This is a genomic window from Gemmobacter aquaticus (assembly GCF_007859075.1).
Classification (GTDB): Bacteria; Pseudomonadota; Alphaproteobacteria; order Rhodobacterales; family Rhodobacteraceae; genus Gemmobacter; species Gemmobacter aquaticus.
The window spans coordinates 1-112,869 of sequence record NZ_VOAK01000025.1; the positions used below are offsets into that span (position 1 = coordinate 1).

A 112,869-nucleotide genomic window follows, 5' to 3' on the forward strand; every position below is an offset into this window, starting at 1 on the left:
CCACCGGGGTGGAGGTCTGCGACGCCATGGTCCACGGCGGACCCTACCCCGCATCCACCAACTTCGGCGCAACCTCCGTCGGAACCATGTCCATCCGACGCTTCCTGCGACCCGTCAGCTATCAGAACATCCCGGAAAACATCCTCCCAACGGACATCGCATGATGACAGACAATTGCCGCGCTGACTGGATTGCGGTCGACTGGGGAACCAGTTCGCTCAGGGCTTGGGCGATGACGGGCGATGTAGTGATTGACGCGCGGCAGTCCGACGATGGCATGGGGCGGCTTGGGCCGGGCCTGTTCGAGCCGGCCCTGACGCAGCTGATCGACGACTGGCTGGGCGATAAGTGCCTGCCGGTTCTGGCCTGTGGCATGGTCGGTGCACGGCAGGGCTGGTCCGAGGCGGCCTATCGTCCGGTGCCTTGTGCTCCACTCGGTGCCCCTTTCCACCGCATCCACCCCGATGATCGCCGGTTCACCGTACATATCATTCCGGGCTTGTCGCAACTTGACCCCGCCGATGTCATGCGCGGCGAGGAAACTCAGATCGCGGGGTTTCTGTCCTCTGAGCCAGACTTCGAGGGTGTCCTTGCGCTGCCAGGCACGCATAACAAATGGGTCACGCTGCGCAGCGGCCTGGTCACGGGGTTTCGCACCGTGATGACGGGCGAGGTGTTTGCGCTTCTGTCCGGCCAGTCGGTTCTGCGTCATGGCATGGGGCAGGGCTGGTGCGAAACCGCCTTTGCAGAGGGGGTGACCGCCGCGATCGAACGGCCTGCCGATCTGCCGCTCGCGCTTTTCGCGCTGCGGGCAGAAGGGTTGTTGAAGGCCCTTGCGCCGGATGCTGCGCGGGCGCGGCTGTCGGGGCTGTTGATCGGTGCAGAACTTGCCGCGACGCGGCCCATGTGGCAGGACGCACCAATTGCCTTGCTTGGTGCCGGGCGGCTCTCGCAGCTTTATGCGATCGCGCTTGATCTCGCGGGGGCCAAGGCCCGCGTCACCGACGGCACGGCGCTGACCCTTGCGGGCCTGACCCGTGCCTTCCGTCTGCTGCAGGAGTCCCCATGACCTCACGCCCCATCATCGCTATTCTGCGCGGTCTTACCCCGCCCGAGGCTGAACCCATTGCCACTGCACTGATTGAAGCTGGCGTCGATCGGATCGAGGTGCCGCTGAACTCGCCCGAGCCATTGCAGAGCATTGCAGTGATGGCGCGGGCCTTTGGCGCCACGGCGTTGATCGGTGCCGGGACGGTGCTTAGCGTCGAGGACGTCGCGCGGGTTCAGGATGCGGGTGGGCGGCTGGTTGTATCGCCCGACTGCAATCCTGCGGTGATCGCAGCCACCAAGGCGCGCGGCATGCAATCTTTTCCGGGTGTGTTCACCGCGACGGAATGCTTTGCCGCACTTCGGGCGGGGGCGGATGGGCTGAAGATTTTCCCCGCCTCTATCATGGGGCCGCAAGGGATCGCGGCCTTGCGCGCGGTGCTGCCGCCGGTCTGTCCGGTCTATGCGGTGGGCGGCGCAGGGGTGGATAACCTTGCTGAATGGCTGCGCGCAGGGGCCAGCGGCTTCGGGATCGGCACCGCGCTCTATCGTCCGGGGGATGATGCCCGCACGGTTGGGGAAAAGGCGCGGGCGCTGGTCGCGGCCTATGATCGGGCAACCGGGAATGGCTAAGGTCTTTGACGCGCGCTCGTGCTTTCTGGGCGAGGGACCCCTGTGGCACCCGCTGCGGCGCGAACTCTTCTGGTTTGACATCATTGGAAAGCGCCTTCTGTCGCGCCGCGACGCCCAGCAATCGGAATGGCAGTTTGACGAACATGTCTCGGCTGCCGGATGGATCGATGAGGATCATCTGATCATTGCCTCGGAAACCGGGCTCTGGCGCTTTGATATCCCGACCGGCGACCGGCACCTTCTGGTCGCGCTGGAGGCTGACAATCCGGTGACGCGGTCGAACGATGGCCGGGCCGACCCCTTTGGCGGTTTCTGGATCGGGACGATGGGAAAGCGGGCCGAACCGGGCGCTGGCGCGATTTACCGCTTTTTCCGGGGCGAGGTGCGGCGCCTCGTGGATGGTATCAGCATCTCGAATTCGATCTGTTTCGCACCCGATGGAGCATGTGCGTACTACGCCGATACCGCCCGGCAAAAGGTCTGGCGGGTCGGGCTGGATACCGATGGTTGGCCCGTCGGCACACCCGCGCTCTATCTGGACCTTGAGCCTGAGGGGCTATGGCCGGACGGGGCGATCACCGATGCCGAGGGCGGGTTCTGGAACGCGCAATGGGGGGCGGGCCGGATCGCGCGATATCTGCCGGACGGACGGTTTGACCGTTCAATCGCGGTTCCGGCGCCGCATGTGACGTGTCCGGCGTTTGCAGGGGGGCGCCTGATCGCCACCTCGGCGCGAGAGGGGCTGAGCGCCGATGCGCTGGACGCGGCTCCGCTGTCCGGGCAGGTGTTTGATCTGGGGCAGGTTGCGTTGCTGCGACCTGAGCCCAGTGTGAACTGCTGACCAAATCGTTAACGATACTTTACCAGTACGTTAACCTTCGTGCTAGGCTGGTGTCCGGGTTGGGCCGACAGCAGCGCGGGGGCAGGTGTGGCGGCTACGGACGACATCGCGCGGGCGTGCAGAATCAAGGTGATGCCATCGCCTTGGGCAGCAGGTCTTGCCGTGGCTTTTGCCCGCTGGAACGGCGAACATCCCGCAATTTCTGATCTGGCGACGGGCACCGGCCCGGATGCGGCGTCTGCTTGCGCGCGGGCCCTGGGCGAGATGGCCGAGAACCTGTCAATTGGCGCGGGCAGCCATCCACAACCAGTGCCCGCCATCGGGCGGGATGGCAAGGTTATCGTCGCTGACTCTCGTATGCTGATACCCGCTGGCAGTGCAGATCCGGGCAGTGAGGGTGTCGCAGCCGGTGAAACCATGGCCGAAGCGAAGATTGCGGCCCTCTATGAGCGGATCGAGCGCGCGGCGTATGCGCTGTGGTGGGGCGGCGGGCTGGCGGCACGGAAGGCGCATCTTCCCACGCCTTTGCTAAGGCAGTACCGGCAGGCGCAGACACAGCGACGCTCGATGCTGTGGCATCTGCCGCTGATGAACGCAGTCACGATCTGCCTTGTGCTGACCGATGACGGGCAGTGCGGGCAGATCGCCATGGGCACAGCGGCACACAGCGATCCGCACCGTGCAGCCGATGCCGCATTGCGCGAGGCGCTGCAGGCCGAGATTGCCTGGCTTGCCCCGCCGCACCACCCTGATGTCGTGCATCGCGATGCGATGCACGCGGCTCTGCGCTCTCGCCTGCCCGTATTGCTGGGGGCGGGCCGCACAGTGGTGGATCGTGGCGGCGACGGTGACCCTCTGCTGCGGATCGAGGCGGAGTTGGTCGGAAGGGGGTTGGATTGGGGCTATGCTGATCTGACCGCAGCCGGGATCGGTGTTCCGGTCGTGCGCTGCGTGATCCCCGGCTGGCCGCTGGCCCGGCCGATCCTGATGTCACCCAACCGTGCAGATGGCGCAGCGGTGACGCAGTCTCTGGCGTCCTTCGCATATGCCGCTGCAGTTGGAGGGTGACATGGCGCCGGAGGATGATGTGACGCCGGGGGGCTACATGATCTGGCGGGGCAACCCGGCGGCAATTCTGCCACCGCCGACCCTGCCTGAAGGCAGGCGCAGCTTCGGCTGCGCGGCCATGGCGCGGCCTGCCGATCTGCACCGGGCCTGTGGTGGTTTGCGACATTCGGTCGAAACAGCCGTCGCGGCCAGCGCCAAGATCGCAAAGGGCTCGCGTCGCGAAGGGCGCATCCCGGCCGGCTACACCTATCTGGGGCAGCTTCTGGCGCATGACCTGTGCGCCCCGGCCGAGGGTGCCTTTGACTATCCACTGCAAGGTGCGGCGCCTGCCCCTGCGCCGTCGCAGCGGCAGTCCCGTGCTGTGCCCTTGCACCTTGAAACCCTGTTCGGGCCGATCGCGTTGAACAGGCCGCTGCCCGGCCTGCACCGATTTGCCCCGCATCCGGCATTTCCGATGTTTGCGGCCGATATCAACAGGGTCGCGCCCGGTGATGGGTCCAACGCGCGGGCCGATCTGCATGATGGCCGCAACGACGATTCCCCCATGGTTGCGCAGCTTTCGGCGCTGTTTGTCGAAGCCGCACATCGGGCCGAGGCTGCTTTTCGTCAGCAGGGCCTTGCAGCGGATGCCGCCCGCAGTGCGGCGCGGGCCAAGGTTGCGCGGCTGTGGCACCGGATTCTTGTGCAGGATTATCTGCCGCATCTATGCCTGCCCGGCCTGCCCCCGCCCGTTGCCGACCGGACCGGCCCGCGTGAGGTGCCTGTCGAGGTGAGCCACGCAATCCTGCGCATGGGGCACTGGATGGTGCGTAGCCAGTACACGCTCGCGGCGGATACCGTCCCGGTGCGCGAGCTTTTGGCCGGGCAAAGCGGGATTGCCGAAAAACGCGCCCGACCAGGGTTGGAGAACCATTGGCGCATCGACTGGCGCAACTTCTTTGAGCTTGACCCCGCGGTGCGGCCACAGCGCAGCTTGGCGCTGCAGACGGGGATTGCGGTCATGTTCGGCTCGGACTTCACGCTGCCTGCGGGTCTGCGCATCCATTCCGCGCTGGTGCGCAGCGACAATGATCTGGCGTTGCGCGATCTGGCGCGCAGCATTGACGGCGGCGTCCAGCGTGTCAGCGCTCTGGCGCGGCGGCTGCAGGGGCTGCGCACGCGCTATCCGCATTGGGTACTGTGGAGCGCCGACGCGCGCCGCACGATGATTGCCGACTGGTTTGCCGCAAACAATCTCAAGCCCGTCCCGGCCCTGCTGCGCGACCCGCCACTTTATCTGTACGCGCTGATCGAGGCGGGCAAAGGCACGACCCGTAAGGGCTTTGGTGGCGGTCGGCATCTGGGCGCGCTCGGCTCGGTCCTGCTGGGCCGGTCGATTGCCGCAGCCATCGTGGCGGCCGAGGCAGCCCTGCCACCCAATGATCCCGCACTGCCCGACCTCGACGCCATCACCACGATGCCTGACCTTGTTCGTTTCCTGAGCCAATGATTTGCGGAGAACCTGATGCCTGATCGCCAGCCCTTGCCTGATGTGAAATACGTCACCATCAACTTCACCGTCACTGGCGCCTTCATGGTGGCCATGTCACGGGAAAAGGCCTCGGCCCGACCGAAGACCGTGAAAACCTTCATGGCGAAGCTTGCGGATTATGCCCGTGCCCATGCCGAAACGATCTCGACCGGGCCGGGGCGGCGCGAAAAGGCCCCTGACGTGCCGAAGAAGCGTATCACCTCCCAGAAGTTTGAAGTGAGCTTCCGCCCGAACCCGGGCGATACCTCGCCAGATCCACTGGGTACCTGGGCGGTTGATGCGGTGCTTGAGGTGCGCAATGTCCGCCGTGGTGCCAAGATGAGGCTGTTTACCAACTCGGCCTCGAGCGTCCATATCCGCCTGCCGGAACGTCAGAATATCGCCGCCAAGGAAGACATTGCGCTGGATCATGAGGCGAACGGAACCCAGTTCGACAAGATGCCCTATATCGACGACTACTTCTCGGGCAAGAAGTCGGCGATGGAGTTCGTCTGGGACAATGTCGGTGACTATACCACGCGGTCCTGCCGCTGATCCTCAAGCGTTTCCAGCGCCTCGGCCACAAGATCAAGGCCGTGACCGCGGCGCATGGAACTGGCTGACAGGAACCAGCGCAGCGGATCAGGTGCCCTGTTCCCGCGCCAGCGGGCGGAAAGGTCGCGACAGAACCGCGCCCAGAACTCTTCGGCTTCCCGCGGCTTGCGCGCCATGACGGCCGCCGCCGCACCGTAGGCATAGGTAAAGGGAATGGTACCCTGCGACTTGTCCGCAAGCTCCATCGCCAGATCATACTGTCCCGACAGCAGCGCAACTGGGGTGCGGTAGCCCATCGAGACCCGGCAGACCCCTGAATCGAGTTGCGCAGCGGCCGTCGCCAGCCGAGCGGCGCGCGCGACATCGCCCGAAAGTGCCATCATCTCGGCCGCGCCCGACAGCCTGCGCGGGTTGCATTGCGACAAATCAGCCACCACCGAAGCCGCATGTGCAGCACTCTGCATGTCGTCGAGCAGGATCGAGCTCCAGCCGAACGCAAGCCAGGCGTCGCCGCGTTCCGGCGCCTCTGCTGTGATGGTTCGGCCGATCTCCAGCGCTTCGGGCACGCCCGCATGCACAGGGCCGATGCCCGGAAAGATCAGCTCCCGGCTGTTCAGAAGCTCGGCCAGACCCACGCGGGCACGCAAGCCCAGATCCCCGCCCGAGGCGACCGAGCGCAGCAGCGCCTCGGCCCGGCGATCGGCATCGGGCGACCAGTCTCGCATCAACCAGCGGGCGCGGATCAGCTTGCGGTAGTCGGCAAGTTCAGTGTCCGAATAGCTCTCGATCCCCGAGATGTAATGCGCCTCAAGCCGGCCGGTCAGGCGCATCGCCATGCGCTGCACCGCAAAGCCCGAGTTGCGCACCCAGTCGTCGCGGTGAAGCTGCAACGGCCAGGTCCAGAGGATCGCGCCCGAACCGAGGTCCTTGAGCGTGAGGATCAGGCGCATATCCTCAAGCCCCGGCGACAGACGGCCGCGCAGCTCATAGTTTCCGACGCGGGCAGGGGGCAAGAGGTCCGGCCCTGCCTCGATGGTGACCCAGTCCTCAACCGCGAAAAGGGCAGCACTGATTTCCGCCTGCACCGCCGAGATCACGATCTGATCCTCATCCGACAGACCCGCGAGGCTGAACGGATGCAGGAAGATGGTGATCCGCTCCTCGATCTGGGGCAGCGTGCTGGCCGAAGCCGTGCCCGAGAGCTTGAGCGAAACAGCAAGGGCCTGCGTCTCGGACGAAGGCTCGACATCAAAATCCTCGTCCAGCACCTCCCACAGGCGTCGATAGTGATCCAGCGCGGCGGCCTTGTTGCCCGCGGCGATCTCCAGTTGCATCAAACTGCGGGTGGCCTGTTCGTCCTGCGGCGTCAACTCGCGCAGTCGTTCGGCCAGAACACGTGCCTCGGGCCGGCCGGCGGCGGCCGCGAGCCGGGTTTGCAGCCCTTGGGTGATCTGTGCGAGCCACGCCGTACGACGTTCGATCAGAAACTGGTCGAACCCGGGATCGAGGCCCCAAAGATCAGCGGCAAACCGCGTTTCGGCATCTGACAGCGACAGCGTGGCCAGCGGCGCGGTATCCGCGGCATCCCACTGGACAAGGGCGCGCATCACTTCACAGGTGCAGGGCGTGAAATGCGCCCGGATATGCTGTCGGTCGCCTTCAAGCAGTACCAACGGGGCACTGTCGCGGGCCAGAACATGCAGTGTATTGCGCAGCGAGCCGCGCGCCTTTTCCGCATCTGAATCCGACCACAGAAGATCGGCCAACCGATCACGTGGGATGGTCGGCGATCCGGTAAGGCAAAACCATGCCAGGATCGCACGCTGCTTCTGGCCGCGAACTGGAACCTCGCGGCCATCTGCAATCAGGCTGAACCTGTCAAGAATCCGGTATCCACAGCCATTGGCCATGTTTTCGACAGTCCCTTTGCGACGCCCCCGACCCAAGGGATAGTTGAGCAGCGCAGGGGCGTCCACCCTTCATGGGCGTAAATGGGCTGTCGGCAAAGGAAAAACGGGCGATGGCCGGGGAGAGGCCATCGCCCGAGAACATTAACAATGAAATGGTGAAATCAGGGGTGAAATACAGGCACTGGTAATCACGCAGCGACGAAGCGGTTGGAGAATGCCTTTTCATCGGCCTCCGCCAGTCGTTTGCGGCACTCGATCAGAAGATCGACAAATCCGTCGATCTCCTCGGGGCCGTGTCCGGCCATCACGCGCAGACGCCAGACAGCAGCGCCCGGAGTCGCATGATTCGCCCCGATACGCTCGGACAGGTTGACGAGCGCACCATTGGCCAGAACCTCGGCCGTCAGGCGGCGGGCACGCGACAGCGGGCCCAACCGCACTGTAACCACCGGGCCAGGCTCACCGCGAAGCTCGAACCCGGCCTTAATCAGACGTTCCCGCAGATGCCGGGCGTTGGCGATCAGCGATTCCCGACGCTCGCGGCCATCTTCGGACGCGACGATTTCTAGTGCGGCAAGAACGATGGCCGCCTGAACGGGAGATACGGCATTGCTGTCACCCAGCGTGCTGCACGACAGTCGCAACGCGACTTTGACCGCCGGGTGGCTGGAGGCGACGAACCCGCCGTTCGCGGCAAAGACCTTGGAGAAACTGCCGACCATCACGTCGATCCGGCCCAGCATCTTCTGGATCTCTGCCACGCCGCGGCCGGTTTCACCCAGCACGCCCAGATCGTGCGACACATCGACGAGCAGCGTGGCCGCATGGCGCTTGCACAGCGCCTGCAGTGCGCGCAGGTCGGGCGCGTCGCTTTCGGTTGCGAACAGGGATTCGGTCACCACCAGAATGCCAGCCTGCGGGTCCTCATCGCGCAGCCGTTCCAGCCGCGAGGTAATCGCTTGCAGCGACAAATGCGGCATCCGATGAACCCGCGCACCCGAGGCCGCAGCCCCTTCGCGCAGGCAGTCATGTGCCAGCGTGTCGATCAGCACGTGATCGCCTTCGCGCACCAGCGTCCGGATCGCGCCATAGCCTGCGGCCCAGCCCGAGGGGAATACCGTCGCATCCTCGTAGCGCAGGAATGTCGCCAGCTGATCCTCCAGCGCGGTGGTGAGCGGATTCAGCCCCATCTGCACGGCGGTGCCTGCAGCGTGCACGCCGAACCGGCGGCCTGCCGCCGATGCCGCGGCAAGAATCCGCGGATGCGATGCGAGGTTCAGATAGTCCTGCGCCGCGAAATTGATGCCCGAAATGCCCCGGCCGCCCCTGTCGCGGCCCACAATCCTCGGACCGATTCGCGACCCGTTCATCTTGCAGGTGGCGTCAAAGCCAGCCTCAAGCCGGGCCTCCATCCATTCGGCCACCGGCAGCCAGCGGTCCATAACCGAGACGCAACCATCGTCCAGATGGTCCACGGCGATGGTATCCAAAAGCTCTGCACTGTCGAAGCGGCGGGTCATGGTCTGTCCTCTCGATGCGCCATCTGTTGGCGATGAGGACAAGATTGCACGGCCACCGTCAGTCTTCCGTCATTGCTGAAATGACGCTAGGTCAATAGGGTGGTGCGGGACTGCCGGTTTCGATCATCCATTTGAATTCAATCGTGGAATTTAGATGACATCATATGGGTGGGGTCATTGCCCAGTCCATCGGCCCAAATTGCCGGGCAAGAAATCGCGCTCGGATCACGCCCGGCTGCGACGCTGGCCAGTGGTGTGATGTGGGTTAGAACAACCAGCGGATGAGTGCAACGCCAAGCCAGACCCAGACCGCCGTGCCGCCGATGATGCAGGGAAGCAACCACCAGCCCGAAGCAAGACGGGCCTTGGATTCAGGGCGTTCCTTGCTGGCAACGGTGCTGGAGATGACGGTCATGTATTCCCCGGTCTGGTTGTGACAGGTCCCAATCAGGACAAGTCAAAGTATAGCTTTCACAGCGCAACAACCCTAGAGGGAAAATGCTTGACGTCTGGTTAATGGTGGATGAGTGGCGGGATCGTGCCAAGCGGAATTCCGCGCCCTCTGTGACTACGATTTCTGGCCGCCGATTCGCCTCGGCGGCCACACGCTTTTGGCGAGTTCTATAGATCAGGGCGACGGAACTGCGTTCAGCGCCGCAAGGGCTTGGGCAGGGCTTTTGCCGGAGCTTTCAGCGATCTTTGACAGGGGCAAATCGAGCGCCGCGACCGTGAAACCCGCATCGATCAGGGCCGCAGTGATATCTTGTGGCGCGACGTGCAACGCAGGAGCGATCTCGGCGACCGAAGCCTGCATCAGGCGGTCGGCAAAAGCGAACTGCGGCGGCCCGCCTGGACTGCCGTTTGCCGAGGTGCCGGGAAACATGAACACAGCCCCGGCAGCGAGCGAGATCATCAGAGCGACCACCATGGGGGCGTGTTTGAAGTAACTGATCATCGGGCGCCAGTTGCGCCAGATATGCAACCCGAAGGGCAGGATCAGCACGAGGCTGAGCCATTCGTGCATCGGATGAAACCCGCTCGGGCCAATATGAAGGAAGAGCGCGAGGCCCGAAATCAGCGAGACGAGAAACAGTCCGGTGATCAGCGGGGTGGCATAGCGATAAAGAACTTGGGGCATGACGAGACTCTGGCTTATGCGCGTTCAAACGATCTACGCACGTCAGATCCAGTTCCGTCGCAAGGATCTGCCGGTCAGCGCGAGCGCGGTCCTGCAAGCAGCCAGATCAGGAAACCGATCACCGGCAACAGCAGGATAAGCAGAACCCAGATCACTTTTGATCCGGTGCTGGCCGAGGAGTTGATGACCGAAACGATGGCCCAGATATCAAGGGCAAGGATAACAAGGCCCCAGAAACCGTTGAGAGCCGTTATGTTCAGTTCTGCGGGCATGATCGCTCCAGCCTTTGGTCAGGTGGCAACCGGCGCCGCAGGGCGACGCCGGTGAACCTTTCTATCAGCAGGCAGCTGTGTAGGTGCTGCCATCAGCGCGGCGATAGACGCACTGACCGGCGTTGTTGCGACCGATCATGTTGCCGGCGAGGCCGCCGACGGTCGCGCCGATGATCGCGCCCTGAGTGCGGTCAGACGAGCTGGACACGGCCGCGCCAAGCGCGGCACCGGCCAGCGCGCCGGTCGCCGTCGAATTGGTGACGGGGTCGCCGGTTTGGCAAGCGGCAAGAAGGGCAATGATCGGAAGGCCAATGGCAAGGCGACGGATTGACATGTGTTTCTCCAGAAAAGAAGTGTCAGGTGTTGGGACTATCTCGCAATTCTCTTTCTGCATCCAATCCAATCAACCTGCAACTGAAAGCAACCCCACTGACCGGCGAATTCTTGCGCAGGTATTTGAATCTGCGGCGTTTCGCAGGGATGGCCAAGGGCCGAGAGTTCGCCTTGGCGAAAGGCCGCTCGCCTCGCCACTTGTGACAGGCAATGAGGTGCCGGTTCAGCTTGCGACACTTTGATTGCAGGAACCGACATTTCTCCTCTTGCAAGAATCCCGCGGCTTTCATATTCACGGCGGCGGGAAACCCCTCCCCACCGAGGGGCGTTTATCTGGAAGGATACCATGGCTGATCTGATCGCCCCGGCACAGCGCCCGGCAAACCCGCGCTTTTCGTCTGGCCCCTGCGCCAAGATCCCCGGCTTCTCTCTCGACATGCTTGCTGATGCGCCGCTTGGCCGCTCGCACCGCGCTGCCGTGGGCAAGGCGAAGCTGAAAGAGGCGATCGACCTCACCCGCGAAATTCTGGGCGTGCCTGCGGACTACCGCATCGGCATCGTGCCCGCCTCGGATACTGGCGCCGTCGAGATGGCGCTGTGGAGCCTTCTTGGCGCCCGTCCGGTCGAGATGCTGGCTTGGGAAAGCTTTGGCGAGGGCTGGGTCACCGATGTGGTGAAGCAACTCAAGCTCGACGCAACCGTCAAGAAGGCCGCCTATGGCGAGATTGTCGATCTGGCCACCGTCGATTTTGACAAGGACGTGGTTTTCACCTGGAACGGCACCACCAGTGGCGTCCGTGTCCCGAACGGTGATGTGATCCCGGCAAACCGTGCGGGTCTGACGATCTGCGACGCAACCAGCGCCGCATTTGCGATGGACCTGCCCTGGGACAAGCTGGATGTCGTGACCTTCTCCTGGCAGAAGGTACTGGGGGGTGAGGGCGGCCATGGCGTGCTGATCCTGTCGCCCCGCGCGGTGGAGCGGCTGGAAAGCTACACCCCCGCATGGCCGCTGCCCAAGATCTTCCGGCTGACCTCCAAGGGCAAGCTGATCGAAGGCATCTTCGTTGGCGAAACCATCAACACGCCCTCGATGCTGTGCGTCGAGGATTACCTTGTGGCACTGAAATGGGCCCAGACCATCGGCGGGCTGAAAGGCCTGATCGCGCGGTCCGAGGCCAATGCAAAGGCGATTGCCGACTTCATCGCTGGCAAGGACTGGATCGCCAATCTGGCGGCTGATCCTGCGACCGCCTCGTGCACCAGTGTCTGCCTCAAGTTCACTGATCCGCGTATTGTGGACGGCGCAGCCTTTGCCAAGAACGTGGCAAAGCGGCTTGAAAAGGCGGGTGTGGCGCTGGACGCCGGCGCCTATCGCGATGCGCCTCCCGGTCTGCGCATCTGGTGCGGCGCCACGGTCGAGCAGGCCGATGTCGCGGCGCTGATGCCGTGGATCGAATATGCCTTCAACGCCGAGATTGCGGCGCTGACCGAGGCGGCCTGAGCCGACCTTTCGAGAGATGACATGATCCAGGCTGGGGATACGTCCCCATCCTGCTTGCCAAACACATGCACAGGAACCATCGCAATGGCCCCCCGCGTTCTCGTCTCTGATGAACTTTCCGAAACCGCCGTCCAGATCTTCCGCGACCGTGGCGTCGAGGTCGACTACATGCCGAAGCTCGGCAAGGACAAGGAAAAGCTGGCCGAGCTGATCGGCCAGTATGATGGCCTTGCCATCCGCTCGGCCACCAAAGTCACCGAAAAGCTGCTGGAAGGCGCCACCAACCTCAAGGTGGTGGGGCGCGCCGGCATCGGTGTTGACAACGTCGACATCCCGGCCGCCTCGAAAAAGGGCGTGATCGTGATGAACACGCCTTTCGGCAACTCGATCACCACGGCCGAGCATGCCATCGCCATGATGTTCGCGGTTGCCCGCCAGATCCCTGACGCCAATGCCTCGACCCATGCCGGCAAGTGGGAGAAGTCGAAGTTCATGGGGGTTGAGCTGTTCAACAAGACCCTCGGTGTGATCGGGGCCGGCAATATCGGTGGTATTGTCTGCGACCGTGCGCTTGGCCTGAAGATGAAGGTCATTGCCTATGACCCCTTCCTCAGCGAAGAGCGCGCCAAAACGCTGGGCGTGCACAAGGTTGAGCTGGAAGAACTGCTGGCCAAGGCTGATTTCATCACCCTGCACGTGCCGCTGACCGACAAGACCCGCAACATCCTGTCGCGCGAGAACCTCGCCAAGACCAAGAAGGGCGTGCGCATCATCAACTGCGCCCGCGGCGGTCTGGTGGATGAGGCCGCGCTGAAGGACGCGCTGGATTCGGGTCACGTGGCCGGTGCCGCGCTCGATGTGTTCGAGGTGGAGCCAGCAACCGAGAACGTGCTCTTCGGTCATCCGAATGTCGTCGTCACGCCGCATCTCGGCGCGTCGACCACCGAGGCGCAGGAAAACGTGGCGCTGCAGGTGGCCGAGCAGATGTCGGACTATCTGCTGACCGGCGCCGTACAGAACGCGCTGAACATGCCCAATGTCACCGCCGAGCAGGCGGCGGTCATGGGCCCGTGGATCAAGCTGGCCGGTCATCTGGGGGCCTTCATCGGCCAGATGACGGATGAGCCGATCCGCGCCATCAACATCCTCTATGATGGCCGTGTGGCCTACATGAACATCGCCGCGCTGAATCAGGCGGTCATCGCCGGTGTGCTCAAGGCGCAAAATCCGGATGTGAACCTTGTGTCGGCGCCGGTTGTTGCCAAGGACAAGGGCATCCAGATCTCGACCACGCGTCAGGACAAGTCGGGCTCGTTCGATGCCTATATCAAGGTGACCATGGTGACCGACAAGCGTGAGCGGTCGGTGGCCGGTACCTGCTTCTCGGACGGCAAGCCGCGCTTCATCCAGATCAAGGGCATCAATATCGACGCCGAAGTAGGCGCCCATATGCTCTACACCACCAACGAGGACGTGCCGGGCATCATCGGTCTGCTCGGCATGACCATGGGCAAGAACGGCGTGAACATCGCGAACTTTACGCTTGGCCGCTCGGGCGTGGGGCAGGACGCGATCGCGCTGCTCTATCTGGATCAGGCTATCGACCCCAAGGTGGTCGATACGCTGGAGGCGACAGGCATGTTCAGCCAGGTCAAGCCGCTGCAGTTCGAAGTGGCCTGAGGCAAGGTGCAGATAAACAGAAGGGCCGGGGATTTCCCCGGCCCTTTGTCATTCATGGCTTGTGCTGGCAGGGCTTGTTCTGCTGGGCGTCATGGTCGGGGTCTGCGCCCGGCACTGGATCATAGCCCGACCCGCCCCAAGGATGGCATCGGCAGACGCGGTGGACGGTCAGCCAGCCACCCTTGACGCCACCGTGCCGCTGCAGCGCCTCAAGCGCATAGGCCGAACATGTCGGTTGATAGCGGCAGCCATGGCCCACCCAGGGCGACAGAAGCAGACGATAGGCCCGGACGGGCAGTGCAAGCACATGGGCCAGCGGGGTCATGGCTCGGCCCGTGGTGGCCTGTCGCGGTGGATCTGGCGCAATGCGCCCTCCAGATCGGATTTCAGGGCAGCGAAATCGCGGCTGACGGTAACACCCGGGCGGCCCACAAGCACATAGTCCCAGCCCGGCTGCGCAAGGGGTGGCAGAACGGCGCGCACCACCTCGCGCAGGCGGCGCTTGGCGCGGTTGCGCATCACGGCATTGCCGATCTTCTTGGAGCAGGTAAAGCCCACACGGACGGCATCCGACCCGTCATCCCGGCGGCGCGCCTGCAGCAGAAAGCCCTGTGATCCCTGACGGCGGGCCGAGGCTGCGCGCAGGAAATCAGACCGAAGAGCGAGAATGGTATAGGGCAGACATGACAAAACCGCCGCTTTGGCGGCGGAAGCCCCCGCGACGCGGTCTGCCTCCTGTGCCAGCGGCGGTGTCATGGTCGCATCACCCCGAATGGCCCCTGTAGGGGGCCAGCCAAAGATCAGGCCGACAGCTTTTTACGGCCGATACGGCGGCGTGCAGCCAGAACCAGACGGCCGCCTTTGGTAGCCATGCGGGCGCGGAACCCGTGGCGACGCTTGCGAACCAGGTTCGACGGTTGGTAAGTGCGCTTCATCGCGGCTCTCCATAAGACTTGCGGCCCCAAGCCCCATCCGGAAGGGAAGGGATTCGAAGGGCCACGGCAACTGAGGCCCGTCCTTTAGGGGCGTAAGTCGGCCAAGTCAATTCGATTGCTGGGATTTCGGCAAGTTTTCGTGGTGGATTGGCATCTTGCCCCTGCGGCGCGATGGCACGCGCGGGCGCTGTGCAACCGTGAACGGGTTTGCTATGCCTGTTCCAAGCCGGTTCGCGGGCAATTTTAACAGTGCCCTGCGGCGGTTGGCGGGAAGACAAGCCGCGGCAGGCAGATTTGTCCCGGCCGTGCCCGAGGTGAAAAGGGAAGGCGACAAGACGGTGCGAAGGTTCGCGGCACGGATTCTGAACACGCTTTCAGGGCGCTTCCTGCTGCTGACCGTTGCCTTCGTCATGCTCGCCGAACTGCTGATTCTTGTCCCCTCGGTCGCGCGCTTCCGTCTGGACTATCTGCAACTGCGGCTGGAAAAGGCACAGATTGCCTCGCTGGCCGTCGAGGCCAGCAATGACATGGTCTCGGCAGATCTGGAGCGCGAGCTTCTGGCGAATGCTGGCGTCTTCAACGTGGTGCTGCGGCGCGACGAGGTGCGGCAACTGGTGCTGTCGTCGCCGATTCCGGAGCCCGTGGCGGCAACCTATGATCTGCGCATGGCCGGACCCTTTGACCTGATCCAAGGTGCGGCAACGGCGCTGCTCGATGGTGGCGATCCGGTGATCCGGGTCATTGGCCAGCCCGTTCAGCAGGCAGGGCTTCTGATCGAGGTCACGCTGAAGCAGGGACCGATGCGGCGTGAGATGGTGGACTATGCGCTGCGCATCCTGTTCATGTCGGCGCTGATCTCGGTGATCACGGCGGCCATGCTGTTTCTGGCGGTGCGCCAGCTGATGGTTCTGCCGATCCGCCGCGTGGTGCGCCACATGCAGGCCTATGCGGGTGCGCCCGAGGATGCGCGTCTGGTCATCACGCCAACCGCGCGGGTGGTCGAGCTGCGGGATGCCGAACAGGCGCTTGCCCGGATGCAGACAGAGCTGATCTCGGCCCTTCGGCAAAAGGAACGTCTCGCGCAATTGGGCGGCGCGGTCGCCAAGATCGCGCATGACCTGCGCAACATCCTGACCTCGGCCCAGCTTTTTGCAGACCGGATCGAGCAGAGCGCCGACCCCGGCGTGGCGCGGGCGGCGCCCAAGCTGATCGGTTCGATCAGCCGCGCGGTGAACCTGTGCGAATCGACGCTTGCTTTCGGCAAGGCCGAGGAGCACCCACCTCGCCTGAACCGCTTTGCGCTGCGCCCTGTCATGGAGGACGTCGCCGAGGGCGAAGGGCTGTCGCCGGTGTCCGATCCCTCGTGCCTGATCGACGTGGCCCCGGGGCTGATGATACGTGCCGATGCCGAACAGTTGCACCGCGTGCTGTCAAACCTCGTGCGCAACGCGCGTCAGGCGATCGACGCAACGGGCCGGTCGGGCACGATCGAATTGTCGGCAGGTGAGACCGATGCCGATTGGTGGATCCGTGTCGGCGACACCGGTCCCGGCCTTCCGCCCAAGGCGCGTGAGCATCTGTTCCAGGCGTTTCAGGGGTCGGTCCGCAAGGGTGGCACCGGCCTTGGCCTTGCGATTTCAGCCGAGCTGATCCGGGGCCACGGCGGACGGCTGGAGCTTGTGCGGTCAGACGCCGAGGGAACCGAGTTCATCATCCATCTGCCCAAATCCAGTGGTCCGGGGTTGGGCGAGTCGGCGACCGAGGCGGAACCGGGCAGTTTCGCTCTCGACGGATAAAGTTTGCAGTTTCGCGTTTTGGCTCTTGCATCGCCTCGTCGCCGGGGCTAAATCGCCCCTCACGACGGACCCGTAGCTCAGCTGGATAGAGCATCAGACTACGAATCTGAGGGTCGGGCGTTCGAATCGCTCCGGGTCCGCCACTTCCCCTACATAGAAAAGACTTACCGCTTCGGCGGCTCAGTGCACGCTGCCCATGCCTTGTGGCTGGCGCATTGCCAATTGCAGCCTGTGCTGACAAAGAGCTACACCTTTGCCCGAAAACTGGCATAAAAACGTGCAGTTTTAATCGGAATGTCTTGAACGGCCCCTCTCGGTGAATCATCTGCTTCCAGACGAAGCACGATTCGTGCGAGGCAGGGCGGGAATGTGGTGGTCGCGGCGTGCGGGCGCCATACTGTAAAGTTGTTTCGTGTCTGGTATGGGAAGTTGATGGTGCATTCAGTCAGGCCTGCGGTGGTTGACCAGATCGACCTCCTCGGAACCGCGCCGAACCGCGGAACTGATGAACCTGTCGTGCTGCAGATCATCGACAACCTCTCGTTGGGTGGCGCGCAGCGTCTGCTGATCACGCTGGCCAAACATGTTGCACGCTCCGCGCCTCTGCAGGTCTATGCGTTGAATGCAGCTGACACGCCGATGCGGGCTGAGCTTCTGTCTGCGGGTGTCCGCTTGCGGGAAACAACTGGAATACGGCTTTGGAGCCCGCTCTCTTGGCGTCGCGTCGCGTGTGCGATCCGCGAAAGTGGTGCGGACGTCGTGCATGTGCATCTGACCTATGCCACGATCCTTGCCGCGCCGATAGCCCGGATGCAGGGCAAGCGCGTTGTCGTCTCATTGCACAACGCAGACACTGCACGGGGCTCGGGTGGACGCCGACGGCTGCGTCATTCGGTGCTGCGCAGTCTCGAGGATCGGGCGCTCCGGTGGTTTACTGATCAGGTCGTATTCGTGGGCGCCAATGTCGCGCGGGCCAATCAGGGCCGCATCGGTGGCACGCCGGGCGTCACCATCCGCAACGTGATTGCTGCGCCGGAACCCGTCTCGGACGAGCAGAGGGCGTCGATCCGTCGCGCGATGGGTGCCAAGGCGCAGGACATCGTGCTGATCGCGACAGGGCGCCTGATGCCGCAGAAAGACCCGGCGGCCTTGCTGCGGGCCTTTGCGCTGCTTGCCGCCGAGGCGCCGGATGCCCGGCTCTGGATGGTCGGGGCCGGGCCGATGCAGGATGAAATCACCGCCCTTCGTGCCGCTTTGGGGCTTGAGGATCGTGTCGTGTTGACGGGCGAGCGCGGGGATGTCGCGCAGCTTCTGGCGGCGGCGGATGTCTTTGTGCTGTCCTCGGCCTGGGAGGGGCTGCCGCTTGGGCTGCTTGAGGCGATGGCGCAGGGCTTGCCGGTCGTGTCGACCGATGTGGGCGATGTGGCCGGGGTTTTGCCTGCAGCGGCCGGTGGCCTTGTCCCGCCCGGTCAGCCAGAGCGTCTCGCCGAGGCGCTGCGCCCCCTTTTTACCGATGCCGAAAGGCGCCGGGCCTGTGGCATAGCGGCACTTTCGGCATCTCGCGACTTTACCGATGTCGAGGGCTGGCATCGGCAGTTGCAGCGTCTTTACCGGGGCGAGACGGCGCGTGACCCTGCTACCGCTGCACAGGTCGCCGCCGGAGGGAGGGGCTGATGCCGCTTTCGCTGATCCTTGCCGCTGCCGTCGTACTGGGACTTGTCCCGGTTCTGCTGCGCCGTCCGGACTGGGCGGTCTTTTCGATGACCCTGATCCTCGGGCTCAATCTGAGCCACGTTCTGGCGGTAGAGCATGGGGTAGGCATCGGCAGCCTTGCGCTTTTCGCCGGCATGGCCGGCCTCGCCGTGGCCAATACGGTCGTGCATGGCGACCGTCCGACCGGCATGTCGCGCTATCTGCTTGCCGTGACAATCTGGCTTCTGGCCGTTCTCAACTCGGCAGTCTGGTCATGGGCGCCAGAATCCCCACTGAAGTATCTGCGAGAGTTCGCGCCGAATGTCCTTCTGTCGGCGGCGCTGCTTCTGTTGATCACCGACCGGACGCGCTTTCTCTACGCCTGTTACGGTCTGGCATCGGCGGCGCTGATCCTCGCAACCCTGACGGTGGTTCAATCGGCCTTCGGGCTTTGGGATCAGACGTTCCTTGGCCTCGCCAAGCACGCGATGGGCAACATCATCGACGAGGTGGATTCGCTGCGTCCGACCGGCCCGATCGAAGACCCGAACTACTTTGCCCAGATGTTGCTGCCGGGGCTTGGTCTCTGGCTGGGCGTGACCATTGTGGCGCGCAGCCTGACCTTCCGTCTGGCGGCGGGGCTTGCAGTGCTGATCGTGACTGCGGCGGTCCTGTTGACCTCATCACGTGGCGGGGTCGTGGCCCTTGGACTGATGGTTCTGTTCTGGCTGGTGCGGGAACGCAGGCTCGGTGTGATCGCTTTCCTGGCACCGCCCCTGCTTGCGACGCTCTTGCTCATGCCCGGCTACGCCGAACGGCTTGTCACGACCGCAAGCTCTGCCATCGCGGCCTTCTCGGGCGAGGATGTGAACGAGGCCTCTGTTTCGGGTCGTCTGGCCGAAATGGGGGCTGCCGCGCAGGCCTTTTCAGAGCATCCCGGCGCCGGACTGGGCTACGGCACCTTCCAGGACTTCTACCAGGCGCAATCCGTTCGACTTGATCTGAAGTTGCGCTCGGCCGACCGTTCGGCGCACAGCCTTTACCTTGAAGCCGCAGCCGAACAGGGCCTGCCCGGCCTTCTGGCGCTGCTTGTCCTGATCGGGCTTGCCTATCGGGCCGCGTTCCTGGCCCGAACGGCGGCACTTCGGGCGGGCGACACCCGTCTCAGGGCGATGATCGACGCCTTGATCGCCGGTGCAACCGGGTTGTTCGCGGCGTCTCTCTTCCTCCATGATGCCTATGGGCAGAATGTCTGGATCCCTCTGACGCTGCTTTTCGCAAGCGAGCGTGTCACCCTATTCTTCCCCAGCTTCGTTACGCCAAACAGAAAGCCAGTCCATGCCGGTTGACCCTGACCATCGCCACGCGCCACTTTCCCGCATGCCCGAGTGGCAGATCGCTGCGCCGATCCTTCATCACATCCGGCCGATCCTTCTGGCCTCGGTACTGGGCGCAGGCGTTGCATTCCTGCTGGCCGAAGCGCGCCCGGCACCGCATCCGGCCAAGGCCGAGCTCTTGATGCGGGTGGGTTATGAATACACGCCCGCCCCCGCAGACCCGACACGCGACTACCAGCAGGTGACCGTGCGGCTGGACGAAGCCATCGGAACCGAACTGCAGATCCTCTCAAGCCTGCCACTGATTGCGCGCACGTTGAAGGACGAGCCACACCCCCACGGCCCGGCAGTCGCCGACCTGACCGCGCAAGACGTGCTGGAGCGTCTTTCGGTAAAGCGCATCGAGGGCAGCACGATCGTCGCGCTGGAGTTGCTAGATGAGCGCTCGGACTGGGCCGCGCGCTTTCTCGACCGGCTGATCGCCAACTACCGGCAAGAGCGAAGCAGGCTTTATGGGCAGGATGCCTATACAGAGATGCTGACCGCTCAGCGCTCCGAGGCGGAGAGTGCCCTGGAGGCGGGGCGGGCAGAGCTTGCAGAGGTGACCCTGGCGATGATCCAGCAGACTGCCAAGCTGCGCGAGGGGATCTCGGTTCTCGCCTCAGATCCGGCACGGCAGGCAGAGTATCGCGATGTGCGGGCGGCGTTGGCGGCGCTTCAGCTGCGCCTCGCTGACCGGCAGACCACGCAGGGCGTCGTCGCCCTGCTGGATCGCATCGGATCCGATGAGAGCCCGGGTCTGGCCCCGACGACACCGGTTCCGCCGGGCTCGGTTGTCGCGATGGTTGATGACCTGGGGCGCATGGCAGACCGCATCTCTGCACTGAACACGGTCGAGGCGGAAGTCGGGACCCGCGTTGCCGCGCTTGACGATGCCCTGATGCGTCAGCAGGTGCGTGAACTTGGTAGCGCGAATGTCGAGGTGATGACGCCGCCCTATGTGTCTGATGAGGTGGCGGGGCTGTCATCCCTCACCAAGTCGGTGCTGTGGGGGATCATGGTCTTCCTTGCGGCTTCGGCAATCGCCGTCGTGCGTGCCGGGCTGCGCCGCCCTGAAGACGATGAGGATGGGGCGTCCATCAAGACTGAAACCGAAGAAGGCCATTCCGGTGGATCAACTGGCGCCTGACACCAATCTCCAGCCGCTGCCACCGGTGGTGATCGTCTGCCTGTCGATCCGGCACGGTGGAGTGGATGTGCGCGTGCGCCAAACCGCGCTGGCCCTTGCCGCGCGCGGGGTGGATCACCGCGTGGTCGTGATCCGCGACAGCGTGTTGCATCAAAGTCTGTCCGCTGCCGGGGTTGCGATCCATCCGCTTGATCGTGGGCGCGGCGATCCACGGATCGTGCGCGATATCCTGCGGCTGGCCCGTCAGATGGGCGCGCGGATCATCGATGCCCACAACACGCAGTCGCAGTACTGGGCGGTTGCGGCGGCGATGCTGGGCCGTATTCCTGGCCGGATCGCGACAACCCATTCCGTGTATTCCGAGGATCATCAGGGGGCCCTGCGCCAGCGCTTTCATGAAAGCGCGCTAGTTCTGGCACGGCTGGCCGGGTTCCGCTTTCTTGCGGTTTCGCGCAGCGTCGAGAATTACTTGCTCGGCCCGATGCATGTCCCGCCGGATCGCGTGACGCTCAGCCGGAACGGGATGGAGCCTCTGGGCCGTGATCCGGGACCGATTGATGTTCAGGCAGAGGCGGGCTGGCCAGCCGATGCGCTGGTGCTCACGATGATCGGGCGCCTGGATGCCCGCAAGGGGCACCGCTTTGCCATAGAGGCCCTGCGTCAGATCGTCGAGGCAGGCGAACGCCGCGCGCGGCTCTTCATTGCCGGGGCTGGGCGCGAAGAGCAGGTGCTGCGCGATCTGGTGGCGCAGACCGGCATGGCTGACTATGTTCATTTCGCGGGCTTTCGCAGTGATGTGCCCGAGATTCTGGCGCGCACGGACCTGTTTCTGCTGCCATCGCTGAGCGAAGGTCTGCCCTATACGGTACTAGAGGCCGCGCGGCAGGGCGTCCCGACGCTTGGCTCGCGGCTGGAGGGCACCGAGGATGTGCTGACCGATGGCGAGACCACCTTCTTCGTGCCAGCCGGAGACGTCGATGCGCTGCGGCAAAGCTTGCAGGCGCTGATCGACGATCCGGATCGCCTGCGTAGCGTTGGCGCTGCGGCACGCAGGCATCTGGAGACCTCGATGGGTGTTGAGCGGATGTTCGGCGAAACCTTCGAGACGTATCGCCGCGCGCTCGCCACAGGCAACTGACGATACCTAGCGCGAGGGCTTGTCCCATTTCAGGAAGCTGCGTCCAACGGCAATATCCCGCACGGCGAGCAGAATGGACAGGTTAGAGCGGGTGATGTGGTAGAACAGATGTGCGAGGCGCCAGCGGCGCCCCGTCCGGTCCGCCAGATATCCCGCCGCAGCTAGGCCAAATCCGATCAGTTGCAGCACCAGCGTCAGAGCAAATACCCACCATCCGGGTGCCAGCCAAACGACGATGATATTCGCGACGATTCCCCCGATCATCAGAAAGGGAAGCGCAATCCGTAGAACCTTATGCGACAGGAAGGCTGCAAGAACCGCTGGCCGCTTCAGTGGCCAGATCTCGGGCCGTCCGAGCAGCAGGATGCGCCCGGCGGTGATGCGGCGGCGGCGCGTCTGTTCCTCGGCGCTGGATTCGCTGGCCTCTTCCCAGCTGACGGCACGGGGGGCAAAGCGCACATTCCGTCCACGGGCCAGCGTCGACATCGTGATCCATGCGTCGTCATTGATGGTGCCAGGCGGCAACGGGCGCCAATCCTGCGCGCGGATCGCCAGCATGGAGCCCACCGAGGCGACCGTGGCCCCGATGGCGCTTTCCGAGCGGCGGATGAAATCCTCATACCGCCAGTAAAGCCCCTCGGACTTTCCGACGAGATCCCGCTCGGTCTTGGGAGGGCGCACACGATGCGATCCGCTGACGGCGCCGACAGTCGGGTCGGCAAACTCGGCCAGAAGGTGCATCAGCGCCTGACGTTCATACATCTCGGAGGCGTCCGAGAAAACCAGCACCTCTCCCGTAGCTGCCGCTGCACCGTAGTTCATCGCGGCGGATTTTCCGCCCCGCTCCGGCTTGTCCAGAACCTGCACATGTGCGGCAGCGCTGGCGGCACGTCGGGCGATTGTCAGCGTGTCATCGGTCGAGCCGTCATTCACCACGATGATCTCGTCCGGCGATGGATCAAGGGCCAGCGAGTTTGCAATCTTCTCGGCGATGACCCCCGCTTCGTTATGCGCGCAGATGATCATCGTGGTGCGCAGGGCGGGGATGCTCGCCGCCGACGGCTTGCGACGCCCCATCACCCGGGCCAGAAGCCCGAGGATCAGTGGGTAGAGCACGTAATGGTAAAGTTGCAGGCCCAGGCAAAAGATTGTCAGCGACGCAGCAAACCCGGCCAGTCCCATGCCCGAACCCCGCGCGCCGGTCAGACGCCAGTGTGGCGGTAAAGGCAGACGACCAGCGTCTGCACCAGAATTCCAAGGTCACCGCGGAAAGATTTTGTCCGAATATACTCGATGTCGATTTGGCACCGCTGAGCAAAGTCCTGCGGCTTGTTCAGCATCACCTGCCATGATCCAGTCAGCCCCGGCCGCACGGCAAGGCGCTGACGCTGCCACGGCTCGTAGGTGTCGGGCGAGTACGAATTGGCGCGCGGTCCGACAAGGGCCATATCGCCCCGGAGCACGTTCAGAAGTTGCGGCAGTTCATCGAGATAGAGCTTGCGGATCCAGCGCCCCGGCTTGGTGATGCGGGGGTCGTTTTCAAGCTTGAAGCCCGCGCCCTTGTCCTCGCTTAGCGCGACAAGCGTCTCTTTCATCTTTTCGGCGCCAGGAACCATGGTGCGGATCTTGAACAGGCGGAACGGGCGACCGCCGCGCCCATAGCGGGTCTGCGTGAAGAACACGGGCGACGACGGGTCATCAAGCTTCACGCACAGTGCAAGGATCAGCAGGATTGGCAGCACAAAGGGCAGTGCAAGGATAACCATGGTTACGTCAAACGCGCGAAACCGCCAGTCAGGCGTCCGGCCAAGCTGTATGGCCTGGTGTGCAGAGGATGCCCTCTCGGACTGATAGGATTGCGTGCCGGCTGCTACGTCGTTGCCTGCACGGATCAGATTTTGCGCCGCCGACAACTGGGCTTGCCGACTCGGGCCCATATCCAGATTTACCAATTTGCCACCCCCACAAAAAACAATCCAACACTTACAAAGTTCGGTTCCCGGCCGCATAGGAAGCCGGGCAAACTCGATCAAATCTGGTAGCGCCCCGGCCCAAACCGAAGCTATTTGCATGCGCCGCGCTTGACCAACCCGGTCGTAAACATGGGATCATTTCGACCCCGTGGCACATACAACAGCCAACCCACAACCGAGATTACCGGGACCAGCGGGGCCAAGTCTAGTCCTGCGCCGCATTTCAGCCGCAATTTCTGCGATGTGCGCAGGATGGCAACACTACCATTTCGGGATTGCGGCCAATTCGCCCAATAAATGGAAACTGTCATGCGATCTTGCGCGAAAGATCTTTTGCGCTAACAACTTGAAGTTGTTTCGCCCTCGACCTGCTGAATCGGCCGAGGGCGAAACCGGGAATCAAGCCCGTCCGAGCATGGGTTCAGATGCAGTCGAACCCGTCTTTTCGTTCAGTACAAAACAGGCCTTCAACCGAGCGGACCTCGATAGTCTTGCCATCAAAATCGACCACGGCATTCTGACGCGAGATGTTGTAGATCGCCACGCCCTTCTCGAACCGCTTGTAGCTGATGCCCGGCGCGATGATCGTGCGGCCGCTGACTGCCCGGCCAAGATCGGTCTTGTAAAAGTCATAGCGGACATGTTCGTGGTCGCTTGCGTCGGTGTCGCGCTGGTTGTCGGTGTAGAGGATGTAGCCGTTACGCGGCGCAACGCTGGCCATGGCGCTGAACAGCTTGGCCAGATATTGGTTCACCGGGCTGCGGCGGTCCTGATCGCCTTTGGTCTGGCTGATGCGCCATGGTTCGAAGGCAACGATCTTGGGCTGCTGCAAGGCCTCGTCATAATAGGTGATCAGCTCTTCCATGCGCAGAAGGTCGGGGCAGTCATAACCGTCTGCCGGAACCTTCTTCCAGTATTCCATGAACACGCCGTTCAACTGGCCCATGGTCGCGACTTCCTTCTCGCGTCCGACGTTGCCCAGCAGGATCGGCTCGTCGCCAACCTTGGCGCGGATGGCCTTGGCCATTGCCTGCCGGATCGATTGCACCTCGCTGCGGTCCATCTTCGGGTGGTTGTCGATCCACCAGTCGAACATCAGGCCTTCGGCGCCCGTGCCCTTCAGCATGCGATCTGCGACCTCGGCGGAATACTCGACGAAACCGGGGGTGCGATAGGCGATGCGATAAGTGCTGCCATACTCCGGGTCATGTTCCCAGCGTTCGGGTTCAAGGAAGTTGTCCAGTTCTGGCACATGGAAGCGGTAGGCGGCCCTCCGGCTGTCGGGCCGGTCATAGAAATAGGCCCAGTACATTTCCTTCAGCCAGATCGAGTTGCCTGCAGGCGCCTCATCCCAGCTATGCCAGGTCAGGCCGTAGTCCGAAGCCGGATGATGTCCGGTTTCCACCCAGGGGCCAAAGAGGTTGATCGTGCCGCGCCGGTCCAGCTTGCGCTGTACTTTGGGGTTCGCGGCGGTCAGTTCGGGAAGCGGCGCCGGCGGCGGCGCGACAAGCTTCACGCTGCCCGTTCCGGGCTGGCATGTATTTTGGCCGGAAAGTTCCTGTGCGGCCTCGGCCGCAGTACCACCAAGCAACAAACCAAAAAGCGCAATCGATCGTGTGAGATTCGAAAACATTGACAGGATACTCCATCGGCAAACCCGGGGGATGCTGCCCCGAGCGTGGATTTTGTTCAACAGGCAATGTTGCAAGTGCACAATCGGGCTTGCCTGTCCAGCCCGCACTGCCAATCAATGTTGCGTGACGCGGCTAAACGATGCAGTTGATTCTGCCAAGGGCGTCTTGGTTCACCCATCTTGCGCCGGGGCGCGACAAAGGCAGGCCGTATTGATGAATGACCAGTGCAGGGGGATTGTCTTTCACGGCATCGGGGAGCCGGAGCGCAGTCTCGAACGTGGCGAGGACCGCTACTGGATCAGCGCGGACCGTTTCTACCGTTGCCTTGATGCGGTGCTGTCGCTGCCTGACCCGTCATCCGTCTATATCAGCTTCGATGACGGCAATGCCTCTGACCATGACCTTGCGCTTCCGGCATTGGTCGAGCGCGGGCTGACGGCGGACTTCTTCGTGCTGACGGGCCGCATCGATCAGCCGGGATCTCTGGCTTCCGACCAGATCGACGCCCTGCACCGTGCAGGCATGGGCGTGGGCAGCCACGGCATGCACCACCTGAACTGGCGTGAGATCGCGCCGGATACCTTGCGGACCGAGCTTGAGGGATCGCGTGCCGCGCTCGAGCGGATCTGCGGGGCGACCATCGATCGTGCGTCGGTGCCGTTCGGGCGGTTCAACCGGCAGGTCGTCGCCGCCGCGCGCGCCGCAGGGTACAGGCGCCTTGCCACGAACGAGGGCGGCTCTTTTCAGCGCGGCGCATTCATGGCGCCGCGCACCAATATGCGGGCCGACATGACCGAACAGGACTACGTTGATCTGATCCGGGGCGATGAACGGTTTCTGCGCAAGGTCAGACGTCTGATCGGCCGGGTACGGCGGCGCTTCGTCTAGGCCGGCGTCTGGGCCGGGCGGTGGGCGAGCTTGCGGTAGGCCTCGGCCAGTTTGCGCGCGGTGGCATCAATGCTGTAATCGCGTTCGATCCGTGCACGGATGCGCTGCGCCAAAGCCGCGTCCGGCGCGGCCGCCAGCGCGGAGCTGAGCGCCGAGCACAGGGCATCTGGATCGCCCACCGGAACAAGACTGCCAAGACCATCGCCCAGCAGGTCGGGCGCGGCACCCACTTCGGTCGCCACACAGCGCAGGCCCATCGCCATCGCCTCAAGTAGCGCATTCGACAGTCCCTCGGCAAGCGATGGCAGCACAAAGACGTCTGATGCGGCGAACCATGGCCGCATCGCAGTCTGTTTGCCAACAAGGCGCACGCCTTCAGGCGCGCCGGCCTTCAAGCTCTCCTCAAGTGACCCCGTGCCCACGACCACAAGCGTCGCTCCGGGCACCGCTGCGCGCACACGTGGCCAGATCTCGATCAGGCGGTCGACCTGCTTTTCCCGCTCCAGCCGACCTGCGAAAAGGGCGACAGGCCCCGCACCAAGCCCAAGCTCGTCGCGCAAGCTGGTCGTTTCGGTCGGCGTCGCGGGTAGGTAGCTGTCAAGATCGACGCCATTCGGGATGAAAAGTCGCCGCTCGGCAGATACACCCTCGGCCGCAAGCTCATCATCGATCTCGCGGCTGATCACCGCAAAGGCGTCGATCTTGCGCAGGATACGCTGCAGACGCATGCGGTCGGACGGTTTGCGCGACAGGGCCGCGATATCGCCAAGGGTGCCCCCGCGCAACACCTTGGCCAGAACCGGCGTCCTGCTGAGCGCGCGCCACGCGACGGCGGTGGTCGAGGGCGAGCGCAACTCGAATGCATGGACGACATCGGGGCGAAAGCGGCGCAGCGCCAGAATGCCCTTGAGAGTATAGGTGATCGAAGCAAGCTCCCGGTGGCGGCCCACCTCGATCCGGTGCACCGGAACGCCCTCGACCCGGTCATCGACGGGGCTTGCATCATGCCGACGGGTGATGACCATCGGTTCTATCCCATAGGCGGGAAGGCGTTGCAGCACGGCGGCAAGCTGCTTTTCGGCACCGCCGATGAACGGCAGGTAAACCTGCGTCAACATTGCGACTTTCAATGGGGTCATGCGGCCAGGCCCTTGTCCGACAGTTCAGGCGCCAGATAGCGCCGGTGCCAGGCTTCAAGCACCAGCAAACGCCACAGAATATCGCCATAGTTGCGTTTGCGCGCCAGATGCAAGGCCAATACCTGTGCGACACCGTCAGGGTTCCAGAGGTCGGGCACCGCGTTTGCGACCAGCCGGTCACGGATCATCGCCGCGCCGCCCGGCGTGCGGAACCAGTCGTCCACCGGGGCGCCGAACCCCTTCTTGCGGCCGGTGGTCACGGCCGGGGGCAGCATCTTCGCCGCGAGCTTGCGCAGCATCAGCTTCCCGTGGCGATCATCCACCAAGAGCCGGTGCGGCAGCCGCGCTGCCCATTCGACAACCCGGTAATCAAGGAAGGGTGAGCGCACCTCGGTCGAATGCGCCATAGAGGCACGGTCGACCTTCACCAGCACGTCATCGGTAAGGTAGCAGCGATAGTCGAAATCGCGCTGTCGCGACAAAAGGTCAAGCCCTGCCGATTTCGCCCAGGCACGGGCGACGGGGGCGGCAACATCAGGCGCTGTTGTCAGCCCGTCGGGCAAGATCAATGCCAGTGCCGGATCGCGGGTCAGCCCGAAGCCATCAAAGACCGCGCCCAGCAACTCGTCGGGTAGCGTGGCCTTGGCCAGCCGATAGGCCAGGCGCGGCGGCAACCAGCCACGACCCGCAGCCCAGGCCAGCCGTTGCACGCCTTCGGGCAGGTTCATCAGATTTTTGTACCGCTGCGCCTCAAGATAGCGGCGATATCCGCCAAATGCTTCGTCTCCGCCATCGCCAGTCAAGAGGACGGTCGCATGCTGGCGCGCCGCCTCGCAGATCCGCAGTGTCGGCAGGGCTGACGTATCGGCAAAGGGTTCGTCAAAGCTTGTGGCGACGTGGTCGACGTCCTTCAGGCTGTCGGCGGTCAGTTGCATCTCGCGCAGGTCGATCCCAAGATGCTTGGCGGTGGCGCGGGCGAGGTCGGTCTCGTCCATCTCGGGGCTGCCGACGCCCGCCACAAGCGCGAGCGGCGGCTGGCCAGTGCGGGCGGCATATGCCGCAACCAGCCCGCTGTCGATGCCGCCGGACAGTAGCAGGGCCACTGGCACATCGCTGCGCATCCTGATGCGCAGGGCATCGTCCAGAAGCGCATCAAGCTCTTCCAGCAAGGCATCGTCCCGGTCCGGCCCGCGATCTTCGGGCTGCATGGTGACCTGCCACCAGCGCTGCGGGACGACCTCTGGCCCGTCAATGCTGCCGGACAGGAAATGGCCCGGTGCCAGCTTGGCGTAGCCCTGAAAGATGCAGCTTTCATGCGGCAGATAGCCCATGGCCAGATAATCGGCCAACGCCCCGCGGTCGATCCGGCGCTCGGCGCCCGGCCACTCGAGCAGGGCCTTCAGTTCCGAGGCAAAGCGCAGCTGACCGGGGCGGTGGTGCAGATAAAGCGGTTTGACCCCAAGCCGGTCGCGGGCCACCACAAAACTGCGCCGCTCCATATCCACAAAGGCAAAGGCGAACATTCCGTTCAACCGGGGCAGGGCCGCGGCGCCTTCGCGGATCAGCAGCTTCAGCAGCACCTCGGTATCGGTGCCGCTGCGGAACCGCTCGCCCGCGGCCAGAAGTTCCGCCTTCAGTTCCAGATAGTTGTAGATCTCGCCGTTATAGACCAGCACATAGCGGCCGTCGTCGTGGAAAAGCGGCTGATGGCCGGCCGGGGAAAGATCGAGAATCGCCAGCCTGCGAAAACCCAACATCCAGCCATTGCCTGTTGCAAGGCCGTCATCATCGGGTCCGCGATGCCGAATGCTGCGAGAAATTGCGGCAAGTGCTGCCTCATCTCGCAGGACATCTTGTCCGAACTCGCCAAACAGGCCGCACATACTCGCCCCATGTCTCGCGGCGCCATGGCGCACATGAAGATCATTGCGCTATCATCCGGGGGAATCTGCGGCAAGACAACCGCAATTTCCGTGCCTTGTGGCGTGGGGTCCAAATGGGTGCGCGCGGTGTGCACGCAGGTCAAGGAAGCACAGGAATGCCGCAGCACGGCAATATCGACCGCAAGATCGTTACCGGCGCGGCGCTGAACTATGCCGGGTTCTTTGCGGGCAAGCTGATCGTCTTTCTGAACACGGTGATCCTTGCCCGACTGTTGGCGCCCGAGCATTTCGGTCTGGTCGCGCTTGGCCTGCTGGTGCTGGCGGTGGCCGAGACACTGGCCGAGGCCGGAACAGGGGCCGCCGTCGTCTGGCACGGCGCCGACGTTGAGGAAACCGCGCCTGTGGCGCTGGCGGTGGGCTTGCTGTCGGCGGGCATCATCGTGGCGCTGGTGCTGGCGCTGGCCCCTGCCATTGCGGCGTTCTTTCACGAGCCCGAGGCCACCGGCATTATCCGCGCGCTTGCGCTTTGTGCCCTGATCAGCGCGCCGGCTTCCGTATTCTCGGGCATCCTGCAAAAACGCATGCAGTTCGGCAAACGGCTGATGCCGGAGCTTTTGAAGGCGATTGCCAAAGGGGCAGTGGGCATCCCGCTGGCGCTTTGGGGGTTCGGGGCATGGAGCCTTGTCTTCAGCCAGATTGCAGGGGTCGTCGTGGGCCTTGCGTTGCTCTGGCGGCTTTCGGACTGGACGCCGAGGCTGTCGCTGCGGCCCAGCATCCTGCGGCAGGTTCTGCCCTATGGTCTGAATATCGCAGCGCTTGGTCTCTTGGGCCTCGCCATCAAGAAACTCGACGTGACCATCATCGGCTATCGCTTCGATGCGGCGCAACTGGGGCACTATACGCTGGCTTTCTCGCTGGTGGAGCTTTCGGTGATGGGCCTCGTCTGGGCGGCGAGTCAGGCGTTCTTCCCTGCGCTTGCGACCACCGCCCAGAACCCTGAAGCCTTGCAGCGGATGTTTCGCAAGGGACTAGGGCGGCTGTTCCTTCTGGTGCTGCCGATGTCGGCGGGGCTCGCCATCGCGGCCGAGCCCTTCATCCTGACGCTTTACGGCGCGAAATGGGCCGAGGCGGCGGATCTGATGCGCATTCTTGCCTTTTACGCGATGTTTTACGCCGTCGGATTCAACGTGGGCGATGTCTACAAGGCGACGGGGCGTCCACAGGTGCTGACCTGGATCAACCTCGGCAACCTGGTGATTGCGGCGCCCCTACTGATTGCTGCCGCAACCTTTGGCTTGAAGGGCGTGGCTATGGGGCAGGTGGTGCTGGCGATCATCCTGTCGGCGATCAGCTGGGCACTGGCGCGGCGATTCTCGGGCCTTGGTCCCGAGGTGCTGTGGCAGGCACTGCGCGGTCCGGCGCTGGCGACGGCCATCATGGCGGCGGTCTGCATTCTGGCAGACCGGCTTTGGTTTGCGGATCTGAGCCCGCCGCTGCGGCTGGTGTCGCTCGCCCTGCTGGGCGGGGTCATCTATGGCGCGCTGGTGGGCGGGCACATGCTGATCCGGCGGCGCCGGGTGCCCGAGCCTGCCGAATAGGCGCTAACCCTGCCGTGCCAACCGGCGCATCCCCAAGATCTGCGCGGCTGCCGTCGTCGGCCCGATGGTGCGGAAGATGTCGCGCATCATGCCCGCATCGGCGCGCAGACCGCGCCAAAGCCCCATCTTTTCCGCCTTCAGCGGGCTGCGCACGGCAGGCCAGCGCACGATGGTCAGCCGCAGGCGCTGCGCGAGGATGCGCTGGTTCATCGCAACCTCAAGCCCAAAGCGGGCCTGTGGTTCCAGCCCCGCCAGCAGTCCCTTCGGCACCACCCGTTCGCCCGAGATGTAATCGAGCCCGATGGCCCGCCATGGCGCCGGGGCATTGCCACGCAGAGAGATCGTGGTATCCGCCTTCTTGCGCACGACCGGCATCACCAGCGCCGTGATCGCATCTGGCGTCAGCCCCTGCAGGTCTGCATCGAGCAGAAGCACATGATCGCCCCGCGCCGCCGCAACACCCGTCGCGACAGCCCGCGTCTTGCCTGCGTTCATGGGCTGACGGATCAGCCGCGCCGCGGGAAAGGCGCCCACCACCGCAGCGGTATCATCGATGCTCGCATCATCGACCACGATCACCTCGTCAATCATCGGGTGATCAAGGGCGACCGACAGCACGGCACCGATTCGTGTGGCCTCGTTCCAGGCGGGGATGATGCAGCTGATCCGGGTCATGCGAGCGGCCTCTGCCTGCGGCTGACAAGAAGAACGAGGGCCGCGATCAGCCCCGCTGCGGGTAGAAGCCAGCCCAGCACCGCCTCTTGCCCGAGGATATAGCCCACCGTCAGAAGGGCTGCGGCCTTCACGCCACCTGCGGCCGTGTTGGCAAACAGGAAGGGCAAGATCCGCATGCCTGCCATCCCTGCGGCCGCCAGAACCGGGGCGCCGGCGCCATGGGTCAGCTTGGCCGCGATCAGAAAGGCCATGCCGTCACGGTCGAAGCGCGCGCTGAGCGCCATGATGCGCCGCTCGTTCAGGCCCAGCCGAGCGCGCCAGCGTTCCGGCATGCGGCGCAGGCCCTGATGGCCCAGGGCGTAGTAGAGCAGATCACCGATCACGTCGCCTGCCAGAACAGCGGCAAAGGTCGGCAGGATCGGCAGTGCCCCGATCTTGATCAGCCAGCCTGCGATCACGGTTGCGACCGGCCCCTCGATGATCGTGACCGGCAGCAGAACCCACAGTCCCCAGATCGAGACCAGCCGCATCACCTCTGCCCAGATATCGTCCATGTCACACCGTGGGCATCGCGTCGTTGCGGGCCTCAGACGCCGCCATCGCCGTGCCGCGCCAGTCAAACCCCTGACGGCCAAGGCTGGCACACCACAGCGCGGGCAACAGCGCATCGCGGATGACTGCAGCGCAAAGGTCGATCCCGCCGAAGCGCCAGCCACCCGCGCGGGCCAGCGCCCACTCGGGCAGATACCAAAGCGCGGGCAGGGCGATCAATGCGGCGGCCGGCGCCGCACCCGACAGCACAGGCAGGGCAAGGGCGGCAAAGGGGATCAGCGGGCCATTCAGCGGCTCCAGCAGGAACATGCCGGGAAAGCCCGCGCGCCGCACTTTTGACCAGCGCAACTGCCGCGCCCAGACAGCGCCCGCACTGCGCTGCCCGATCGGTTGCGGGAAAGGCCGTGTCGTCAGGTGCACCTTGCGGCCCATGGCGTGCGCCACCTTGGTGCAGGCCACGTCTTCGGCCAGATCGCGGGCCAGCGCGGGCAATCCGCCCACCGCATCGAGATCCGCCTTGCGCCACATCAGCGTCTTGCCTTGCGCAAAGCCCGCGCCAAGACAGTCGGCCGCCAGTTGCAGCCGCGCCTGATTGCCGTTCAGGAACGCGGCCTCGACCGCAGCCCAAAGTCCGCTCGGTTGCGTTGCCAGCGGCGGCGCGCTGACAAGCCCCGTGTCGGGGCGCCATCTGGCGGCAAGCTGGCGCAGATAGTCGGTCGGCAAGAGCACATTGCAATCGCTCATCGCGACAAAGCTGCCGGTTGCGGCATCCCACCCCTTCAACAGGTTGTTCAGCTTCGGATTCCCGGTCAGCCGGGTCTCACCGATCAGCAGTTGCGCAGGCACATGCGGGTGCGCGGCGATCAGTTCACGCAGAACCGGAATGGCCGGGTCATCAGGGTGGGCGACGCAGAAGATCAGCTCCCAATCGGGATAGGTCTGGGAAAAGCTGGAGGCGAAGCTCTGGCGATCCTGAGGGTCGAGTCCGCAGACCGGGCGCAGCAGCGTGATGCGCGGCCAGCCCGCCGCGGGTTCGGCGACCTCTGGTGCGCGGCGCAAGCGACGCATGACCATGAGGGTCGATACCCAGTGCGCCAGCAAAAGCAGTCCGCCGAAAATTGCGATCGTCCAGAGGATCATCGTGCAGCCCCGACAAGGGTAGGATCGTCCTGACCTGCACGCGCGTCCTGAGACACGCCCTGCCAGCGGACCAGCTTCAGATGGCCATCCGCATCTTCGGCCACCGAGGTAAAGCTGTCCATCCAGTCGCCGCAGTTGGCGTAGGTCAGCCCGTGGTCGTGGTGCAGCATGGGTTTGTGAAAATGGCCGCAGATCACCCCGTCCTGACCAAGCGCGCGGGCCATGGCGATCAACCGCCGCTCGTGCCGCGACCCAAGCGCCATCAGCGCGTTCACTCCGGCGAGTGCCGCCTCGATCAGGCTGCGCTGCTCGACGCGGCTCTGGCGGCGCAGGCGTGACAGGGCGAGGTCCAGACGGCGCAGGCCGCTGTTCGTCCAGCTGCCGATCCGGGTCGAGAGGTGCGAACGGAAGATGCGCGCATCCGCCACGTCACCGTGCAACACGAGATAGGAGCGCCCATTCCCGGCCCGGTGCAGGCATTCCAGCGCGATTTCAAAACTGGGGGGCAGGCGGCGCCGGTCGGCCAGCGCCGCGGCATCGTGGTTGCCGATCAGATAGACCACCCGTGTCCCGCGATCGGCGCGATCAGACAGCAGGCTGAGCACCGCTTCCTCAGCTTGACCCCAGACCGGACGGCGCGGGTGCCACAGATCCAGCACATCGCCCACCAGATAGATCGTATCGGCACTGACCCCGCGCAGAAACTCCAGCAACCGATCAGCCCGGCTTCCCATCGCGCCCAGATGCAGATCCGACAGGAACAGGGCGCGATGATGCAGTGTCGGCTGGGCAAGGTCCATGAGCGGGCTCCGATGACCGGTTCGGTTATGCGCCTTCTTGCCGGGACACTGACCTATGCGCGCGTCACCTGTGTGAAGGTTAGGCGACAGCGGGGTGACAGGCCGAAGCATTTCGCAGCGATCGCCAGCACTCACGTCCCCGATGCGGATTTCCGTCGCAAAATGCCTGCGATTAAGGCAGGTTGCGGCCATTCGCATCGCAGGGCAGACCATGACCGAAATCCGTCGTTATGCCATCTACCACGCCCCACCGGCCGGAGGGCTCGCCCGTCGCGCCGCGGATTGGCTGGGCTGGGATGCCGAGCGCGGTCAGGTTGCGCCGCACCCTGACCTGGGCCTGCCAGCCGGGGAGATGACCGGTGAGCCCCGCCGATACGGCTTTCATGCGACGATCAAGCCGCCATTTCGACTGCGCGAAGGTCAGACCGTCGAGGGGCTTGTGCAAGCGCTTGACGCCTTGGCCGCCCGGTTGCCACCGGTAGTCCTGACCGGGCTGGAGATGCGCCCGCTAGGCGGATTTCTTGCGCTAGTCCCCGAAGCGGAGAGTGCGGCCTTGCAGGATCTGGCGGCCGAGGTTGTGTGCGCACTCGATCCCTTTCGTGCCCCGCTGACCGAGGCTGAGATCGCCCGCAGGCGGCCAGAACGCCTGACGCCACGGCAGCGAGAGCTGCTCGCCCTCTGGGGCTATCCTTACGTACTGGAAGAGTTCCGCTTTCACATGACGCTGACAGACCGGCTATCGCCGGAACTTACAGACCGGGCCACGCCGATCCTGCGGGCATGGTTCAACGAGGTCTTGCCCCGGCCCTACCGTATCGAGGATCTGTGCCTCTTTGGCGAAAAGGCAGATGATGGGCAGTTCGTCCTGCTGTCGCGCCACCCGCTTAAGGGTGGCGCGCAACGGCTCGGTTATTGAACCACCTCGGCCACCGGTGCGGTCCAGCTGCCATCGATCACCTCGGCGTGCGGACGATAGAGCCGCAGCGTGTAGTTCCAGCCCTCGGTGATCGGAATGCAGTTCTCCACGCCCGCGTCGCAACCGCCAAAACGGATGGTCTGGCTACCATCGGCGGCCGCCTTGGCGCTGACGCTGTTCAGGGCATTCACGTTCAGGCTGTTCGGCGCAAAGAAGCCGTCCTTGTCATAGACGCTGACCGACCAGAAGGCATCGACGGGGACGTCCTTCATCACCACCTGATGCGGCGTCTTGCCATCGTTTTGTGCGGGGGTGACCATCTTGTAGACAGCCTCGGTCGGCGGATTCAGGCCCCAGCCAGCTGCGGTTGCCACCAGATGCGCGATCGGGTCAATCTCGTCCTTCGTGCCCATCGGGATGCCAAAGCCCGCGTCCCCCAGTGCGCCAAGGCTCAGCAGCGCATTGCGTGCTGCATCAAGCGAGGTCTTGTCCCAGTCCACGGCCTCATAGGTGCCGGCCGCGGCCTGTTCGACCTTGATCGAATCCTGCACGGCATGAACACGTGCCAGATCGTCAGGATCGGAAGAATTGAGGAACACCCGCACCAGAAGTGCGACATAGCGGGTTCCGACCTCTTCCTGCGTGATCGTATGCGTTCCTTCATGCAGCACTGCGGGCGTCAAGTGATCCTGCGACACGATCTGCAGGGCGACATAGCGCTTGGGATCGGCCGGGGGCAGGGTCACCGTGACCGGCCCCGCCGACAAGTCGTAGACGCCCGAGGAGTAGAGCGTGTCGAGGTTCATGCGGATGATGGATTGCTTGTCGAGCGGGGTCGTCGTGCGTTCGTGGACCATTTTGCCCAGCCCCTGCGCGGCAACCATGTTCCCCATGTAGCGGTCACTTTCCGCCCGGATGAATGTGACAGCATTCACGGGTTTGGGGTCTGCCAGGGCGGCGCCGGCGGTCAGAGCGAGCATGGCGGTAAGAGTTGCAGATTTCAAAACCATTCTGGTCTCCATCGATTGAAATACCTTGAGGCGGCAGAAAAGGCCGCAGGTTGCACAGATCCGTGACGGTCGCATGAAAATTCATGCCCTGAAAAGGCCATGGCCGGCACAAGCCGGCCATGACTGGGTTTTGGTGGCGAATGCCTGGCTCACAGCGGGGCCAAGGCAGTCACGCAATCAGTTGGCGGCGAGCCAGGCGTTGAAACGCTCGTTCAGCTCGGCGTCACGGTCGACCCAGAACTCATAGGACGACGGCAGCGCGTTCTTCATGTTGTCCGGGTTGGTCGGCATGTGCGGTGCCATCTCGGTCTTGCCGTCGGAATAGAGCCCGACCAGCGAGGCCGACGACTTGCGTGCGGGACCATAGCTGATCCATTTGGCCTGATCGGCCAGACGCTGGGTGTCGGTCGCGAAGGCCAGGAACTTCTTGGCTTCTTCCAGGTTCGGCGCGCCCTTCGGGATCACGAAGAGGTCGTATTCGAAGACCTGACCATCCCATACGGTCTGGAACGGCTTGCCCTCGGACACGGCGGCGGCAAAGATCCGGCCGTTATAGGCGGTGGTCATTGCGACTTCGCCATCGGCCAGCAGTTGCGGCGGTTGTGCGCCGGCTTCCCACCAGATGGTGTCCTTCTTGATCTTGTCCAGAACCGAGAACGCGCGATCGACGCCTTCGGGGGTCTCGAGCACCGAATAGACCTCGGCAGCCGGGACGCCATCGGCCATCAGAGCCATTTCGAGGTTCGCCTTGGCGCCTTTGCGCATGGCGCGCTTGCCCGGGAATTTCTCGAGATCGAAGAAATCCGCCATCGTGGTCGGGCCTTCCGGGAACTTCGTCGTGTCATAGGCATAGACCGTCGAGAACACGATGGTCGACACCGCGCAATCGGTCAGCGCGCCCGGCAGGAAGTCTTCGGTTGCAGGGGTGCCATCGGGGGCAGCCGGCAGAATTGCGGGGTCGATGGTTTCCAGCATGCCTTCGTCGCAGAGGCGAATCGCGTCGGCGTATTCGACGTCGGCAACGTCGACGGTGACGTTGTTGGCCTCGACCATGGCCTTCACCGGGGTGGCCGGGTTGTCGGCATCAACCATGGTGACCTTGACGCCGGTCTGGGCGGTGTAGGGCTTGATATAGGCTTCAATCTGGCTGGTGGCATAGGAACCACCCCAGGACATGACCGTCACATCCGCCGAAGCAGACAGGGCCACGGCCGACAGGGCGGTGGACAGGGCGAGCAGTTTCTTCATTCGTTGGCTCCCAGTGTTGGACCGCAAGTTTCTTTTCTGACTGCGGCTTCTCGGACGGCCCCAGGGCCGCAAGTTCAAGCTGGCGTCGCAGATGGACGTGAATCCCTGATCGACCAGCTTGCGCTCACCCTAGAACAAACTTTGTGCAGGGCAACAGCCTCTTTTTGATCAATCCTGCGAAGTTGATCGTATCGCGTGCAAACGCCCGTTCGCTGTGCAATCAGGCGGCGGCGCGCATGACCGAAAGAAGTACCTCGGCGGACAACGACGCGGGGTTCGCCTTCATCGAGGACGACGTGGCGGCGGCCTCTGCCGCGGCGGCCATCACGGCGGCGTCGACGCCAAGTGCGGTCAATCCGGGCAGGCCGCTGGCGCGTCCCCAATCGGCTAAATGCGCTGCGGCGGGGCCGAGCGCGCCGTCGGTGCGATCAAATGCCGCGGCTATCCAGCGGCCCACCTGGTCCAGTCGCGCGGCCAATGCCGCATCGGTGACCGCCGCGCGATTGGCGATCAGGACATGCGGCAGCAGCACGCCACAGATCGCGCCATGGGCTGCGCCCGTCATGCCACCAAGCGGCCCCGCCAGCCCATGCACAGCGCCCAGCCCCGCATTGGCAAGCGCTAGCCCACCGCACAGGCTGACCCATGCCATCTCATCGCGCGCCTGCGCATCCTCGGCCTGCATCAGACGGATCAGCGCAGACAGACCGCGCGGTATCGCATCGCGGCACAGCGCATCGGTCAATGGATTGGCGCGGGTGCAGACATAGGGCTCGATCACCTGCGTGATCGCATCAAGGCCCGAGGCCAGCGTGATCGCCCGCGGGCAGCCATCGGTCAGAGCGGGATCAACAATCGCAATCCGGGGCAGCATCCGCGCATCCCGCAGACTGACCTTGCGGGCGTGCTCTTTGACCGCGATCACGGCGTTGCGTGTGACCTCGGCGCCGGTCCCGGCAGTGGTCGGCAGCGCCACGAAGGGCAGGGGCGGGTGATCGAGCGGCAGACCCGCGCCAACAACTTCCAGATGGTCGATCATCGGGCGGGTGGCGGGGGCAAGTGCCGCAATGGCCTTGCCCGCATCGATGACCGCCCCGCCGCCAAGAGCCACCACTACCTCGGCCCCGGTCGCGCGGGCCATCGTGACGCCGGATTCGATGATCGCGGTATCGGGTTCCTCGGTCACTGCAAAGCGTTCGACCGCGCATCCCGCCGCCGCAAGACCCTTTGCCAGCGCCTCGCTTCGTGTGGGATTGCCACCCAGTACCAGCAAGACCCTTTTCCCGAGTGCCGCCACCCGGCCCGGCGCGGAATTTGCCTGACCCCGTCCAAACAGGATCTCGGTTGCCGTCGCGAATGAGAATGGGAGAGGCATGTCAGTCCTTTTCCGGGCCAGCGTCCGGCCGATCCCGGAGGCAGCGAATCTGTAACCGCCGCCGCCAATCGCAGGCAAGCCCACCGATCGGGCTTGCACTCGGACGACAGCAATGACGGTTATGCGCGTCGGAGTGACGTTCTACGCCGCAGATGCCCTTTGTGGCGCAGTGTAGAACCGATGCATAGAGACCCAGAGGATGCCCATGTCCAGATTCGCCCTCACTGTCACCTGCCCGTCGACCCGCGGGATTATTGCCGCCATCGCCAATTACATGGCCGACAGCGGCTGCAACATCACCGACAGCTCGCAATATGACGATCTGGAGACCGGCCAGTTCTTCATGCGCGTCAGCTTCACCTCGCAGCAGGGCAAGTCGCTGGACGAGCTGAAGGCGGGCTTTGGCGAAACCGCCAAGAAGTTCTCGATGAACTTCGACTTCCATGACGAATCGCGGAAGATGAAGGTCATCATCATGGTCAGCCGCTTTGGCCATTGCCTGAACGACCTGCTCTACCGCTGGCGCATCGGGGCGCTGCCGATTGATATCGTCGCGGTGATTTCGAACCACATGGACTATCAAAAGGTCGTGGTGAACCACGACATTCCTTACTACTGCGTCAAGGTTACCAAAGAGAACAAACCGCAGGCCGAGGCCGAGCAGATGCGCATCGTGCGCGACTCGGGGGCCGAGCTGATCGTTCTGGCGCGCTATATGCAGGTGTTGTCGGATCAGATGTGCAAGGAAATGTCGGGGCGGATCATCAACATCCACCACTCGTTCCTGCCGTCGTTCAAGGGCGCAAACCCCTACAAGCAGGCCTTTGAAAAAGGCGTGAAGCTGATCGGGGCAACCTCGCATTACGTGACCGCCGATCTGGACGAAGGCCCGATCATCGAACAGGACATCATCCGCGTGAGCCATGCCCAGTCGAATGAAGACTATGTCTCGCTTGGCCGCGATGTCGAGGCTGCGGTCCTGTCGCGCGCCATCCACGCCCATGTGCATCGCCGCGTCTTCCTGAACGGCAACAAGACAGTCGTGTTCCCGGCCTCGCCCGGCTCCTACGCCTCAGAACGCATGGGCTGAGACGTTTCAGCTTTAGGCAGCGTGAAAAAGGTCGGGTCAGTCCCGGCCTTTTTGCGTTCTTGCTGCTGCGCAATGCTTGTGCATCGAGGCAATTCCCCTGCGGAGGTGCTGGATTTGATGTCTGCAATCTGAGCAAGGTCGAAAAATCTGCCCTTTTTTCGGGCAAAGCGGCGCAGGGCGCAGGGCAGCAGGCGCTGCGTCGCAGCATGTGCGTTGATTGCACAAATCCGAGTCTGTTTGCTCTCCCTGCGGCCACGACACGCAAGAACGCGGGGCCGAAGAACAGGGAAGCCGCGCGGGCGAAATCCGGTGCGGAGAAACAGACAGGATTGCCGCTTGCAGAAACGGGGCCGCTGACGCGCAGTCCCCGGTCGGGGGCGGCTTGCAACGGGGGAACCTTCATGAACTTCACACGTCGCACGCTTTTGGCAACTGTTGCCGCCGCGATCGCCGCACCGGTCGTGTCGCCGCGCTTTGCCTTTGCACAGGAAGAGCCGATCCGGGTCGGCATCCTGCACTCGCTGTCCGGAACCATGGCAATTTCGGAAACCACGCTCAAAGACACCATGCTGATGCTGATCGAGGCTCAGAACGCCAAGGGCGGTCTTCTGGGCCGCAAGCTTGAGGCGGTGGTGGTTGATCCGGCTTCGGACTGGCCGCTTTTCGCCGAAAAGGCGCGCGAGCTTCTGACCGTGTCGAAGGTCGACGTGATGTTCGGCTGCTGGACAAGCGTCAGCCGCAAATCGGTGCTGCCGGTCATTGAAGAGCTGAACGGCCTTCTGTTCTACCCGGTGCAGTACGAAGGTGAGGAAAGCTCGAAGAACGTCTTCTACACCGGCGCCGCGCCGAACCAGCAGGCAATCCCGGCCGTCGACTACTATCTGAACGAGCTTGGAGTACAGAAGTTTGCGCTGCTTGGCACCGACTATGTGTACCCGCGCACCACGAACAACATCCTCGAAAGCTACCTGATCTCGAAGGGTATCCCGAAAGAGGACATCTTCGTGAACTACACCCCCTTCGGCCATTCCGACTGGTCGAAGATTGTGGCCGATGTCGTGGCCCTTGGCGCGGACGGCAAGAAGGTCGGCGTCGTCTCGACGATCAACGGCGATGCCAACATCGGCTTCTACAAGGAGCTCGCGGCAGCGGGTGTGACCGCAGACCGCATCCCGGTCGTCGCCTTCTCGGTCGGCGAGGAGGAACTGTCGGGTCTGGATACCTCGAACCTCGTTGGCCACCTTGCCGCATGGAACTACTTCATGTCGGCTGACACGCCGGAGAATGCCGAGTTCATCAAAGCGTGGAAGGCCTTCATCAAGGACGACAAGCGCGTCACCAACGACCCGATGGAGGCCCATTACATCGGCTTCAACATGTGGGTGAATGCAGTGACCCAGGCAGGCACCACAGCCGTTGATCCGGTGATCGAGGCCATGATCGGCCAGAAGTTCCCGAACCTGACGGGCGGCGTGGCCGAGATGCTGCCCAACCACCACCTGACCAAGCCCGTGCTGATCGGCGAGATCCGCGCCGATGGCCAGTTCGACATCATCAGCCAGACCGAGCCGGTTCCGGGCGACGCCTGGACCGACTTCCTGCCCGCCTCTGCGGTGCTGGAGTCGGATTGGAAAGACCTGAAGTGCGGCATGTACAACACCGAGACCAAGACCTGCGTGCAGCTGACGTCGAACTACTGAGCCGAGCCGCGAGGGGGTACTGCCCCCTCGCCCATTTTTGACGGGGTCCGCATGTTCCGCATACTTCTGCCGCTGGTGATGGCGGTCTGTCTGGCGTTGCCGGTCTTCGCCCAGGGCCTGCCCGAGGTTCTGGCAACCGAGCGGGCCAAGATCGAAAAGCCCTCGCGTCAATCCATCGGGCCGGTGATCGATGCGATCGTGGCCACGGGCGATCCCGCCGCCGCGCGGATGCTGGCCGCCTGGGCCGAGCGCAAGCTGGGTCAGCGCAAGGCCGATGGCGCCTTCTTCATTCTGGAAAAGGCGGATGAGGGCTGGGCGCTGACGGGCCTCGACGGTGCCCCCGCCGGTACCGCCCTCAAGGCAGATATGGTAGAGTTGAAGCCCAATGCGGGCGTGCGCGAGCTGATCGGGGCGGCGCTTGTGCAATTCACCCTGTCAGACCCCGATCCGGCCCAGCGTGCCCGCGCGCTGGATGCCATTGCCAAATCACCGTCAGAGACCCAGCTAGAGCCCCTGCGCGCGGCGATTGCCACAGAGGCCGATCCGGTGCTCAGAGCCCGCAAAGAACGGCTCGAACGTTTCCTGACCCTGCAATTCGACCCGGATATCGAAGCGCGGGTTGCGGCCATAGAAAGCTTCCGGGGCGATACTGCGCTCGACGTGCGCGCCGCGCTGAACCCCCTGCTTGCCACAACGCGCAAGGCTGCCATTGCATTGCCCGAAGGCGCCAATATCGCAGCCACCTTGCGCCCCGGCTCCGATCTGACAGAGGTTGAGGCCTATGACCTGCTGGTCGCGGCGAACCTCGCCCCTGCGCGCCTGACGTCCGAGGCGCAGAAAGCGGCCCTTGCCGCGAACCTGTCAAATGGTCAGGTGGCGGGCGTTCCCGTGGCTGATCTGGCCACCCGCGAAGGGCGCGATCGCGCCTATGAGGCGATGGAGAAGGCGGGCACGGTGCCGACCGCCGCAACCGATGCCGAGGTTGACGCCGCGTTGCAGGCGCATGTCTTCTTTGACGAATACACCCAGCCCGATGCCCGGATCACCTCTGCCGCGCGAGCGACGCTGGGCAGCATCGATACCCGCGTCGGTCTGATGACGGCGACGGATCTCGCGCTTGATGCGCTGTCGCTTGCCTCGATCTACTTCCTCGCGGCCATCGGCCTTGCCATCACATTCGGCGTCATGCGCGTGATCAACATGGCGCATGGCGAGTTCATCATGATGGGTGCCTATACCGGCTACGTCGTGCAGCAACTGATCCCGAACTATACGGTTTCCATCATTGTCGCGCTGCCGATGGCCTTTGCCGTCACCTTCATGGCGGGCGTCGCGATGGAGCGGCTGGTCATCCGCCACCTTTATCGCCGACCGCTTGAGACGCTGCTTGCAACCTTCGGCATCTCGATCGCGCTTCAGCAGATCGCGAAGAACATCTTTGGCACGCAGGCCCGTCCGCTGACCTCACCCGCCTGGCTCGATGGGGCGCTGGTCTTCAATGATGTGATCTCGATCAGCTATATCCGCATCGCGATCTTCGTGCTGGCGCTTCTGTTCCTGGGCTTCTTCCTGTGGCTGATGAAGCGGACCCGGCTGGGGCTTGAGGTGCGTGCCGTCACGCAGAACCCCGCGATGGCCGCCAGCATGGGGATCGATCCCGGTCGCATCAACATGCTGACCTTCGGGCTGGGCTCTGGCATCGCGGGAATCGCCGGTGTGGCCATCGGGCTCTTTGCCAAGGTCACGTCCGAGCTTGGCTCCGACTACATCGTGCAAAGCTTCATGACCGTTGTGGTTGGTGGTGTCGGCAACATCTGGGGGGCGCTGGCCGGCGCTGCCATGATCGGCGGCTTCCAGAAGGTGATCGAGTGGCTCAATCCGGCCAATACGCTGGCCGCACAAACCTACATGATCCTCTTCATCATCCTGTTCATCCAGTTCCGTCCCCGGGGGATCATCGCCCTCAAGGGACGCGCGGCCGGAGACTGATCCCATGTTCGCAAGCACCCCACGCTATATCCCTTCACTCTGGCCCGAAAACCTGACGGGGCGCGCGGGGGGTGTGACGCCCCTCGCATCAACCGGAAAGGCCCCGGCATGACCCGTAGCTTTCTTGCGCGCAATCCCTCGGTCCTGTGGTTCCTGCTGATCCTTTCGGCCTTTACGCTTGTGGTCACCCTGCTGGCAGAGGGGTTCGGCCTCGGCCTGATCCCCACGGCCTTCGTCAAGGTTTTGGGCAAGACGCTCTGCCTGTGCCTCGTTGCCCTCGCGATGGATCTGATCTGGGGCTATACCGGCATCCTGTCTCTCGGCCACATGGCCTTCTTCGCGCTTGGCGGCTACATGCTGGGCATGTGGCTGATGTATGCCCGCACCGAAGAGATCGTGGTGCAGTCCCTTGCCGGCAGCCCTATCCCCGCAACGCCGGACGAAGTTGCGCAAGGCGTGGCGACACAGATCTTCGGTGTGGTCGGCGCGTCGGAACTGCCAGTCGTATGGTCCTTTGCCCATAGTGCATGGCTGCAATTGCCCCTTGTCCTTATTGTGCCGGGGCTTTTTGCCTTGATATTCGGCTGGCTTGCCTTCCGTGCGCGGGTGAACGGGGTGTATCTCTCGATCCTGACACAGGCGATGACGCTGGCGCTGGCGCTCTATCTCTTTCAGAACGACTCGGGCCTGCGCGGCAATAACGGGCTTTCGGGGCTGCAAAACCTGCCGGGCCTTGGCGAGGTGCCGCAATCGACGCTGTCGATCAGTTTCTTCCTCGCCTCGGCCGCGCTGCTTGCGGCAGGCTATGTCACCCTTGCCTGGATCACCGCAGGAAAATTCGGCAGCGCCCTGCGCGCCATCCGCGATGACGAACAGCGGCTGCGATTCCTTGGCTACCCCGTCGAGGGTTACAAGCTCTTCGTCTTTACGCTGACCGCGATGATCGCGGCCATCGCGGGCGCGCTTTACTACCCGCAGGCGGGCATCATCAACCCGGCCGAACTTGCGCCCATCGCCTCGATCTATCTGGCGGTCTGGGTGGCCATCGGCGGGCGGGGCCGGCTTTATGGCGCGGTGATCGGGGCGGCTTTCGTCTCGCTTCTGTCCTCGTGGTTCACGGGTGGCACCGCGCCGTCGATCCCGCTGGGGTTCTACACGATCCACTGGGTTGACTGGTGGACGGTGCTTCTGGGCCTCTCGTTCGTGCTGGTTACCCTGTTTGCGCCCAAAGGCATCGGCGGGCTTTTCGACCGGTTCGCCCATATCGGCACCCCGGAACGGCATGGCGCCGACCTTGGACCCGATGCCGGTTCCCTGCAGGAAAGGGAGGCGCAGGAATGAGTGCACTTCTCGAGGTCTCTGGCGTCTCCGTTACCTTTGACGGCTTCCGCGCCATCAACAACCTGTCCTTCGCGATCGGCCCGCAAGAGTTGCGCGCGGTGATCGGGCCGAATGGAGCGGGAAAGACCACCTTCATGGATATCGTCACCGGCAAGACCCGGCCCGACGAGGGGAGCGTCACCTTTGGCGAAACCCCGCGGTCCCTGCTGAAGATGTCCGAGGCGCAAATCGCCCGTGCCGGGATCGGTCGAAAGTTCCAGCGCCCCACCGTTTTCGAGGATCAGACGGTCTCCGAGAACCTGATGCTCGCGCTTAAGGCCAATCGCGCACCGTGGCGGGTGCTCTTCTGGCGCGAGACGGCAGCCGACCGGACCCGCGTCGCCGATCTGGCCGGGCAGGTGGGGCTGGGGTCTCAACTTGCCCGCAAGGCAGGCGAGTTGAGCCACGGCCAGAAGCAATGGCTGGAGATCGCGATGCTGCTGGCGCAGGAACCGCGGCTGCTGCTGGTTGACGAACCTGCGGCAGGCATGAGTTTCATCGAGCGCGAGCAGACCACCGCCCTTCTGGTGGAGCTTGCGAAAACCCGCGCCGTCGTCGTGGTCGAGCACGACATGGAATTCATCCGGCGATTGAACTGCAAGGTCACCGTGCTGCACGAAGGCTCGGTCCTGGCAGAGGGCAGTCTTGACCATGTGACCAAGAACCCTGCCGTCATCGAAGTTTATCTGGGGCGCTGAGAATGCTGACAACCCAAGGCCTGACCCTGCACTATGGCGGCAGCCAGATTCTGCACGGGATCGATATCGAGGCGCGGGCAGGTGTTGTGACCTGCGTCATGGGCACAAATGGCGTGGGCAAGACCTCGCTTCTGAAGGCATTGGCGGGCACGCATCCACGCACGGCCGGAAGCGTTACGCTGGACGGTGAAAGCCTGCCCATCCTGCCCGCGCAACAGATGGCGCGGCGCGGGCTTGCGGTGGTGCCGCAGGGGCGGATGATCTTTCCATTGCTGACGGTCAAGGAGAACCTTGAAACCGGCTTTGCGCTTCTGCCGCGATCGGAACACAAGGTGCCCGATGAAATCTATGATCTTTTCCCGGTGCTGAAAGAGATGGGCCATCGTCGCGGGGGCGATCTGTCGGGTGGCCAGCAGCAGCAACTTGCGATCGCGCGAGCCATGATCATGCGCCCGAAAGTCCTGTTGCTGGACGAGCCGACCGAGGGCATTCAGCCCAATATCATTCAGCAGATCGGCCGTGTGATCCAGTATCTGAAGGCCAAGGGCAACATGGCGATCATCCTTGTCGAGCAGTACTTTGATTTTGCCTATGATCTTGGCGACCACTTCTACGTCCTGAAGCGCGGCGAGGTGACCCTGACCCATCCGAAGGAAGGGCTGACCCGGCAGGCGTTGCAAGGCGCGCTCAGCATCTAAGAAATATACGGGTTCAGGTCGTGATTTTGCGCGGGATGAATTGATTCCCGCGCGCTGTGGGCTTACGCAAAGTCATGATCACGCAGAAGATGAAATACGCCCTCAAGGCGCTTCTGGCCCTTGCCGACGAGGCCGCGCGCCCCTCTCCGCAACCCTTGACGATCGAAGAGATCGCCAAGCGTTCGGGTGCGCCCAAGCGGTTTCTGGAACATATCCTGCTTGAGATCCGCAACGCCGGGGCCATCGCCTCGATCCGGGGCCGCTCGGGTGGCTATAGCCTGATCAAGGCGCCGCGGGATATCTCGATCTCGGAAATGCTGCGGCTGATTGACGGGCCGATCGCCCCGTTGCCCTGCCTGTCGCGCCGGTCCTACCAACGCTGCGAGGACTGTACGGACGAGGCGAGCTGCCGCATCCGCAAGGTTTTTGCCGAGGTGTTCTGGTCATACCTTCTGATCATCGAATCGCTGACGCTGGAGGACATGCTCCGGTCATCTGAAGTCGCAGCCAGCGTGCTGCTCGAAGCGCCTGCCGGCGAATAACGGCTCTCAGTGCAGTTCCGCCGGGGGCGCCAGGACCCGCGATGCACCGCCCAGTGCCGAAGCCCCCGCATCGGTGCCGGTGATCATCGTCTCAATCCCGGCACCCTCGGGCACATCCCCGAAGACCCAGACCCCTTCGGTCGAGGCGCGCCAGGCAAGGCGGCAGGTGCCGCCGCAATCGTCAACCGTCAATGTGCCCGATATCTCGAAACCATCCTCCAGTGTGCTGGCGGCGATCGCAGCCGACAGGTGGCGCGCAAGATAGGCGCCGGGCTGGCAGGCCGCGCCATTGCGCGGACACAGTTGGCACATTCGGCGGACCGACGACATGGCAGGCCCAGCGGGCCGCGCGGCGGAACTCTTCATACGCTCTCCTTCCGGGGCACCCCGCCCGGCGAATGATGGTGTCAGCGATGGCAGGTCTCCTGACTTGCGGGTCATCGCGCGTCCCTTGCCTTCCCGGCCTTGCGGCCAGTGGCGGTCAGGGGGCGCTCTCCGCTTACAGTTGCGGGGGCAGTCGCGGATTTGGCGCCGGGGCGCCGCACCGTGTTCCCTTTTCACCCGGCCTTGATGCCGGGCACCATCTCTGTGCCCGAAGGTCGCGCGGGCTGGCCGCCGATGCGCGCCTGTCTGCGTCCTGTTCCGGTCTGCGGGCGACATGCCCCCCTCTGGCCTTCCGGTGCGGGGAGGGATAGGTTCAGCGACCCCAAGACCCTGGAGTCCCGCATGACTGTTGACCGCATCCCCGTCACCCTGATCACCGGCTATCTTGGGGCGGGCAAGACCACGCTGCTCAATGCGCTTCTGGCCAATCCCGGCATGGCAAAGGTGGCGGTGCTGATCAACGAATTCGGGGACGTGGGGCTGGATCACGACCTGATCGTGGAATCCACCGAAGAAATGGTGCTGCTGGAATCGGGCTGCATGTGCTGCGCGGTGCGCGGAGACCTGACCCGTGCGATGTCGGATCTGTCAGAGCGTCGCCGTGCCGGAACCGCCCAGTTCGACCGGCTTGTGATCGAGACGTCAGGCCTCGCCGATCCCGGGCCGATCCTGCATACGCTTCTGGTCGAGTCGGCGCTGGCCGAGGCCTACCGCATGGATGGTGTGGTCACGCTGGCAGATGCCGCTCATGGGCCGGCGACGCTCGATCAGGGGTTTGAGGCCGTGGCGCAGATCGCGATGGCGGATCTGATCGTGGTGACCAAGGCCGATCTGGTGACGCCTGCGGCCCTTGCAGCGTTCCAGCGGCGCCTGCGCGGCATAGCACCCACCGCCCGGCAGATCGTGGCCGAGCGTGGGCAGGTCGCGCCGGGCGCGCTGTTCGGACTGGGGTTGCCCAAGGAAGACAGCGCGGCCAGTGGTGCCGAGGCCTGGGTGAATGCGACCTCCACACCCAAGCCTCTGCCGGCGCTGACCACCTTTGGCTCGCAGCACGGGCTTTTCGGGGCGGCCTTCACTGCAGCACCGGTTGCCGCGCGCCATGATGATCGCATCCGATCGGTCTCGGCCACCATCGACCAGCCGATCCATCCGGGACTTTTCAACATCTGGATCGACACGCTGATCCAGTTGCGCGGGCCTGACATCCTGCGCTTCAAGGCATTGATCTGGCTGGAGGGCGAGGACGAGCCCTATGCCATCCACGGCGTGCAGCATGTCTTTGACCCGCCGGTGAAGCTTGCCCGCGCACCCGGCGGTGATCGCAAGAGCCGCATCGTGATCATCGGCCGCGACCTTGCCGAGGGCGTTCTGGAAGAGACGCTCGCCTTTCTGAACAGCCCGACGACGGCGCTGCGGTAACGACGCAGGGGGCGCTCGCGCCCCCTCGGCGCGTGCCGCGCCTCACCCCCCGAGGATATTTCGGAAAGGAAAGCCCGAACGCGGAGCGATTCTTGGGGGTGGTGGCTGGGATTAACCCCGCGTTTACTTTTGTGCACCAGGCTGGCGACATGTCAGACCGCCCGCCCGTCTTTTCAGAAGCCCCCCTTCCGCTCTTCGCGCCCAATGGTGACGTGGATGAAGCGGTGGGCGGCGCGCTAACGGGGCGATTGCCGTCGTACATCGCAGATCATCGCAAACGCCTTCGCAGCCGCTTCATGGAGGGCGGGGCGGCGGCCATGCCGGACTATGAGCTGCTGGAATTGGTGCTTTTTCGGGCCATTCCCCGGCAGGATGTCAAACCGCTGGCGCGCCTGCTGCTCGATACATTTGGCGATTTCAACCGCGTGATCTCGGCCCCGGTCGCGCGGCTGCAGGCGGTGAAGGGGGTGGGCGATGCGGTCGTGCAAGAGCTGAAGATCGTCGAGGCGGCGGCACAGCGGCTGGCGCGTGCGCGCGTGATGCAGCGCCCCGTTCTGTCATCATGGAACGCGCTTGTGGACTATTGCCACACTGCCATGGCGCATCTTGAGACCGAGCAATTCCGCATCCTGTTTCTGGATCGCAAGAATGTTCTGGTCGCCGATGAAGAACAGGCGCGCGGCACGGTCGATCATGTGCCGGTCTATCCGCGCGAGGTGGTCAAGCGTGCGCTGGAACTGAATGCATCGGCGTTGATCCTTGTGCACAACCACCCCTCGGGCGATCCTTCCCCCTCAGATGCCGATATTGCGATGACCGCGCAGATCCGTGATGCCGCCGAAACGCTGGGCATCGTTCTGCACGATCACCTGATCATCGGGAAAGAGCGGGAGCTGAGCTTCAGGGCGTCTGGCTATCTGTAGCCCCCTTGGGGCGTAGCCAGACCTCGACCCGACGGTTTGACCGGCGGCCAGCGGCGGTGGTGTCGCAGGCCATCGGCAAAGCCTCACCAAAGGCCATGACGCCTGGCAAGGGCTGATCCGGGGGAAGGTCGGTTGCCTTTTCGGTCAGGGACTGCAGCACCGCCATCGCCCGGCTTTCTGACAGTTGCAGGTTGGCCTCGGCATTGCCTGATCCGTCCGAGAAGCCCACAAGGATGACCTCCTCTCCGCGGAAAGCGTCTGTCGCCAACATCCGGGCGAGCATCGTCAGGTTATCACGACTATTGGCATCCAGCGTGCTGGAGCCATCCTCGAAGCGGAAGGTCAGCGACAGCCGCTCAGAGTCGCGCATCACATTCGCAAGCTGTTTCAGGGTCTCGAGCCTGACATCGTCGCCTGCACCCATAATGGCGTTCAGCAGGCGCAGACCATCATCCGTCATCGGCTGCGATTCCGGGGTGCGGTCAACAAAGCCAGCTTTGGCAACGGCGGCCTGTGCGGCAGGATGGTCCAGAAATTCCAGAAACTCGCGCCCGAACAGGGGCAGGCGCCGACGCGGGGTCAGCAACTGGACCGGCATGGTCAGCGGATAGTCCTCGGCCTTGACCGAGGCGCGAGCGGGGATCAGAGGGAAGCCGCAGCTGTCGGTCATGGGCAGGGATCGTGCCTCGCCCCGCGCCGACTGGCCGGTGATCGCAAGCGCCCAAGGGTCACGCGCGACGGCTGCGGCCAGCGCTTCGGCGCTGTCATGTTCAACCACCGCGGCCACATCACGCCCTAGGCGCGCGGCCAGTGCCTCTTGCAAGGACGAATCGCGGCGCAGGGCATGAAGCGCGATCGGCATGTCCGGGCCACCGACCTCCTTCCAGTTGCCGAACTTGCCTGAGAGCGCGGCCGCAAGATCGGCTGTCGAAATGCGCGGCAGCCGGTTGTCGCGCGCAGCGATCGGGATCAGCGCATCAAGCGCAATCGGTCGCGCACCAAATCCCTTGTCGGCGGTCAGCGAGACCGCCATGTCGGCGCTGCCCTTCAGGAGTGCTGCGCGCGAGTCCTCGGGCGTGGCAGGAGCGAAGGTGACCCGCGCGAGCAATGTGCCGGTGGCTGGGTCGCTCAATTCCGCGACAAAGCCCATGTCCAAAGGGTCTGTCGAGAGGGTCAGGCCACGGGTCGCGGCATAGGCTTGAAGCAATCCGGGCAAGAGCTGACTGCCCTGCTCGGCCGCGCCGGTGATGCGCAGATGCGCGAAGGTTGCTGTCATGTCAGGACATCCGGGACCTTCGCAGATCACGCCCTCTCCATCGACGGTCAGTGGACCATATTTGGTATCCACCCGGTAGAATTCACCGTCAAATCCGACCAGCGCACCCTCGATCGACAAAGATCCGTCCCGCGCGGTCAATGTGACGTCTTGCGCCTTGACGCCCTGCGCTGAAACCAGAAGCGCGGCGAGGACCGCCGCGCGCAAGACCTGCAATACCATCCGTGACCCGTCTGTTGACCGGCCCCTTACCTAACAGCAACTTCCATGTCGGGCACGATGTTTTTCAACACCAGCACCCCGCCGGGCACACTACAGTCAGGCATGGCGAGCGTCACATCCGAAACGGAAACCTTGCCGCCGACCGACGAGACCGCCTCGCCCAGCATCTCGCGCCCGCAGGTCGAGGGAGTCACCACCGCCTCGACCATCACCTCGGCCTCGCCCTGAGGCGGGAAGGTATAGATCTGCGCCTGCATCGGCAGGCTGACGCTGCTGTCCCCAAGCACGGTCAGGTACCCGCCCTTGGGGGCTGTGCCGTCTACGGGGAATCCGGTGTTGGTGATATTGATGTTCCCGGGCGTGCCGAAGTCGGCGCCGTCCTCATAGGCCTGCAGATCGAAGCGGTCGTTGTCCATCCATTGCACGGCAAAGCGGTGTAGCTCTTTCACCTCGGGCACCTCGACGCGTCCCAGCACATCTGATCCGTCGATGAAGTTGACGGTGACGCGGGCCTGTTCCTCCATCGCCGGCAGATCAAGCGTCAGCTTGCCGTCAAGCGTGGTGCGCCCGGTGATTGCAAGGCCACCGTGCTTGATGACGACACGCTGGTCACCATGGCAGGGCGCGCTGAGAGAGAGGCCGATCATGGCCTGGCTCTTTGCCAACAGGTCGAGTTGCAGCGGGCAGGATTTCTCTTCCGTGACGGCCTCGGCAGTTGCCAGAACGGCACCGGTGGCAGCAGGCGGGTCGATCTTCAGTGTTGCGGCATCCGTCCCGGCAGACAGTTGCTCGATCTTTTCGGGTTTGGGTGTCGTCTCTGCACGCTCAGCCGCGCGCGACTGCACGAAGTGGCCCGTGCCAAGACCTACGGCAAGCAACGATATAGCCAATGCAAGTCGGCGTTGCAGGTTCATGGCACCACTCCTGTGCGATTCCGCAGTCAGAACTATCGGCGGAATCTGGCCGAGTCGTGGCAAAAGCGGGGAATGTTTCCAGCCCTTAAAGGCAAAACGGGGGCCGAAGCCCCTGTTTCGATTCAGATCTGCGCGGAAAATCAGGCAAGCCGGCCGTGGCAATGCTTGTACTTCTCGCCCGAGCCACAAGGGCAGGGGTCATTGCGGGCGATGTTCGACCAGGCCGGATCAGGCTGAGCCGCCGCCTGTGCAGGCGCCGGTTCTGGCTGGGGTGCCGCGGGCGGCGCCTCGGCCTCTGCCGCAGCCGCACGCTGTTGGGCCATGTATTGCTCGACCATCGCCTGTTGTTCTTCTGCCGAGATCGGCCGGATCAATGCTAGGCGTTGCGTCACCTCTGCGCGCAGGCTTTCCAGCATGTTTTCAAACAGCGTGAAGGCTTCGGTCTTGTACTCCGACAGCGGATCGCGCTGTGCGTAGCCGCGGAAGCCCACGACCGAGCGCAGATGTTCCAGACGCAAAAGGTGGTCGCGCCACTTGCCGTCAATCGTCTGCAGCAGAAGCTGCTTTTCGATCGAGCGCATGTTCTCAGGCCCAAAGGCGGCGAGTTTCCCGTCCATCAGCTCGTCCGAGGCCTTTTCCAGACGTTCGCGGATGACATCCTGATCCACGCCCTCTTCACGCGCCCAGTCAATTAGCGGAACGTTCAAGCCCAGCTTCTCTATCGCAGCCGCGTAGAGCCCTTCGGTGTTCCATTGTTCGGGGTAGGATTTCGACGGCATGAAATCCTCGACCAGATCATCGATGACCTGATAGCGCATGTCCTGCACGATCTCGGACAGATCCTCGGCCTGCATGATCTCCAGCCGCTGCGCGAAGATCGCCTTGCGCTGGTCGTTCATCACGTCGTCGAACTTCAGAAGCTGTTTGCGGATGTCGAAGTTGCGCCCCTCGACCTTGGCCTGAGCGCGTTCCAGCGACTTGTTGACCCAGGGGTGGACGATCGCCTCGCCCTCTTTCATCCCCAGCTTCGACAGCACGCTTTCCAACCGCTCTGACCCGAAGATGCGCATCAGATCGTCTTCCAGCGACAGGAAGAAGGACGACCGGCCCGGGTCACCCTGACGGCCAGAGCGGCCGCGCAGCTGGTTGTCGATCCGGCGGCTTTCGTGACGCTCGGTGCCAAGAACGAACAGACCGCCGGCGGCCAGGACCCTGGCCTTCTCTTCGGCATGTTCCGCCTCGATGCGCGCGCGCACCTCATCGGGGTGCAGGTGCGGATCGGCGGTGATCGCCTCCAGCACCTTCATCTCGACATTGCCGCCCAGCTGAATGTCGGTGCCGCGTCCGGCCATGTTGGTGGCGATGGTCACCGCGCCAAACCGACCGGCATCGGCGACGATCTGGGCCTCTTGCTCGTGCTGGCGGGCGTTCAGCACGTTATGCGCGATGCCCTCCTGCTTCAGCAGGCCCGACAGGAATTCCGACTTTTCGATCGAGGTTGTGCCGACAAGGATCGGCTGGCCCTTCTCGTTGGCCTCCTTGATCGCCTTGACGATGCCCTCATATTTCTCGCGTGCGGTGCGATAGACCTGATCGTGGTCGTCGATCCGTTGCACCGGGCGGTTCGTCGGCACTTCGACCACGCCCAGCTTGTAGATCTCCATGAACTCTTCAGCTTCGGTCATGGCGGTGCCGGTCATGCCGGCCAGCTTTCCATAGAGACGGAAGTAGTTCTGGAAGGTCACCGATGCCAGCGTGACGTTTTCGGGCTGGATCTGGACCTGCTCCTTGGCCTCGATCGCCTGATGCAGGCCGTCCGAAAGACGGCGGCCGCGCATCATGCGGCCGGTGAACTCGTCAATCAGCATCACCTCGCCATCGCGCACGATATAGTTCTGGTCCTTGTGGAACAGCTTGTGGGCGCGCAGGGCCTGATTGAGGTGATGCACCAGCGTGGTGCTTTCGGGATCATAAAGCGTCTGGTCGTCGGGCAAGAGGCCAAGCTGGCGCATCCGACCCTCGATGAACTCGTTGCCTTCTTCGGTAAAGGTCGCGTTGCGGGCTTTTTCGTCCAGCTTGAAATGCGCCTCGGTCAATTCCGGCATCAGGGCGTCGACCTTCTGGTAGAGGTCGCTGCGGTCCTGGCTGGGGCCCGAGATGATCAGCGGCGTTCGCGCCTCATCGACAAGGATCGAGTCGACCTCGTCCACGATGGCGTAGAAATGGCCACGCTGCATCATCTCGTCGATGCTGCCCTTCATGTTGTCGCGCAGATAGTCGAAGCCCAGTTCGTTGTTCGTGGCATAGGTGATGTCGGCCAGATATGCGGCGCGCTTCTCGGCCTCGGGCTGATAGGGGTAGACGACCCCGCAGGTCAGGCCGAGCGCGGCATAGACCTTGCCCATCCACTCGCTGTCGCGCCGCGCCAGATAGTCGTTGACCGTGACGACATGCACGCCCTTGCCGGCCAGCGCATTCAGATAGGCCGGAAAGGTTGCCATAAGGGTCTTGCCCTCACCGGTCTTCATCTCGGCAATATTGCCCTGATGCAGGAAGATGCCCGCCTTCAGCTGCACGTCAAAAGCGCGCAAGCCAAGCGCGCGGCGCGCGGCCTCGCGGCAGTTGGCAAAGGCTTCGGGCAGCACGGCATCCAGGCTTTCGCCCTTGGATTGCACGCGTTCCTGAAGGGCGCGGGTGCGCTCAATCAGGCCTTCATCTGACAGCGCCTGAAATTCGGGTTCCAGCGCGTTGATCCTTGCGACCAGCGGACGAACCGATTTCACCTTGCGGTCATTGGGTGTTCCAAAGACCTTGCGCGCAAGCGTTCCGAGACCAAGCATGTTTTCTCCGCAGTCCCTTCTGACAAGATCGTGCGAACCCGAGAGCGACCGGAGAGGCCCATGGGCCTTGCCCGCCTCACCCAGCTTTCATAGAAGAACCCGGAAAGGCGCGAAGGTGCCCCGTCTCGCGCGACCTTCGCGATGTAAGGGGGCCAGAGGCCCAAGTCAACGTGGCGCGATGGGCGCCCCGGATCAGGAGACGGTGAAAATGGCGAAAAAGATCACTTACCTTGGGGCGCTGGCCTTCGGTGCGGCGCTTCTGGCGTCTCCGCTTGCTGCGCAGGATGCGCCGACCGCTGATACGGTCGTGGCGACGGTGAACGGCACCAGCATCACCCTGGGCGAGATGATCGCGACCCGCGCGACCCTGCCCGAGCAGTACAAGCAGCTGCCCGATGACGTGCTGTTCAAGGGCATTCTTGACCAACTGGTGCAGCAGACGCTGCTTTCCCAGAAGGTCGAGCCGAACCTGACCAAGAGCCAGCTGACCCGACTGGCGAATGAGCGCCGCTCGGCCGTATCGGCGATTGCAATCGACGACATCCTGAAGGTCGCGGTCAACGACCAGACCCTGCAGGCCGCCTATGATGCCGCCTACAAGGACTTCAAGCCGGGCACCGAATACCACGCGGCCCATATCCTTGTGGACAGCGAAGAGAAGGCCGCAGAGATCAAGGCGCAGATCGAGGGCGGTCTGGCCTTTGCCGATGCGGCCAAGACCCATGGCACCGATGGCACCGCAGCCTCGGGCGGTGATCTGGGCTGGTTCGGGACGGGCATGATGGTCAAGCCGTTCGAGGACGCCGTGACCTCGATGAAGGCCGGTGAGCTGAAGGGCCCGGTCAAGACCGACTTCGGCTGGCACCTCATTCAGCTGATCGAGACCCGCCCGGCAGCCGCCCCCACGCTGGACGATGTGCGCGATGAGCTTGCGGCAGAACTTGAGCAGAAGGCCGTTGCGGCCGAGATCGAGAGCCTGACTGCCGCCGCAAAGGTCGAGAAGCCCGGCGAGGGGATTGACCCGGCGGTGCTGAAGGACGAAACCCTTCTGGACAAGTGATCCCGCGAAAGGGGCAAGGACATGGCCAAGACCGACTGGAAAGCCGAAGCGAAGTCGCTGAAGAAAAAGCTGAAGAAAAAGGTCGAAGAGCTGACCCATCAGCTTGACCAGTTCCGAGGCGCCCCGGCGCCCGCGAAGGCTGCCAAACCGGTCTCACCCCTTGCCCCTGCCGCCTTCCCGGTTCTTCCGGTGATCAAGGGCGCCGCCTTCGCCGCCATCGGCGCGGGCATCAAATATCAGAACCGTCGCGACGTGATGCTGGTCAGCCTTTGTCCCGGCACGACAATCGCGGGCGTCTTCACCCGCTCGACCACCCGCTCGGGCTGCGTGCGTGATTGCCAGGAAAAGCTCTCCCTGAAAGCGCCAGCCGGTGCTGGCGCGGCCATCGTGGTGAACTCGGGCAATTCCAACGCGTTTACCGGCAAGGTTGGCGACAGGGCCGTGGCCGAGGTGACGGGTGCCGCAGCCGCCGCTCTTGGCATCCCCGCGGACCGCGTCTTTTCCTCGTCGACCGGGGTGATCGGTGAGCCGCTTCCCTATGAGAAAATCACCGCAGTGCTTCCGGCGCTGGTTGCCGATCTGAAGGAACAGTCGATCCAGATGGCTGCCGAGGCGATCATGACGACCGATACCTTCCCCAAGGGTGCCAGCGCCGTGATCGAGGGCGAGGGTGGGGCCATCCATATCTCTGGTATCGCCAAGGGCTCGGGCATGATCGCTCCTGATATGGCGACGATGCTGGTCTATATCTTCACCGACGCCAAGATCAGCGCGGCCAATCTGCAGAAGATGGTCGCGCGCCACACCGAGGCGACCTTCAACTCGATCACCGTTGACAGCGATACCTCCACTTCGGACACGCTGCTGATCGCCGCGACAGGCCAGAGCCCGGCGGCCGAGATCAAGACGGGTGCCGTGGCCAAGGCATTCGAGGCCGCCCTGCACGACGTCATGCTGAACCTTGCCCATCAGGTGGTAAAGGATGGTGAAGGCGCCACCAAGTTCGTTGAGGTGCGTGTGACGGGCGCGGCCAGCGATGCCGACGCCGCCCGTGTCGCCCGCGCCATCGCCGACAGCCCTCTGGTCAAGACTGCCGTTGCCGGCGAGGACCCGAACTGGGGCCGTATTGTCGCGGCCATTGGCAAATCCGGCGCAGAAGCCGATCGCGACAAGCTGCGCATCAGCTTTGGCGACATCATCGTTGCCGAAAAAGGCTGGAAGGCCAAGTCCTACACCGAGGAGGCTGGCGCTGCCTATATGAAGGGGCAAGAGCTTGTGATCTCTGTCGATCTGGGACTGGGACGTGGCAAGCGCACGATCTGGACCTGCGACCTGACCAGCCGCTATATCGAGATCAACGCGGACTATCGCTCCTGATCTTCTTCTTTTCTCAAATATCCCGGGGGTCCGGGGGCAGGGCCCCCGGCGCCTCCGGCCTAGCGGAACCCATCCGATGAAGCTACTTCTTGTCGCCGCTGTCGCGCTGATCGATGCCGATGGCCGTGTTCTTCTGGCCCAGCGTCCCGAAGGTAAGTCGCTTGCCGGTCTATGGGAGTTTCCGGGCGGCAAGGTCGAGCCGGGCGAATCCCCCGAAGCCTGCCTGATCCGCGAGTTGAAGGAAGAGCTTGGCATCGACACCTGGAAAAGCTGTCTTGCGCCCCTGACCTTTGCCAGTCACGCCTATGAGGACTTCCATCTGCTGATGCCGCTTTTCGCCTGCCGCCGGTGGGAAGGGATCCCGATGGGGCAGGAAGGACAGAGAATCGCTTGGGTGCGCGCTGACCGCCTGACGGACTATCCGATGCCCCCGGCCGACATTCCGCTGCTGCCGATCCTGCGCGATTGGCTTTGATCGGGCAACAATATTTGCCCTGAAGCTGTACCGGCCAAAGAATTTCGATTGATTTCAACTTCAGGTTAGGCATTCTTCAGTCACGGATGCGCGATTGGGGGGAGACATGCTGCGTACCATTTCACTGAGTTCCTGCATTTCGGTGCAGGGGATCGTCGTCGGCAAGACGCATGACGGCAAGCTGCTGGTTCGGGTAGATGACAAGACGTTCGTCGGCTATCCGGTCAGCGCCGCGCACGGCTGACTCCGGATCGCGATTTCAGGGCTGAAAGGCGCCGGGTGGAAACCCCGGCGCCTTTCCATTTTGGGGCCCGTTGGATTGGCATGGCCGAAACGGAAAAGGCCGGGCAATTGCCCGGCCTTTTCCGTTTCGGCCATCGCGGGATCAGGCCAGCTTGCGCTGAACCTCCTCACGCTCGAAGATCTCGATGACATCGCCTGCACGGACGTCTTCATAACGCTCGAAGGCCATGCCACATTCCTGACCGGACTGCACTTCCTTGACCTCGTCCTTGAAGCGCTTGAGCGTCTTGAGCGTGCCTTCGTGGATAACCACGTTGTCGCGCAGCAGACGCACGCCGGCCGAACGCCGCGCCACACCTTCGGTGACCAGACAGCCCGCGACGTTGCCGACTCCGGTAATGCGGAAGACCTCCTGGATCTTCGCATAGCCGATGAAGTTTTCGCGCACTTCGGCTTTCAACAGGCCCGAGGCCGCCGACTTGATGTCATCGATCAGGTCGTAGATGATCGAATAATAGCGCAGTTCGACGCCCTTTTGCTGGGCTGCGTTGCGCGCAGTCGCATTTGCGCGGACGTTGAAGCCGATGATCGGTGCGCCAGAAGCCTCGGCCAGACCCACATCGGAATCGGTGATCGCGCCGACGCCATAGTGCAGCACGCGCACTCGGACTTCGTCGTTTCCGATCTTCTCCAGCGCCTGCACGATCGCTTCGGCCGAACCCTGCACGTCGGCTTTCACCAGAACGGGCAGTTCCGACACGCTCTGGTCGGCCTTGGCCTTGGCCATCAGCTGTTCCAGCGTCGTCGCGGCACCGGCTGCGGCGCGCTTGTCCTTGGCGGCCTTCTCGCGGTAGTCCGCGATCTCGCGTGCCTGCGCTTCGGTATCAACCACGTTCAGCACGTCGCCGGCCTGCGGGGCGCCATTGAGGCCCAGCACTTCGACCGGAACCGACGGACCGGCCTCGTCAACGCGGTCGCCCTTGTCGTTGATCAGCGCGCGGACCTTGCCCCACTGTTCGCCCACGACAAAGATGTCGCCGCGCTTCAGCGTGCCGTTTTGAACCAGAACCGTCGCCACCGGACCACGGCCCACATCGAGCTTGGCTTCGATCACGGCGCCCGAGGCTGCCCGGTTCGGGTTTGCCTTCAGTTCCAGAATCTCGGCTTGCAGCGCGATTGCATCGAGCAGATCGCCCAGCCCTTTGCCGGTCTTGGCCGAAACCTCCACGTCCTGCACGTCGCCCGACATCGCCTCGACAACGACTTCGTGCTGCAGCAGATCGGTTCGCACCTTCTGCGGATTCGCATCGGGCTTGTCGCACTTGTTGATCGCCACGATCATCGGAACCTTGGCGGCCTTGGCGTGGTTGATCGCCTCGATCGTCTGCGGCATCACGGCGTCATCGGCAGCAACCACCAGCACAACGATATCCGTCACCTGCGCGCCGCGGGCGCGCATCGAGGTGAAGGCCGCGTGGCCGGGTGTGTCGAGGAAGGTGACAAGGCTGCCATTCGGCGTGGTCACCTGATAGGCACCGATATGCTGGGTGATGCCACCGGCCTCGCCCGAGACGACGTTCGCCTTGCGGATCGCATCCAGCAGCGAGGTCTTGCCGTGGTCGACGTGGCCCATGATCGTCACGATCGGCGGACGCGACTGCAGATCCTCGGCCTTGTCCTCGACGGTGTCGATCACCTGCTCGACGTCGGCGTCCGAGACGCGGACGGCGCGGTGGCCGAACTCTTCGATGATCAGCTCTGCCGTGTCGGCGTCGATGGTCTGGTTCATGTTGACCAGCATGCCCATCTTCATCAGGGCCTTCACGACGTCGGCTGCGCGTTCCGCCATGCGGTTCGCCAGTTCAGACACCACGATGGTCTCGGGCAGTTGCACGTCACGGGCCTGCTTTTCAGCCTTCTGGCCGAAGCCGAGCGCCTTGTTGCGGGCCTTTTCCTGTTTGCGCTTCATCGAGGCGAGCGAGCGAGTGCGCCCGCCTTCGCCATCAAGCGCTGCGGTCAGGGTCAACTTGCCAGAGCGGCGGCCATCCTCACCCTTGCTCTTAGAGGCACGCTCGCGTTCGCGCTCTTCGCGTTCGCGGTCGGTCTTGCGCGGGCTGGAGGTGGCAGCGCCGGTCTTGGCACCCCCGCCACGGGTTTCTTCGCCGGCAGCGGGTGCCGGTGCAGCCGCAGGGGCATCTTTTGCCTTGGGCGCCGCAGCGGCAGCGGCTTGACGGGCCTCTTCCTGCTCACGCTGGGTTTGGGCGCGCGACTTGGTGCCAAGGATATCGGCCTTGCGCTGCGCGGCGGCTGCGACCTTGGCCTCAGCCTCGGCGCGGGCCAGACGCTCTTCCTCTTCGGCCTTGGCGCGCAGGGCGGCCTCGCGGGCGCGCTCCTCACGTTCCTTGGCCTCGATCTCGTCGCGGCGACGCTGGCGATCTTCCTCGCGCTGGCGCTCTTCCTCGGCGCGGCGGGCGGTATCTTCGGCCTCGCGTGCCTTGGCAGCCTTCAGCGCAGCGAGACGGCGTTCCATCTCGGCGTCAGAGATCCCGGCGGGACGCTTGGACGGGTCGCCCAGATGCGGCGCGCCCGATGCGCCAGCCGCCCCCGGAGCACCCGCCTTGGGCACCACGACGCGCTTGCGCTTGGTTTCCACCACCACCGTATTGGTGCGGCCGTGGGAGAAGCTCTGCTTCACCTGACCAGGGCGCTTGCCTGCGCCACCACCAAGCCCGAGGGGTTTTTTGCCGTCTGTATCGCTCATGCCGTCTTCGTATCCTCTCCGGCGGTCTCGCCGCCGTCATGCTGGCCTGCTCCACCCCGGAGCCCGGCAAGCCTTGCCGCTTCCTCTACAACACGGTTGCTGAGTCCACCAGCCGCAAGCGCGCCGTGTATGGCATGTTCACGCCCGAATGCCAAACCGATTTCCTGTGCGGTCAGGCAGCCGATGAACAGCCCCGTCTTCTCGGGCGGGCGCAGCTTGGATTTGCCGCGTTCCGACCCGTCACTGGCCTGGATCAGCACGGTTGCCGTGCCGTTCACCAGCCAGTCTTTCACCTTCTCGTATCCTGTCACCGCAAGGCCTGCCTTGCGGGTCAGACTGATCAGTTCCACCACCCGCCGTGCCAGCATCCCCTCAATCAGGTCAGCCAGCTCGGCAGGTGTCGTCACCTTGGTGCGCGCGGCGCGCGAGAACAGCCCCTTCGCCGCAGCGCGGTCCAGTGCCTCGCGCGTCGAGGTCACCCAGAACCCGCGACCCGGCAGGCGGCCCAGAACATCGGGCACAACCTGACCGTCCGGCCCGGCGACAAAGCGGATCAGCCCGGCCTTCGGCCCGACCTCGCCCGAAACGATGCAACGTCGTTCCGGGCCTTCGCCTGTCTCCTTTTGGCCGCCGCGAGTCATGGAAACCCCGAGGCTCAGGCCTCGGCCTCCTCGTCGGTGCCTTCTTCCTCTTCGCCTGCGGCCTCAAGCTCGGTCGGGTCAACCCAGCCCAGCATGACGCGGGCGGTCATCACAAGGTTCTGCGCCTCTTCCAGCGAGACGTCGAACTTTTCAAGGATGCCTTCGTCCTTCTTGCGCTGGCCGTTCTCGGTCGTCCAGCCGCCGGCAAGCTCCCAGTCGGCGCAGGTCGCAAAGTCTTCCAGCGTCTTGATGCCGTCCTTGGCCAGCGCCTCGATCATCTGGGGCGTCAGCCCTTCGAAGTTGAACAGGCTGTCATCGACGCCCAGTTCGCGCGCGGTTTCAATCGCCTTGCGGTTCTGCTCTTCGATGAAGTCGCGCGCACGGGCCTGCAGCTCCTCGGCGGTGCCTTCGTCGAAGCCATCGATCGACAACAGCTCTTCCTGATCGACGTAGGCCACTTCCTCGAGGTTGGTGAACCCTTCGGCGACCAGAAGTTGCGCCATCATCTCGTCGATGTCGAGCGTGTCCATGAACAGCTTGGTGCGTTCGGCAAACTCGGCCTGACGGCGCTGGCTTTCCTCGGCTTCGGTCATGATGTCGATGTCGAGCGCGGTAAGCTGGCTGGCCAGACGCACGTTCTGGCCGCGACGGCCGATCGCCAGTGACAGTTGCTCGTCCGGAACGACGACCTCGATCTTGCCGGCCTCTTCGTCGAACACCACTTTCGACACTTCGGCCGGTTGCAGCGCGTTCACGAGGAAGGTCGCCGTATCGGCGTTCCACGGAATGATGTCGATCTTTTCGCCCTGAAGTTCGTTCACCACGGCCTGCACGCGGCTGCCGCGCATACCGACGCAGGCGCCCACGGGGTCGATGGAGTTGTCGTAGCTGATCACGGCGATCTTGGCGCGGCTGCCCGGATCGCGGGCCACGGCCTTGATCTCGATGATGCCGTCATAGATTTCCGGCACTTCCATCTTGAACAGCTCGGCCATGAACTGCGGGTCGGTGCGTGACAGGAAGACCTGCGGGCCACGAGTCTCGCGGCGCACGTCCTTGACATAGCAGCGGATACGGTCGTTCGGACGATAGCTTTCGCGGCCGATCTTTTCGTTGCGACGCAGGATGCCTTCGCCCCGGCCGATATCGACGATCAGATTGCCGTATTCCTCGCGCTTGACCACGCCATTGATGATGGTGCCCTTGCGGTCCTTGAACTCTTCGAACTGGCGGTCACGCTCGGCCTCGCGCACCTTTTGCAGGATCACCTGCTTGGCCGATTGCGCGGCGATGCGGCCCAGATCGACCGGGGGAACCTCGTCCACCACCTCGTCGCCGATCTGCGGGTCGGCCAGATAGGATTTTGCCTGACGGACCGTCAGCTGGGCGTGATGGTTCTCGAATTCTTCGTCTGCGACCACGGTGCGGACGCGGGCAAAGGTGGCGCGACCCGTCTTGCGGTCGATCTTGACGCGGATATCAAGCTCGGTGCCGTAGCGCGACTTGGCGGCCCGGGCGAGGCTTTCCTCCATCGCCTGGATGACCAGGTCCGGGTCGATCATCTTTTCCCGCGCAACCGCTTCGGCGGTTTGCAGCAGTTCCAGCTGGTTCGCAGACGTAATCGCCATGATGTCCTCTTGGCCTCTTCAGTGTTTCGTCGCGGGGGCGTCGAGGTCTTCGTCCTCGTCGCCTTCGGTTTCCTCGATCTCGTCGAACTTCGTCTCGTCGATGACGCCGGCTTCCTTGCGCTGGCGCAGCACCTCGGCGATCAGCTCGTCAGTCAGCAAGAGCTTGGCGTCCGACAGCCAGTCGAACTTCAGCCCGATGGTCAGAGTCTCGCCACCTTCCTCGATCTCGATCAGAACCTCGTCGCCCTCGGTTCCTTGCAGGATTCCCTTGAAGCGGCGGCGGCCGTCGATCAGTTCGGTGGTTTCAAGACGTGCCTCATACTCGACCCACATGTCGAAATCCTTCAGCCGCGTCAGCGGCCGGTCGATGCCGGGAGAGGAGACTTCGAGGATGTAGTTGTCCTCGATCGGGTCTTCAACATCCAGCACCGCGGAAATCGCGGTCGAGCAGGTGGCGCATTCGTCAACCTCGATCCCGCCCTCGGGGCGGTCCACCATGATCTGCAGCGTGCGCGTCTTGCCGCCCATCAGGCGGATGCGCACCAGTTCAAACCCCAACCCCTCGATGACGGGCGAGATGATGTCGGCGAGGCGCCGGTCGATGGCAGTCTTGGCGATGAGATCGGTCATGCCTTGCATCCAAAACAAAAAAGCGGGCTCACACGGCCCGCTCGCATTCTTCGGTGGTCCGTCGGTTTGGACCCGACAGCGCCTGTGTTGAGAGGCGATATAGGGCAGTTCCCCCTTCATTGCAAGGACGAAAGCCATGGCGCGCGCCGTGATGGGCGCGCGCCAGTGTCAGGTCAGACCGTGTCGGGGGTGCTGCCCGTGTCCTTGGTCTTCCACAGCGAGACGGCAATACCGGCGCCAAGGATGGCGAAGGTGATGCCAAGCGACCATTCCGGCGGGAATTTCTGCCAGCCCATCAGGTCAGCGATGAAGATCTTCGAGCCGATGAATACCAGCAGGATCGACAGCGCATATTTGAGATAGGCAAAGCGGTGCAGGATCGCCGACAGCGCGAAATAAAGCGCCCTCAGGCCCAGGATCGCGAAGATGTTCGAGGTGTAGACGATGAACGGGTCGGTGGTGATCGTGAACACGGCGGGAACCGAGTCGACCGCAAAGACCAGATCGGCGAACTCGATCATCACCAGCGCAAGGAACAGGGGGGTTGCGAACCACACGAGGCGACCGGTTTTCGGGTCAGGACGTTTCACGAAGAAGTCGTGCCCCTCGATCTCGTCCGTCACATGGAACCGCTTGTGCAGGAACTTGACCAGCGGGTTGGAATGCAGATCAGGCTCCTTGTCCGAGGCAAAGAGCATCTTGATGCCGGTCAGGATCAGGAAGACCGCGAAGATGTAGAGCACCCAGTGGTACGAGGCGACGATCGTTGCGCCCAGACCGATCATGATGCCACGCAGCACGATCACGCCGAGGATACCCCAGAACAGCACGCGGTGCTGATAGACGCGCGGCACGGCGAAGAAGCCGAAGATGAGCGCGATGACGAAGATGTTGTCGAGGGCCAGCGTCTTTTCGACGACGAAGGCCGTCAGATACTGTGCCGTCGCCGTTCCGCCCATCTGCCACCAGACAAAGCCTGAGAAGCCGAGGCCAAGCGCGATATAGCCGGCCGACATCTTCAGGCTTTCGGCCACACCGATCTCATGGTCGGTCTTGTTGAAGACGCCAAGGTCCAGCACCAGAAGTGTCAGGACCAGCGTGATGAATACGAGCCACATCCAGATTGGTGTGCCCAGAAACAGGGATGTCAGAAGTTCCACGATACAGACCTCTTTTCGCATTTTACGCGCCGAGGTCCGCTTCAGATCCATGAAAATGGCTCCGGGCTGACATCGAGCGCACTCGATGCGGTCCGACATCACGACTTTCGTCGCCAGAGGGGCCCGGTCCGCTCCTGATAGATGGTTCCATCGTCCGGGGTTTCAACCCCCTTCGGGCAAAGTTTCTGTGCCGCGGTTGTCCCGCCAGATCCGCCAGTTAAGTGGCGCCGCCAGGGACAGCCAGCCCGCATAGGGCAGGATCATCACGAACGCCCAGCCATCAAGCGCCCAGAAGGTCCAGAGCATCCCCAGAACCGCCACGCACAGGCCACCCATCACGATGACACTCAGGCCCATGCGCCGCGCCCCGAAGAAAGTGGGGGTCCAGAGCGTGTTGAGCGCGATCTGAAGTGACCAGAAGGCCAGCGCCTGACCGCTGCCCGCGATCGCCGCGACCCGTGCCGCGGCCAGTGACGACAGGATGTAGATCGTGGTCCAGGCGACCGGAAACATCCAGTTCTTCGGTCGCCAGTCTGGCTTGGCCAGGCTTTCATACCAGTCGCCCGGCTTGAACATCCATCCGGTCATGCCGGCTGCAAGGCTGGCGCCAAGGAAGGGCAGAAGCAGCGCCCAGTCAAAACCCGTCGTCGTTTCCATATCAACCTTCCCGGACAGAAGCGCGCAGCCCGTCCATCACATGCACCAACTCGGCCGAGATGCCGGGCTCGGACAAGGCATGCCCGGCCATGCCGATCAGCCGCAGGTCGCAGCGACGCCAGCCCTGCGCCAGTCGGTGCGCGCTGACCGGCGGGCAGATCATGTCGTAGCGGCCTTGCACCACATTGGCGCCAATATGTTCGATCCGGTCGCGCTGTGCGAGGATCCAGCCGTCATGGTCCAGAAAGCAGCCATTGGCGAAATAGTGGTTCTCAAGCCGGGCAAAGGCGCGGGCATATTCAGAGGGGCTTTCCATATGCATCCCGTCGGTCGCGACCGAGGCAAGCGCGTTTTCCCACTGTGCCCAAAGTCGGGCAAAGCGCATCTCTTCGACCATGTTCCCTGAAAAAAGCCTGCGGTGATAGGCGGCGATCAGGTCGCCGCGTTCAGCTTCGGGGATAGGATCGATGAAGCGCGCCCAAAGCTCGGGGAAGAATGCTCCGGCGCCGCCGCCATAGAACCAGTCCAGTTCGGCCCGCGTGCCAAGGAACACGCCGCGCAGCACCATGTGGCGCACGCGATCGGGATGGGTGATGGCATAGGTCAGGGCAAGCGTCGCACCCCAACTGCCGCCAAACAGGATGAACTGCGCGATGCCCAGTGTCTCGCGGATCGACTCGATATCGGCGATGAGGTCCCAAGTGGTATTGGCAAGCACCGCGGCGGTCGGGCGCGACCGGCCGCAGCCGCGCTGGTCAAACAGCACCGTGCGATAGACCGCGGGGTCGAAATAGCGCCGCATCGCCGGACTGCAGCCGCCGCCCGGTCCGCCGTGCAGTACCAGCACCGGCACCCCATCGCGCCGCCCGCATTGCTCGACATAGATGCGGTGACCATCGCCCATGTCGATCACGCGCTGATCGAACGGCTCGATCGGCGGATAAAGATATTCGACTGCGCGCTTTTGGCCTGATCTGTGATCCATGAGCGTATTATATAGCGTGGGTGAAAGCCTCTGCCAGAAAAACCGCAAGACAACCGGAGACCAACATGTCCACCACGATCGACGCAGCCGAAGTTGCGAAGTTTGAGGCGATGGCCGCCGAATGGTGGGACCCCAACGGCAAGTTCAAGCCGCTGCACCAGATGAATCCCTGCCGGCTGCACTACATCACCAGCCAGATCTCGGCCGAATTCGACCGCAACCTGACGCAGCCGCATCCCTTTGCGGGGCTCCGTATCCTCGACATCGGTTGCGGCGGGGGATTGTTGTCCGAGCCGATGGCCCGTCTTGGCGCGACCGTGGTGGGCGCCGACGCGGCCGAGCGCAATATCCCCGTCGCACAGCTTCATGCCGAACAATCGGGCCTGACCATCGACTATCGTAACACAACCGCCGAGGCGCTGGCCGAGGCGGGTGAGCAGTTCGATATCGTCCTGAACATGGAAGTGGTAGAGCATGTGGCCGATCCGCTGGCCTATCTGACGGCCTGCCAGCACCTTTTGAAGCCCGGCGGGCTGATGATCTGCTCGACGCTGAACCGCAACGCGAAAAGCTTTGCCATGGCGATTGTCGGGGCGGAATGGGTGATGCGCTGGTTACCCAAAGGCACGCATGACTGGCAGAAGTTCATCACCCCGGAAGAGCTGTATGACCTGATCCGTCGCGCCGGGCTGACCCCGGTGGACCGCAAGGGCATGGTCTTCAACCCGATCAGCTGGAGCTGGAGCCTCTCGGACCGCGACCTTTCGGTGAATTACGTCACCGCCAGCGTCAAGCGCTGATGCTGTTCTGGCCGATTCTCGCGATTGGCGGCCTTTTGGGCGGGACTGCGCTGCATGTGCAGTTTCCGCAGGCCCGTTGGGTCGTCTGGTTGTTTGTGCTGGCCCTTTTGGCGGTGGCGGTGCTGCGGGTTGTCACGCCCTGGGGTTGGCATGCGCTGGCGCTTTGCGCGGTGCTGGTTGGAGGCTGGTATCTGTCGCTGGCGCCCCGGCAGGATCGCGACTGGGCGCCCGAACTCTCGCGCATTGTAAGTGCCGATATCGACGGACCCATTGTCACCCTGCATGACGTGCGGGATTTTCGCTGGCACGACCGCGACAACGGCGAGGCGCGCTGGCGCGACATGGTGGTCAACCTCGACCAGTTGCAATCGGCAGACATGATCACCTCGGTCTGGTCCAACCCGAAGATCGCGCATCTGCTGGTCAGCTTCGGCTTTGCGGATGGCCAGCGTGTCGTGTTCTCGGTCGAGATCCGGCGCGAGAAGGGGGAATTCTTCAGCAACATCGGTGGCTTCTTCCGCCAGTTTGAACTGGCGCTGATCGCGGCCACCGAAGAGGACATCGTCAAGCTTCGGACCAATCACCGGGTAGAGGATGTACGGCTTTATCCCCTGCGCCTGACGCCCGAGCAATTGCGCCCATTGTTCCTTGCCTATCTCGAGTTGGGCAACCACCTGGCGCGCACGCCCGAGTTCTACAACACCGTAACCGCGAACTGCACGACGGTGGTCTGGCAACTGGTCCGTGTGCTCAAGCCAGATCTGCCGCTGCACCGCGGTCTGCTTCTTTCGGGCCTATTGCCCGACTGGCTATATCAGTTGGGCGTCCTTGATGGAGAAGACGGCCTTGATACGCTGCGCGAGTCTGCCCGCATCACCGACAGGGCACGGGCGGCACCCGAAGGTGCCGACTTTTCTGCCGTGATCCGGGCGCGTTGACCGCGCGCCCTGTTGGCCTTTCCGCCGTCACTCGATCTCGGCCGAGCGCGCCCAGAGGTTGATATCCTCCTCGGCCGCAATCCGGTCAATCTCGGCCAACTCCTCAGGCGTGAAATCAAGGTTCTGGATCGCACCCGCGCAATCGACCACCTGTTCGGGCTTTGATGCCCCGATCAGCGCTGTCGTGATCCCGCCCTCGCGCAGCACCCATGCAATGGCCATCTGCGCCAGAGTCTGTCCACGACGCTGGGCCAGCGCATCAAGCGCGCGGACCGATTCAATCGCCCGTGGGGTGATGGTCGCGGGATCGAGGCTCTTGCCCTGGGTGGCGCGGCTGCCCTCGGGGATACCGCCCAGATACTTTTTCGTCAGGATGCCCTGCGCCAGCGGCGTGAAGGCGATGGAGCCCACGCCAAGCGCGGCCAGCGTATCCTTCAGCCCGTCATGTTCGACCCAGCGGTTGAGGATATTATAGCTCGGCTGGTGGATCAGAAGCGGGGTGCCCAGGTCCTTCAGGATCGCCACTGCCTCGCGCGTGCGCTGACTGTTGTAGCTGGAAATGCCGATGTAGAGCGCGCGCCCTGAGCGCACGATATGGTCCAGCGCCCCCATCGTCTCTTCCAGCGGCGTCTCGGGATCAAACCGGTGCGAGTAGAAGATATCGACGTAGTCGAGGCCCATGCGCTTCAAGCTCTGGTCGCAAGAGGCAATCACATATTTGCGGCTGCCCCATTCGCCATAAGGGCCCGGCCACATGTCATATCCGGCCTTGGAGCTGATGATCAGCTCATCGCGATAGCCCGCGAAATCCTGTTTCAGGATCTGGCCGAATGCCTCTTCGGCGCTGCCAAAGGGCGGGCCATAGTTGTTGGCGAGATCAAAATGGGTGATGCCAAGGTCGAACGCAGTCTGGCAGATCGCGCGCTTTGTTGCGTGGGGCGTATCCTCGCCGAAGTTGTGCCAAAGGCCAAGGCTGATCGCAGGCAGCTTCAGGCCAGAATTGCCGCATTTGCGATAGACCATCCGGTCATAGCGGGCATCGTCGGGAATGTAGCGCTTGGGAAATCGGCTCATGGGGTCCTCCTGTCGGCCATTGTGATAGCGCAATCATCCGCGGGGGCAATCCTTGGCGTGGGCAGGCCATTGTCACACGACTTGCACCTAAAGGTCATAGGCCCTATGTGAGGCCGCTCTTGTCCCTTTGGCCCCGGGGGGGAATCGCGATGATCCAGACGCCATACTACCTGATTGACCGGGCAAAGCTTGCGCGCAACATGGAGATCATTGACCGCCTGCGCACGCAGTCGGGCGCCAAGGCCTTGCTTGCGCTGAAGTGCTTTGCCACCTGGCCGGTCTTTGACCAGATGCGCGAGCATATGGACGGGACCACCTCGTCGAGCCTTTATGAGCTGCGTCTCGGGCGCGAGAAATTCGGCCGTGAAACCCACGCCTATTCGGTCGGCTGGTCCGACCACGAGATCGCCGAGGCGGTGGGCTATGCCGACAAGATCATCTTCAACTCAATCGGTCAGCTAGAGCGGTTCGACAATCAGTCCGCCCAGATCGAGCGGGGCCTGCGGCTGAACCCGCGCTTTTCCACGAGCGGCTTTGACCTGGCCGACCCGGCACGTCCGTTCAGCCGTCTGGGCGAATGGGATCAGGCCAGGATCGAGACCGTGATGGACCGCATTTCGGGCTTCATGATCCATTACAACTGCGAGAACGCCGATTTCGACCTGTTTGATCGCCAGCTTGCGCGGATCGAGGAGGAATTCGGCGGGCTTCTGAAGCGCCTGAAATGGGTCAGCCTTGGGGGCGGCATCCACTTCACCGGCGAGGGTTATCCGGTCGACCGGCTGGCCACCCGCCTGCGTGGATTTGCCGACCGTTTCGGCGTGCAGGTGTATCTTGAGCCGGGCGAGGCAGCGATCACCAATGCGGCGAGCCTCGAGGTTTCGGTGATCGACATCCTGAACAACGGCAAGGATCTGGCGATCGTCGACAGTTCGGTCGAGGCGCATATGCTTGACCTTCTTATCTATCGCCAGTCCGCCAAGATGGAGGTGACGGGCGATCACCCCTATATGATCTGCGGCAAGTCGTGTCTGGCGGGGGACATCTTTGGTGAGTTCAGCTTCCCCGCCCCGCTGAGCGTGGGGGATCGGCTGTCGATCGCCGACGCCGCTGGCTACACGATGGTCAAGAAGAACTGGTTCAACGGCGTCAAGATGCCGTCCATCGTTGTGAAGGAACTCGACGGCTCGCTGAGCGTCAAACGTGAGTTCGGCTATGAAGACTATGCCTCAAGCCTCGGGTGATCCGGGGCTGAACGAGGCGCTTCCCTCTGTCCTTGAAGGAGACGGTTCGAAGTGAAACGGAACGTGTTGATCATCGGTGCGGGTGGCGTGGCCCAGGTCGTGGCGCATAAATGTGCGCAGAACAACGACCGGCTGGGCGACCTGCATATCGCAAGCCGCACCAAGTCCAAATGCGAGGCCATCATTGCCAGCGTTCATGAGAAGAACGCGATGAAGGTGCCCGGCGTCTTTACGGCCCATGCCGTGAACGCGATGGATCCGGCCGAGGTTGCGGCGCTGATCCGCGATACCGGCGCGCAGATCGTGATCAACGTGGGTTCTGCCTTCGTCAACATGACCGTTCTCGAGGCCTGCATAGAGACCGGCGTTGCCTATATGGACACCGCCATTCACGAGGATCCGAAGAAGATCTGCGAGACGCCGCCATGGTACGGCAACTACGAATGGCAGCGCCGCGACCGCTGCAAGGCGGCGGGTGTGACCGCGATCCTTGGCATCGGCTTCGACCCCGGTGTGGTGAATGCCTGGGCGCGCGTGGCCGAGGGGATGCTCGACAAGATCACCTCGATCGACATCGTGGACATCAACGCAGGCAGCCATGGCAAGTGGTTCGCCACCAACTTTGATCCAGAGATCAACTTCCGCGAATTTACCGGCACGGTTTATTCCTGGCAGAAGGGGGCCTGGCAGTCGAACAGCATGTTCGAGGTGGGCCGGGTCTGGAACCTGCCCGTTGTCGGCGACCAGAAGGCCTATCTGACCGGCCATGACGAAGTGCACAGCCTGTCCGCCCGCTACAAGGACGCCGATGTGCGGTTCTGGATGGGCTTTGGCGATCACTACATCAACGTCTTTACCGTGCTGAAAAACCTCGGTCTTCTGTCCGAAAAGCCCGTGAAGACTGCCGAGGGGCTGGAGGTCGTGCCGCTTAAGGTCGTGAAGGCGGTTCTGCCCGATCCGGCCAGCCTTGCGCCGAACTATACCGGCAAGACCTGCATCGGTGATGTGGTCCGGGGCCTCAAGGATGGCGCGGAAAAAGAGATCCTGATCTACAACGTGGCCGATCACAAGGAAGCCTATGAAGAGGTCGGCGCGCAGGGCATCAGCTATACTGCAGGCGTCCCGCCCGTGGCCGCCGCCATTCTGATCGCAGACGGTACCTGGGATGTTGGGACGATGGTCAATGTCGAGGAGCTTGATCCGCGACCGTTCATCAATCTGTTGAACACGATGGGCCTGCCGAGCCGCATCAAGGACGAGACCGGCGACCGCGCGCTGGAGTTCTGATCAAGCGCCGGGGGCTTCGCGCCCCCGGCCCCCCTACCTCTTCATCATCGCAAGACGGATCAGCGCCCGTTCCATGACGGCCATCGCCGGCGCCTTTGAAGAAGATCGCAGCGTCAGGTCGGTCTCCACGATCAGGCCCAAGGCATCCTCCAGTCGGCGCACGCCCCAGTCACTCGCCTGACGGGCGATGCGGTCCTTGCGGGGGCCGCGCAGCCGGAATGAGGCGGGGCCACGCGGGTCAACCGCGAGGGCATGGAGCAGCCGGAAGTGGCGCATGGCGAAAATGCACAGTGTGACGGGCTGCACGCCCTGACCCTCAAGCCGTCGCATGATCTGGCCCACTTGGGCGCCGCGGCCTTCGGAGACAGCGTCGAGTACATCATCCACCTCGGCCTCGAGCGTTGCGGGGGCCATGGCGGCGACATCGGCGCTTGTCAGGGCTGTGGCATCGCCCCATTTGTAGAGCGCGATCTTTTCCACGGTTTGCCGAAAATCCCCCGGGTCCAACTCTTTCGCCAGCGACAAGAGATCGGTCATCGCCTCGCGGTCAATCTCTGTCAGGCCGCTTTTGCGCAGCGTGGCCTCGATCTCCTCGCGTGAGGGTGGGTCATCATAGATGCCGATGCAGCGGGCGGTGGGGTGCGCCTCGAACAGCTTGACCAGCGTGGATTTGGCGGTCAGCGACGAGGAGGTAATCACGATCTGTGCGTCACCTGGCCGCCAGTCCTTCAGCGCCTCGGTGACTGCAGAGGCGAGCGTGTCGGTCGCATCCTCGACAAAGGCCACGCGAGGGCCGGGAAAGAAACCTTGCGCCTTCATGGCATCCATGAGCGCGGCGGGGTCCTTGCGGACATCGGCGCCTTGCAGCCGGGCAAGGCGCATTTCGCCTTCCCCTTCGGGCCCGATCAACGCAAGGATCACTTCCTGACGGCGCAGCGCCACGCGCATCGCATCCTGCCCGAAGATCAGCAGTCCCGCCGCGGTTGGGTCGGGCTTGCCGAAATAGGCGACTGCCGCGGCGCCCGTCAGCTTCATCGCAGGCTGCCGACCGAGGCCACCAGACGTGTGACAATCTGATCGGCGAGAATTCGCATCAGGCGATAGGCCGCGTCCTCTTCTGCCGACAGACCCGAGACGGTCGACCCTGTTGCCGACCATGCGGTGAAGCTTTGTGCCACGCCCTCGGTCAGGCGGTTGCCATCCATGTCGCTAAGCTGCCAGTCGATCCGGCCACGCAAGTGATAGCGCGTGATGGCGTTTTCAGGCGTCACGCCCACGCCCACACGATCCGTCCGGATCTGGTAGGACAGGTTGAAGCGCGGGTTCGACGGACGGCCCAGTCGTTCTTCCAACCGTTCGACCAGATCAAACCCGTCCTTGGTATCGGGGCTGTCAACCCGCACGGCGCCCTGCAGCGCGGCCGCTGGTCCGCCGGGGGCATAGGCAGGCGTAAAGGTGCAGCCCGCGAGGGCGGCACCGGCCATGGTCATAAAGTTACGGCGTTTATACCACGACATTGATGATGCGGCCCGGGACGACGATGATCTTCTTCACCGGCTGGCCGGCAAGGAACCTGACCACATCCTCGTCGGCCAGCGCAATCTTTTCAACCTCGGCGGCGGGCATGGTCTTTGGCACGCTGATTTCCGCCCGGCGCTTGCCGTTGATCTGGATCGGCAGCGTGACATTGTCCTCAACCAGCAGGGCAGGGTCTGCCTTCGGCCATGGCGCGCGCGCGACCAGACCTTCGCCGCCCAGCATCACCCAGACCTCTTCGGCCAGATGCGGGACCATGGGCGACATGAGCTGTGCCATGGTGCGCATGGCGTCGCGCTTGGCCCCGCCCCCCGCCTTCGACTTCGACAGCGTATTGGTAAAGGCGTAGAGCGCCGCGACCGATTTGTTGAAGGCAAAGCCCTCGATCCCCTGGGTCACGTCCTGAATGGCGCGGGCGGCGGCGCGGGCCAGAGCGATATCCTCATCGCCCGCAGGCGTCTCATCGCGGCTGATCTCGTCGGCCAGACGCCAGACCCGGCCCAGATGCTTCGCCGTCGCCTCGGCACCGGCTGAAGTCCATTCCACATCCCGCTCGGGTGGGCTGTCCGACATCACGAACCAGCGCGCGGTATCGGCGCCGAAATCGCGGATGATGTTCATCGGATCGACGACATTCTTCTTGGACTTGGACATCTTGGCCGAGGGGATTACCTCGACGGCCGTGCCATCGGCCAGCGTGGCGCCAGTCTCAGAGCGGATCACATCCTCGGGCAGGTGATAGACCGGGCGACCATTGCCATCCCGCGTCAGGTAGATCTCATGCGTCACCATGCCTTGGGTGAAGAGCGCGTTGAACGGCTCGCGCGCCTTGGCGGGCAGGTGGCCCGTCTCGTTCATCGCGCGGGCGAAGAAGCGGCTGTAAAGCAGGTGCAGAATCGCGTGCTCGATGCCGCCGATGTACTGGTCGACGTTCATCCAGTAGTCGGCATCCTCGGCCACGGTGGGGGTATTGGCGCGCGGCGCGGTGAAGCGGGCATAGTACCAGGACGAATCGACGAAGGTGTCCATCGTGTCGGTTTCGCGTCTGGCCGCAGCCCCGCATTTCGGGCAGGTGGTCTTGGCCCAGGTCGGGTGGCGATCCAGCGGATTGCCCGGCTTGTCGAAGCTGACATCATAGGGCAACTCGACCGGCAGGTTTTCCTTCTTCTCGGGCACGACGCCGCAGGTCGCGCAATGCACAACCGGGATCGGGCATCCCCAGTAGCGCTGCCGCGACACGCCCCAGTCCCGCAGCCGGAACTTCGTCACGCCCTGTCCAAAGCCGCGCTGTTCGGCAAGCGCGATGGCCTCGGCCACGCCTTCGTCGCCGGTCATCAGGGTGCTGCCGTTGACGCCACGAATGTAGCGCACCCGCTCGGACTTCATCGGGGTGAAAGCTTCCGTCAGCGTGGTTTCATCGGTGCCTTCGGCCACAAAGACGGGCGTGATCGGCAGGTGATACTTGGTGGCGAATTCAAAGTCCCGCTGGTCATGGGCGGGGCAGCCGAAGATCGCGCCGGTGCCATAGTCCATCAGGATGAAGTTGGCGATGTAGACGGGCAATTCCCAAGCCGGATCAAGCGGATGCCTGACGCGGATGCCGGTATCAAGCCCCAGCTTCTCGGCCGTCTGCAGCGCCTCTTCGCTGGTGCCCACGCGCCGACATTCGGCGACAAAGGCCGCGATCGCGGGGTTCGTCGCCTCAAGCGCCTTGGCCAGCGGATGGTCAGGGCTGATCCCGGCAAAAGAGGCGCCCATCAGCGTGTCGGGACGGGTGGTATAGACCTCCAGCCGGTCGAATCCGGCAGGGGCGCCCACGGTATCAAAGCTGAACTGCAGCCCGCGCGACTTGCCGATCCAGTTGGCCTGCATCAGGCGCACCTTTTCCGGCCAGTCCTTCAGACCATCCAGCGCATCCAAGAGATCGCCCGCCATGTCGCTGATCTTGAAGAACCACTGCGTGAGCTCGCGCCGTTCGACCGCCGCGCCCGAGCGCCAGCCCTTGCCGTCGATCACCTGCTCATTGGCAAGCACGGTCATGTCGACCGGGTCCCAGTTGACCACGGCCGCCTTGCGATAGACGAGGCCCCTTTCCATCATGTCGATGAACATGGCCTGCTGCTGACCGTAGTATTCCGGATCGCAGGTGGCGAACTCGCGGCTCCAGTCGATCGACAGACCTAGCGGTTTCATCTGACCGCGCATGTCGGCGATATTGCCGTAGGTCCAGTCCTTCGGGTGGCCACCACGTTCCATCGCGGCATTCTCGGCTGGCATGCCGAAGGCGTCCCAGCCCATCGGGTGCAGCACCGAATAGCCGCAGGAGGATTTGTAGCGCGCGACCACGTCGCCCATGGTGTAATTGCGCACATGGCCCATATGGATGCGCCCCGAAGGATAGGGGAACATCTCGAGCACGTAGTATTTCGGGCGGGCTGCGTCGCGCGTGGCGGTGAAAACCCCGGCCTTGTCCCAGGCCTCTTGCCATTTCGCCTCGATCAGGCCGGGTTCGTAGCGCGACATGCTTGCCTCATTCCACAGGATTGCCGGGCGGAATTACACCGATGGCGCAGCAAAGGTCCAGCCCGGGCAGACGTTATCGCCCGTGACAGTCGCGCTTGACGGCGGTGCGGGCGCCTTACAGCTGGCTGTCGCGGACCCGAAGGGCCCGCGCACGGGTCAGGATCGCATCCTCGACCGCGCGCTGCGTCTCGGTCGAGACGGCGGCGCCACCCCGGCCCTGCAGCGACACCTTCAGCGACCGGGCATCAAGCGCGGGGTCGCTGACGTAGATGGTGGCGCGATAGGTGCGCCCGCCACCCGGCGGGGTGCCATAGCCGGTGACGATCACACCGGTGAACGGGTCGACGGATTCGATCGGCAGGAAGTTCAGCACCTCGAGCGAGGCCTGCCAGAGGTATTTGTTCACCTCGACCGTGGTGTTGGGGTCGTTGGCGTTCGAGAACAGATCCCAGATGGTCGAGTCGGTATCGTCGAAACCATCATTGCCCTTGCGCGACTTCTCCAGCGCCTCGGCCTGGGCCTGCGATGCGGCGCGGCGATCGTAGTCCGTGGCGCTTGGGGCGGCATCCCCGCCGAATGGGTTGGATCCAAAGCCGCCGCCGCAGCCCGAAAGCAGCAGAACGATACACCCTGCGGATGCAGCCAGGCCTTTGACGTTCATTCCCGTCCCCTTGTCCGTGTCCACTGCTGTCTATACCGAGCAAACAAGGGCGAACAAGGCTTTTTGGTGCGCCGAGTCTTCGGCGAAGGGGCAAGCGATGAATCGTTCGCGCGCGAGGGGGCGTCGTATGGTTATGCGCCTTTGCGCCGAAAAGTCCTTTGACATCAAGTGGAACAAAGTGATTTGCGGCCTGCTGCGCCGATGCCCGGCTGCCGCGGGGGCAGGCGGAATCGGGCCGATACCGGGACTGTGGCATTGCTGCACCATAGTTTTCTCGTTTGCCCGGATCACGGCCTGATCGATTGCAATCGGTCGGTGTTGCGTCGAAAAGAGGTTCATACCCAATTCGGATTCCCCTGAGTTGGGCCGCACCTTGAGACAACGAGGGAAAACGATGAAAAAGATTCTTCTGGCGACCAGCATCCTCGCTGCGACCACCGGCTTCGCCGCCGCTGAAATCACCCTGTCGGGTGACGCCCGTATGGGTGTGGTTGACTACGGCAACGATCCGGAATTCAGCGCTCGCGCCCGCGTTCGCTTCACGATGGCTGGTGAGACCGATGGCGGTCTGGCTTTCGGCGCAACCTTCCGCGCTGACCAAGCTACCGACGCCAAAGGCAACGAAGACATGTCGGCTGGCACCGTCTACGTGCAAGGCGAATTCGGCAAGTTCGAAATGGGTGACGTGGCTTCGGCTGCTGAAGCCGCTTTCGGCGACCTGGATGGCGTTGGCTACACCGGCCTGAACGACTACTCGGACATCACCTACATCAACGGTGACGGCGGCGACGCCGACTCGCGTGGTTCGGTCAGCCTCAACCCGGTCAACCAAGGCACCGGCTCGCTGTTCTCGTACAGCAACGCTGGCTTCGGCTTCTACGTCGGTCTGTTTGACGGCGTGGCAAACGGCCTGAGCTCGGTCTACGAAGACGCTGGCTTCGACGCTTCGACCGTTGACAGCGACATGAGCTACTCGGTTGCTCTGTCGTACGGCACCGACACCTGGTCGGCTGGCATCGGTTACCTGGCCAACGGCGACTTCACCGTTGACGGCACCACCCCCGGCGGCGCTCCGATCACCGCTGACGCTGACGGCGCTGAGCAGATCATCGTTGCTGGTTCGGGCACCTTCGGCGCGACCACTGTCAAAGCCTACTACTCGGACTTCGACAACTGGTACTTCGACAACTCGTACGGCCTGTCGGTCACCTACGCTGCTGACGCTCTGTCGTTCACCGGCTATGCCCGTCGCGACTCGGACGTTCTGGCTGCTCTGACCACCGACCGCACCGACCAAGACTCGTTCGGTCTGGGCGTTGCCTACGACCTGGGCGGCGGCGCTGCTCTGAAAGCTGGTATCGTCGACTCCGACTGGGAAGACGACACCATCTTCGACGCTGGTATCACGATGTCGTTCTGATCCTAACGGATCGAATGAAAGGAAGGGCGGGGTTCACCCCGCCCTTTTCTTTTGCGCTGCCCCATGGCACCCCTTCGCCAAGGAATGGAGGCGAACCATGTCATTGGCAGAAATCAAAGGCCGAATCGCAACGGCCGAGTCGGCCGCAGGTCGGGCTCCTGGTTCAGTCACGCTGATCGCGGTGTCAAAGGTTCAACCGCTGGACCGGGTGATTGCGGCGCTGGACCAAGGTCAACGGGTTTTTGGCGAGAATTACGTGCAAGAGGCCGCGGCCAAGTGGCCAGACCTGCGCGCCCGTTTTGCTGGGGTTGAGTTGCACATGATCGGACCGCTGCAGACCAACAAGGCAAAGCCCGCGCTCGAACTGTTTGACGTGATCCACACCCTCGACCGGCCCTCCTTGGCCGAGCGTCTGGCACGCCTGGCCCAGGATCGTGGCGCCTGCCCGGACCTGTTCGTCCAAGTCAATACCGGCGCCGAACCCCAGAAGGCCGGAATTCTGCCGGATGATGCGGACGGGTTCATCGCCTCCTGCCGTGCGCTCGACCTGCCAGTGCGTGGTCTGATGTGCATCCCGCCGGAGGATGAGGATAGCACGCCGCACTTCAGGCATCTGGCGACGATTGCCGCTAGAAACGGGCTCACCGGGCTTTCGATGGGCATGAGTGGCGACTTTGAGACCGCCATTGCCGAGGGCGCTACCCATGTGCGCGTCGGTAGCGCGATCTTTGGCGCCCGCGCGGCGCGGGCCTGATCAGACCAGCCAGACCCGGCCCTGCGGCGGTAGTGCGATGTTACCGTCATGCATGGCGACATGCGCTTCTGACAGTTCGTCGTAAAGTCGCGTGGATCCCTGCGCTCTCAGCCAGTCGGCTGGTACATGTGTCCAGCCTTCCGAGAAGTTGAAGAGGCACAGGATCGTCCGCGCCGGCGCGCGGCGCGCAAAGGCAAAAACGCCCGGTGCCGGTGCATCGAGGATCACCGTTGGAACTGCACCGTGCAGTTCAGGCAGGGCGCGCCGGCGGGCAAGGATATGCCGGGTGCCTAGGAAACACTGGGATGAGGCCGTATCGCCCTCGTGCCGGCTCGCGGCGCGCGCCCAGTCCATCATGGGGCGGTGTATCCACCGGCTGTCATGCCTGTGGTCTGGGTCCTCTACATAGCCGTGGTCATTCAACAGCGCGAGTTCATCCCCCATGTAAATCAATGGGATGCCGCCGAACGAGGCAATCAGCGCATGTCCCAGCAGGATGCGCTGCACCACTGCCGCCGCAGCTTGGGCGTCGCCCTCTGCTTGGGCCTTTTCGAGACCCGCCAGAGAGGCAAAGCTCCCCGAGATGCGCTTGTCTCCGGTTGCCTCGTTCACCTGAAACAGGGCGCCGCGCGAGAATGACCCCGGAAAGCTGCCGTCATAGAAATCCGAGAGGAATGCGCGATGTGACTGGCCCGTCACCCCGATCGCTGCGGCGTCTTCATCGGTGATGGCCCAGCCGATATCGTCGTGGCAGCGGATATAGGTCGCGTAGGTCGCGTTGTTCAGCCGATCCGGGAAATGGCTGCGCATGACATGGGTCATCAACCGGATGTCACGCGTGGCAAGCGCATTCCAGAACTGCACCATCAGGCTGTTGTGATAGGCGAGATTGCCCTCTTTGCCGTCGTGCCGCCCGCGCCCCAGATAGGGCAGCATCTCGGCGGGCGATACGATCGCCTCTTCCAGATGCAGCACGGCAGGGCAGGCAATCCGGCAGCAAGCCCGCAAGGCCTGCAACAGCACATGGACCTCAGGCTCTGACTGACACCGCGTCCCGAGGCGCTTCCACATGAAAGCCACCGCATCAAGCCGCAGCACATCAACCCCCTGATTGGCGAGGTTCAGCATGATGTCGGTGATTTCCAGAAAGACCTGCGGATTGGCCCAGTTCAGGTCCCACTGATGTTCGTTGAACGTCGTCCACACCCATTTCCCGATCTCGGGGTAGTGGGTGAAGTTGCCGGGCGCATGGTCGGGAAACACCTCGACGAGCGATTCTTCAAAGCGATTTGGCAGTTCAGGGCTGTCGAACATCAGGTAATAGTCCTGATAACGGCGCTCACCCGAGCGTGCGCGGATCGCCCAGTCATGCTCTTTGGCGGTATGGTTCAGCACCAGATCGACGCAGAGGTTCATTCCGCGCGCGCGCAGCGCCTCTGCCAGAACTTGCAGATCTTCCATCGTGCCCAGTGCGGGGTTGATCTGGCGATAGTCCATGACCGAATAGCCGCCATCGCTATCGCCGGGCCGCGGCATCAGACATGGCATAAGATGCACATAGCTGATGCCAAGATCCTCAAGGTAGTCAAGCTTATCAATGATTTGCGGAATACGTCCTGCAAAACGGTCGATATAGAAGACATAGCCCGCGCGGTCGGGCCGAAGGAACCAGTCGGGTTCGAGATCGCGCTTCAGATCAAGGCGCCGCAGGTCAGCGGGACGTGCCTTCCACGCGCGTCCAAGCACAGCCAGCAGGTTCTCGCGAAAGGTGTCATACTCGGGCAGATGTCCATAAATCTCGGCCAGCATGGGCCAGAGGTCACCGGCACTGCGTTCGAGCCGCAGGGCAAAAATCTCGTCAGTGCTGCCAGAAGTCTTGCGTGCCATGATCTCGCCTCCCACCGCTGTCAGCATAGGAAATCCAAAGCGGTTTGAAAAGGGCCGGTGCATGTCGGGCGGGATTGCTCATGCCATGCCTTCTGGCCCTCGTCCCGTCGCGGCCAATGACCATGCACCAGACCCGCAGCGCCTAGAGCAAATGGCCGGACTTGCGGGCCTTGGTGGCAAGGTAAGCGCGGTTTTGCGGTGTTTCCCCCACCTTCAGCGGAACGCGTTCGACCACTGTGATGCCCTGGCTCTCCATCATGGCGATTTTGCGGGGGTTGTTCGTCAGAAGCCGCACTGCGCCAAAGCCCATCCGGCGCAGCAACGACGCCCCGACGCGGAAGTCGCGCTCGTCATCTTCAAACCCGAGGCGGTGATTGGCCTCGACCGTGTCAAAGCCCTGATCCTGCAGCGAATAGGCGCGCATCTTGTTGGCAAGGCCGATACCGCGCCCCTCTTGATTGAGGTAGAGCAGAACGCCTGCACCTTCCTCGCCCATCTGGGCAAGCGCTGCCCGCAGCTGCGGGCCGCAGTCGCATTTCAGGCTTCCCAGCACATCCCCTGTGAAGCACGCCGAATGCAGGCGCGCCAGCACCGGCTGGTCGCGCGGGGGCTGGCCTATCTCGATCGCATAATGCTCTTCGCCGCCATCTTCGGGCCGAAACACATGCACCCGCCCGGCATCCGATGCGATTATCGGCAGGCGGGCCGAGACCACCTCATGCATGGTCGCCGCCCGGGCAAGTTCGGGTGCGGCCTCGTGCAGATCAATGAGCGTCAGGTTCATCAGTGCCGCGGCCTCGGCCCCGTCTGTGACAGGTATCAGCACGGCTGCAGGCAGCAGATGCGCCGCTTTGGCCAGATCCAGCGCCGCGCGATGCAGGTCAGGCTCGCCACCGCGCAGGCACAGGAAGGGCCCCTTCATCGGCACGCGCAGATCATCGGCCGGGTCCGCCATGGCGCGCAGCCAGCCAAGGTCCGCATCGGTGGGCAGGGCAAGCCGGGCGATGTCCCCATCATAGACCTGAGCCTTGAGGGTGGCTGCGCGGCGGGCGGTCAGGGCCAGTTCCGGCACACCGATCTGGCGCAGATCGGCAAGGCGCTGCGGCGTCAGCGCCTCGACCGCGACTGCAAGTGCCGCACGGTCGTTGATCTTCAGCACAACGGGCAGCCCAAGGCGCAGATCGCCACGCGCACGCGCAAGCCGTTCGACGATGCTGGGGGAAAGTGGCATGGCATCTCCTTTCCCCATTCATGTAGCGATTTGCCTTCGGAATTGAAACATTTCCCAGCATGCTGACACGACCGCGTGAGAAACCTGTCGCAAATCTTGCCCGGTCCGTCATTGCCCCGCATCTGTCGCCCAGAGGCCGAGACAACCGTTGGCCATCAACGAATGGAGCAGACCCATGGCACAGCTTCGCAAGATCCTGCTTGTGGACGACGACGACGACCTGCGCGAGGCGCTGTCCGAGCAATTGGTGATGACCGAGGACTTCGACGTCTTCGAGGCCGCCAATGGCGTCGAGGGGATGGAGAAGGCCAAGGCCGCTGCCTATGACATCGTGATCCTCGACGTGGGCTTGCCCGACACCGACGGGCGCGAACTTTGCCGCCGCATGCGCAAGGCCGGTGTCAAATGCCCGATCCTGATGCTGACGGGGCATGATTCGGACGCCGACACCATTCTGGGTCTGGATGCCGGCGCGAATGACTACGTCACGAAACCTTTCAAGTTTCCCGTCCTGCTTGCAAGGATCCGTGCCCAGCTTCGCCAGCATGAGCAGTCCGAGGACGCGATCTTCCAGCTTGGCCCCTACACGTTCAAGCCGGCCCAGAAAATGCTGGTCGACGCGAAAGAGCGCAAAATCCGCCTGACCGAGAAAGAGACCAACATCCTGAAGTTCCTGTACCGCGCACAACAGGGGGTTGTGCCGCGCGACGTGCTTCTGCATGAGGTCTGGGGCTATAACGCGGGCGTCACGACGCATACGCTTGAGACCCACATCTATCGTCTGCGCCAGAAGATCGAGCCGGATCCTGCAAATGTGCGCCTGCTTGTCACCGAAAGCGGTGGTTACCGGCTGGTCGCCTGATGGCGGAAAAGTGCCGATTCAGCCAAAATTAACGGTCTTTGGTCTTATTGTTGTCTGTATCGGCGCCTATATCTTTGTGGAACGGGTGATGTTACCCTGAAGTTCCCCGCGCCGCATCGGGGTCATGATGCGGCATCCTCCCTGTTGGACTGGCCGGGCGCCAACGCCCGGCCTTTTTTCTTGCCGGGTGCGAGTCAAATCAACCATGAGGCGAATTTCGGCCGCAATCCGGATATGTGTGTCGTCACGAATTTCCTTGCCCCACCCCGTTGGAAAGCTGCAAATCCATACTTAGATGACTCGAGGGGACGTCTTGCTGTCCCTGTCCCATGCGGAGTTTGCCGATGAACCTGCGTTTCGATCTTCGTGCCGCCCTGCTTGCGATCGCCGCAGGCTTGGTCGCCGTCCCGGCGATGGCTGAAGATGTCACCCTGACGATCGAGAACATGTCGGGTGCTGATCTGACCGAATTCTATGCCTCACCGGTCGGGACGGAAAGCTGGGGGGCAAACCTTCTGGGTGCAATGATCGTGGCTGCCTCGAACGGGCCTGTGACCATCGCTGGCACGCAGGGGTGTGCCTATGACCTGCGCATGGTCTTTACCGATGGCGACGTGCTTGAAGACAGCGCCGATATCTGCGCGAACGCGTCCTACACCATTCAGTAAGCGCGCCTGCCCAGCAGTCGGGATGGGGCAGGGGCTTGTCCGCCGGACGTGGGGGGCCTAGACAGGACCCGCGCACCGGGAGACCGCCATGACCTTTACCCTTGCCACCTGGAACATCAACTCTGTCCGCCTGCGCGAGGCGCTGGTCTGTCGGTTGTTGACCGAAGAGGCCCCCGATGTCCTGTGCCTGCAGGAAATCAAGACGCCCGTCGACAAGTTCCCGCAGGATGCGTTCCGTGCCCTGGGCTATACCCACATGGTTGCGCGTGGCCAGAAGGGCTACAATGGCGTGGCGATCCTGTCGAAGCTGCCGCTGCAAGACGCGGGGGGCGAGGATTTTGCGGCATTGGGCCACGCCCGCCACGTTGCGGCGCGGCTGGAAAACGGTGTCACCATCCACAACTTCTATGTCCCGGCCGGCGGCGATATTCCCGACCGCGAGCAGAATGTGAAGTTCGGCCAGAAGCTCGACTTTCTGACCCAGATGCGGGACTGGGCGCATGGCGGCCGGCCCGCGCGCTCGATCCTCGTGGGCGATCTGAACATTGCCCCGCGTGAGGATGACGTCTGGAACCACAAGGCGCTTCTGAAGATCGTGAGCCACACGCCGATCGAGGTTGAGCATCTGGCCCAGGCCCAGGATGCCGGCGCCTGGGTCGATGTGACCCGCAAGGACATCCCAGAGGGCAGGCTCTACAGTTGGTGGAGCTATCGCGCTGCCGACTGGGACGCGGCGGACAAGGGGCGGCGGCTCGATCATGTCTGGGCCACGCCCGATATCGCAGGTGCGGCGCATGGCTCGCGCATTCTGCGCCCGGTGCGTGGGTGGGACCAGCCTTCGGACCATGTTCCGGTGCTTGCAGCCTTCGATCTCTGATTGCGCAAGGCGCGCAACCCCCTTGGCCTTTTCCGTGCCTGCGCCCATATAGGGGCGGGACCTAGTCGGAAGAGGACGCGATGCTCGGACTGAATGGCGCAACCACTGCCCCTGTGGCACAGGATCTGATCAAGGACACGTCAGAGGCCGCGTTCATGGCCGATGTCATCGACGCGAGCCGCGAAGTTCCGGTGATCGTCGATTTCTGGGCCCCATGGTGCGGACCCTGCAAGCAGCTTGGTCCGGCACTTGAGGCGGCGGTCACCGCGGCCAAGGGGCGGGTCAAGATGGTCAAGGTCAACGTCGACCAGAACCAGATGATCGCGTCGCAGTTGCGTATCCAGTCGATCCCGACCGTCTACGCCTTCTGGCAGGGCCAGCCCGTTGACGGCTTCCAAGGGGCGCTGCCCGCATCGGAAATCACCAAGTTCGTCGATCGTGTCGCGGCGCTTGCTGGCGATGGCGGGCTGTCCGAAGCGATTGAGATGGCCGAGCAAGCGCTGACGGATGGTGACGTCGTGACGGCGAACGAGATCTTTGCCGCGATTCTGGGCGAGGAACCCGAGAATGCCGCCGCCTATGGCGGGCTTGTTCGCAGCCATCTGGCGGCGGGGAACCTTGAGCAGGCCGAGGCTTTCCTTGCGGCCGTTCCGGCCAGGATCGCGACCGCCAAAGAGGTCGAGGCCGCGCGCGCCCAGATCGAACTGGCAAAGCAAGCGGCCAATGCTGGTCCCGAGGCCGACTTGCGGGCTGCGGTTGCGGCCAACCCTGACAATCATCAGGCGCGCTTTGATCTTGCGGTGGCATTGAATGCCGCAGGCAAGGTTGATGAGGCCGTGGACGAATTGCTCGAGCTGTTCCGGCGAGATCGCGAATGGAACGATGGCGCCGCCCGCGCACAGTTGTTTACCATCTTTGATGCGCTTAAGCCTCAGGACCCGACCGTCCTGCGGGGACGGCGCAAGCTGTCTTCGATGATCTTCGCCTGATCGCCCATTCAAGCAGGGGGTCCGACCACGCCGGGCCCCGTTCAATCTGGGGATTGAGAGATGCTGAAGCCTGCCGACCTGCCCGAGGTGATCTGCATCTTCCCCTTGCCCGGGGCCCTGCTTCTGCCGCGCGGCCGGCTTCCGCTGCATGTGTTTGAGCCGCGCTATCTGGCGATGCTGAATGATTGCCTGAAGTCCGACCATAGGCTGATCGGCATGATCCAGCCGCGCGAGATCCCCGGCTCGACCGAACGCAAGTTGCAGGCCATCGGCTGTGCCGGTCGCCTGACCGGCTTTTCGGAAACCGAGGATGGGCGCTACATGATTACCCTGACGGGCGTCTCTCGCTTTCGGGTGCGGGAGGAGGTTTCGGGGTTTCAGCCCTATCGTCGCTGCGCGATCGACTGGGCACCCTTCGCGCGTGACCTTGGGCGGCCCGAGTCCGATCCGGGCCTTGATCGAGCGGCCTTCATCGAATTGCTGAAGCGGTTCTTTTCGTCGCAGGGACTTGCGACCGACTGGGGCAGTCTGGCCGAGGCTGAGCCGGAATTGCTGATCAACTCGCTGGCGATGCTCTGTCCGTTTGAGCCTGCCGACAAGCAGGCGCTGCTCGAGGCCCCCTCGCTGCAGACCCGGCGGGAGACATTGGTGGCGCTGATGGAAATTGCCCTGCGCGGGGGCACAGAAGGAGAGAGGCCGCAATGAGCGACCATGTGATCGTCGAACGCCGTATGCTGGAGGCGCTGGTCTGCCCCGTCACGCAGGCGCAACTGACCTGGGATCCGGACCGGCAAGAGCTGGTGTCCAAGGCCGCAAACCTTGCATTCCCCGTGCGCGACGGGATCCCGATCATGCTGGTATCAGAGGCCAGGCCGCTGGGCTGACGTCGCTGTCGCGCGGGTGGCTGTCTGCCCCCCGCACCCCCCGAGGATATTTGGAAAGGAAAGAACGTCGTTGTCTTTCCTTTGATAAATATCCTGCGGGGGTGAGGCGCGGGACGCGCCGAGGGGGCGCAATGCCCCCTTCCAAAGGGCTCAGGGGCGTTGGCCGGTCAGCAGCTTGGGCAGATCGCCCGTCAGCCCGGCCGCCTGCCGCATGAAACCGCGACGAAGGCCTGGCAGGGCGTTCACCAGCCCAAGCCCGATATCCCGCCCAACCCGCAATACCGGGTTGGTGTTTGAAAACAGCCGGTTCACGCTGTCCATGCCAAGGGCAAGAGCGGTGGAATCGAACCGCCGCCAGCGCTGATAGGCATCCAGCGTGACGCCGCTGCCAATATCTTCGCCTCGCCGCTGCGCCTCGACCACCACTTGGGCCAGCGCCGCCACATCGCGCAGGCCAAGGTTCAGCCCTTGCCCGGCAATGGGATGAACGCCATGCGCAGCATCGCCCACCAGCGCCACGCGCGGCGCCACAAAGCTGTTGGCGAGTGTCAGGTTCAGCGGATAGGTGAAGCGTGCACCGGCGAGCGAGATCTCACCGAGAAAATCGCCAAATCGGGGCCGTAGCACCTCAAGATAGCCCGCGTCGTCCAGCGCCTGAATGGCTGCGGCTGTGGTGTCGCGCTCGCTCCAGACGATGCTGGAATGATGCCCGCCCGCAAGCGGCAGGATGGCGAGCGGCCCTGCCGGCATGAAGAACTGATGTGCCGTGCCTTCATGGTTCTTTTCATGGTGGATCGCCGTCACCAGCGCGGTCTGTCCATAGCCCCAGCCGGTGCGTTTGATCCCTGCGCGGGCGGCGACGCCGGATTGGCGCCCGTCACACCCCACCAGAAGCCGGGCCGCAATCGTCTTGCCAGACGCGAGGGTAGCCGTGACGCCCTGCGGCCCGACCTCTTGCGCGATGACGGTCTCACCCGACAGCAGGGTGATGCCTGCCGTCTCTTGCATGGCCTGCAGAAAGGCCGCGTAGAGGTGGCGGTCCTCGACCATATATCCCATCGGGCCTTCTTCCAGTTCCGCCGAATCAAAGCCGAGGAACAGGGGCGAGGGGCCTTGCCCGGCGATGCCGTCACTGGCCTTGATCTTCAGGATCGGCTGCGCGGCCGCGATCCGGGGCCAGACCCCTGTCGCAAGCAGCAACCGCTGCGAGGCGAGCGCGAGCGCATAGGCGCGACCGTCAAAGCCCGCTTCCGCGCGCGCGGGTGCTGGGCGGCTGTCGACCACGATGACGGAAAGCCCGGCTTGGGCCAGCGCAAGCGCCAAGGCTGGGCCGTTCAGCCCGCCGCCTGCAATCAGAATATCGGTATCCGGTGTCATGCCTTTCAATATGGGGCAAGTGAAAGGATTGTCCATGCGCGCTCTCGTCGCTAGCCTGCGGTGAAACAGCGGAGGCTTTGCGATGATGGACAAGTGGCTTGGTCGCAGCGCGGCAGAACTCGGGCGGGCGATCGAGGCGGGCAAGGTCAATCCGGTGGATCTGACCGAGGCCTATCTGGACGCCATCGCCCGCCACCCTGATGCCAAGCGCATCTATGCCCGCACCACCGCGGATCATGCCCGATCAACTGCGGTTTCCGCGGCAGGACGGCAACGCGCGGGAACACGGATCGGGCCTCTGGATGGGGTGCCGATCAGCTGGAAAGACAATTTCGACGTGGCCGGTGTGGCCTGCGAGGCGGGAAGCGCGCTTCTGAAGGGCCGGGTGCCTGCGCAGGATGCCGAGGTGCTGCACAGCGCGACCATGCAGGGGCTGGTCTGTCTGGGCAAGACGCATATGACCGAACTGGCCTTTTCCGGCCTTGGGCTGAACCCGGTGACCGCCACGCCGCCCTGCATCAACTTTCCCGATGCCGTGCCTGGCGGGTCGTCGTCCGGGGCGGCCGCCTCGGTCGCCTTCGGTCTCGCACCGGCGGCGATCGGGTCGGATACCGGCGGATCGGTGCGGGTACCGGCAGCCTGGAACGATCTGGTCGGGCTCAAGACCACCACGGGCCGCCTTCCGCTGAAGGGCGTCGTGCCGCTCTGCGAAAAGTTCGACACCGTCGGGCCGATTGCCAGCACGGTTGAGGATTGCGCTCTCATCCTCTCGGCACTGACCGCACGCCGGGCGGCGGACCTGAAGGGGGCAAGCCTCGCGAACGCGCGCTTTGGTGTACTTGATACGGTCGCCCTGGAGGATGTGCGCGAGGCCCCGGCACGGGGTTTTGAGGATGCCGTGCGCCGCATGGCTAACGCCGGTGCTACGGTCGATCACTTCGATGCCCCCGAGATTGCCGAGGCGATGGCGCTTGCGGGCCTTCTGTTCACGCCCGAGGCTTATGCGATCTGGGGTGAGACAATCGAGGCGGCACCCCAAAAGATGTTCCCGCCGGTTCTGGAACGCTTCCGCTCCGGCGCAACCGTCAAGGCTACGGAGTATATCTCTGCATGGCGGCGGCTGGAGGAGTTGCGCAAGATCTGGGAGCGCCGGACCGGCGGTTTCGATGCGGTACTGATCCCCACCTCGCCAATCCTGCCGCCCGATGCGCAGCGTCTGCTGAATGAGCCTGCCTATTTCGCCTCTGAGAACCTGCTTGCCCTGCGCAACACCCGGATCGGCAACCTGATGGGGCTTTGCGTGCTGACTTTGCCCACGGGGCAGCTCTCTTGCGGAATTTCGCTCATGGGGCCGGCCATGCAGGAGGAACGCCTTCTGCGCCTCGGTGCGGCGGTCGAGCACGCACTCGGCTAGCACGCCACCCGTATTGGGGCTGGCGCCGGGTACGGGGCAAAAACGCCACAAACTGCGCCTCGCCCCCAAGGGTTGTATGTCGTTTCGCTGGACCGGGAAGGACTTGCCCGTTATCCTTTAGGAAACGGGGCGCTACGACCCCGACGAGAGGCAGATACATGGCGTTTCCTGAGCGGTTCTCGAACCTGCCGGATTATGCGTTTCCGCGCCTGCGGAAGCTGATCGATCATCTTCCTGCGGGGGGTGACGTGCTTGCCATGACGATTGGCGAGCCCAAACATGCCATGCCGGATTTTGTCGGCCCGATCCTTGCCGCAAACCTTGCAGGTTTTGGCGTCTATCCCCCCAATGACGGCACGCCCGAACTGCTTTCGGCCATCGCCGGGTGGCTGCAGCGCCGCTATGGCGTCGCCTTGGGGGAAGAGCGGCTTATGGTGCTGAATGGCACGCGTGAGGGGCTGTTCAACGCCTGCATTGCGCTTTGCCCCGAAACCAAGGGCGGCAAGCAGCCTGTCGTGCTGATGCCGAACCCGTTCTATCAGGTCTATGCCGTTGCCGCGCTGACGGTGGGGGCAGAGCCCGTATATGTGCCGGCCACTGCAGCAACGGGCCACCTGCCGGATTATGCGGCGCTCTCGCCCGACGTGCTGGATCGTGTGGCCGTGGCCTATATCTGCTCGCCTGCAAATCCGCAGGGGGCGGTGGCCAGCCGCGCCTACTGGAAGACCCTGCTGGCGCTGGCGGAAAAGCACGATTTCCAGATCTTCGCCGACGAATGCTATTCAGAGATCTGGCGCAGCTCCCCTCCGCCCGGCATCCTTGAGGTCGCGGCCGAAGTCGGCGCCGACCCTGAGCGTGTGGTGGCCTTCCATTCCCTGTCGAAACGGTCAAACCTGCCGGGTCTTCGGTCGGGGTTTGCCGTTGCGGGGCCGCAAAGCATGTCCCGCCTGCGCAAGCTGCGCGCCTTTGCGGGCGCGCCCTTGCCGCTGCCCTTGCAGCGCGTGGCCGAGGCCGCCTGGGCCGATGAGGCGCATGTGACGCAGTCCCGCGCGCTCTATCAGCAGAAGTTCGATCTGGCGGACCGCATTTTTGCCGGGATGCAGGGGTATCAAAGCCCCGAAGGCGGATTTTTCCTGTGGCTGCCCGTGCCTGAAACCATCGGTGATGGCGAGGCGGCGGCCGTGAAGCTTTGGACCCAGACGGGGGTGCGTGTTCTGCCCGGCGCCTATCTCTCGCGCGAGGCGGGGGGGATGAACCCGGGGAAACCCTATATCCGCGTGGCGCTTGTTGCCTCGTATGACGAAACCGAACGTGGGCTGACCAGGCTGCGTGATTGCATTTATCGGTGAGGACGGCAGATGGCTCTGTATCAGATGCGCCAACGTGATCCGCTGATGGACCCGAACACCCATGCCGCGCTGGAACGCCGCGCGCGAGAGTTGATCGGCATCGGATTGATCTGCCTTGCGCTGATCTTCGTGGTTATGCTGGGAAGCTATGCACCCGAGGATCCGGGCTGGCTTGTCTCGTCCGATCAGCCGATCCGCAACTGGCTCGGGCGCATCGGGGCTGCAATTTCCTCGACGCTGGTCATCATCACAGGGCGGGGCGCCTGGACGATCCCGCTGATCCTGCTGGTCTGGGGCGGGCGCTTCGTGATCCATCGGGGCGCCGATCGTGCCGTGGGCCGTGTGGTTTTCGCGCTGATCGCAGTCGCCATGACCTCGGTCTTTGCGGCAACCTTCGTGCCCGGTGACGGCTGGCCGCATTCCTTTGGTCTGGGCGGGCTGTTTGGCGATACGGTGCTTGGGGCAATGCTGGGCGTGGCGCCTGTAAAGGCGACCTTCGGTCTGGTCATGATGTCTTTGCTGACGGGCGCCGCGACACTTGCGATTCTGCTCTTCGTCACCGGTTTTGACCGTGACGAACTGGCGGTTCTGCGCCGCCATGCGATGACTCTGTCGGTGATCGCCTACTCCCGCGCGCTGGATCTGGCAGGGCAGGGCTCGAGCCGGGCTTTTCAGGCGGCATCGGCCATTGGCGAGCGTCAACGCCAGCGTCGTGCCGATGGGCAGGCCCAGCGTCATGCCGAAGCCGAAGCACGCAGGTTGGCCCCGGTCAACCTCTCGGCACCCGAGCCGATGGCCGTGGCCCACCGCCGCAATCGTGTGATCCGCGCAGAGGGTGAGCCTATGGGAGGATATGAGATTGCGCCTCCGATGCGGCCCGCTGTTGCCCCCGTCCATGCGCGGCAGGTGGCTGACTGGGACGATTACGGCGATGATGATGTGATCGCGCCGCCAATGCCCGAGCCCACCGCGCTGCCCCGAAAGAAAGAGGGACTTCTGGGACGCCTGCTGCGCGCCCCCGTCGAACCCGAACTTGTCATCCCCGAACTGCCGCAGACCCAGACCATGAACGACGACGCGCCAAATGAAGACCGGATCAAGGCGCGCATTTCGGATGTGATCCGCAGCCGCGTGCGGCAGGGGATGGGCACCGCTGCACCGCAGCCACATATGTCACCCCTGCAGGCGGCAATCGCCCGGCGCGAACCCACGCTTCGCCGGGGACAGGCCGCCCAGATGCGGATCGAGCCGCCGGTCTCTGCCGGCTCGGTGCCTGTTGCCGCACCCGTGGTCGCAGCCGCGCCCGGCGATGCAATCTCGGCTGCGGTCGCCTCGGCTGCCGCCCGCGCCGCGCAGGCGCAGGAACATGCCCGCCGCATGGCCGATCAGGTGGCCGCACCGGTGGTATCGCCCGCACAGCCTGCGGTCGGCGCCCCCCGTGCGGCGTCTGCGGCTGCCGCGGCGGTTGCCGCCGCCATTCGTGCCGGCGCTGCCCGTGCCGCGGCTGCACAGGCGGGTCTTGCCTCGGCCGCTGTCAGCCCCGAGGCCGCTCCGGCTCCGCTGCCGCGCCCCGGTGTCGTGCAAGATGTGGCAGTTGCCCCGCAGCCCGCAACCCCTGCAGTGCCGCGCAGGATTGAGCCTGAGCCCGCAGCGACCAGCTGGGATGATCTTGCAGACTCGATGCTGTCGGATGATGTCGACCCGGTCCTGTCGCAAGTGGACAGCTTTGCCGATGACTGGGAGCTCGATGATAACTTCGAGCCCGATTACGACCCAACGCCGATCCAGCCCGCGCCCGCCCGACTTGTCGCGCAGCGGGAGGGGGCGGCCACGCGCGTCAATGCCCCGCTGATCACGCCTGAGGTGAAGCGCGGCGTGGTGCAGCATCCGGCCAAGAAGCCGCTGATGCCGTCTCGTCAGGCTGCGGCCGAGGCGCAGCCGCGTCTGCGGTTCGAGGAAATGGCGCAGCCCGAATACGAGCTTCCGCCCCTGTCACTTCTGGCCTCTCCCTCGACCGTCTCGCGTCATACGCTGTCGGACGAGGCGCTGGAAGAAAACGCGCGTATGCTGGAATCGGTGCTCGACGACTATGGCGTGAAGGGCGAGATCGTCTCGGTTCGCCCCGGTCCGGTGGTCACGATGTATGAACTGGAGCCCGCGCCGGGCCTGAAGGCCAGCCGGGTGATCGGTCTGGCCGACGATATCGCGCGCTCGATGTCGGCGTTGTCGGCGCGCGTTTCGACCGTGCCGGGGCGCAGTGTCATCGGGATCGAACTGCCCAATGCGCAGCGCGAAAAGGTTGTCCTGCGCGAGATCCTTGCTGCCCGTGAATTCGGTGATGGCGCGCAGCGCCTGCCGCTGGCTCTTGGCAAGGATATCGGGGGCGATCCGATCGTGGCGAACCTTGCCAAGATGCCCCACCTGCTGATTGCCGGGACTACCGGTTCGGGCAAATCGGTGGCCATCAACACGATGATCCTGAGCCTGCTTTACAAGCTGACGCCCGAGGAATGCCGGCTGATCATGATCGACCCGAAGATGCTGGAACTTTCCGTCTATGACGGTATTCCGCATCTGCTCTCTCCGGTCGTCACCGACCCCAAGAAGGCGGTTGTCGCCCTGAAATGGGTGGTGGGCGAAATGGAGGAGCGCTATCGCAAGATGTCGAAGATGGGTGTGCGCAACATCGACGGCTACAACGGCCGTGTGCGTGAGGCGATGGCCAATGGCGAGATGTTCAAGCGCACCATCCAGACCGGCTTTGACGAGGATACCGGTGAGCCGGTGTTCGAGACAGAGGAATTCGCCCCCGTAGCGCTGCCTTACATCGTGGTCATCGTCGACGAGATGGCCGACCTGATGATGGTCGCGGGCAAAGAGATCGAGGCCTGCATCCAGCGCCTTGCCCAGATGGCACGGGCGAGCGGAATCCACCTCATCATGGCAACGCAGCGCCCGTCGGTCGACGTCATCACGGGCACCATCAAGGCGAACTTCCCGACCCGGATCTCGTTCCAGGTGACGTCGAAGATCGACAGTCGCACCATTCTGGGTGAACAGGGCGCCGAACAACTGCTGGGGCAGGGCGACATGCTCTACATGGGCAACGGCGCGCGCATCACCCGTATCCACGGCCCCTTCGTCTCGGACGAAGAGGTCGAAGAGATCGTGACACATCTGAAGAGCTTCGGCCCGCCGCAGTACATGTCGGGTGTGGTCGAGGGTCCGGAAGACGATGTTGCATCGGATATCGATGCGGTGCTCGGCCTGACCGGTGGCAATACCGAAGGCGAGGATGCGCTTTACGATCAGGCGGTTGCCATTGTTGCGCGCGACCGGAAATGTTCGACCAGCTACATCCAGCGCAAGCTGGGCATCGGCTACAACAAGGCCGCGCGTCTTGTCGAGCAGATGGAAGAGCAGGGCGTTGTCACCCCCGCAAACCACGTCGGCAAGCGCGAGATCCTGATCCCCGAGGCGTGATCGGGACCCCTGGAAAATCGGGCGTCACCGGATTGGTGGCGCCCTTTTGCTTTTCAGGCTTCAGCCGCCGACGCGGCGGATCTGCACACGCTGGTCGGGGCCGAGATTGAGCCACGCCCGCGTCACCGCCGCCACATGCGCAATCAGCGTGGCGCGCGACTGCCCGCCCGGTACCGAGAACACTTCGGCCGGCGGATTGTCGGCTGCCACGATTGCCGGCATGTCCGCCTCGATCCGCTCCGGCCCGATCAGCACGGCGCCCGAGGCGTCCCGCACCGTGACATTGAAGACGATGCTGTTGACGCCGCCCCATGCTGGCGAGCGGTAGAAAGCGCGCGGAGTCAGGGCGTGGAACCGCTCAAGCGTGACGTCCATGGTCACTTTCTGGCCGCCGCTCAGGCCCCGCGCCCCGGCAAGGACACCTTGACGAATGATATCGGCGACCTGCGCCTTGCGGTCGCCCTCGGGGTCGCCGTGCCAGACGATATCCGCCTTGGGAATGAAGACATTGGCCTCGGATACGACCAGCGTTTCGGGGACGGCAACCCGCACATCAGCGACGCGCCAGCCGGCTGTCGTTTCTGCCGGAACCGACGGATAATCCACCCGAAAGCTGGAACTTCCGCATCCGGCCAGTAGGGCTGTCAGTCCAACCACCATCATCAGTTTCATCGGGCGAGGGTGGAAGGCGCGTGGGATCATGTCGGAACGTCCTTGCATCTGATGGCGTGCCTCATGGCATATCCCCGGTCGTGCGTCAGGGCAACATAGGGGCGACGGGGTCAGGCAAGGATCATCATGCCCATGGCAGAGGCAACGATGATCCAGGTTGAGGGGACTGACCGCCGGGGCTTTTCGGCAGAGGCGCCTCAGGTAATGGCATCGAGGCCGAGTGCCTCAAGCCTGTCCAGTTGCGCGACTTCCGCTTCGGTCAGGGTGATGCCTTGCGATGCAGACACTGCGCGGGCGGCAAAGCGGCGCTGAGAGGGCAGGCGTGCGCCCTGTCCGACGATGGCCTCGAACAGACCCTCGGCCCGGGCAAAAGGATCGCCCGAGCGACCCGCAGCAAAGGCCTGCGGGGAAAAGGCAAGGATAAGCTCGCCATGCACGGGAGCCAGCGTGGTGCTGCCTAGCACATCCAGAACCTCGGGACTGGTCAGATCACCGATCATGATGCCGGCCAGCAACTCGATCATCGTGCTGATTGCCGATCCCTTGTGACCGCCAAAGGGCAGCATCGCGCCGGCAAGCGCGGCCTCGGGGTCGGTTGTGGGTGCACCATCCACGTCGATCGCCCAGCCTTCGGGCAGTTGTTTGCCTGCCCGCCGGTGAAGTTCAATCTCACCCCGCGCGGCGACCGAGGTGGCAAAGTCGAACACATAGGGCGGCTGCCCGGCGCGCGGCCAGCCAAACGCCATCGGGTTGGTGCCAAGCAGCGGGCGGATGCCCCCTGTGGGCGCGACCGTTGCATAGCTTGGGCACATGACGAGGGCTGCAAGGCCGTGCTCCGTCACTGCCTCGACCTCGGGCCAGAGGGCCGAGAAATGGGTGCAGTCGTTGATGACCAGTGCGGCCAGACCCGTTCTGCGCGCGCGTTCGACAAGGGCGGGAAGGCCCAGTTCGAACGCGGCATTGGCAAAGCCATGCTGTGCATCCACCCGCACGATCGCGGCGGCCTGATCAGGCACGAGGCGGGGCTGGGCCAGTGGGTTCACCTTGCCCGCCTTCACGGTCCGCAGCGCACCCTCGATACGATAGATGCCATGCGATTTGCAGGCGTCCCGCTCTCCGGCCACGATCACCCGCGCCAGCGCCCCGGCCTGCACCGGGTTCAGACCGGCGCGGCCAAGGATCGAACGGACGCGCGCATCCAGCGCCTCGATGCTTAGTGTGGTGGATTCGGACATGGTGGATCCTGCCTCTGTCAGCCTAGATAATCATTGTATACAATTCGCATGCATTGCGAAGTGCAAGGCAATTCGTCGCTATCGGTGGCAAGACAATCCTGCGGCGACACGTGGTCGGCCGCGTCCTGGAGACTCAGCCGGGTCTGTAGAAATCCGAGGCCGGGTCGGTCAGCACCGCCTGACGCAACCTCTCCCACAATGTGCGTCTTAGGGCGGGATAATCGGGGTGATCATGCGGATCAGGACGGCGGGCGAAGGGCACGGCCATGTCCGTGATGATCCGCCCCGGTCGCGGTGACAGCAGGATGATGCGGTCGCCCAACACCAGCGCCTCGTCCACGCTATGCGTGACGAAAACCACGCCCGGCCCGCCAGACGCGCCCACAAGCCGCAGAAGTTCGGCCTGCATCAACTCGCGTGCTTGTGCGTCAAGGGCCGCGAAGGGTTCATCCATCAGCAGGAAATCCGGTCGCGGCGCCAGGGCCCGCGCGAGGGCCACCCGTTGCCGCATTCCCCCGCTCAGGGCGGCGGGATACCGGTCGGCAAAGCGTTCAAGCCCCACAAGATGCAGCACCTCGGATACGCGGTCCTCCCGCTGGGCGCGGGGCAGGTCTGGCAGGGCAAAGGCCACATTTGCGGCGACTGTCTTCCACGGCAGCAAGCGGTAGGACTGGAACATCATCGCGATGCCATGCCCCGGAACCGGTGGGGCGTCATTCAGTGCCACGGTGCCCGACCCGGGTTCGACAAGACCCGCCATCAGCCGCAAAAGGCTTGTCTTGCCGCAGCCCGAGGGGCCGAGAACGACCAGAACCTCACCCCGGCCAGTGGCGAGGGTGAGGTCCTGTAGAACGGGCTGGTCCCCAAGCGTCAGAGAGACGCCAGAAAGCTCCAGCCGGTCTGTCGCGTTTAGTGCCAAGCGGTATCGCCCGCGTCCGAAGTGCCAAGCCGCGCCAGAACTGCCTCCAGCGGGCCAAGGTCGGCGAAGGCATCCAGGGGCGCCGGGGTCATGCCCTTGAAATCCTCGCCTTCATGCAGCCATGCCTGTGCGGCCTGCAATTCGCCACGGCTCAGCCCGCCGTTCACAGTCCATGCGCCGGAAAAGGCCTTGGCGAGCATCTGCAGATCGGACTCGGGCACATCCGGGCGGGCCTCTTGCATCGCGGCCACCCATTTCTGCGGATCCGACTGGAAATCACGTGCGGCCAGCACCAACGCCTCGATCACCGCCTCCACCTCGGCGCGGCGGGTCTCCAGTGTCTCGCTGCGCACGACGTTGAGCTTCGACAGGATCGGCGCAGCCTTGTAATAGGCATCTGTGTCGACCAGAACCTTGACCTGCGGATCGTCGTCAATCGCGGTGAAGCTGCCGATTCCCATGGTGGTTGCGTCGATTTGCCCGGCCAGAAGTGCCTGCGCGCGCGCCTGTGGCTGGCCAAGCGCGACCAACTCCAGCCCTGCGACGTCGACCCCCGCCTCGGCCAGAACCCGCATGGACAGAAGGTGATCAACGCTGCCCACCCGGCCGATGCCAAAACGCTTGCCCGCCAGATCGGCAGGCGCCGAAACGCCGCGTCCGGCGATCAGATAAGGCAGGGCCTTGTTGGGCGACATGACACCGCGCAGGTCGGTGGCCCCGGCTGCCGTCGCCTGCAACAGCGATTCCAGCGCGACATTGGCCATCTCACCCTCGCCTGCCCGCAGCGCGGTCATCACCATGGGCGACTGCTCGACGCGGACGAATTCGACATCCACCCCGACGCGATCAAAGTAGCCGCCGCGCTCGGCCAGCTCCATCACCGAATTCGGCACCAAGGGTGTCTCGGCGTCAGAAACGATCAGCCGGAATGGCTCGGCCCCGGCCATCGTGGCAAAGGTCAGGGCAAGTGCCGCGATGGTTGCAATCTTTTTCATGTTCCCCCCGTTCAATTTAGACGTCGCGCCAGCGCATCAGGCGCTGGCTGACCAGACGCAGGGCTTCGGTCATGCCCACGCCGATCAAGGCCAGCACGATCACCACGGCCAGATACTCGGCCATCTGGAACCGGCTGCCATAGACGGCAAGCAGACCTCCCAACCCGCTGATGGCAGTATAGAGCTCGGCCACGATGGTGTTGATCAGTCCAATGGTCGAACCTATGCGGATGCCGGTGATCAGGAAGGGCACGGCGCCCGGCAGGATGACATGCCACAGAATACGCCCGCGCGAAGCGCCCGTGGAGGCAGCCATCTCAAGCAGGTCGGGGTCGGCGGCCTGCACGCCGGCATGGGCGTTCAGCACGATGGGCATGACCGCGCCCAGAAACACGATCAGCACCTTTGCCTCTAGCCCAAGCCCCAGCAAGACGATGATCAGCGGGATAAAGGCCACGCGGGGTGTGGCGGCCAGCGCATTCACATAGATGTCCAGCGTCCGCCCGAGTGCGGGCCAGATCCCCATTGCGATGCCAAGGGCACCCCCGAACATGACCGCAAGTCCTGTCCCCACAAGGTAAACCTGCAAACTGGCGGCCAGCGCGGGCCACAGCTTGCCACTGCTCGCGAGCCCGATCCCGGCTTTTGCAACGGCAACGGGCGAGGCAAAAAGCCCCGGCGGCGCGTGGCGCGCGGCCAGCGCCCAGGCGAGCAGGATCAGCGCGAGAAATCCCAGCCGCAGCGCAGCAGTCGCGACCGGGCCTGTGCCCTTGCGATCTGCCAGATGTGCGCTTTGCGATGCCATCTCTTCCTCATGCGCCCCGAGTCATCAGACCAAGTAGACCACGCCCGATGCGCCGGGCGCTGTTGCACCTTCGTCGGTATGGCCGTGGGCATACCACCAAAGAAGGGGGGGCAGGTCCCGCGGGCGCGCTTGCCAGACGATGCGCCACTGGCAAGAGTGACTACAGCAGGGAGGACAGGGGGGCAATGCAGCAGTCGGCAGCGAGCAACGCAGCAGCCCTTGCGGTCGTCGGGGTCAGTCACCGCTTCGGATCAGTCGAGGCGTTGCGCGATGTGTCGCTGACGGTGCCGCAGGGATCGTTCTGCGCGCTTCTGGGGGTAAACGGGGCTGGCAAGTCCACGCTGTTCTCGCTGATCACCCGGCTTTACGACAGCACCTCGGGGCGGATCGAGGTCGCGGGGTACGACGCCCGCCGTGCGTCGCGGCAGGCGCTGGCCCGGATCGGCGTGGTCTTTCAATCGCGTGCGCTGGATGGCGATCTGACGTTGACGCAGAACCTCGCCTATCACGCGGCATTGCACGGGATCGGCGGCGCTGCGGCCCGTGCCCGCGTGGCCGAGGTGCTGGCGCTGGTGGGTCTGCATGATCGGGCGGCGGCGCGCGTCTCGACCCTATCAGGTGGGCAGAAACGCAGGGCCGAGATTGCGCGCGCATTGTTGCACCGACCCCAGCTTCTTCTTCTCGATGAGGCGACGGCCGGGCTTGATGTGCGCGCCCGTGCCGATGTCATGACGCTGGTGCGCGGACTGATCGCGACGCAAGGCGTATCCTGCCTTTGGGCCACGCATATTCTGGACGAGATCCTGCCCGCCGATCATGTCGTCGTGCTGCATCGTGGCCGGGTTCTGGCGGATACGACGGCCGCCGTGATTTCAGCGGGCCAGACGCTGGCCGAGGCCTTTCTGCAGTTGACCGGCCTGCCCGAGGGCGCGGCATGAGCGGATGGGTCATCGCCTTTGGCGGCATCCTGCGGCGCGAGGTTCTGCGCTTTGCCCGGCAGCGCGAACGGTTTCTGGCAGCACTTGTTCGACCGCTTGTCTGGCTGTTCATCTTTGCAGCCGGGTTCCGGTCGGTGCTGGGCCTGTCGATCACGCCGCCCTACAAGACCTACATCCTCTACGAGATCTACGTCACGCCCGGTCTCTGCGGGATGATCCTGCTGTTTGCGGGCATGCAATCCTCGCTTTCAATGGTTTATGACCGCGAGACGGGGGCCATGCGCAGTCTGCTTGTCAGCCCCTTTCCGCGCTGGTTCCTGCTGGGGTCCAAACTGGTGGCAGCGGTCATGGTTGCGGTGCTGCAGGTCTATGCCTTTCTGCTGATCGCATTGATCTGGGGCATCCGGCCGCCGCTTGTCGGGTTCGTCGCGGTCTTGCCTGCGCTGGTGCTGGCCGGGGTGATGCTTGGGGCACTGGGGCTGCTCATCTCGTCGGCGATACGGCAGCTTGAGAACTTTGCGGGAGTGATGAACTTTGTCATCTTCCCGATGTTTTTTGCCTCAAGCGCGCTTTACCCGCTGTGGCGGATGAAGGAATCGAGCCTGCTTCTGTATCACATCTGCCGGATCAACCCCTTTACCCATGCAGTAGAGTTGATCCGCTTTGCGCTTTACGGGCAGCTTTCAATGCTGTCGCTGGCGGTCACGGCGGGGTGCGCGGTCGTCTTCTTTGCCGCGACCGTGGTCATGTATGACCCCGCCAAAGGCCTTTGGCGGGGCAAGCGCGTTGCGGGTTAGATCACGGGCGTGACCAGTGCCGGCAGTCCATCAATCTCGACCTTGACCACCTGCCCCCGCTGCACGCGGCCCACGCCCGCAGGTGTGCCGGTGTAGATCAGATCGCCCGGTGCCAGCGTGACCATACGCGACAGCGCGGCGATAATCTCGGTGACCGGCCAGATCATGTCCGCAAGACCCGCGTCCTGCCGAAGCTCGCCATCGACCGACAGCCGAATGTTGCCCTGTGCCAGGTTGACAACCTGTGCGACGGGCACCAGCACGCCGCAGGCTGCCGAATGGTCAAAGCCCTTGGCCATGTCCCAGGGGCGCCCCAACTTCTTGGCTGCGGCTTGCAGGTCGCGGCGGGTGAAATCGTTCCCGGCGGCATAGCCCCAGACGTGGGTAAGAGCATCCGCCGCAGGGATGTTTGCTCCGCCAAGGCCAAGTGCCACCACCAGTTCGGCCTCGAAATGCAGGTCATCGGTCATGGGCGGATAGGGAAGGCTCCCACCGTCGGTCAACAGGGCGTCGGCTGGCTTGGAAAAGAAGAAGGGTGGCTCGCGGTCGGGATCATGGCCCATCTCGCGGGCATGTTCGGCATAGTTGCGCCCCACGCAATAGATGCGCCGAACGGCAAAGCGGTCGGCCGAGCCCGCGATGGGCAGACTCGGCGTGGAAGCAGGCGGCAGCACATAGGCCATGGGATCAATCCTTCAGGTCGGGCCGGGGGGCGAGTTCGGGGGCAGAACAGGAGCCAGAATCTCGTCGGCTGCGAATAGACCGACCAGATCGCAAGAGAGCAGATAGGCCGTATCTGGTGCACCGTCCGGAACCGTCTGCAGGTCATCGCGCAGTCCGCGCAGAAAGCGGCGATGCGCGATCCAGATCTCCTCGGCCTGATCACGCGTGACTGCCGCAAAGCGCAGCGCAGAACCGGTGGGCATCTGCGCGAGGCGCGCAAGATCAGCGCCGATGACGGTGGCGATCTTGGGGTAGCCGCCGGTCGTCTGTGCCTCGGCCATCAGAACGATGGGCTGGCCCGACCCCGGCACCTGAATCGCCCCGGGAACCGTGCCGTCCGAGACGATGTCGTGCCCCTCGATGGCGGGCAGGCGGGGGCCGTCCAGCACCATCGCCATACGGTCGCGCTGGGAGCTGACAGTGAAGCTTTCGTTCAAGAGCCGTGCCAGAACCTCGGACGCAAAACGCTGATGCTGCGGGCCGAGGACGATACGGACTGGCCCTGCGCCTGATGAAACGCGGGGCGTCGCCGCGCGCAATGGGGGAAGGGCGTCTGCTGCAGGGCCAAGTGGCAGCACATCACCCTCGATCAACCGTCGCCCGCCAAGCCCGCCCAAACCGCTGCGCAGATGGGTGCTGCGGGCGCCCAGGACCGGTGGGCTGACGATCCCGCCTGCAATCCCCAGATACCCCCAGACGGCATCGCGCAAGGCGCCGATGAACAGCGTCTCACCCGGCATAAGCCTGTGGCTTTCGCCTGCGGCGATGGGGCGGTCGTCGATGCGCAGATCACAGTCACCGCCCGTGACGGCCACAAGCGCCGGGCGCGTCACATGAAACCGCCCGCCCAGACCGGCGAATTCGAGAACCGCCGCAGTGTCGGGGTTGTGACTCAGCGCATTGGCCAGCTGCATCGCAGGTGGGTCCATGGGGCCAGCGGCCGAGACCCCGAAACGGCGCAGGCCGGGGCGGCCGGGGTCCTGAACGCTCAGCAGCGGCCCGGCGGCCAGAACCCTCAGCGTCATGGGGCGACCTCGGGTTCGACGACGCTCTCGCCAGCCTGAACGCGGCGGGCCAGATCGGCGGCGGTCCCGGCATCCACCGGGGCAAAGCGCACGCGGTCGCCCGCCGTGAAAAGGAACGGCTGATCGCGGCGCAGATCGAACAGGCGCAGCGGTGTCCAGCCGATGTAGCGCCACCCCGAGGGGCCGGGCACCGAGTTGACGCTGGCCTGCTCCCCCCCAATGCCGATGGCCCCTGCGGCAACCAACTGGCGCGGTGTGGCGAGGCGGGGTGTGTGCAGCACCGCGGGCAGGCCGCCCAGATAGGCAAATCCCGGCGCGAAGCCGATCATGTAGACGCGATATTCGGCACTGGCATGTAGCGCGATGACCTCTGCAGGCGCCATGCCCTTGAGGCGGGCAAGATCGTCCAGATCCTGCCCCACCTCGCCACCATAGAGCACCGGCACTCGCCAGAGGCGGCCCGGTGCGGGGGCGTCGTCCAATGCGGCGTGCAGCGCATGCATGGCGGCCTCTACCGCCGCACCGCGAATGATCTCGGGGTCATAGCGCACCATCAAGGCGCGATATGTCGGCACCAGTTCCAGAATGCCCGCGATCGCGGCATCCTCCACCGCTTTCGCCAGCGCGATGACGCGGGCATTGGTCGTGGCGTCGATCCGCTCGCCCAACTGAAAGCTGAGCGCCTGATCGCCGCAGGGAAGGACGGTCGGGGTCATCTGCGCCTGCGCCTTTGGTCGCCACGATCTTGGCGCGGGCAGCAAGCGGGCGCAACCACCCGTTATTCGAAGGCGCAGCCAGCCTTGATGCCAAAGGCCTTGAAGATCCGCGCCGCCGGGCAGAAACCGGTGAACGAAGCCTGAATCAGGTTCAGCCCGATAAAGACGGTGAACCAGACAAAGAGCGGCGAGACATAGGCGGTCAGCACGACGGACAGCAGCACCATTGCGCCGGCAAACAGCATCACGGAACGATCGAGGGTCATGGTCGTTTTCCTTTCATAAAAGGCCGGGGCAGACCGCCCGCCCCGGCAGATGGGGCCGGGCGGGGGATCACCCGGTCGTTGTTTCCTTCAGCTTGTCGATCCCAAGGGCCTTGAGGGCGAGGCTTTCATAGAACGGCTCCGATGTGCCCGCCTTCAGCTTGCGCAGGAAGTATTTCTCGAACCCGATCTTCGCGAGGTGGACCCATTTGCCCGAGGATGACCAGTTGACGTTGCGCGGCGGGATCTGGGGTTGCGCCACGAAGGCCACGCCCCCGTCACCGAAATCGGCAAGGCAGACCGCGTTCCAGGTTCCGACACGGTCAGGTGCCTGACCCCGCAGCAGGTTTCCGATATTGTGTGCCGTGGCTGTGACCATGGATTCGATCATGAACCCGGTCTTGGGCACACCGCAGGGCACGGGCGTAGGCCCCATGGGCGGGATTGCGACGCAGACCCCAACGGCGAAGATATTGGGGAAGGCGGGGCTTTGCTGGTGCTTGTCGACGATGGTGAAGCCGCGCGGATTGCTCAGCCCTTCGATTCCCGACACCGGCTTGATGCCCCGGAAGGCCGGCAGCATCATCGAGAAGGCGAAGGGCAGGTCCTTCTCGGCTTTCACGCTCCCATCCTCGGCAATCTCTTCGACGATCATATGCCCGTCCTCGACACGTTTCATGCGGGTCGAGGTCATCCACTTGATGTGCTTGGCGCGCATCTCGGATTCCAGAAGGCTTTTGGTATCGCCCACGCCATCAAGGCCAAGGTGGCCGATATAGGGTTCGGGCGTGACGAAGGTCATCGGCACGCGGTCACGGATGCGGGCCTTGCGCAGCGCGGTTTCAAGGATGAACAGAAACTCGTAGGCCGGGCCAAAGCAGCTTGCGCCCTGTGCGGCGCCTATGATGACGGGGCCGGGGTTCTTCAAGAGCCGCTCATACACCTCGCGCGCCTGTTCGGCATGATCGATATGGCAGATCGACTGGGTAAAACCGCCATGCGGGCCCAGCCCCTCGATCTCGTCAAAGGCAAGCTCTGGCCCGGTGGCGATGACCAGATAGTCATAGCTGACTGACTGCCCATCGACCAGCTGGATGCGGTTTTCTGCAGGCAGAAGCTTCTCGGCGGCGGTTGCGATGAAGTTGATGCCTTTCTTCGCCATGGTCGGAGCCAGATCGACGGTGATCTCGTCGCGCGCACGCCAGCCCACGGCAATCCAGGGGTTCGACGGCACGAAATGGTATTTCGGGTCCTTGGTGACGACGGTGATGCGGTCTTCGCTTCGAATCTTGTCCTTCAACTCATAGGCCATGATGGCCCCGCCAAGCCCTGCTCCGAGAACGACGATATGCGCCATGATCTTTCCTCCCTCTGGGTGCCCGCCTGACACTCCCATTGCCGGCAGACGGTTGCAGTCGACCCGCCGCCCGAGCGGCGACGGGCGATGTCGTCAGGTGCGGAACACCCGGTAGATCGCGGGGATCACCAGAACCGTCAGCAGGGTCGAGGTGATGAGCCCGAACAGAAGCGAGATCGCCAGACCCTGAAAGATCGGGTCGGCCAGAATGACGACCGCCCCGATCATCGCGGCCACGGCGGTCAGGAAGATGGGCCGGAAGCGAATGGTGCCCGCCCGCAAGAGCGTCTCGACCGTCACGGCGCCTTCGTGGCGGATGAAGTCCACCAGCAGGATCGAGTTGCGCACGATGATGCCCGCCAGCGCGATGAAGCCGATCATCGACGTGGCCGAGAAGGGGGCATCGAACAGCCAGTGCCCTGCCATGATGCCAAGGAACGTCAGCGGAATCGGCGTCAGGATGACGAGAGGCAGCTTGAACGATCCGAACTGCGCCACCACAAGGATGTAGATGCCCAGAAGGGCGATGCCGAAGGCCGCGCCCATGTCGCGGAAGGTGACCCATGTCACCTCCCATTCGCCATCCCACAGAAGTGTGGTCTGCGTCTCGTCATCGGGCTGGCCATGCAGCGCGATCACCGGCGCACCCTCTTGCCCCTTGAGCGCATCGGCCACGGCAAGCATGCCATAAAGCGGGGCCTCGAAATCGCCGGCCAATTCGGCCGTGACCATCTCGGCCGCCCGGCCATTATGGCGGAATATCGGGTGCGAGGCCGTCTCCTCGCGGATCTCGACGACATCGCCCAGCTCCACCACGCCGCGGGCGCCCGGCAGGGTATTGGCCGGGATCGGCGTCGTCAGGAACCGCTCGTCCAGGACACGGTCACCCTTGGGGCGCTGGATCATCAATGGGATTGGATAGCGCCCCTCGCCGCGGTGCGAATAGCCAACGGTCTGTCCGCTGTTCAGCAACGCGAGCGTGTCGAACACATCCGCCTCTTGCACCCCGAAGAACTCCAGATCGTTGGTCGAGATCGTCGCGCGCAGGCGCCGGGCGGGCTCGCCATAGCTGTTGTCGACATCGACGATGAACGGCACCGATCGGAAGGCGGCCTCGACCTGCGCGGCAGCCGCGCGGCGCGCTGCCGGGTCGGGGCCATAGATCTCGGCCAGCAGGGTCGAGATCACTGGAGGACCGGGCGGCGGTTCAACGACCTTGAGGCTGGTTCCTTCCGGTACCGGCACGGCGCGGATGCGTTCGCGGATATCCAGCGCGATATCATGGCTGGTGCGGTCGCGGTCGGTCTTGGGGCTGAGATTGATCGCAACCTCTCCCAACTGCGCCTCCTTGCGCAGATAGGTGTGGCGGACAAGGCCGTTGAAGTTGAAAGGCGCCGCCGCCCCGGCATGGGTCTGCACCGAGGTCACCTCGGGCAGGTCGAGGACGATCCTGGCAATATCCTGCGCCACACGGTCAGTGGCCTCTGTTGCGGCCCCCTCAGGCAGGTCGATCATCACCGAAAGCTCTGACTTGTTGTCGAAAGGCAGAAGCTTGACCGTCACGTCCTTGGTGTAGAGCAGGCCGAGTGAGCCGAAGGACAGAACGATCGTGACCAGAAGGAACACGAGGCTGCGGCGGCGCGTGGCCAACAGCGGCTCGGCCACGGCGTGGTAGGCGCGCTCCATCCAGCCGCCAGCGTGTTCACCACTGCCCTCAGCGCCATGTGCGATCGGGGCCTTGCCGGCGATCTTGACCATCAGCCAAGGCGTGATGATGACGGCGACGAAGAAGGAAAAGATCATTGCCGCGCTGGCATTGGCGGGGATGGGCGACATGTAGGGCCCCATCATGCCCGAGACGAAAAGCATAGGGAGCAGGGCCGCCACCACGGTCAGCGTGGCGACGATGGTGGGGTTACCCACCTCGTCAACGGCGTCGATTGCGGCGCTGGCACGCTCCCGCCCGTCGCGCATTGCCCAATGACGCGCGATGTTCTCGATCACCACGATGGCGTCATCCACCAGAATGCCGATCGAGAAGATCAGTGCGAAGAGGCTGACCCGGTTTAGTGTGTAGCCCATGATCCAGGCCGCAAAGAGCGTCAGCAGGATCGTCACCGGAATGACGATGGCCACCACCAGCGACTCGCGCCAGCCAATCGCCAGAAGCACGAGGCCGATGATCGACACCGTTGCCAGCCCCAGATGGAACAGCAGTTCGTTGGCCTTTTCATTGGCCGTCTCGCCGTAGTCGCGGGTGATGGTCAGCTGCACGCTATCGGGGATCAGGTGTTGCTCAAGCGCCTCGATCCGGTGCAGTGCCGCCTCGGCCACGACCACGGCATTGGCGCCCGCACGCTTGGCCACGGCCAAGGTGACGGCAGGGCTGCGGTGGATCTCTCCACCCTCGCTGCGTTCAAGATGCGAGACGATCTGGCCGCCGGTATCGGGCACGAAGCTCACATCTGCCACATCGGAGACATAGACCGGGCGACCGTCGCGCGTGGTCAGCAGCAGGCTTGCGATCTCGGCAGGCGCGGTCAGTGTCTCGCCGGCGACAAGTGCGATCTCTTGGCCGCTGTCCCGCAGCGTTCCGGTGTTCAGGACGCGGTTCGCCTGACTGACCTTGCCGGCAAGCTGTTGCAGGGTCACGCCATAAAGCGCCAGCCGATCAGGATCGGGTGCGATGCGAATGGCCTCTGTTGTCTCTCCGACCAGATAGGTCAGCCCGACGTTTTCGGTCTTGGCAACCTCTACCTGCAGGGCGCGTGCGATGCGGGTCAGGTCATTGGCGGCAACCTGCTGGCCCGGCCGGGCCGACAGGGTTACCGACAGGATCGCCACATCGTCGATGCCGCGCCCGATGATCAGGGGTTCGGGGATGCCGACGGGAATACGATCGAGATTGGCGCGCACCTTGTCATGCACGCGCAGGATCGCGTCCTCGGCTTTGGTGCCGACCTCGAACCTCGCCATGACCATCGCGGAATCGTCGCGGGTGTTGGAATAGACGTGCTCGACGCCGTTGATGCCCTTGACGATCACCTCAAGCGGCTCGGTCACCAGCTTGACCGCATCCTCGGCCTTCAGGCCCTGCGCCTGTACATGGATGTCCACCATCGGGACGGATATCTGCGGCTCTTCCTCGCGCGGGAGAGCACCAAGAGCAACCAGCCCCGCAGCAAGCGCGGCAAGGATCAGAAGCGGCGTCAGGGACGAGGCAATGAAGGCCTGCGTAAGCCGCCCCGCGATGCCCAGGGGTTTCTTGGTCAGCTCACTCATGGGCCGCGCCCCCGGTCGCGTCTCCGGTCGCGCCGACAGGTGGGGCCTCGGTCAGGACGCGGTCACCAGCGGCGAGCCCGGACAGGATCTCGACCCGCGTGCCGGATTCTGTGGTTTCGCGCTGTCCGGGGACGACCGAGCGCAAGACCGGGCCACCGGGCGTATCGAGCGCCACGAAATCAAGCCCGCTGCGCGTGGTGATCGCGGTTTCGGGCACCATCAGCGCTTGACGCTCGGACACCGGAAGGCGAACCAGAACGCGCAGGTCGACAAATCGGTCGGGCAGGTCGGTCACCTCGACATCGGCGATCACCCGACCGTTCTCGATCAGCGGATAGATGCGGGCGAGCTTGCCCGAGGCCTCGGCCGAGCCATCATCGATATAGATCGTGTCGCCTTCTTTCATCTGCGTGGCATGGCGTTCGGGAACCGCAAGGCGCAGGAACGTGCCGCCCGAGCTGAGCGTGGCGACCGTCTCGCCCGGCATGACGACCGCACCCTGCGCGACCGGCACGTCGAGCACGCGGCCCGCGGCGGGGGCGAGAACCTGCCCTTCGGTCTGGCTTTGCCGGATCACCTCGGCCTGCGCATCCAGCGCGGCGATCTGACCCTTGAGCACATCGACCTGCGTACGCAGCGCATCAAGCCTCTGAACGGTGGTCACGCCCTGCTTGAGCAACTCTTGCCCCCGCTTCAGCTCGGCCTCGGCATTGCCAAGCTGTGCGGTGGTGGCGTCGAGTTGGGCCCGAAGGGCGGTGATCTGGAAGCCGAGTTTCTCGTCGACGATACGTGCCATCGGCTGTCCGGCGCTGACGATATCACCTTCGCTGACGGTCAGTTCCGTCAGGGTGCCGCCGATCCGGGCACGGGCTGGAACGCGGTCGCGCGCCTCTATGCGACCATAGACGGCCTTCCACTCGGTCATTGGTTCGGGCGCAAGCTCGATCACCTCGGCCGGTGCGAGTGCGGGGGCCAGCCCCACGAACAGGACAGAGAGCAAGAGACGGCGCATGGCGAATCCTTTCCTTTGCATTAACATATTCCTAACTATGCATATGTAAAGGCCGCTGACTCGTTTTTTCCTGCCCGTGACTTTGGCAGGCGGCAGCGGATGTCAAACCATGACCCCAGTCAGGGATTCTGGATATGACACAAGTCAAGAAGCCGCCCCGACGGGGCGGCTTCTGAAGCATCGATGGCCAACGGTGGAGGTGGATCAGCCTGCCGCAATCGTCGCGGCTACGGCCCGTTTCCATCGGTCATAGCGGGCGTCGCGGTCAGCCTGGGGCATGCTGGGTACAAACTGGCGATCCAGCGCCCATTGCGCTGAAAACTCTGCCGGAGGGGGGCAGATGCCCGCCTGAAGCCCCGCAAGGTAGGCCGCACCAAGCGCCGTGGTCTCGGTGACCTGCGGTCGGTCCACGGGGGCGCCAAGGATATCGGCAAGGAACTGCATGGCCCAGTCACTGGCCGCCATCCCGCCATCGACACGCAGCACACCCTCGGCAGGGGCGGACCAATCCGCGCGCATTGCCTCGAGCAGATCGCGCGTCTGGTATCCTACGCTTTCCAGAGCGGCGCGGGCAAACTCGGCAGGCCCCGAATTGCGTGTAAGACCGAAGATCGCCCCCCGGCAGTCCGGTCGCCAATAGGGTGCGCCAAGCCCAACAAAGGCCGGCACGAGGATCAGGTTCTGTCCCGGATCGGCAGCCTCGGCCAGGGGTTGAGATTCGCTCGCGCTTCGGATGACCTTGAGCCCGTCGCGCAACCACTGCACCACCGCGCCCGCGATGAAGATAGAGCCTTCCAGCGCGTAGGTCGTCTCACCGTTCAGGCGATAGGCGATGGTGGTCAGCAACCGGTTCCGTGACGGCACCATCTCAGCCCCGGTGTTGAGCAGCGCAAAGCAGCCGGTGCCGTAGGTAGACTTCATCATGCCGGGGCGGAAACAGGCCTGCCCCACGGTCGCGGCCTGCTGATCCCCCGCAACGCCAAGGATCGGGATCTCTCGTCCAAAGAGATCTGCGCGCGTCACACCGAAATCGGCGGCGCAGTCACGCACCTCGGGCAGAAGTGCCATGGGAACATCGAGTAGGGCGCAGATCTCGGGGTCCCAGCGGTTCTGGGCGATGTTGTAAAGCAGGGTGCGCGCGGCGTTCGTGGCGTCGGTTGCGTGAACGCGGCCGCCCGTCAGGTTCCAGATCAGCCAGCTGTCCACCGTGCCGAAGGCAAGCTCGCCCCGCGCGGCGCGGGCGCGGGCATCGGGGATGTGATCAAGCAGCCACTTCAGCTTCGTGCCCGAGAAATAGGGATCGAGCAGCAGCCCGGTGCGTGCGGTGACCATTGCCTCATGCCCGGCCTCTTTCAGCGTGGCGCAAAGATCGGCGGTTCGGCGATCCTGCCAGACGATCGCGCGGTGCAGCGGCTGGCCAGTCGCCCGGTCCCAGAGGAGCGTCGTCTCGCGCTGGTTGGTGATCCCGATCGCGGCAATATCAGCGGCGCCAAGCCCGGCCTTCTCGATCGCCGCACGGGCGGTCGCCGCAACGGTTGCCCAAAGGTCCATCGGTTCGTGCTCCACCCAGCCAGAGGCAGGATAGTGCTGGGGAAACTCCTCTTGCGCCGTGGCAACGACACGCAGGCCCGCGTCGAAAATAATCGCACGCGACGAGGTGGTTCCCTGATCGATGGCAAGGATATGGGTCATGGTGGTTCCGGAACTGCTTCAACCTGACAAAAATACCCTTGGTTCCGCCGACGTCGCCGCAAGGGTGCTTGGATCAGGTTGAAGGGGGCGGCGCGCCGCCCCCCTCCGATCCTTGCTTATTGCCAGGATTTGATCAGCTCGTCATAGGCGATCGTCTCGCCTTGCGGCTTTTCGTTTTCCAGCTTGGCCACCGGCGCGCCGGGAGCGTCGAGCCATTCCTGCGGGTCCTTCTCTTCGTTCATCTTCGGACCAAGATCGCCCTGAACGCCGGATTTTTCCAGACGGATCAGTACTTTCTCTTGCTCGGCGCAGAGGCTGTCCAGCGCTTCCTGCGGGGTCTTGGCGCCCGACATCGCGTCGCCAATATTCTGCCACCACAACTGGGCCAGCTTCGGATAGTCCGGGATATTGGTGCCGGTAGGCGACCATTGCACCCGTGCGGGCGAGCGGTAGAACTCGACCAGTCCACCCAGTTTCGGCGCGCGCTCGGTAAAGCTTTCGTGCTGGATCGTCGACTCGCGGATGAAGGTCAACCCGACGTGGGCCTTCTTCACATCGACGGTTTTCGAGGTGACGAACTGGGCATAGAGCCAAGCTGCCTGCGCGCGATCAACCGGGGTCGATTGCATCAGCGTCCAGGAACCGGCGTCCTGATAACCGATCTTGGTGCCTTCACTCCAATAGGCGCCGTGAGGCGAGGGGGCCATGCGCCATTTCGGCGTGCCATCCTCGTTCATCACCGGGGTTCCGGGGGCGACGGATGCGGCAGTGAAGGCGGTGTACCAGAACATCTGCTGGGCGATTGCACCCTGTGCCGGAACCGGGCCGGCCTCGCTAAAGGTCATGCCCTGAGCTTCCGGAGGCGCGTATTTCTGCAGCCATTCGATCGCCTTGGTCACAGCATAGACCGCCGCAGCATCGTTGGTTGCACCGCCGCGCGCCACGCAGGAACCGACGGGACGCGAGTTCTCGTCCACGCGAACGCCCCATTCATCAACCGGCAGGCCGTTCGGCTCTCCCTTGTCGCCCATGCCGGCCATCGACATCCAGGCGTCGGTATAGCGCCAGCCAAGCGAGGGGTCCTTCTTGCCGTAGTCCATGTTGCCATAGACCGAGGTCGGCCCGCCCATGTAGGACATATCGCGGCCTGTGAAGAATTCGGCGATGTCCTCATAGGCCGACCAGTTCACCGGAACGCCCAGATCGTAGCCATACTTGGCCTTGAAGTCGTCTTTGGTCTTCTGATCGTTGAACCAGTCGTAGCGGAACCAGTAGAGGTTGGCGAACTGTTGGTCAGGCAACTGATACAGTTTGCCATCCGGCCCGGTGGTGAACTTGATGCCGATGAAGTCAGCAAGATCCAGTCCGGGGTTGGTGACAGCGGCACCGTCGCCGGCCATCCAGTCGGTCAGGTTGCGGGCCTGCTGATAGCGCCAGTGGGTGCCGATCAGGTCGGAGTCGTTGATGTAGCCATCATAGATATTCTCGCCGGTCTGCATCTGGGTCTGCAGTTTCTCGACGACGTCGCCTTCGCCGATCAGGTCATGGGTGACCTTGATGCCGGTAATCGCGGTAAAGGCGGGTGCAAGCACCTTGGATTCGTAGGAATGGGTGTCGATGGTTTCCGATACCACCTTGATTTCCATGCCCGCATACGGTTTTGCCGCATCGATGAACCACTGCATCTCGGCTTCCTGTTCGGCCCGGCTAAGGGACGAGAGATCGCCGATCTCGGCGTCGAGGAAGGCCTTCGCCGCCTCGATGTCGGCGAAGGCCGGCATGCCTGTGGCCATCAGCGCAAGCGCCATGGCTGTTGCAGTTGCTTTCATTCTCATGTTTTCCTCCCAAGGAAAGTGAACGTCTGTTCCTTATTGCCAGGGCCGGGGCCTCCATCCCCGCCCGCTGGCGTCGTTGGTCCCGTCTAGACCCAGCGGAAGACCGCCGCCGCATAGACAAGGCAGAGCGCGAGCGCCCCCCAAACCGGGAGACCCGCGAAGAACAGCCAGACCAGGCAGATAAAGGCCGAGCCAAGCAAACTGATGAACAGCCGGTCGCCGCGCGTCGTCTCGATCCTGAGTACGCCGACCCGTGGCGTCTCGGGAAAGCGGATCGCGAGGATCGTGAACGTGACAAGCAGGCTTGCGATGCACCAGAAGAAGATGGCGACAGGCAGGGTCCATGCCATCCAGCCGCCGGGGATCATCGGATCGAACCAGGCGATGCCGCCATCATCGCGCGGAGCGACGGCCAGAAGCGCTGCGAGGATCCCCCCCATCACCACGGCTGCGGTGATCGAGATGGCGGTCCAGTTCACCGGGCGCGTCGGGGTTGCTGTGGTGTCTGACATGGGAAACCTCACACGCGGCCCAGGGCAAAGCCCTTGGCGATGTAGTTGCGGACAAACCAGATCACGAGCGCGCCGGGGATGATGGTCAGGACCCCGGCGGCCGCCAGCACCCCCCAGTCCATCCCGCTGGCTGAAACCGTCCGCGTCATGGTGGCGGCGATGGGCTTTGCGTTGACGCTGGTCAGGGTACGCGAGAGCAGAAGCTCCACCCA

At 63.8% G+C, this 112,869-nt stretch carries 101 protein-coding genes, 1 tRNA gene, 3 pseudogenes and 1 riboswitch (1 of these 106 only partly in view); of the genes and pseudogenes, 48 read left to right on the forward strand and 57 right to left on the reverse strand.

Features of this window, described 5'->3' with window-relative positions:
* The 7 genes and pseudogenes from FQU74_RS19655 to FQU74_RS16920 form a co-directional block, all read left to right on the forward strand.
* Positions 1-164: pseudogene (locus tag FQU74_RS19655) on the forward strand (aldehyde dehydrogenase (NADP(+))); the annotation flags it as partial.
* The gene (locus FQU74_RS16895; protein ID WP_308423080.1) at positions 161-1,069 is read left to right on the forward strand and encodes a 2-dehydro-3-deoxygalactonokinase; all 909 of its coding nucleotides are present in this window, start codon (positions 161-163) and stop codon (positions 1,067-1,069) included. The pseudogene FQU74_RS19655 and the gene FQU74_RS16895, both read left to right, overlap by 4 nt.
* Positions 1,066-1,680 (forward strand): 2-dehydro-3-deoxy-6-phosphogalactonate aldolase, encoded by a 615-nt coding sequence (locus FQU74_RS16900; protein WP_146287659.1) that lies wholly within the window; start codon positions 1,066-1,068, stop codon positions 1,678-1,680. Before FQU74_RS16895 ends, FQU74_RS16900 begins: the two co-directional genes overlap by 4 nt.
* Positions 1,673-2,521 (forward strand): SMP-30/gluconolactonase/LRE family protein, encoded by an 849-nt coding sequence (locus tag FQU74_RS16905; RefSeq protein ID WP_146287660.1) that lies wholly within the window; start codon positions 1,673-1,675, stop codon positions 2,519-2,521. Before FQU74_RS16900 ends, FQU74_RS16905 begins: the two co-directional genes overlap by 8 nt.
* A gap of 132 nt (positions 2,522-2,653) precedes the next feature.
* The gene (locus FQU74_RS16910) at positions 2,654-3,589 is read left to right on the forward strand and encodes a YcaO-like family protein (RefSeq protein WP_146287661.1); all 936 of its coding nucleotides are present in this window, start codon (positions 2,654-2,656) and stop codon (positions 3,587-3,589) included.
* Position 3,590: 1 nt separating this feature from the next.
* Complete coding sequence (locus FQU74_RS16915) at positions 3,591-5,078, forward strand: peroxidase family protein (protein ID WP_146287662.1); 1,488 nt, start codon at positions 3,591-3,593, stop codon at positions 5,076-5,078.
* A gap of 15 nt (positions 5,079-5,093) precedes the next feature.
* Positions 5,094-5,654, forward strand: coding sequence for a hypothetical protein (locus FQU74_RS16920; protein ID WP_146287663.1), 561 nt, complete (start codon positions 5,094-5,096; stop codon positions 5,652-5,654).
* Here FQU74_RS16920 and FQU74_RS16925 read toward each other — a convergent pair.
* The 6 genes from FQU74_RS16925 to FQU74_RS16945 form a co-directional block, all read right to left on the reverse strand.
* On the reverse strand, positions 5,630-7,630 hold the full coding sequence (locus FQU74_RS16925) for an AfsR/SARP family transcriptional regulator (protein WP_158635618.1): 2,001 nt from the start codon (positions 7,628-7,630) through the stop codon (positions 5,630-5,632). The genes FQU74_RS16920 and FQU74_RS16925 overlap by 25 nt on opposite strands.
* A gap of 122 nt (positions 7,631-7,752) precedes the next feature.
* On the reverse strand, positions 7,753-9,084 hold the full coding sequence (locus FQU74_RS16930) for an aminotransferase class I/II-fold pyridoxal phosphate-dependent enzyme (protein WP_146287665.1): 1,332 nt from the start codon (positions 9,082-9,084) through the stop codon (positions 7,753-7,755).
* Positions 9,085-9,349: 265 nt separating this feature from the next.
* Positions 9,350-9,499 carry a hypothetical protein gene (locus FQU74_RS19325; protein ID WP_158635619.1) on the reverse strand — a complete coding sequence of 50 codons (150 nt, stop codon included), beginning with the start codon at positions 9,497-9,499 and terminating at the stop codon, positions 9,350-9,352.
* Between the two features lie 213 nt (positions 9,500-9,712).
* Positions 9,713-10,222, reverse strand: a complete 510-nt coding sequence (locus tag FQU74_RS16935; protein ID WP_146287666.1) for a DUF4405 domain-containing protein — start codon at positions 10,220-10,222, stop codon at positions 9,713-9,715.
* Between the two features lie 74 nt (positions 10,223-10,296).
* Positions 10,297-10,494 carry a PLDc N-terminal domain-containing protein gene (locus FQU74_RS16940; protein ID WP_146287667.1) on the reverse strand — a complete coding sequence of 66 codons (198 nt, stop codon included), beginning with the start codon at positions 10,492-10,494 and terminating at the stop codon, positions 10,297-10,299.
* A 64-nt stretch (positions 10,495-10,558) separates the two neighbouring features.
* Entirely contained in the window at positions 10,559-10,828 is a 270-nt protein-coding gene (locus FQU74_RS16945) for a glycine zipper domain-containing protein (RefSeq protein ID WP_308423081.1), read from the reverse strand.
* A 345-nt stretch (positions 10,829-11,173) separates the two neighbouring features.
* Between FQU74_RS16945 and FQU74_RS16950 the strand changes: the two genes are divergently transcribed.
* Positions 11,174-12,331 carry a phosphoserine transaminase gene (locus FQU74_RS16950; protein ID WP_146287668.1) on the forward strand — a complete coding sequence of 386 codons (1,158 nt, stop codon included), beginning with the start codon at positions 11,174-11,176 and terminating at the stop codon, positions 12,329-12,331.
* An 84-nt stretch (positions 12,332-12,415) separates the two neighbouring features.
* Positions 12,416-14,011, forward strand: coding sequence for a phosphoglycerate dehydrogenase (gene serA, locus FQU74_RS16955; protein WP_146287669.1), 1,596 nt, complete (start codon positions 12,416-12,418; stop codon positions 14,009-14,011).
* Between the two features lie 52 nt (positions 14,012-14,063).
* Here the strand turns inward: serA and yidD are convergent, their stop codons facing one another.
* Genes yidD through rpmH form a run of 3 tightly spaced genes read right to left on the reverse strand, consistent with a single transcriptional unit; the run spans position 14,064 to position 14,946 of the window.
* Entirely contained in the window at positions 14,064-14,336 is a 273-nt protein-coding gene (gene yidD / locus FQU74_RS16960; protein ID WP_146287670.1) for a membrane protein insertion efficiency factor YidD, read from the reverse strand.
* On the reverse strand, positions 14,333-14,767 hold the full coding sequence (gene rnpA, locus FQU74_RS16965; protein ID WP_146287671.1) for a ribonuclease P protein component: 435 nt from the start codon (positions 14,765-14,767) through the stop codon (positions 14,333-14,335). Before rnpA ends, yidD begins: the two co-directional genes overlap by 4 nt.
* 44 nt (positions 14,768-14,811) lie before the next feature.
* Positions 14,812-14,946 (reverse strand): 50S ribosomal protein L34, encoded by a 135-nt coding sequence (gene rpmH / locus FQU74_RS16970; protein ID WP_146287672.1) that lies wholly within the window; start codon positions 14,944-14,946, stop codon positions 14,812-14,814.
* Positions 14,947-15,356: 410 nt separating this feature from the next.
* Here rpmH and FQU74_RS16975 point away from each other — a divergent pair, with 410 nt between their 5' ends.
* From FQU74_RS16975 to FQU74_RS16995, 6 genes are all read left to right on the forward strand, one after another.
* A complete protein-coding gene (locus tag FQU74_RS16975) occupies positions 15,357-16,742 on the forward strand; it encodes a sensor histidine kinase (RefSeq protein WP_229704431.1) in 1,386 nt (461 codons plus the stop codon).
* A gap of 66 nt (positions 16,743-16,808) precedes the next feature.
* Positions 16,809-16,885: transfer RNA gene (locus FQU74_RS16980), tRNA-Arg, on the forward strand.
* A gap of 289 nt (positions 16,886-17,174) precedes the next feature.
* Positions 17,175-18,416: a glycosyltransferase gene (locus tag FQU74_RS16985; RefSeq protein ID WP_146287674.1), complete on the forward strand. Its 1,242-nt coding sequence runs from the start codon at positions 17,175-17,177 to the stop codon at positions 18,414-18,416.
* A complete protein-coding gene (locus tag FQU74_RS16990; RefSeq protein WP_146287675.1) occupies positions 18,416-19,783 on the forward strand; it encodes an O-antigen ligase family protein in 1,368 nt (455 codons plus the stop codon). Before FQU74_RS16985 ends, FQU74_RS16990 begins: the two co-directional genes overlap by 1 nt.
* Positions 19,773-20,960, forward strand: coding sequence for a GumC domain-containing protein (locus FQU74_RS19330; protein ID WP_206665050.1), 1,188 nt, complete (start codon positions 19,773-19,775; stop codon positions 20,958-20,960). The genes FQU74_RS16990 and FQU74_RS19330 overlap by 11 nt, the downstream gene beginning before the upstream one ends.
* Positions 20,941-22,098, forward strand: coding sequence for a glycosyltransferase family 4 protein (locus FQU74_RS16995; protein ID WP_158635621.1), 1,158 nt, complete (start codon positions 20,941-20,943; stop codon positions 22,096-22,098). The genes FQU74_RS19330 and FQU74_RS16995 overlap by 20 nt, the downstream gene beginning before the upstream one ends.
* A gap of 6 nt (positions 22,099-22,104) precedes the next feature.
* Here FQU74_RS16995 and FQU74_RS17000 read toward each other — a convergent pair whose 3' ends face one another.
* The 3 genes from FQU74_RS17000 to FQU74_RS17010 all read right to left on the reverse strand — a co-directional run bounded on the left by FQU74_RS17000 (position 22,105) and on the right by FQU74_RS17010 (position 25,704).
* Positions 22,105-23,280, reverse strand: coding sequence for a glycosyltransferase (locus tag FQU74_RS17000; RefSeq protein WP_146287677.1), 1,176 nt, complete (start codon positions 23,278-23,280; stop codon positions 22,105-22,107).
* A 20-nt stretch (positions 23,281-23,300) separates the two neighbouring features.
* Positions 23,301-24,170, reverse strand: coding sequence for a sugar transferase (locus FQU74_RS17005; protein ID WP_308423082.1), 870 nt, complete (start codon positions 24,168-24,170; stop codon positions 23,301-23,303).
* 322 nt (positions 24,171-24,492) lie between these two features.
* A complete protein-coding gene (locus FQU74_RS17010; RefSeq protein ID WP_146287678.1) occupies positions 24,493-25,704 on the reverse strand; it encodes a hypothetical protein in 1,212 nt (403 codons plus the stop codon).
* A 214-nt stretch (positions 25,705-25,918) separates the two neighbouring features.
* Here FQU74_RS17010 and FQU74_RS17015 point away from each other — a divergent pair, with 214 nt between their 5' ends.
* A complete protein-coding gene (locus FQU74_RS17015; protein WP_158635622.1) occupies positions 25,919-26,593 on the forward strand; it encodes a polysaccharide deacetylase family protein in 675 nt (224 codons plus the stop codon).
* On the opposite strand, the gene FQU74_RS17020 is transcribed toward FQU74_RS17015, so the two are convergent.
* Together FQU74_RS17020 and asnB are read right to left on the reverse strand one after the other, a co-directional pair.
* Positions 26,590-27,732, reverse strand: coding sequence for a glycosyltransferase family 4 protein (locus tag FQU74_RS17020; RefSeq protein ID WP_146287680.1), 1,143 nt, complete (start codon positions 27,730-27,732; stop codon positions 26,590-26,592). The two genes, FQU74_RS17015 and FQU74_RS17020, sit on opposite strands and share 4 nt — an antisense overlap.
* Positions 27,729-29,615, reverse strand: coding sequence for an asparagine synthase (glutamine-hydrolyzing) (asnB, locus tag FQU74_RS17025; RefSeq protein ID WP_146287681.1), 1,887 nt, complete (start codon positions 29,613-29,615; stop codon positions 27,729-27,731). The genes FQU74_RS17020 and asnB overlap by 4 nt, the downstream gene beginning before the upstream one ends.
* 155 nt (positions 29,616-29,770) lie before the next feature.
* Here asnB and FQU74_RS17030 point away from each other — a divergent pair, with 155 nt between their 5' ends.
* Positions 29,771-31,213, forward strand: coding sequence for a lipopolysaccharide biosynthesis protein (locus tag FQU74_RS17030; RefSeq protein WP_158635623.1), 1,443 nt, complete (start codon positions 29,771-29,773; stop codon positions 31,211-31,213).
* 3 nt (positions 31,214-31,216) lie between these two features.
* Here FQU74_RS17030 and FQU74_RS17035 read toward each other — a convergent pair whose 3' ends face one another.
* From FQU74_RS17035 to FQU74_RS17050, 4 genes are read right to left on the reverse strand one after another with little or no spacing between them, the layout of a single operon-like run.
* Positions 31,217-31,888 (reverse strand): glycosyltransferase family 2 protein, encoded by a 672-nt coding sequence (locus FQU74_RS17035; RefSeq protein WP_146287683.1) that lies wholly within the window; start codon positions 31,886-31,888, stop codon positions 31,217-31,219.
* Positions 31,885-32,442, reverse strand: a complete 558-nt coding sequence (locus tag FQU74_RS17040; RefSeq protein WP_158635624.1) for a DedA family protein — start codon at positions 32,440-32,442, stop codon at positions 31,885-31,887. Before FQU74_RS17040 ends, FQU74_RS17035 begins: the two co-directional genes overlap by 4 nt.
* A gap of 1 nt (position 32,443) precedes the next feature.
* Entirely contained in the window at positions 32,444-33,580 is a 1,137-nt protein-coding gene (locus tag FQU74_RS17045; protein WP_146287685.1) for a ceramide glucosyltransferase, read from the reverse strand.
* Entirely contained in the window at positions 33,577-34,380 is an 804-nt protein-coding gene (locus FQU74_RS17050; protein WP_146287686.1) for a UDP-2,3-diacylglucosamine diphosphatase, read from the reverse strand. The genes FQU74_RS17045 and FQU74_RS17050 overlap by 4 nt, the downstream gene beginning before the upstream one ends.
* Before the next feature lie 211 nt (positions 34,381-34,591).
* Between FQU74_RS17050 and FQU74_RS17055 the strand changes: the two genes are divergently transcribed.
* The gene (locus FQU74_RS17055) at positions 34,592-35,296 is read left to right on the forward strand and encodes a DUF1045 domain-containing protein (RefSeq protein WP_146287687.1); all 705 of its coding nucleotides are present in this window, start codon (positions 34,592-34,594) and stop codon (positions 35,294-35,296) included.
* Here FQU74_RS17055 and FQU74_RS17060 read toward each other — a convergent pair.
* The 3 genes from FQU74_RS17060 to FQU74_RS17070 form a co-directional block, all read right to left on the reverse strand.
* On the reverse strand, positions 35,290-36,276 hold the full coding sequence (locus FQU74_RS17060) for a DUF1254 domain-containing protein (RefSeq protein WP_206665052.1): 987 nt from the start codon (positions 36,274-36,276) through the stop codon (positions 35,290-35,292). The genes FQU74_RS17055 and FQU74_RS17060 overlap by 7 nt on opposite strands.
* A gap of 207 nt (positions 36,277-36,483) precedes the next feature.
* On the reverse strand, positions 36,484-37,554 hold the full coding sequence (locus tag FQU74_RS17065; protein ID WP_146287689.1) for an ABC transporter substrate-binding protein: 1,071 nt from the start codon (positions 37,552-37,554) through the stop codon (positions 36,484-36,486).
* Between the two features lie 220 nt (positions 37,555-37,774).
* On the reverse strand, positions 37,775-38,929 hold the full coding sequence (locus tag FQU74_RS17070) for an iron-containing alcohol dehydrogenase (protein ID WP_146287690.1): 1,155 nt from the start codon (positions 38,927-38,929) through the stop codon (positions 37,775-37,777).
* A 205-nt stretch (positions 38,930-39,134) separates the two neighbouring features.
* On the opposite strand from FQU74_RS17070, the gene purU reads away from it, so the two are divergent.
* The 7 genes from purU (at position 39,135) to FQU74_RS17105 (ending at position 47,026) form a co-directional block, all read left to right on the forward strand.
* On the forward strand, positions 39,135-40,019 hold the full coding sequence (gene purU / locus FQU74_RS17075) for a formyltetrahydrofolate deformylase (RefSeq protein WP_146287691.1): 885 nt from the start codon (positions 39,135-39,137) through the stop codon (positions 40,017-40,019).
* A gap of 401 nt (positions 40,020-40,420) precedes the next feature.
* Entirely contained in the window at positions 40,421-41,719 is a 1,299-nt protein-coding gene (gene urtA, locus FQU74_RS17080; protein WP_146287692.1) for an urea ABC transporter substrate-binding protein, read from the forward strand.
* Between the two features lie 51 nt (positions 41,720-41,770).
* A complete protein-coding gene (urtB, locus tag FQU74_RS17085) occupies positions 41,771-43,708 on the forward strand; it encodes an urea ABC transporter permease subunit UrtB (RefSeq protein WP_146287693.1) in 1,938 nt (645 codons plus the stop codon).
* A 108-nt stretch (positions 43,709-43,816) separates the two neighbouring features.
* Positions 43,817-45,049 (forward strand): urea ABC transporter permease subunit UrtC, encoded by a 1,233-nt coding sequence (urtC, locus tag FQU74_RS17090; RefSeq protein ID WP_146287694.1) that lies wholly within the window; start codon positions 43,817-43,819, stop codon positions 45,047-45,049.
* Entirely contained in the window at positions 45,046-45,786 is a 741-nt protein-coding gene (gene urtD, locus FQU74_RS17095) for an urea ABC transporter ATP-binding protein UrtD (protein WP_146287695.1), read from the forward strand. Before urtC ends, urtD begins: the two co-directional genes overlap by 4 nt.
* Before the next feature lie 2 nt (positions 45,787-45,788).
* The gene (gene urtE, locus FQU74_RS17100) at positions 45,789-46,484 is read left to right on the forward strand and encodes an urea ABC transporter ATP-binding subunit UrtE (protein WP_146287696.1); all 696 of its coding nucleotides are present in this window, start codon (positions 45,789-45,791) and stop codon (positions 46,482-46,484) included.
* A 74-nt stretch (positions 46,485-46,558) separates the two neighbouring features.
* Positions 46,559-47,026, forward strand: coding sequence for an RrF2 family transcriptional regulator (locus tag FQU74_RS17105; RefSeq protein ID WP_146287697.1), 468 nt, complete (start codon positions 46,559-46,561; stop codon positions 47,024-47,026).
* Positions 47,027-47,032: 6 nt separating this feature from the next.
* On the opposite strand, the gene FQU74_RS17110 is transcribed toward FQU74_RS17105, so the two are convergent.
* Positions 47,033-47,392, reverse strand: a complete 360-nt coding sequence (locus FQU74_RS17110; RefSeq protein WP_146287698.1) for a hypothetical protein — start codon at positions 47,390-47,392, stop codon at positions 47,033-47,035.
* A 32-nt stretch (positions 47,393-47,424) separates the two neighbouring features.
* Positions 47,425-47,626, reverse strand: a riboswitch (cobalamin riboswitch).
* 126 nt (positions 47,627-47,752) lie between these two features.
* On the opposite strand from FQU74_RS17110, the gene FQU74_RS17115 reads away from it, so the two are divergent.
* Together FQU74_RS17115 and radC are read left to right on the forward strand one after the other, a co-directional pair.
* Entirely contained in the window at positions 47,753-48,829 is a 1,077-nt protein-coding gene (locus FQU74_RS17115) for a CobW family GTP-binding protein (protein WP_158635625.1), read from the forward strand.
* 149 nt (positions 48,830-48,978) lie between these two features.
* Positions 48,979-49,752: a RadC family protein gene (gene radC / locus FQU74_RS17120; RefSeq protein ID WP_146287700.1), complete on the forward strand. Its 774-nt coding sequence runs from the start codon at positions 48,979-48,981 to the stop codon at positions 49,750-49,752.
* Here the strand turns inward: radC and FQU74_RS17125 are convergent.
* The 3 genes from FQU74_RS17125 to secA all read right to left on the reverse strand — a co-directional run bounded on the left by FQU74_RS17125 (position 49,730) and on the right by secA (position 55,004).
* Positions 49,730-51,250 carry a phosphate ABC transporter substrate-binding/OmpA family protein gene (locus tag FQU74_RS17125; protein ID WP_146287701.1) on the reverse strand — a complete coding sequence of 507 codons (1,521 nt, stop codon included), beginning with the start codon at positions 51,248-51,250 and terminating at the stop codon, positions 49,730-49,732. The two genes, radC and FQU74_RS17125, sit on opposite strands and share 23 nt — an antisense overlap.
* Positions 51,251-51,276: 26 nt before the next feature.
* Positions 51,277-52,164, reverse strand: coding sequence for a hypothetical protein (locus tag FQU74_RS17130; RefSeq protein ID WP_146287702.1), 888 nt, complete (start codon positions 52,162-52,164; stop codon positions 51,277-51,279).
* A gap of 140 nt (positions 52,165-52,304) precedes the next feature.
* Positions 52,305-55,004 (reverse strand): preprotein translocase subunit SecA, encoded by a 2,700-nt coding sequence (gene secA / locus FQU74_RS17135; RefSeq protein ID WP_146287703.1) that lies wholly within the window; start codon positions 55,002-55,004, stop codon positions 52,305-52,307.
* Positions 55,005-55,212: 208 nt separating this feature from the next.
* Here secA and FQU74_RS17140 point away from each other — a divergent pair, with 208 nt between their 5' ends.
* The 4 genes from FQU74_RS17140 to FQU74_RS19430 all read left to right on the forward strand — a co-directional run bounded on the left by FQU74_RS17140 (position 55,213) and on the right by FQU74_RS19430 (position 58,160).
* Entirely contained in the window at positions 55,213-56,064 is an 852-nt protein-coding gene (locus FQU74_RS17140; protein ID WP_146287704.1) for a peptidylprolyl isomerase, read from the forward strand.
* Positions 56,065-56,085: 21 nt separating this feature from the next.
* A complete protein-coding gene (argJ, locus tag FQU74_RS17145; RefSeq protein ID WP_146287705.1) occupies positions 56,086-57,441 on the forward strand; it encodes a bifunctional glutamate N-acetyltransferase/amino-acid acetyltransferase ArgJ in 1,356 nt (451 codons plus the stop codon).
* 76 nt (positions 57,442-57,517) lie between these two features.
* The gene (locus FQU74_RS17150) at positions 57,518-57,916 is read left to right on the forward strand and encodes a (deoxy)nucleoside triphosphate pyrophosphohydrolase (RefSeq protein ID WP_146287706.1); all 399 of its coding nucleotides are present in this window, start codon (positions 57,518-57,520) and stop codon (positions 57,914-57,916) included.
* A 106-nt stretch (positions 57,917-58,022) separates the two neighbouring features.
* Positions 58,023-58,160 carry a hypothetical protein gene (locus FQU74_RS19430; RefSeq protein WP_170246259.1) on the forward strand — a complete coding sequence of 46 codons (138 nt, stop codon included), beginning with the start codon at positions 58,023-58,025 and terminating at the stop codon, positions 58,158-58,160.
* A 141-nt stretch (positions 58,161-58,301) separates the two neighbouring features.
* Here the strand turns inward: FQU74_RS19430 and infB are convergent.
* The 8 genes and pseudogenes from infB to pip form a co-directional block, all read right to left on the reverse strand.
* A pseudogene (gene infB / locus FQU74_RS17155) lies at positions 58,302-60,410 on the reverse strand (translation initiation factor IF-2); the annotation flags it as partial.
* Positions 60,411-60,479: 69 nt separating this feature from the next.
* Positions 60,480-60,920 (reverse strand): annotated as a pseudogene (locus FQU74_RS19805) (translation initiation factor IF-2 associated domain-containing protein); the annotation flags it as partial.
* Positions 60,917-61,561 (reverse strand): RNA-binding protein, encoded by a 645-nt coding sequence (locus tag FQU74_RS17160; protein WP_146287708.1) that lies wholly within the window; start codon positions 61,559-61,561, stop codon positions 60,917-60,919. The gene FQU74_RS17160 and the pseudogene FQU74_RS19805, both read right to left, overlap by 4 nt.
* A 14-nt stretch (positions 61,562-61,575) precedes the next feature.
* Positions 61,576-63,189: a transcription termination factor NusA gene (gene nusA, locus FQU74_RS17165; protein WP_146287709.1), complete on the reverse strand. Its 1,614-nt coding sequence runs from the start codon at positions 63,187-63,189 to the stop codon at positions 61,576-61,578.
* Positions 63,190-63,207: 18 nt separating this feature from the next.
* Entirely contained in the window at positions 63,208-63,819 is a 612-nt protein-coding gene (gene rimP / locus FQU74_RS17170; protein WP_146287710.1) for a ribosome maturation factor RimP, read from the reverse strand.
* 173 nt (positions 63,820-63,992) lie between these two features.
* Entirely contained in the window at positions 63,993-65,030 is a 1,038-nt protein-coding gene (locus FQU74_RS17175; RefSeq protein ID WP_229704424.1) for a TerC family protein, read from the reverse strand.
* A gap of 111 nt (positions 65,031-65,141) precedes the next feature.
* On the reverse strand, positions 65,142-65,636 hold the full coding sequence (gene tspO, locus FQU74_RS17180; RefSeq protein WP_146287711.1) for a tryptophan-rich sensory protein TspO: 495 nt from the start codon (positions 65,634-65,636) through the stop codon (positions 65,142-65,144).
* 1 nt (position 65,637) lies between these two features.
* Entirely contained in the window at positions 65,638-66,621 is a 984-nt protein-coding gene (gene pip / locus FQU74_RS17185; RefSeq protein WP_146287712.1) for a prolyl aminopeptidase, read from the reverse strand.
* A gap of 65 nt (positions 66,622-66,686) precedes the next feature.
* On the opposite strand from pip, the gene ubiG reads away from it, so the two are divergent.
* On the forward strand, positions 66,687-67,421 hold the full coding sequence (ubiG, locus tag FQU74_RS17190) for a bifunctional 2-polyprenyl-6-hydroxyphenol methylase/3-demethylubiquinol 3-O-methyltransferase UbiG (protein ID WP_146287713.1): 735 nt from the start codon (positions 66,687-66,689) through the stop codon (positions 67,419-67,421).
* Positions 67,421-68,359 (forward strand): Lnb N-terminal periplasmic domain-containing protein, encoded by a 939-nt coding sequence (locus FQU74_RS17195; protein ID WP_146287714.1) that lies wholly within the window; start codon positions 67,421-67,423, stop codon positions 68,357-68,359. Before ubiG ends, FQU74_RS17195 begins: the two co-directional genes overlap by 1 nt.
* Positions 68,360-68,386: 27 nt before the next feature.
* On the opposite strand, the gene mgrA is transcribed toward FQU74_RS17195, so the two are convergent.
* Positions 68,387-69,433: an L-glyceraldehyde 3-phosphate reductase gene (gene mgrA, locus FQU74_RS17200; protein WP_146287715.1), complete on the reverse strand. Its 1,047-nt coding sequence runs from the start codon at positions 69,431-69,433 to the stop codon at positions 68,387-68,389.
* A 149-nt stretch (positions 69,434-69,582) separates the two neighbouring features.
* Here mgrA and nspC point away from each other — a divergent pair, with 149 nt between their 5' ends.
* Complete coding sequence (nspC, locus tag FQU74_RS17205) at positions 69,583-70,677, forward strand: carboxynorspermidine decarboxylase (RefSeq protein WP_146287716.1); 1,095 nt, start codon at positions 69,583-69,585, stop codon at positions 70,675-70,677.
* A 51-nt stretch (positions 70,678-70,728) separates the two neighbouring features.
* Positions 70,729-71,964 carry a saccharopine dehydrogenase family protein gene (locus FQU74_RS17210; RefSeq protein ID WP_146287717.1) on the forward strand — a complete coding sequence of 412 codons (1,236 nt, stop codon included), beginning with the start codon at positions 70,729-70,731 and terminating at the stop codon, positions 71,962-71,964.
* A 33-nt stretch (positions 71,965-71,997) separates the two neighbouring features.
* Here FQU74_RS17210 and holA read toward each other — a convergent pair whose 3' ends face one another.
* The 4 genes from holA to FQU74_RS17230 all read right to left on the reverse strand — a co-directional run bounded on the left by holA (position 71,998) and on the right by FQU74_RS17230 (position 76,684).
* Entirely contained in the window at positions 71,998-72,999 is a 1,002-nt protein-coding gene (gene holA / locus FQU74_RS17215; RefSeq protein WP_146287718.1) for a DNA polymerase III subunit delta, read from the reverse strand.
* The gene (lptE, locus tag FQU74_RS17220; protein WP_229704425.1) at positions 72,996-73,448 is read right to left on the reverse strand and encodes an LPS assembly lipoprotein LptE; all 453 of its coding nucleotides are present in this window, start codon (positions 73,446-73,448) and stop codon (positions 72,996-72,998) included. Before lptE ends, holA begins: the two co-directional genes overlap by 4 nt.
* 19 nt (positions 73,449-73,467) lie before the next feature.
* Entirely contained in the window at positions 73,468-76,023 is a 2,556-nt protein-coding gene (gene leuS / locus FQU74_RS17225; RefSeq protein ID WP_146287720.1) for a leucine--tRNA ligase, read from the reverse strand.
* Positions 76,024-76,138: 115 nt separating this feature from the next.
* Positions 76,139-76,684, reverse strand: coding sequence for a DUF3576 domain-containing protein (locus FQU74_RS17230; RefSeq protein ID WP_146287721.1), 546 nt, complete (start codon positions 76,682-76,684; stop codon positions 76,139-76,141).
* Between the two features lie 394 nt (positions 76,685-77,078).
* Between FQU74_RS17230 and FQU74_RS17235 the strand changes: the two genes are divergently transcribed.
* The gene (locus FQU74_RS17235) at positions 77,079-78,104 is read left to right on the forward strand and encodes a porin (RefSeq protein WP_146287722.1); all 1,026 of its coding nucleotides are present in this window, start codon (positions 77,079-77,081) and stop codon (positions 78,102-78,104) included.
* 97 nt (positions 78,105-78,201) lie between these two features.
* A complete protein-coding gene (locus FQU74_RS17240; RefSeq protein WP_146287723.1) occupies positions 78,202-78,858 on the forward strand; it encodes a YggS family pyridoxal phosphate-dependent enzyme in 657 nt (218 codons plus the stop codon).
* On the opposite strand, the gene FQU74_RS17245 is transcribed toward FQU74_RS17240, so the two are convergent.
* On the reverse strand, positions 78,859-80,745 hold the full coding sequence (locus tag FQU74_RS17245; RefSeq protein ID WP_146287724.1) for an amylosucrase: 1,887 nt from the start codon (positions 80,743-80,745) through the stop codon (positions 78,859-78,861). It abuts the gene before it with no gap.
* Positions 80,746-80,887: 142 nt separating this feature from the next.
* Entirely contained in the window at positions 80,888-81,976 is a 1,089-nt protein-coding gene (gene ribA, locus FQU74_RS17250; RefSeq protein WP_146287725.1) for a GTP cyclohydrolase II, read from the reverse strand.
* A gap of 175 nt (positions 81,977-82,151) precedes the next feature.
* Here ribA and FQU74_RS17255 point away from each other — a divergent pair, with 175 nt between their 5' ends.
* From FQU74_RS17255 to FQU74_RS17280, 6 genes are all read left to right on the forward strand, one after another.
* A complete protein-coding gene (locus tag FQU74_RS17255) occupies positions 82,152-82,838 on the forward strand; it encodes a response regulator transcription factor (protein ID WP_146287726.1) in 687 nt (228 codons plus the stop codon).
* Between the two features lie 344 nt (positions 82,839-83,182).
* Positions 83,183-83,506, forward strand: coding sequence for a hypothetical protein (locus FQU74_RS17260; protein WP_146287727.1), 324 nt, complete (start codon positions 83,183-83,185; stop codon positions 83,504-83,506).
* An 88-nt stretch (positions 83,507-83,594) separates the two neighbouring features.
* On the forward strand, positions 83,595-84,383 hold the full coding sequence (locus FQU74_RS17265) for an exodeoxyribonuclease III (protein ID WP_146287728.1): 789 nt from the start codon (positions 83,595-83,597) through the stop codon (positions 84,381-84,383).
* An 80-nt stretch (positions 84,384-84,463) separates the two neighbouring features.
* Positions 84,464-85,372 carry a thioredoxin gene (gene trxA, locus FQU74_RS17270; RefSeq protein ID WP_146287729.1) on the forward strand — a complete coding sequence of 303 codons (909 nt, stop codon included), beginning with the start codon at positions 84,464-84,466 and terminating at the stop codon, positions 85,370-85,372.
* Positions 85,373-85,432: 60 nt separating this feature from the next.
* Entirely contained in the window at positions 85,433-86,077 is a 645-nt protein-coding gene (locus FQU74_RS17275) for an LON peptidase substrate-binding domain-containing protein (protein ID WP_146287730.1), read from the forward strand.
* Positions 86,074-86,256, forward strand: coding sequence for a Trm112 family protein (locus FQU74_RS17280; RefSeq protein ID WP_146287731.1), 183 nt, complete (start codon positions 86,074-86,076; stop codon positions 86,254-86,256). The genes FQU74_RS17275 and FQU74_RS17280 overlap by 4 nt, the downstream gene beginning before the upstream one ends.
* 150 nt (positions 86,257-86,406) lie before the next feature.
* Here FQU74_RS17280 and FQU74_RS17285 read toward each other — a convergent pair whose 3' ends face one another.
* Entirely contained in the window at positions 86,407-87,633 is a 1,227-nt protein-coding gene (locus tag FQU74_RS17285) for an FAD-dependent monooxygenase (RefSeq protein ID WP_146287833.1), read from the reverse strand.
* Between the two features lie 85 nt (positions 87,634-87,718).
* Between FQU74_RS17285 and FQU74_RS17290 the strand changes: the two genes are divergently transcribed.
* The 3 genes from FQU74_RS17290 to FQU74_RS17300 all read left to right on the forward strand — a co-directional run bounded on the left by FQU74_RS17290 (position 87,719) and on the right by FQU74_RS17300 (position 93,879).
* Entirely contained in the window at positions 87,719-89,047 is a 1,329-nt protein-coding gene (locus tag FQU74_RS17290) for an amidase (RefSeq protein WP_146287834.1), read from the forward strand.
* A 158-nt stretch (positions 89,048-89,205) separates the two neighbouring features.
* On the forward strand, positions 89,206-90,396 hold the full coding sequence (locus FQU74_RS17295; protein WP_146287732.1) for an aminotransferase class I/II-fold pyridoxal phosphate-dependent enzyme: 1,191 nt from the start codon (positions 89,206-89,208) through the stop codon (positions 90,394-90,396).
* Positions 90,397-90,405: 9 nt separating this feature from the next.
* Positions 90,406-93,879, forward strand: coding sequence for a DNA translocase FtsK (locus FQU74_RS17300; protein WP_146287733.1), 3,474 nt, complete (start codon positions 90,406-90,408; stop codon positions 93,877-93,879).
* A gap of 60 nt (positions 93,880-93,939) precedes the next feature.
* Here FQU74_RS17300 and FQU74_RS17305 read toward each other — a convergent pair whose 3' ends face one another.
* The 5 genes from FQU74_RS17305 to FQU74_RS17325 form a co-directional block, all read right to left on the reverse strand.
* Entirely contained in the window at positions 93,940-94,581 is a 642-nt protein-coding gene (locus FQU74_RS17305) for a DUF6778 family protein (protein ID WP_146287734.1), read from the reverse strand.
* Positions 94,582-94,748: 167 nt separating this feature from the next.
* Positions 94,749-95,786 (reverse strand): Ldh family oxidoreductase, encoded by a 1,038-nt coding sequence (locus tag FQU74_RS17310; protein WP_146287735.1) that lies wholly within the window; start codon positions 95,784-95,786, stop codon positions 94,749-94,751.
* A 133-nt stretch (positions 95,787-95,919) separates the two neighbouring features.
* Positions 95,920-96,705: an ABC transporter ATP-binding protein gene (locus FQU74_RS17315; RefSeq protein ID WP_229704426.1), complete on the reverse strand. Its 786-nt coding sequence runs from the start codon at positions 96,703-96,705 to the stop codon at positions 95,920-95,922.
* A complete protein-coding gene (locus FQU74_RS17320) occupies positions 96,696-97,700 on the reverse strand; it encodes an ABC transporter substrate-binding protein (RefSeq protein WP_146287736.1) in 1,005 nt (334 codons plus the stop codon). Before FQU74_RS17320 ends, FQU74_RS17315 begins: the two co-directional genes overlap by 10 nt.
* A gap of 16 nt (positions 97,701-97,716) precedes the next feature.
* Positions 97,717-98,505 (reverse strand): ABC transporter permease, encoded by a 789-nt coding sequence (locus FQU74_RS17325; RefSeq protein WP_146287737.1) that lies wholly within the window; start codon positions 98,503-98,505, stop codon positions 97,717-97,719.
* Positions 98,506-98,690: 185 nt separating this feature from the next.
* Here FQU74_RS17325 and FQU74_RS17330 point away from each other — a divergent pair, with 185 nt between their 5' ends.
* Together FQU74_RS17330 and FQU74_RS17335 are read left to right on the forward strand one after the other, a co-directional pair.
* A complete protein-coding gene (locus tag FQU74_RS17330; protein ID WP_146287738.1) occupies positions 98,691-99,443 on the forward strand; it encodes an ATP-binding cassette domain-containing protein in 753 nt (250 codons plus the stop codon).
* Positions 99,440-100,240: an ABC transporter permease gene (locus FQU74_RS17335; protein WP_146287739.1), complete on the forward strand. Its 801-nt coding sequence runs from the start codon at positions 99,440-99,442 to the stop codon at positions 100,238-100,240. The genes FQU74_RS17330 and FQU74_RS17335 overlap by 4 nt, the downstream gene beginning before the upstream one ends.
* Here FQU74_RS17335 and FQU74_RS17340 read toward each other — a convergent pair.
* The 11 genes from FQU74_RS17340 to FQU74_RS17390 all read right to left on the reverse strand — a co-directional run.
* Entirely contained in the window at positions 100,237-100,923 is a 687-nt protein-coding gene (locus tag FQU74_RS17340) for a fumarylacetoacetate hydrolase family protein (RefSeq protein ID WP_146287740.1), read from the reverse strand. The genes FQU74_RS17335 and FQU74_RS17340 overlap by 4 nt on opposite strands.
* Positions 100,924-100,935: 12 nt before the next feature.
* Entirely contained in the window at positions 100,936-101,988 is a 1,053-nt protein-coding gene (locus tag FQU74_RS17345) for a 5-oxoprolinase subunit C family protein (RefSeq protein WP_146287741.1), read from the reverse strand.
* Positions 101,985-102,704, reverse strand: a complete 720-nt coding sequence (pxpB, locus tag FQU74_RS17350; RefSeq protein ID WP_146287742.1) for a 5-oxoprolinase subunit PxpB — start codon at positions 102,702-102,704, stop codon at positions 101,985-101,987. Before pxpB ends, FQU74_RS17345 begins: the two co-directional genes overlap by 4 nt.
* A 62-nt stretch (positions 102,705-102,766) precedes the next feature.
* Positions 102,767-102,970: a YgaP family membrane protein gene (locus tag FQU74_RS17355; RefSeq protein ID WP_146287743.1), complete on the reverse strand. Its 204-nt coding sequence runs from the start codon at positions 102,968-102,970 to the stop codon at positions 102,767-102,769.
* Between the two features lie 67 nt (positions 102,971-103,037).
* Entirely contained in the window at positions 103,038-104,324 is a 1,287-nt protein-coding gene (locus tag FQU74_RS17360; protein ID WP_146287744.1) for an NAD(P)/FAD-dependent oxidoreductase, read from the reverse strand.
* 93 nt (positions 104,325-104,417) lie between these two features.
* Positions 104,418-107,606 (reverse strand): efflux RND transporter permease subunit, encoded by a 3,189-nt coding sequence (locus FQU74_RS17365; protein ID WP_146287745.1) that lies wholly within the window; start codon positions 107,604-107,606, stop codon positions 104,418-104,420.
* Positions 107,599-108,618 carry an efflux RND transporter periplasmic adaptor subunit gene (locus FQU74_RS17370; protein WP_146287746.1) on the reverse strand — a complete coding sequence of 340 codons (1,020 nt, stop codon included), beginning with the start codon at positions 108,616-108,618 and terminating at the stop codon, positions 107,599-107,601. The genes FQU74_RS17365 and FQU74_RS17370 overlap by 8 nt, the downstream gene beginning before the upstream one ends.
* Positions 108,619-108,822: 204 nt before the next feature.
* Entirely contained in the window at positions 108,823-110,310 is a 1,488-nt protein-coding gene (gene glpK / locus FQU74_RS17375; protein WP_146287747.1) for a glycerol kinase GlpK, read from the reverse strand.
* 116 nt (positions 110,311-110,426) lie between these two features.
* Complete coding sequence (locus FQU74_RS17380; RefSeq protein ID WP_146287748.1) at positions 110,427-112,145, reverse strand: ABC transporter substrate-binding protein; 1,719 nt, start codon at positions 112,143-112,145, stop codon at positions 110,427-110,429.
* Between the two features lie 86 nt (positions 112,146-112,231).
* The gene (locus tag FQU74_RS17385; RefSeq protein WP_229704427.1) at positions 112,232-112,657 is read right to left on the reverse strand and encodes a DUF2160 domain-containing protein; all 426 of its coding nucleotides are present in this window, start codon (positions 112,655-112,657) and stop codon (positions 112,232-112,234) included.
* Between the two features lie 8 nt (positions 112,658-112,665).
* Positions 112,666-112,869, reverse strand: partial view of a carbohydrate ABC transporter permease gene (locus FQU74_RS17390; RefSeq protein ID WP_146287749.1) — the final stretch only. 600 nt of this gene lie beyond the right edge of the window; only the last 204 of its 804 coding nucleotides appear in the window; its start codon lies off the right edge, out of view; it ends in the stop codon at positions 112,666-112,668.

What these genes read in the sequence shown, in the direction of transcription:
- FQU74_RS16895 (WP_308423080.1), top strand. Translation starts at nt 161, where the DNA reads ATGATGACAGACAATTGCCGCGCTGACTGGATTGCGGTCGACTGGGGA.
- FQU74_RS16900 (WP_146287659.1), top strand. Translation starts at nt 1,066, where the DNA reads ATGACCTCACGCCCCATCATCGCTATTCTGCGCGGTCTTACCCCGCCC.
- FQU74_RS16905 (WP_146287660.1), top strand. Translation starts at nt 1,673, where the DNA reads ATGGCTAAGGTCTTTGACGCGCGCTCGTGCTTTCTGGGCGAGGGACCC.
- FQU74_RS16910 (WP_146287661.1), top strand. Translation starts at nt 2,654, where the DNA reads ATGCCATCGCCTTGGGCAGCAGGTCTTGCCGTGGCTTTTGCCCGCTGG.
- FQU74_RS16915 (WP_146287662.1), top strand. Translation starts at nt 3,591, where the DNA reads ATGGCGCCGGAGGATGATGTGACGCCGGGGGGCTACATGATCTGGCGG.
- FQU74_RS16920 (WP_146287663.1), top strand. Translation starts at nt 5,094, where the DNA reads ATGCCTGATCGCCAGCCCTTGCCTGATGTGAAATACGTCACCATCAAC.
- FQU74_RS16930 (WP_146287665.1), bottom strand. Translation starts at nt 9,084, where the DNA reads ATGACCCGCCGCTTCGACAGTGCAGAGCTTTTGGATACCATCGCCGTG.
- FQU74_RS19325 (WP_158635619.1), bottom strand. Translation starts at nt 9,499, where the DNA reads ATGACCGTCATCTCCAGCACCGTTGCCAGCAAGGAACGCCCTGAATCC.
- FQU74_RS16935 (WP_146287666.1), bottom strand. Translation starts at nt 10,222, where the DNA reads ATGCCCCAAGTTCTTTATCGCTATGCCACCCCGCTGATCACCGGACTG.
- FQU74_RS16940 (WP_146287667.1), bottom strand. Translation starts at nt 10,494, where the DNA reads ATGCCCGCAGAACTGAACATAACGGCTCTCAACGGTTTCTGGGGCCTT.
- FQU74_RS16945 (WP_308423081.1), bottom strand. Translation starts at nt 10,828, where the DNA reads ATGTCAATCCGTCGCCTTGCCATTGGCCTTCCGATCATTGCCCTTCTT.
- FQU74_RS16950 (WP_146287668.1), top strand. Translation starts at nt 11,174, where the DNA reads ATGGCTGATCTGATCGCCCCGGCACAGCGCCCGGCAAACCCGCGCTTT.
- serA (WP_146287669.1), top strand. Translation starts at nt 12,416, where the DNA reads ATGGCCCCCCGCGTTCTCGTCTCTGATGAACTTTCCGAAACCGCCGTC.
- yidD (WP_146287670.1), bottom strand. Translation starts at nt 14,336, where the DNA reads ATGACCCCGCTGGCCCATGTGCTTGCACTGCCCGTCCGGGCCTATCGT.
- rnpA (WP_146287671.1), bottom strand. Translation starts at nt 14,767, where the DNA reads ATGACACCGCCGCTGGCACAGGAGGCAGACCGCGTCGCGGGGGCTTCC.
- rpmH (WP_146287672.1), bottom strand. Translation starts at nt 14,946, where the DNA reads ATGAAGCGCACTTACCAACCGTCGAACCTGGTTCGCAAGCGTCGCCAC.
- FQU74_RS16975 (WP_229704431.1), top strand. Translation starts at nt 15,357, where the DNA reads ATGCTCGCCGAACTGCTGATTCTTGTCCCCTCGGTCGCGCGCTTCCGT.
- FQU74_RS16985 (WP_146287674.1), top strand. Translation starts at nt 17,175, where the DNA reads ATGGTGCATTCAGTCAGGCCTGCGGTGGTTGACCAGATCGACCTCCTC.
- FQU74_RS16990 (WP_146287675.1), top strand. Translation starts at nt 18,416, where the DNA reads ATGCCGCTTTCGCTGATCCTTGCCGCTGCCGTCGTACTGGGACTTGTC.
- FQU74_RS19330 (WP_206665050.1), top strand. Translation starts at nt 19,773, where the DNA reads ATGCCGGTTGACCCTGACCATCGCCACGCGCCACTTTCCCGCATGCCC.
- FQU74_RS17000 (WP_146287677.1), bottom strand. Translation starts at nt 23,280, where the DNA reads ATGGGACTGGCCGGGTTTGCTGCGTCGCTGACAATCTTTTGCCTGGGC.
- FQU74_RS17005 (WP_308423082.1), bottom strand. Translation starts at nt 24,170, where the DNA reads ATGCAAATAGCTTCGGTTTGGGCCGGGGCGCTACCAGATTTGATCGAG.
- FQU74_RS17010 (WP_146287678.1), bottom strand. Translation starts at nt 25,704, where the DNA reads ATGTTTTCGAATCTCACACGATCGATTGCGCTTTTTGGTTTGTTGCTT.
- FQU74_RS17015 (WP_158635622.1), top strand. Translation starts at nt 25,919, where the DNA reads ATGAATGACCAGTGCAGGGGGATTGTCTTTCACGGCATCGGGGAGCCG.
- FQU74_RS17020 (WP_146287680.1), bottom strand. Translation starts at nt 27,732, where the DNA reads ATGACCCCATTGAAAGTCGCAATGTTGACGCAGGTTTACCTGCCGTTC.
- asnB (WP_146287681.1), bottom strand. Translation starts at nt 29,615, where the DNA reads ATGTGCGGCCTGTTTGGCGAGTTCGGACAAGATGTCCTGCGAGATGAG.
- FQU74_RS17030 (WP_158635623.1), top strand. Translation starts at nt 29,771, where the DNA reads ATGCCGCAGCACGGCAATATCGACCGCAAGATCGTTACCGGCGCGGCG.
- FQU74_RS17035 (WP_146287683.1), bottom strand. Translation starts at nt 31,888, where the DNA reads ATGACCCGGATCAGCTGCATCATCCCCGCCTGGAACGAGGCCACACGA.
- FQU74_RS17040 (WP_158635624.1), bottom strand. Translation starts at nt 32,442, where the DNA reads ATGGACGATATCTGGGCAGAGGTGATGCGGCTGGTCTCGATCTGGGGA.
- FQU74_RS17045 (WP_146287685.1), bottom strand. Translation starts at nt 33,580, where the DNA reads ATGATCCTCTGGACGATCGCAATTTTCGGCGGACTGCTTTTGCTGGCG.
- FQU74_RS17050 (WP_146287686.1), bottom strand. Translation starts at nt 34,380, where the DNA reads ATGGACCTTGCCCAGCCGACACTGCATCATCGCGCCCTGTTCCTGTCG.
- FQU74_RS17055 (WP_146287687.1), top strand. Translation starts at nt 34,592, where the DNA reads ATGACCGAAATCCGTCGTTATGCCATCTACCACGCCCCACCGGCCGGA.
- FQU74_RS17060 (WP_206665052.1), bottom strand. Translation starts at nt 36,276, where the DNA reads ATGCTCGCTCTGACCGCCGGCGCCGCCCTGGCAGACCCCAAACCCGTG.
- FQU74_RS17065 (WP_146287689.1), bottom strand. Translation starts at nt 37,554, where the DNA reads ATGAAGAAACTGCTCGCCCTGTCCACCGCCCTGTCGGCCGTGGCCCTG.
- FQU74_RS17070 (WP_146287690.1), bottom strand. Translation starts at nt 38,929, where the DNA reads ATGCCTCTCCCATTCTCATTCGCGACGGCAACCGAGATCCTGTTTGGA.
- purU (WP_146287691.1), top strand. Translation starts at nt 39,135, where the DNA reads ATGTCCAGATTCGCCCTCACTGTCACCTGCCCGTCGACCCGCGGGATT.
- urtA (WP_146287692.1), top strand. Translation starts at nt 40,421, where the DNA reads ATGAACTTCACACGTCGCACGCTTTTGGCAACTGTTGCCGCCGCGATC.
- urtB (WP_146287693.1), top strand. Translation starts at nt 41,771, where the DNA reads ATGTTCCGCATACTTCTGCCGCTGGTGATGGCGGTCTGTCTGGCGTTG.
- urtC (WP_146287694.1), top strand. Translation starts at nt 43,817, where the DNA reads ATGACCCGTAGCTTTCTTGCGCGCAATCCCTCGGTCCTGTGGTTCCTG.
- urtD (WP_146287695.1), top strand. Translation starts at nt 45,046, where the DNA reads ATGAGTGCACTTCTCGAGGTCTCTGGCGTCTCCGTTACCTTTGACGGC.
- urtE (WP_146287696.1), top strand. Translation starts at nt 45,789, where the DNA reads ATGCTGACAACCCAAGGCCTGACCCTGCACTATGGCGGCAGCCAGATT.
- FQU74_RS17105 (WP_146287697.1), top strand. Translation starts at nt 46,559, where the DNA reads ATGATCACGCAGAAGATGAAATACGCCCTCAAGGCGCTTCTGGCCCTT.
- FQU74_RS17110 (WP_146287698.1), bottom strand. Translation starts at nt 47,392, where the DNA reads ATGAAGAGTTCCGCCGCGCGGCCCGCTGGGCCTGCCATGTCGTCGGTC.
- FQU74_RS17115 (WP_158635625.1), top strand. Translation starts at nt 47,753, where the DNA reads ATGACTGTTGACCGCATCCCCGTCACCCTGATCACCGGCTATCTTGGG.
- radC (WP_146287700.1), top strand. Translation starts at nt 48,979, where the DNA reads ATGTCAGACCGCCCGCCCGTCTTTTCAGAAGCCCCCCTTCCGCTCTTC.
- FQU74_RS17125 (WP_146287701.1), bottom strand. Translation starts at nt 51,250, where the DNA reads ATGGTATTGCAGGTCTTGCGCGCGGCGGTCCTCGCCGCGCTTCTGGTT.
- FQU74_RS17130 (WP_146287702.1), bottom strand. Translation starts at nt 52,164, where the DNA reads ATGAACCTGCAACGCCGACTTGCATTGGCTATATCGTTGCTTGCCGTA.
- secA (WP_146287703.1), bottom strand. Translation starts at nt 55,004, where the DNA reads ATGCTTGGTCTCGGAACGCTTGCGCGCAAGGTCTTTGGAACACCCAAT.
- FQU74_RS17140 (WP_146287704.1), top strand. Translation starts at nt 55,213, where the DNA reads ATGGCGAAAAAGATCACTTACCTTGGGGCGCTGGCCTTCGGTGCGGCG.
- argJ (WP_146287705.1), top strand. Translation starts at nt 56,086, where the DNA reads ATGGCCAAGACCGACTGGAAAGCCGAAGCGAAGTCGCTGAAGAAAAAG.
- FQU74_RS17150 (WP_146287706.1), top strand. Translation starts at nt 57,518, where the DNA reads ATGAAGCTACTTCTTGTCGCCGCTGTCGCGCTGATCGATGCCGATGGC.
- FQU74_RS19430 (WP_170246259.1), top strand. Translation starts at nt 58,023, where the DNA reads ATGCTGCGTACCATTTCACTGAGTTCCTGCATTTCGGTGCAGGGGATC.
- FQU74_RS17160 (WP_146287708.1), bottom strand. Translation starts at nt 61,561, where the DNA reads ATGACTCGCGGCGGCCAAAAGGAGACAGGCGAAGGCCCGGAACGACGT.
- nusA (WP_146287709.1), bottom strand. Translation starts at nt 63,189, where the DNA reads ATGGCGATTACGTCTGCGAACCAGCTGGAACTGCTGCAAACCGCCGAA.
- rimP (WP_146287710.1), bottom strand. Translation starts at nt 63,819, where the DNA reads ATGACCGATCTCATCGCCAAGACTGCCATCGACCGGCGCCTCGCCGAC.
- FQU74_RS17175 (WP_229704424.1), bottom strand. Translation starts at nt 65,030, where the DNA reads ATGGATCTGAAGCGGACCTCGGCGCGTAAAATGCGAAAAGAGGTCTGT.
- tspO (WP_146287711.1), bottom strand. Translation starts at nt 65,636, where the DNA reads ATGGAAACGACGACGGGTTTTGACTGGGCGCTGCTTCTGCCCTTCCTT.
- pip (WP_146287712.1), bottom strand. Translation starts at nt 66,621, where the DNA reads ATGGATCACAGATCAGGCCAAAAGCGCGCAGTCGAATATCTTTATCCG.
- ubiG (WP_146287713.1), top strand. Translation starts at nt 66,687, where the DNA reads ATGTCCACCACGATCGACGCAGCCGAAGTTGCGAAGTTTGAGGCGATG.
- FQU74_RS17195 (WP_146287714.1), top strand. Translation starts at nt 67,421, where the DNA reads ATGCTGTTCTGGCCGATTCTCGCGATTGGCGGCCTTTTGGGCGGGACT.
- mgrA (WP_146287715.1), bottom strand. Translation starts at nt 69,433, where the DNA reads ATGAGCCGATTTCCCAAGCGCTACATTCCCGACGATGCCCGCTATGAC.
- nspC (WP_146287716.1), top strand. Translation starts at nt 69,583, where the DNA reads ATGATCCAGACGCCATACTACCTGATTGACCGGGCAAAGCTTGCGCGC.
- holA (WP_146287718.1), bottom strand. Translation starts at nt 72,999, where the DNA reads ATGAAGCTGACGGGCGCCGCGGCAGTCGCCTATTTCGGCAAGCCCGAC.
- lptE (WP_229704425.1), bottom strand. Translation starts at nt 73,448, where the DNA reads ATGGCCGGTGCCGCCCTCGCGGGCTGCACCTTTACGCCTGCCTATGCC.
- leuS (WP_146287720.1), bottom strand. Translation starts at nt 76,023, where the DNA reads ATGTCGCGCTACGAACCCGGCCTGATCGAGGCGAAATGGCAAGAGGCC.
- FQU74_RS17230 (WP_146287721.1), bottom strand. Translation starts at nt 76,684, where the DNA reads ATGAACGTCAAAGGCCTGGCTGCATCCGCAGGGTGTATCGTTCTGCTG.
- FQU74_RS17235 (WP_146287722.1), top strand. Translation starts at nt 77,079, where the DNA reads ATGAAAAAGATTCTTCTGGCGACCAGCATCCTCGCTGCGACCACCGGC.
- FQU74_RS17240 (WP_146287723.1), top strand. Translation starts at nt 78,202, where the DNA reads ATGTCATTGGCAGAAATCAAAGGCCGAATCGCAACGGCCGAGTCGGCC.
- FQU74_RS17245 (WP_146287724.1), bottom strand. Translation starts at nt 80,745, where the DNA reads ATGGCACGCAAGACTTCTGGCAGCACTGACGAGATTTTTGCCCTGCGG.
- ribA (WP_146287725.1), bottom strand. Translation starts at nt 81,976, where the DNA reads ATGCCACTTTCCCCCAGCATCGTCGAACGGCTTGCGCGTGCGCGTGGC.
- FQU74_RS17255 (WP_146287726.1), top strand. Translation starts at nt 82,152, where the DNA reads ATGGCACAGCTTCGCAAGATCCTGCTTGTGGACGACGACGACGACCTG.
- FQU74_RS17260 (WP_146287727.1), top strand. Translation starts at nt 83,183, where the DNA reads ATGAACCTGCGTTTCGATCTTCGTGCCGCCCTGCTTGCGATCGCCGCA.
- FQU74_RS17265 (WP_146287728.1), top strand. Translation starts at nt 83,595, where the DNA reads ATGACCTTTACCCTTGCCACCTGGAACATCAACTCTGTCCGCCTGCGC.
- trxA (WP_146287729.1), top strand. Translation starts at nt 84,464, where the DNA reads ATGCTCGGACTGAATGGCGCAACCACTGCCCCTGTGGCACAGGATCTG.
- FQU74_RS17275 (WP_146287730.1), top strand. Translation starts at nt 85,433, where the DNA reads ATGCTGAAGCCTGCCGACCTGCCCGAGGTGATCTGCATCTTCCCCTTG.
- FQU74_RS17280 (WP_146287731.1), top strand. Translation starts at nt 86,074, where the DNA reads ATGAGCGACCATGTGATCGTCGAACGCCGTATGCTGGAGGCGCTGGTC.
- FQU74_RS17285 (WP_146287833.1), bottom strand. Translation starts at nt 87,633, where the DNA reads ATGACACCGGATACCGATATTCTGATTGCAGGCGGCGGGCTGAACGGC.
- FQU74_RS17290 (WP_146287834.1), top strand. Translation starts at nt 87,719, where the DNA reads ATGGACAAGTGGCTTGGTCGCAGCGCGGCAGAACTCGGGCGGGCGATC.
- FQU74_RS17295 (WP_146287732.1), top strand. Translation starts at nt 89,206, where the DNA reads ATGGCGTTTCCTGAGCGGTTCTCGAACCTGCCGGATTATGCGTTTCCG.
- FQU74_RS17300 (WP_146287733.1), top strand. Translation starts at nt 90,406, where the DNA reads ATGGCTCTGTATCAGATGCGCCAACGTGATCCGCTGATGGACCCGAAC.
- FQU74_RS17305 (WP_146287734.1), bottom strand. Translation starts at nt 94,581, where the DNA reads ATGATCCCACGCGCCTTCCACCCTCGCCCGATGAAACTGATGATGGTG.
- FQU74_RS17310 (WP_146287735.1), bottom strand. Translation starts at nt 95,786, where the DNA reads ATGTCCGAATCCACCACACTAAGCATCGAGGCGCTGGATGCGCGCGTC.
- FQU74_RS17320 (WP_146287736.1), bottom strand. Translation starts at nt 97,700, where the DNA reads ATGAAAAAGATTGCAACCATCGCGGCACTTGCCCTGACCTTTGCCACG.
- FQU74_RS17325 (WP_146287737.1), bottom strand. Translation starts at nt 98,505, where the DNA reads ATGGCATCGCAAAGCGCACATCTGGCAGATCGCAAGGGCACAGGCCCG.
- FQU74_RS17330 (WP_146287738.1), top strand. Translation starts at nt 98,691, where the DNA reads ATGCAGCAGTCGGCAGCGAGCAACGCAGCAGCCCTTGCGGTCGTCGGG.
- FQU74_RS17335 (WP_146287739.1), top strand. Translation starts at nt 99,440, where the DNA reads ATGAGCGGATGGGTCATCGCCTTTGGCGGCATCCTGCGGCGCGAGGTT.
- FQU74_RS17340 (WP_146287740.1), bottom strand. Translation starts at nt 100,923, where the DNA reads ATGGCCTATGTGCTGCCGCCTGCTTCCACGCCGAGTCTGCCCATCGCG.
- FQU74_RS17345 (WP_146287741.1), bottom strand. Translation starts at nt 101,988, where the DNA reads ATGACGCTGAGGGTTCTGGCCGCCGGGCCGCTGCTGAGCGTTCAGGAC.
- pxpB (WP_146287742.1), bottom strand. Translation starts at nt 102,704, where the DNA reads ATGACCCCGACCGTCCTTCCCTGCGGCGATCAGGCGCTCAGCTTTCAG.
- FQU74_RS17355 (WP_146287743.1), bottom strand. Translation starts at nt 102,970, where the DNA reads ATGACCCTCGATCGTTCCGTGATGCTGTTTGCCGGCGCAATGGTGCTG.
- FQU74_RS17360 (WP_146287744.1), bottom strand. Translation starts at nt 104,324, where the DNA reads ATGGCGCATATCGTCGTTCTCGGAGCAGGGCTTGGCGGGGCCATCATG.
- FQU74_RS17365 (WP_146287745.1), bottom strand. Translation starts at nt 107,606, where the DNA reads ATGAGTGAGCTGACCAAGAAACCCCTGGGCATCGCGGGGCGGCTTACG.
- FQU74_RS17370 (WP_146287746.1), bottom strand. Translation starts at nt 108,618, where the DNA reads ATGCGCCGTCTCTTGCTCTCTGTCCTGTTCGTGGGGCTGGCCCCCGCA.
- glpK (WP_146287747.1), bottom strand. Translation starts at nt 110,310, where the DNA reads ATGACCCATATCCTTGCCATCGATCAGGGAACCACCTCGTCGCGTGCG.
- FQU74_RS17380 (WP_146287748.1), bottom strand. Translation starts at nt 112,145, where the DNA reads ATGAGAATGAAAGCAACTGCAACAGCCATGGCGCTTGCGCTGATGGCC.
- FQU74_RS17385 (WP_229704427.1), bottom strand. Translation starts at nt 112,657, where the DNA reads ATGTCAGACACCACAGCAACCCCGACGCGCCCGGTGAACTGGACCGCC.